The 115,343-nt window shown below is 52.4% G+C and carries 102 protein-coding genes (2 of these 102 only partly in view); 41 read left to right on the top strand and 61 right to left on the bottom strand.

The annotated features are described in order from the left end of the window. A protein-coding gene (gene cas3, locus ACTNE6_RS08875) for a CRISPR-associated helicase/endonuclease Cas3 (protein WP_442499395.1) crosses the window boundary here: on the bottom strand, positions 1-385 show its 5' portion. Its footprint begins 2,330 nt before the window's first position; the window shows 385 of its 2,715 coding nt (coding positions 1-385); its start codon is at positions 383-385; its stop codon lies beyond the left edge, outside the window. 265 nt (positions 386-650) lie between these two features. Here cas3 and ACTNE6_RS08870 point away from each other — a divergent pair, with 265 nt between their 5' ends. After that, positions 651-1,028 (top strand): hypothetical protein, encoded by a 378-nt coding sequence (locus ACTNE6_RS08870; protein ID WP_442499394.1) that lies wholly within the window; start codon positions 651-653, stop codon positions 1,026-1,028. A gap of 296 nt (positions 1,029-1,324) precedes the next feature. Here the strand turns inward: ACTNE6_RS08870 and ACTNE6_RS08865 are convergent, their stop codons facing one another. From ACTNE6_RS08865 to ACTNE6_RS08810, 12 genes are all read right to left on the bottom strand, one after another. Then, a complete protein-coding gene (locus ACTNE6_RS08865) occupies positions 1,325-2,140 on the bottom strand; it encodes an SDR family oxidoreductase (protein WP_442499393.1) in 816 nt (271 codons plus the stop codon). A gap of 43 nt (positions 2,141-2,183) precedes the next feature. Then, a complete protein-coding gene (locus ACTNE6_RS08860; RefSeq protein WP_442499392.1) occupies positions 2,184-3,029 on the bottom strand; it encodes an SMP-30/gluconolactonase/LRE family protein in 846 nt (281 codons plus the stop codon). A gap of 163 nt (positions 3,030-3,192) precedes the next feature. After that, entirely contained in the window at positions 3,193-3,738 is a 546-nt protein-coding gene (locus tag ACTNE6_RS08855) for a gluconokinase (RefSeq protein WP_442499391.1), read from the bottom strand. Positions 3,739-3,815: 77 nt separating this feature from the next. Further along, positions 3,816-4,109: an N-ATPase subunit AtpR gene (locus tag ACTNE6_RS08850; protein ID WP_442499390.1), complete on the bottom strand. Its 294-nt coding sequence runs from the start codon at positions 4,107-4,109 to the stop codon at positions 3,816-3,818. 73 nt (positions 4,110-4,182) lie between these two features. Next, positions 4,183-4,365, bottom strand: coding sequence for a hypothetical protein (locus ACTNE6_RS08845; protein WP_442499389.1), 183 nt, complete (start codon positions 4,363-4,365; stop codon positions 4,183-4,185). Between the two features lie 271 nt (positions 4,366-4,636). Beyond that, on the bottom strand, positions 4,637-5,077 hold the full coding sequence (locus ACTNE6_RS08840; protein WP_442499388.1) for a BON domain-containing protein: 441 nt from the start codon (positions 5,075-5,077) through the stop codon (positions 4,637-4,639). Positions 5,078-5,180: 103 nt separating this feature from the next. After that, entirely contained in the window at positions 5,181-5,339 is a 159-nt protein-coding gene (locus ACTNE6_RS08835) for a DUF3309 family protein (protein ID WP_194970350.1), read from the bottom strand. A gap of 68 nt (positions 5,340-5,407) precedes the next feature. Continuing rightward, positions 5,408-5,542 (bottom strand): DUF3096 domain-containing protein, encoded by a 135-nt coding sequence (locus tag ACTNE6_RS08830; protein ID WP_370526990.1) that lies wholly within the window; start codon positions 5,540-5,542, stop codon positions 5,408-5,410. A 507-nt stretch (positions 5,543-6,049) separates the two neighbouring features. Next, positions 6,050-6,499 carry a hypothetical protein gene (locus tag ACTNE6_RS08825; protein ID WP_442499387.1) on the bottom strand — a complete coding sequence of 150 codons (450 nt, stop codon included), beginning with the start codon at positions 6,497-6,499 and terminating at the stop codon, positions 6,050-6,052. 391 nt (positions 6,500-6,890) lie between these two features. Beyond that, entirely contained in the window at positions 6,891-7,157 is a 267-nt protein-coding gene (locus ACTNE6_RS08820; protein ID WP_434484721.1) for a four-helix bundle copper-binding protein, read from the bottom strand. Positions 7,158-7,595: 438 nt separating this feature from the next. After that, the gene (locus ACTNE6_RS08815) at positions 7,596-8,144 is read right to left on the bottom strand and encodes a hemerythrin domain-containing protein (protein ID WP_442499386.1); all 549 of its coding nucleotides are present in this window, start codon (positions 8,142-8,144) and stop codon (positions 7,596-7,598) included. Between the two features lie 77 nt (positions 8,145-8,221). Further along, complete coding sequence (locus ACTNE6_RS08810; RefSeq protein ID WP_442499385.1) at positions 8,222-9,091, bottom strand: hypothetical protein; 870 nt, start codon at positions 9,089-9,091, stop codon at positions 8,222-8,224. A 341-nt stretch (positions 9,092-9,432) separates the two neighbouring features. On the opposite strand from ACTNE6_RS08810, the gene ACTNE6_RS08805 reads away from it, so the two are divergent. Further along, on the top strand, positions 9,433-9,918 hold the full coding sequence (locus ACTNE6_RS08805; protein WP_194970355.1) for a PRC-barrel domain-containing protein: 486 nt from the start codon (positions 9,433-9,435) through the stop codon (positions 9,916-9,918). 95 nt (positions 9,919-10,013) lie between these two features. Further along, positions 10,014-10,322 (top strand): small metal-binding protein SmbP, encoded by a 309-nt coding sequence (gene smbP / locus ACTNE6_RS08800; RefSeq protein WP_194970356.1) that lies wholly within the window; start codon positions 10,014-10,016, stop codon positions 10,320-10,322. 567 nt (positions 10,323-10,889) lie between these two features. Here the strand turns inward: smbP and ACTNE6_RS08795 are convergent. From ACTNE6_RS08795 to ACTNE6_RS08740, 12 genes are all read right to left on the bottom strand, one after another. Continuing rightward, positions 10,890-11,777 carry an IS982 family transposase gene (locus tag ACTNE6_RS08795; RefSeq protein WP_442499684.1) on the bottom strand — a complete coding sequence of 296 codons (888 nt, stop codon included), beginning with the start codon at positions 11,775-11,777 and terminating at the stop codon, positions 10,890-10,892. Positions 11,778-11,972: 195 nt separating this feature from the next. Further along, positions 11,973-12,401 (bottom strand): hypothetical protein, encoded by a 429-nt coding sequence (locus tag ACTNE6_RS08790; protein WP_442499384.1) that lies wholly within the window; start codon positions 12,399-12,401, stop codon positions 11,973-11,975. After that, positions 12,398-12,820 carry a phage holin family protein gene (locus tag ACTNE6_RS08785; RefSeq protein WP_442499383.1) on the bottom strand — a complete coding sequence of 141 codons (423 nt, stop codon included), beginning with the start codon at positions 12,818-12,820 and terminating at the stop codon, positions 12,398-12,400. The genes ACTNE6_RS08790 and ACTNE6_RS08785 overlap by 4 nt, the downstream gene beginning before the upstream one ends. 3 nt (positions 12,821-12,823) lie before the next feature. Further along, positions 12,824-13,069: a DUF883 family protein gene (locus ACTNE6_RS08780; RefSeq protein WP_194970359.1), complete on the bottom strand. Its 246-nt coding sequence runs from the start codon at positions 13,067-13,069 to the stop codon at positions 12,824-12,826. A 105-nt stretch (positions 13,070-13,174) separates the two neighbouring features. Further along, positions 13,175-13,507 (bottom strand): hypothetical protein, encoded by a 333-nt coding sequence (locus ACTNE6_RS08775; protein ID WP_442499382.1) that lies wholly within the window; start codon positions 13,505-13,507, stop codon positions 13,175-13,177. Between the two features lie 223 nt (positions 13,508-13,730). Next, positions 13,731-14,165: a DUF2383 domain-containing protein gene (locus tag ACTNE6_RS08770; RefSeq protein ID WP_442499381.1), complete on the bottom strand. Its 435-nt coding sequence runs from the start codon at positions 14,163-14,165 to the stop codon at positions 13,731-13,733. A gap of 38 nt (positions 14,166-14,203) precedes the next feature. Next, entirely contained in the window at positions 14,204-14,728 is a 525-nt protein-coding gene (locus tag ACTNE6_RS08765; RefSeq protein ID WP_194970362.1) for a DUF1269 domain-containing protein, read from the bottom strand. A gap of 20 nt (positions 14,729-14,748) precedes the next feature. Further along, positions 14,749-15,135 (bottom strand): BON domain-containing protein, encoded by a 387-nt coding sequence (locus tag ACTNE6_RS08760; protein WP_194970363.1) that lies wholly within the window; start codon positions 15,133-15,135, stop codon positions 14,749-14,751. Positions 15,136-15,584: 449 nt separating this feature from the next. Then, positions 15,585-15,860, bottom strand: coding sequence for a DUF883 family protein (locus tag ACTNE6_RS08755; RefSeq protein WP_194970364.1), 276 nt, complete (start codon positions 15,858-15,860; stop codon positions 15,585-15,587). 598 nt (positions 15,861-16,458) lie between these two features. Next, positions 16,459-17,010: a ferritin-like domain-containing protein gene (locus ACTNE6_RS08750; RefSeq protein WP_194970365.1), complete on the bottom strand. Its 552-nt coding sequence runs from the start codon at positions 17,008-17,010 to the stop codon at positions 16,459-16,461. Positions 17,011-17,098: 88 nt separating this feature from the next. Then, positions 17,099-17,449, bottom strand: coding sequence for a BON domain-containing protein (locus ACTNE6_RS08745; RefSeq protein WP_442499380.1), 351 nt, complete (start codon positions 17,447-17,449; stop codon positions 17,099-17,101). Positions 17,450-17,717: 268 nt separating this feature from the next. Next, positions 17,718-18,278 (bottom strand): septal ring lytic transglycosylase RlpA family protein, encoded by a 561-nt coding sequence (locus ACTNE6_RS08740; protein ID WP_442499379.1) that lies wholly within the window; start codon positions 18,276-18,278, stop codon positions 17,718-17,720. Positions 18,279-18,568: 290 nt separating this feature from the next. Here ACTNE6_RS08740 and ACTNE6_RS08735 point away from each other — a divergent pair, with 290 nt between their 5' ends. Beyond that, positions 18,569-19,336 (top strand): Crp/Fnr family transcriptional regulator, encoded by a 768-nt coding sequence (locus ACTNE6_RS08735; RefSeq protein WP_194970368.1) that lies wholly within the window; start codon positions 18,569-18,571, stop codon positions 19,334-19,336. 87 nt (positions 19,337-19,423) lie between these two features. On the opposite strand, the gene ACTNE6_RS08730 is transcribed toward ACTNE6_RS08735, so the two are convergent. Further along, entirely contained in the window at positions 19,424-21,349 is a 1,926-nt protein-coding gene (locus tag ACTNE6_RS08730) for an LTA synthase family protein (protein ID WP_442499378.1), read from the bottom strand. Then, a complete protein-coding gene (locus ACTNE6_RS08725; protein ID WP_194970370.1) occupies positions 21,340-22,050 on the bottom strand; it encodes a phosphatase PAP2 family protein in 711 nt (236 codons plus the stop codon). Before ACTNE6_RS08725 ends, ACTNE6_RS08730 begins: the two co-directional genes overlap by 10 nt. Positions 22,051-22,283: 233 nt before the next feature. On the opposite strand from ACTNE6_RS08725, the gene ACTNE6_RS08720 reads away from it, so the two are divergent. After that, a complete protein-coding gene (locus tag ACTNE6_RS08720) occupies positions 22,284-22,487 on the top strand; it encodes a hypothetical protein (protein ID WP_442499377.1) in 204 nt (67 codons plus the stop codon). A 107-nt stretch (positions 22,488-22,594) separates the two neighbouring features. On the opposite strand, the gene ACTNE6_RS08715 is transcribed toward ACTNE6_RS08720, so the two are convergent. Genes ACTNE6_RS08715 through ACTNE6_RS08705 form a run of 3 tightly spaced genes read right to left on the bottom strand, consistent with a single transcriptional unit; the run spans position 22,595 to position 25,055 of the window. Further along, positions 22,595-23,794, bottom strand: coding sequence for a sensor histidine kinase (locus ACTNE6_RS08715; protein WP_442499376.1), 1,200 nt, complete (start codon positions 23,792-23,794; stop codon positions 22,595-22,597). 58 nt (positions 23,795-23,852) lie between these two features. Continuing rightward, entirely contained in the window at positions 23,853-24,542 is a 690-nt protein-coding gene (locus tag ACTNE6_RS08710; RefSeq protein ID WP_442499375.1) for a response regulator transcription factor, read from the bottom strand. A 36-nt stretch (positions 24,543-24,578) separates the two neighbouring features. Beyond that, a complete protein-coding gene (locus ACTNE6_RS08705) occupies positions 24,579-25,055 on the bottom strand; it encodes a hypothetical protein (protein ID WP_442499374.1) in 477 nt (158 codons plus the stop codon). 806 nt (positions 25,056-25,861) lie between these two features. On the opposite strand from ACTNE6_RS08705, the gene ACTNE6_RS08700 reads away from it, so the two are divergent. The 11 genes from ACTNE6_RS08700 to ACTNE6_RS08650 all read left to right on the top strand — a co-directional run bounded on the left by ACTNE6_RS08700 (position 25,862) and on the right by ACTNE6_RS08650 (position 41,309). Next, entirely contained in the window at positions 25,862-29,245 is a 3,384-nt protein-coding gene (locus ACTNE6_RS08700; protein WP_442499373.1) for a bifunctional diguanylate cyclase/phosphodiesterase, read from the top strand. A 115-nt stretch (positions 29,246-29,360) separates the two neighbouring features. Further along, positions 29,361-32,879 carry a bifunctional diguanylate cyclase/phosphodiesterase gene (locus ACTNE6_RS08695; protein ID WP_442499372.1) on the top strand — a complete coding sequence of 1,173 codons (3,519 nt, stop codon included), beginning with the start codon at positions 29,361-29,363 and terminating at the stop codon, positions 32,877-32,879. Between the two features lie 141 nt (positions 32,880-33,020). Continuing rightward, positions 33,021-33,587, top strand: coding sequence for a cytochrome b/b6 domain-containing protein (locus ACTNE6_RS08690; RefSeq protein ID WP_442499371.1), 567 nt, complete (start codon positions 33,021-33,023; stop codon positions 33,585-33,587). A 35-nt stretch (positions 33,588-33,622) separates the two neighbouring features. Next, a complete protein-coding gene (locus ACTNE6_RS08685; protein ID WP_442499370.1) occupies positions 33,623-35,557 on the top strand; it encodes a heavy metal translocating P-type ATPase in 1,935 nt (644 codons plus the stop codon). A gap of 64 nt (positions 35,558-35,621) precedes the next feature. Then, a complete protein-coding gene (locus ACTNE6_RS08680) occupies positions 35,622-36,080 on the top strand; it encodes a PepSY domain-containing protein (RefSeq protein WP_442499369.1) in 459 nt (152 codons plus the stop codon). 38 nt (positions 36,081-36,118) lie between these two features. Next, positions 36,119-37,444, top strand: coding sequence for an ATP-binding protein (locus tag ACTNE6_RS08675; RefSeq protein ID WP_442499368.1), 1,326 nt, complete (start codon positions 36,119-36,121; stop codon positions 37,442-37,444). 119 nt (positions 37,445-37,563) lie between these two features. Next, the gene (locus ACTNE6_RS08670) at positions 37,564-38,259 is read left to right on the top strand and encodes a VIT1/CCC1 transporter family protein (RefSeq protein WP_442499367.1); all 696 of its coding nucleotides are present in this window, start codon (positions 37,564-37,566) and stop codon (positions 38,257-38,259) included. After that, entirely contained in the window at positions 38,259-38,531 is a 273-nt protein-coding gene (locus ACTNE6_RS08665; RefSeq protein ID WP_442499366.1) for a GIY-YIG nuclease family protein, read from the top strand. The genes ACTNE6_RS08670 and ACTNE6_RS08665 overlap by 1 nt, the downstream gene beginning before the upstream one ends. After that, positions 38,528-39,256, top strand: a complete 729-nt coding sequence (truC, locus tag ACTNE6_RS08660) for a tRNA pseudouridine(65) synthase TruC (protein WP_442499365.1) — start codon at positions 38,528-38,530, stop codon at positions 39,254-39,256. The genes ACTNE6_RS08665 and truC overlap by 4 nt, the downstream gene beginning before the upstream one ends. Positions 39,257-39,443: 187 nt before the next feature. Next, positions 39,444-40,958 (top strand): FAD-dependent oxidoreductase, encoded by a 1,515-nt coding sequence (locus ACTNE6_RS08655; protein WP_442499364.1) that lies wholly within the window; start codon positions 39,444-39,446, stop codon positions 40,956-40,958. A gap of 18 nt (positions 40,959-40,976) precedes the next feature. Continuing rightward, positions 40,977-41,309: a hypothetical protein gene (locus tag ACTNE6_RS08650; protein WP_442499363.1), complete on the top strand. Its 333-nt coding sequence runs from the start codon at positions 40,977-40,979 to the stop codon at positions 41,307-41,309. 249 nt (positions 41,310-41,558) lie between these two features. Here the strand turns inward: ACTNE6_RS08650 and ACTNE6_RS08645 are convergent, their stop codons facing one another. From ACTNE6_RS08645 to ACTNE6_RS08635, 3 genes are read right to left on the bottom strand one after another with little or no spacing between them, the layout of a single operon-like run. Continuing rightward, the gene (locus tag ACTNE6_RS08645; RefSeq protein ID WP_442499362.1) at positions 41,559-42,746 is read right to left on the bottom strand and encodes an efflux RND transporter periplasmic adaptor subunit; all 1,188 of its coding nucleotides are present in this window, start codon (positions 42,744-42,746) and stop codon (positions 41,559-41,561) included. A 6-nt stretch (positions 42,747-42,752) separates the two neighbouring features. Then, positions 42,753-44,198, bottom strand: coding sequence for an efflux transporter outer membrane subunit (locus tag ACTNE6_RS08640; RefSeq protein WP_442499361.1), 1,446 nt, complete (start codon positions 44,196-44,198; stop codon positions 42,753-42,755). After that, complete coding sequence (locus tag ACTNE6_RS08635) at positions 44,198-45,778, bottom strand: DHA2 family efflux MFS transporter permease subunit (protein ID WP_442499360.1); 1,581 nt, start codon at positions 45,776-45,778, stop codon at positions 44,198-44,200. The genes ACTNE6_RS08640 and ACTNE6_RS08635 overlap by 1 nt, the downstream gene beginning before the upstream one ends. A 476-nt stretch (positions 45,779-46,254) precedes the next feature. Here ACTNE6_RS08635 and norR point away from each other — a divergent pair, with 476 nt between their 5' ends. The 8 genes from norR to ACTNE6_RS08595 all read left to right on the top strand — a co-directional run bounded on the left by norR (position 46,255) and on the right by ACTNE6_RS08595 (position 54,738). After that, on the top strand, positions 46,255-47,787 hold the full coding sequence (gene norR / locus ACTNE6_RS08630) for a nitric oxide reductase transcriptional regulator NorR (RefSeq protein WP_442499359.1): 1,533 nt from the start codon (positions 46,255-46,257) through the stop codon (positions 47,785-47,787). A 331-nt stretch (positions 47,788-48,118) separates the two neighbouring features. After that, positions 48,119-49,078, top strand: coding sequence for an IS110 family transposase (locus ACTNE6_RS08625; protein ID WP_194971213.1), 960 nt, complete (start codon positions 48,119-48,121; stop codon positions 49,076-49,078). A gap of 150 nt (positions 49,079-49,228) precedes the next feature. Further along, positions 49,229-49,399 carry a hypothetical protein gene (locus ACTNE6_RS08620; protein ID WP_331820755.1) on the top strand — a complete coding sequence of 57 codons (171 nt, stop codon included), beginning with the start codon at positions 49,229-49,231 and terminating at the stop codon, positions 49,397-49,399. A gap of 289 nt (positions 49,400-49,688) precedes the next feature. Continuing rightward, positions 49,689-51,821 (top strand): molybdopterin-containing oxidoreductase family protein, encoded by a 2,133-nt coding sequence (locus ACTNE6_RS08615; protein WP_442499358.1) that lies wholly within the window; start codon positions 49,689-49,691, stop codon positions 51,819-51,821. A 91-nt stretch (positions 51,822-51,912) separates the two neighbouring features. Next, positions 51,913-52,275: a DUF4186 domain-containing protein gene (locus tag ACTNE6_RS08610; protein WP_442499357.1), complete on the top strand. Its 363-nt coding sequence runs from the start codon at positions 51,913-51,915 to the stop codon at positions 52,273-52,275. 297 nt (positions 52,276-52,572) lie between these two features. Then, positions 52,573-53,448, top strand: coding sequence for a S8 family peptidase (locus ACTNE6_RS08605; RefSeq protein WP_442499356.1), 876 nt, complete (start codon positions 52,573-52,575; stop codon positions 53,446-53,448). A 5-nt stretch (positions 53,449-53,453) separates the two neighbouring features. Further along, positions 53,454-53,672, top strand: a complete 219-nt coding sequence (locus tag ACTNE6_RS08600; RefSeq protein WP_442499355.1) for a hypothetical protein — start codon at positions 53,454-53,456, stop codon at positions 53,670-53,672. A gap of 67 nt (positions 53,673-53,739) precedes the next feature. Continuing rightward, positions 53,740-54,738, top strand: a complete 999-nt coding sequence (locus ACTNE6_RS08595) for a hypothetical protein (protein ID WP_442499354.1) — start codon at positions 53,740-53,742, stop codon at positions 54,736-54,738. A gap of 1,320 nt (positions 54,739-56,058) precedes the next feature. Here ACTNE6_RS08595 and ACTNE6_RS08590 read toward each other — a convergent pair. Next, a complete protein-coding gene (locus ACTNE6_RS08590; protein ID WP_228779237.1) occupies positions 56,059-56,682 on the bottom strand; it encodes an Hsp20/alpha crystallin family protein in 624 nt (207 codons plus the stop codon). A 580-nt stretch (positions 56,683-57,262) separates the two neighbouring features. Here ACTNE6_RS08590 and ACTNE6_RS08585 point away from each other — a divergent pair. From ACTNE6_RS08585 to ACTNE6_RS08575, 3 genes are all read left to right on the top strand, one after another. Then, positions 57,263-57,607, top strand: coding sequence for a hypothetical protein (locus tag ACTNE6_RS08585; protein WP_442499353.1), 345 nt, complete (start codon positions 57,263-57,265; stop codon positions 57,605-57,607). A 313-nt stretch (positions 57,608-57,920) separates the two neighbouring features. Then, positions 57,921-58,436, top strand: coding sequence for an aspartate carbamoyltransferase (locus tag ACTNE6_RS08580; protein ID WP_442499352.1), 516 nt, complete (start codon positions 57,921-57,923; stop codon positions 58,434-58,436). Between the two features lie 191 nt (positions 58,437-58,627). Then, positions 58,628-60,262 carry a hypothetical protein gene (locus ACTNE6_RS08575; protein ID WP_442499351.1) on the top strand — a complete coding sequence of 545 codons (1,635 nt, stop codon included), beginning with the start codon at positions 58,628-58,630 and terminating at the stop codon, positions 60,260-60,262. Between the two features lie 66 nt (positions 60,263-60,328). Here the strand turns inward: ACTNE6_RS08575 and ACTNE6_RS08570 are convergent, their stop codons facing one another. The 9 genes from ACTNE6_RS08570 to ACTNE6_RS08530 all read right to left on the bottom strand — a co-directional run bounded on the left by ACTNE6_RS08570 (position 60,329) and on the right by ACTNE6_RS08530 (position 71,031). Beyond that, positions 60,329-61,747, bottom strand: coding sequence for a glycosyltransferase (locus ACTNE6_RS08570; RefSeq protein ID WP_442499350.1), 1,419 nt, complete (start codon positions 61,745-61,747; stop codon positions 60,329-60,331). Positions 61,748-62,502: 755 nt separating this feature from the next. Beyond that, on the bottom strand, positions 62,503-63,951 hold the full coding sequence (locus ACTNE6_RS08565; protein ID WP_442499349.1) for a carotenoid oxygenase family protein: 1,449 nt from the start codon (positions 63,949-63,951) through the stop codon (positions 62,503-62,505). A gap of 567 nt (positions 63,952-64,518) precedes the next feature. Continuing rightward, the gene (locus tag ACTNE6_RS08560; RefSeq protein WP_194971840.1) at positions 64,519-64,797 is read right to left on the bottom strand and encodes an Lpp/OprI family alanine-zipper lipoprotein; all 279 of its coding nucleotides are present in this window, start codon (positions 64,795-64,797) and stop codon (positions 64,519-64,521) included. Between the two features lie 542 nt (positions 64,798-65,339). After that, positions 65,340-66,530, bottom strand: a complete 1,191-nt coding sequence (locus ACTNE6_RS08555) for a patatin-like phospholipase family protein (RefSeq protein WP_442499683.1) — start codon at positions 66,528-66,530, stop codon at positions 65,340-65,342. Positions 66,531-66,647: 117 nt separating this feature from the next. Continuing rightward, complete coding sequence (locus ACTNE6_RS08550; protein ID WP_442499348.1) at positions 66,648-67,475, bottom strand: hypothetical protein; 828 nt, start codon at positions 67,473-67,475, stop codon at positions 66,648-66,650. A gap of 38 nt (positions 67,476-67,513) precedes the next feature. Further along, complete coding sequence (locus ACTNE6_RS08545; RefSeq protein ID WP_194971842.1) at positions 67,514-68,224, bottom strand: DUF4410 domain-containing protein; 711 nt, start codon at positions 68,222-68,224, stop codon at positions 67,514-67,516. Between the two features lie 129 nt (positions 68,225-68,353). Beyond that, complete coding sequence (locus tag ACTNE6_RS08540) at positions 68,354-69,187, bottom strand: hypothetical protein (protein ID WP_442499347.1); 834 nt, start codon at positions 69,185-69,187, stop codon at positions 68,354-68,356. After that, positions 69,184-70,044, bottom strand: a complete 861-nt coding sequence (locus ACTNE6_RS08535) for a DUF2092 domain-containing protein (RefSeq protein ID WP_442499346.1) — start codon at positions 70,042-70,044, stop codon at positions 69,184-69,186. The genes ACTNE6_RS08540 and ACTNE6_RS08535 overlap by 4 nt, the downstream gene beginning before the upstream one ends. A gap of 315 nt (positions 70,045-70,359) precedes the next feature. Beyond that, positions 70,360-71,031, bottom strand: coding sequence for a hypothetical protein (locus tag ACTNE6_RS08530; protein ID WP_442499345.1), 672 nt, complete (start codon positions 71,029-71,031; stop codon positions 70,360-70,362). Between the two features lie 25 nt (positions 71,032-71,056). Between ACTNE6_RS08530 and ACTNE6_RS08525 the strand changes: the two genes are divergently transcribed. Beyond that, positions 71,057-72,133, top strand: coding sequence for a hypothetical protein (locus tag ACTNE6_RS08525; protein WP_442499344.1), 1,077 nt, complete (start codon positions 71,057-71,059; stop codon positions 72,131-72,133). Between the two features lie 89 nt (positions 72,134-72,222). Continuing rightward, positions 72,223-73,260: a hypothetical protein gene (locus tag ACTNE6_RS08520; RefSeq protein WP_442499343.1), complete on the top strand. Its 1,038-nt coding sequence runs from the start codon at positions 72,223-72,225 to the stop codon at positions 73,258-73,260. Between the two features lie 260 nt (positions 73,261-73,520). Here ACTNE6_RS08520 and ACTNE6_RS08515 read toward each other — a convergent pair whose 3' ends face one another. Beyond that, complete coding sequence (locus ACTNE6_RS08515; RefSeq protein WP_442499342.1) at positions 73,521-74,417, bottom strand: LysR family transcriptional regulator; 897 nt, start codon at positions 74,415-74,417, stop codon at positions 73,521-73,523. 182 nt (positions 74,418-74,599) lie between these two features. On the opposite strand from ACTNE6_RS08515, the gene ACTNE6_RS08510 reads away from it, so the two are divergent. Both ACTNE6_RS08510 and ACTNE6_RS08505 read left to right on the top strand, forming a co-directional pair. Next, complete coding sequence (locus ACTNE6_RS08510; RefSeq protein WP_442499341.1) at positions 74,600-75,400, top strand: class I SAM-dependent methyltransferase; 801 nt, start codon at positions 74,600-74,602, stop codon at positions 75,398-75,400. A gap of 72 nt (positions 75,401-75,472) precedes the next feature. Beyond that, positions 75,473-76,537, top strand: a complete 1,065-nt coding sequence (locus ACTNE6_RS08505) for a TolB family protein (protein ID WP_442499340.1) — start codon at positions 75,473-75,475, stop codon at positions 76,535-76,537. Between the two features lie 999 nt (positions 76,538-77,536). On the opposite strand, the gene ACTNE6_RS08500 is transcribed toward ACTNE6_RS08505, so the two are convergent. Continuing rightward, positions 77,537-85,192: a toxin TcdB middle/N-terminal domain-containing protein gene (locus tag ACTNE6_RS08500; protein ID WP_442499339.1), complete on the bottom strand. Its 7,656-nt coding sequence runs from the start codon at positions 85,190-85,192 to the stop codon at positions 77,537-77,539. Between the two features lie 178 nt (positions 85,193-85,370). Here ACTNE6_RS08500 and ACTNE6_RS08495 point away from each other — a divergent pair, with 178 nt between their 5' ends. Both ACTNE6_RS08495 and ACTNE6_RS08490 read left to right on the top strand, forming a co-directional pair. Continuing rightward, on the top strand, positions 85,371-85,826 hold the full coding sequence (locus ACTNE6_RS08495; RefSeq protein WP_442499338.1) for a hypothetical protein: 456 nt from the start codon (positions 85,371-85,373) through the stop codon (positions 85,824-85,826). A 7-nt stretch (positions 85,827-85,833) separates the two neighbouring features. Then, complete coding sequence (locus ACTNE6_RS08490) at positions 85,834-86,808, top strand: integron integrase (RefSeq protein WP_442499337.1); 975 nt, start codon at positions 85,834-85,836, stop codon at positions 86,806-86,808. Between the two features lie 176 nt (positions 86,809-86,984). Here the strand turns inward: ACTNE6_RS08490 and ACTNE6_RS08485 are convergent, their stop codons facing one another. Continuing rightward, positions 86,985-87,263: a hypothetical protein gene (locus tag ACTNE6_RS08485; RefSeq protein WP_442499336.1), complete on the bottom strand. Its 279-nt coding sequence runs from the start codon at positions 87,261-87,263 to the stop codon at positions 86,985-86,987. Positions 87,264-87,590: 327 nt separating this feature from the next. On the opposite strand from ACTNE6_RS08485, the gene ACTNE6_RS08480 reads away from it, so the two are divergent. Continuing rightward, the gene (locus ACTNE6_RS08480; RefSeq protein ID WP_194970418.1) at positions 87,591-87,983 is read left to right on the top strand and encodes a Rap1a/Tai family immunity protein; all 393 of its coding nucleotides are present in this window, start codon (positions 87,591-87,593) and stop codon (positions 87,981-87,983) included. A 12-nt stretch (positions 87,984-87,995) separates the two neighbouring features. Further along, on the top strand, positions 87,996-88,283 hold the full coding sequence (locus tag ACTNE6_RS08475; protein WP_194970419.1) for a glycine zipper domain-containing protein: 288 nt from the start codon (positions 87,996-87,998) through the stop codon (positions 88,281-88,283). A gap of 277 nt (positions 88,284-88,560) precedes the next feature. Here ACTNE6_RS08475 and ACTNE6_RS08470 read toward each other — a convergent pair whose 3' ends face one another. From ACTNE6_RS08470 to nirB, 7 genes are all read right to left on the bottom strand, one after another. Continuing rightward, on the bottom strand, positions 88,561-89,124 hold the full coding sequence (locus ACTNE6_RS08470; protein ID WP_442499335.1) for a YSC84-related protein: 564 nt from the start codon (positions 89,122-89,124) through the stop codon (positions 88,561-88,563). 322 nt (positions 89,125-89,446) lie between these two features. After that, positions 89,447-90,841, bottom strand: a complete 1,395-nt coding sequence (locus tag ACTNE6_RS08465) for a sensor domain-containing diguanylate cyclase (RefSeq protein WP_442499334.1) — start codon at positions 90,839-90,841, stop codon at positions 89,447-89,449. A gap of 128 nt (positions 90,842-90,969) precedes the next feature. Beyond that, positions 90,970-91,659, bottom strand: coding sequence for a retropepsin-like aspartic protease family protein (locus tag ACTNE6_RS08460; protein ID WP_442499333.1), 690 nt, complete (start codon positions 91,657-91,659; stop codon positions 90,970-90,972). A 460-nt stretch (positions 91,660-92,119) separates the two neighbouring features. Beyond that, the gene (locus tag ACTNE6_RS08455) at positions 92,120-94,777 is read right to left on the bottom strand and encodes a molybdopterin-dependent oxidoreductase (RefSeq protein ID WP_442499332.1); all 2,658 of its coding nucleotides are present in this window, start codon (positions 94,775-94,777) and stop codon (positions 92,120-92,122) included. After that, the gene (locus tag ACTNE6_RS08450; RefSeq protein WP_442499331.1) at positions 94,774-96,003 is read right to left on the bottom strand and encodes an NAD(P)/FAD-dependent oxidoreductase; all 1,230 of its coding nucleotides are present in this window, start codon (positions 96,001-96,003) and stop codon (positions 94,774-94,776) included. The genes ACTNE6_RS08455 and ACTNE6_RS08450 overlap by 4 nt, the downstream gene beginning before the upstream one ends. A gap of 28 nt (positions 96,004-96,031) precedes the next feature. Then, positions 96,032-96,367, bottom strand: coding sequence for a nitrite reductase small subunit NirD (gene nirD / locus ACTNE6_RS08445; protein WP_442499330.1), 336 nt, complete (start codon positions 96,365-96,367; stop codon positions 96,032-96,034). Continuing rightward, positions 96,364-98,904, bottom strand: a complete 2,541-nt coding sequence (gene nirB, locus ACTNE6_RS08440) for a nitrite reductase large subunit NirB (protein WP_442499329.1) — start codon at positions 98,902-98,904, stop codon at positions 96,364-96,366. Before nirB ends, nirD begins: the two co-directional genes overlap by 4 nt. A 459-nt stretch (positions 98,905-99,363) precedes the next feature. Between nirB and ACTNE6_RS08435 the strand changes: the two genes are divergently transcribed. Together ACTNE6_RS08435 and ACTNE6_RS08430 are read left to right on the top strand one after the other, a co-directional pair. Then, complete coding sequence (locus ACTNE6_RS08435) at positions 99,364-100,842, top strand: MFS transporter (RefSeq protein ID WP_442499328.1); 1,479 nt, start codon at positions 99,364-99,366, stop codon at positions 100,840-100,842. Between the two features lie 2 nt (positions 100,843-100,844). After that, complete coding sequence (locus ACTNE6_RS08430) at positions 100,845-101,423, top strand: ANTAR domain-containing response regulator (protein WP_442499327.1); 579 nt, start codon at positions 100,845-100,847, stop codon at positions 101,421-101,423. A gap of 204 nt (positions 101,424-101,627) precedes the next feature. Here ACTNE6_RS08430 and ACTNE6_RS08425 read toward each other — a convergent pair whose 3' ends face one another. Next, the gene (locus ACTNE6_RS08425) at positions 101,628-102,077 is read right to left on the bottom strand and encodes a hypothetical protein (protein WP_442499326.1); all 450 of its coding nucleotides are present in this window, start codon (positions 102,075-102,077) and stop codon (positions 101,628-101,630) included. Positions 102,078-102,286: 209 nt separating this feature from the next. Beyond that, positions 102,287-102,604: a hypothetical protein gene (locus ACTNE6_RS08420; RefSeq protein WP_442499325.1), complete on the bottom strand. Its 318-nt coding sequence runs from the start codon at positions 102,602-102,604 to the stop codon at positions 102,287-102,289. A gap of 668 nt (positions 102,605-103,272) precedes the next feature. Here ACTNE6_RS08420 and ACTNE6_RS08415 point away from each other — a divergent pair. The 4 genes from ACTNE6_RS08415 to ACTNE6_RS08400 all read left to right on the top strand — a co-directional run bounded on the left by ACTNE6_RS08415 (position 103,273) and on the right by ACTNE6_RS08400 (position 108,829). Further along, positions 103,273-104,649, top strand: coding sequence for a CmpA/NrtA family ABC transporter substrate-binding protein (locus ACTNE6_RS08415; RefSeq protein ID WP_442499324.1), 1,377 nt, complete (start codon positions 103,273-103,275; stop codon positions 104,647-104,649). Positions 104,650-104,781: 132 nt separating this feature from the next. Then, positions 104,782-105,798 carry an ABC transporter permease gene (locus ACTNE6_RS08410; protein WP_442499323.1) on the top strand — a complete coding sequence of 339 codons (1,017 nt, stop codon included), beginning with the start codon at positions 104,782-104,784 and terminating at the stop codon, positions 105,796-105,798. A gap of 13 nt (positions 105,799-105,811) precedes the next feature. Next, positions 105,812-107,563 (top strand): ABC transporter ATP-binding protein, encoded by a 1,752-nt coding sequence (locus ACTNE6_RS08405; protein ID WP_442499322.1) that lies wholly within the window; start codon positions 105,812-105,814, stop codon positions 107,561-107,563. Positions 107,564-107,575: 12 nt separating this feature from the next. Next, the gene (locus ACTNE6_RS08400) at positions 107,576-108,829 is read left to right on the top strand and encodes an alginate export family protein (protein ID WP_442499321.1); all 1,254 of its coding nucleotides are present in this window, start codon (positions 107,576-107,578) and stop codon (positions 108,827-108,829) included. Here ACTNE6_RS08400 and ACTNE6_RS08395 read toward each other — a convergent pair. The 6 genes from ACTNE6_RS08395 to bstC form a co-directional block, all read right to left on the bottom strand. Then, a complete protein-coding gene (locus ACTNE6_RS08395) occupies positions 108,826-109,026 on the bottom strand; it encodes a hypothetical protein (protein ID WP_442499320.1) in 201 nt (66 codons plus the stop codon). The genes ACTNE6_RS08400 and ACTNE6_RS08395 overlap by 4 nt on opposite strands. A 756-nt stretch (positions 109,027-109,782) precedes the next feature. Next, positions 109,783-110,394, bottom strand: a complete 612-nt coding sequence (locus tag ACTNE6_RS08390; protein WP_194970435.1) for a hypothetical protein — start codon at positions 110,392-110,394, stop codon at positions 109,783-109,785. Between the two features lie 523 nt (positions 110,395-110,917). Beyond that, a protein-coding gene (locus ACTNE6_RS08385; protein WP_442497520.1) for an IS3 family transposase occupies positions 110,918-112,056 on the bottom strand; the annotation gives its coding sequence in 2 pieces (ribosomal slippage) (positions 110,918-111,804 and positions 111,804-112,056; 1,140 coding nt in all). A gap of 172 nt (positions 112,057-112,228) precedes the next feature. Beyond that, positions 112,229-113,563 (bottom strand): AAA family ATPase, encoded by a 1,335-nt coding sequence (locus ACTNE6_RS08380; protein WP_442499319.1) that lies wholly within the window; start codon positions 113,561-113,563, stop codon positions 112,229-112,231. A 2-nt stretch (positions 113,564-113,565) separates the two neighbouring features. After that, positions 113,566-114,567, bottom strand: a complete 1,002-nt coding sequence (locus tag ACTNE6_RS08375; protein WP_442499318.1) for a reverse transcriptase domain-containing protein — start codon at positions 114,565-114,567, stop codon at positions 113,566-113,568. 353 nt (positions 114,568-114,920) lie between these two features. Continuing rightward, positions 114,921-115,343: the 3' portion of a sterol transporter outer membrane protein BstC gene (gene bstC, locus ACTNE6_RS08370; protein WP_442499317.1), read on the bottom strand. It continues 390 nt past the right edge of the window; only the last 423 of its 813 coding nucleotides appear in the window; its start codon lies off the right edge, out of view — the gene reads right to left on this strand; it ends in the stop codon at positions 114,921-114,923.

Raw genomic sequence — 115,343 nt, 5'->3', positions numbered from 1 at the left:
ACCGCTCCTTCGAGTCCTGATAAAACCAATAAAGACCGGCAGGGCCATGGTAATACTCTTTGATCGACAGCGGCATCAGTCGAACAGGTATGCCGCTTAATTCGGCATTGACAGCTTTCCAGACCTCCGGCGCCTTGCGCTGAAAACGAAGGTCGAATTTCCCGTAATCATGCAATGCGATAAAAAACAGTACCCAGGCGCGGGCTTGTTCTTCCGCTAAACCGGTAATTTCAGCAAAACTTCTCCTGATACCGGCACTGTATTGCCACCATTGATCAGCCACCGCCGCCACATCCAGACAATGATACGGCAACAAATGATAAGCCGGCCCGCCTTCCTTGTTCGATTTTGCCTTTCCCCAATACCTATAAAACGCTTTCGACATTTCCTGTCCCCTCTTGTGATTTATCTGAATTCCATTATCCATGCCTGCCGTGTCATTCCGTGGCGCTGTTCTTTTAATTATTTACTGATGTTACGCACGAATCGATCTATGTTCCGTTTTAGTAGCGCTTCAGGAAAATGGATCTGACGTGTAGGTGGAAATTATTTTTGAAAAACCGCCTGACAATGATCGGCTTGAGTCGGACATTCAATAAAAGATCGGCCTCTGTCGCAAGATTATTGCTGAGTCGCCCAAGCAGAGGCTGATGAAAAAATTATTGCAATTTATCCAAGGTGATGCAAAATTGCCGGTTTTTTACCGGATGGGGAACAGACTCATGCAGAAAAATACCGGCATCCGCCGCAGCTTAGCTATCGCCAGTTTACCTTTACTCCTGATCGGTTGCGCCTCCGATCAACCGCCAACGCCATCGCCGATTCTTTCCGGCGACCAGATGATGCGCGAAAGCCAGGGCATGGCGCAATTAGGCAGCCGCTGGCAGCAAGGCAAGCAACTGGTCGAACAAGGCCAGAATCTGCAGGCCGAAGGCCAGGCAAAAATTAATGAAGGGCGACGGATGGTTGATGAAGGCGAAAAAATCATGCGCGAAAGCGAGGAAGGCTACCAAAACATCAAAAAATAACAGCCATGCCGAAAACACTTTTCGGCATACATCGATTCATTCTTATAGCATTAAGTGGCTAAGCGTTGATCGCCTAGCTAAATTCAAGAGCTGCCGCCAGAAATAAAGTACTTGGGGCAGCTCCGCATCACTTTAAATTTGCCGCTTTTAAGCGCTGGCCCACCTTATAGCTCACTGCCCAAAGTTTCAGACCCGGACACGACATCAAACAGTTCATCGTTGATCCGGTTCTGGCGCTGCTGGACGTTTTTCTCGACCGCCTGCATCGATATCGGGCGACAGAAAGGCTTTTATGTTCAGCCGCCCTCCCGGAATCCCGGATACAGCGTCATGCCGCCGTCAACGTACAGCGTGGTGCCGATCACATAATCGGAAGCGTCAGAGGCCAGCCAGACCGCGGCATGGCCGATATCCATCGGCTCGCCTATGCGCTCATACGGAATCAGTTTAAGCAGTTCCCGCTCCGCTTCGGGCGTCTCCCAGGCCGAGCGGTTGATCGGTGTACGGATCGCCCCCGGCGAAATGGCGTTGACCCGGATTTTCTGGTGAGCGACTTCCTGCGCCAGGCTTTTCATGAACATGAGCACCGCGCCTTTTGAGGCGGCATAATTGACATGCCCGGCCCATGGAATAATATCGTGCACCGAAGACATGCAGATGATTTTGCCCATAGCGCTGGATAGCTCGGGAATCAGGCCGCGCCGCAAAAATTCCTTGACCGCTTCGCGCGCGCAGACAAACTGGCCGGTCAGATTGACGGCCAGTACTTTGTCCCATTGAGCCAGCGTCATTTCGGTAAAAGCCGAGTCGAGCTGAATGCCGGCATTGGCGATCAAAATATCGAGGCTGCCCCAGCGTTTGATCGCGAGCTCAAACATCAGCTTAACCTCCTCTTCACGGCTTACGTCGGCCTGCACGGCAAAAGCCTCACCGCCGCCGGCCTGAATCTCGTCGACCAGTTTCTGCGCGTCTTCGGCATCGGACAGGTAATTGATCGCTACGCGCGCGCCCGCCTCGGCCAGTGCGCGGGCGACAGCCGCGCCGATGCCGGAGCTGCCGCCGGTGACCAAGGCGCGTTGCCCTTTCAGTGTCTTTTCGATGATTAAAGGCATGTTCAGCTCCTGTTTCGGTTGATAAAGGAGTGATGCGGAAAATCTACGGCAAGCCCGCACCCGGTATGGCTACTTCGGCAACCTCTATGCGCCCGGATTCCATTATTATGGCTTGATACGGATCATCCGTTTCGGCGCTCAACACGAACAGGGTTCGCCGATCCGGCCCGCCAAGCATGCAAGCATAAGGTATGCCTGTCGGGCGGATAAGAGATAAAACGTCGCCGCCCTGGCTGACACGGATCACCGAACGGGTTCCGGGACTGGCGACCCATAGCGCGCCCTCGCTGTCGAGGCAGATGCCATCCGGCGTCGCATCTCCCAGACTTGCCCAAAGATGGGGCGAATGCAATAAGCCGTCATCGCCGATCAGAAAGGCGGTCAGGCGGGAGGCAAAGGTTTCCGCCACGATAAGCGTGGTGCCGTCCGGGGTGATGACGCTGCCGTTCGGAAACACCAGACCTTCCGCCGCTATCCGACATTGGCCGTCGGGATCAATCGCAATCAGGTGGGTTTCAACCGGCGGCTCGCCGCCATGCAGGTCGTAACCGAAATTGCCGACATAAGCGCGGCCGTCGGCCGTGACGACCATGTCATTGCAATGGAACGGAGCCAGATCGGACAAATCGGCATGCAGGACCAGCCCATGGTCGATTATGCGATAAACCGCCCGCTCGGTCATAGCAACTACCAGCGGCGTTCCGTCAGGCAGCCAGCCCAGGCCGCCCGGCAAGTCATCCATTTCGAACCGGCATTCTGAACATCCGTCCGGCGTGACAGTCATGATGCGCCTGGCGTGCTGGTCGGCAAACCATAGCCGATCCTTTCTCCAGCGCGGCGATTCGGGAAAGACAAGGCCTGTTACAAGTACTTCGGTGTCATCCGTCATAAATACTCCTGGCTTATTAGTCTTATTGACCAATTCTTCGCATTTTTGACAGGAATTAAGTTTTTAATTACATAGCATATAAGCAAAGTGCAGGCTAGGTTGGAGCTTTAGCGGAAACCCAGCCTGGACGGCTTCTCAATGCTGGGTTTACCAGCCTGCTTCTCTACATCTTACGGGAGATCAAGCGATCCATTATTAAATCTACGATGGCCGCTACCGGTTGATCGATGTCAACCACCCATTCATCATTAGGCAGCTCCAGCGTATCCAGTTGGCTAGCCAGCAGATCCGGTCCCATGAAATGATTATGCCGCTGCGTTATGCGCTTGCGCAGGGTTTCATAATTTCCTGTAAGAAATACAAAATGTACCCGCTCCGGATCCAAGCGCAGCCGCGCACGGTAGCTTTCCTTCAATGCCGAACAGGTCAGAATGGCCTTCTCTCCTTTTGCCAAGCAAGTTTTGATTTCATCTCGCAGACGAAGCAGCCAGGGTAACCTGTCGGCATCATTTAACGGTTCGCCTCGCTGCATCTTTGCGACATTCGCAGCAGGATGAAAATCATCGCCTTCAATGAAAAGCCAATTCAAACGCTCGGCCAATGCTTTGCCCACAGTCGTCTTGCCGGCACCGGAAACGCCGGCGATGATCAGCACATAACCTCGGGAATCGACTAGAGGAGGTTTTCCGGCAGCAAATTGGTTCTTCATCTTGCTTCATCGGTTCTGTAAAGGGCTTTAGTCGTCTTTTTCTGGAACAGGCGCTAAAATCTCTAGATTATTTTCTCTCACCCAACCGGCCCCTTTTCAAGAGACTTGTTAATGCGCCGGGTCATTGCCAACCTCACGCCGAGAAGCCCTGCCAGGCACAACAGCACAGACTGCCAACCCAATTGGATAACGGCATATAAACCGGCTGCGACCAGTATATTGCGCAGAATAAAACTGCTCAGCATCCATAACGCCTGTCGCTTCACCTTAGGCAAACGGCACACCGTGATCCAGAGTCCGCCAAAATAAACAAGCCCCAGCACGATGCCCCAGAGCATGATGCCGATACTCGGATAAATGCTTTCATTCATTGTCGATCTCTCTGGCGATCCAGCGCCCGGCAGTCATGTGGTCCAAAGCAATGCTGGCCACGATCGGAACAGCCTAACCCGAACATATCCAGATCAAACCGGATGTTGTGGCGCCTATTGCGGCACTCGCCTGTTCAGCAATGAAATCGGTATGGCGCAGATCCTGGCAGAATGGGCCGCTTTCGGCTTCGGCAATGATTTTCCGGGTCGGCTCGCCGATAAGCATAGGGCTGGGCGCCAGCAGTTTCAGTCTCATGTTTTAACCTCGTTAATCGTGTATATCATATATAACGCCTGCTCATTGGCCTGGGCAAATTCATCGGTCAGGATGCGCTCACGGCCACCCTCGGTTGACCGTAGCGAGGCCGTCTTCGCCCAATGCCTCCAGATTCAGCATTGTAATGATATCCTATAACTCATCGTATTCGGCCAGCACCCGTCGTGCTCCAATGGCGCCAGCCAGTAGAACTTTCGGCCGAATTGCACATCGGCAGATTTTTATGCGGCGCCTAAGCTATAAACGACATTTAAATTCTGCTCGGCGCCTTAATGAGCAGTTTGTTCTCGACCGATTTCACATCAGGATGCCGGCGCGCTATTTCCACGGCCCTGTCCATCGCCTGCTGTGAGTTCACAATACCGCTGAGCGTAACCGCGCCGGCGGTTGTCGTGACGTTGATATTGGATAAGGCAAGCAACGGATCGTTAAGAAGGTCATTCTTGATGTGATTGGAGATGGCCGCGTCATTGATGTGTGCACTGGCTTTTTCGGTCTGCTCATCTAGCGGTCTTTGAGGTTCTTGCACGGTTTCGCCCGCTCTTGAAGCCGTCTGGCCGATTTGCCTGTCCGTCCTTTCTGCGCGCCCGGGCCCGTCCTGGGCGCAGCCGGCCAATCCGGTGGCTATTGACAGTATGACAAGAACCCTATCTGACAGACTGGTTCCTTTATGTGTATTTTTCGTTTTCATGGCATGGTCCTCCTGGCCCTCTTCTGGTCATGTAAAGCCTCATCCATCCCCCGCAGTAATCCTATGATCGGGATTACTGCTTATGCCAATCTTTATCTGATGCCTAGATCGCCCCCAACAGGAGCAGAATCAAGAAAACGACCAGTACCAGCCCGAGTATGCTGCTGGGCCCATAACCCCAGCCTCGACTATAAGGCCAAATGGGAACCACGCCCAAAAGAATCAAGATCAAGATGATCAATAATACAGTGCTAGTTGCCATAGCAGTTCTCCTTTAAAACGTGAATGTCACTCCGAGGGCTGGGCCTCGGTTTGGAAATCTACATAATGCTACCGATGCATCAGTCCCAGGACTCCAACGACAATTAAATATATAGCTACGAAATAATTTAAAAACCTGGGCACAATCAATATCAATATGCCTATTATCAGTGCCAGGATAGGTTCAATATTCATGGCAGTCATGAGAGCCTCCTTGTTGAATCAAGCGTTTCAGATCCAGCGCATGCATTTCCATCATAAAAAAATCAAAATCAGCCTCGCCTGTGGGCAAATTGCATGACATTATTTTTTACGTCTGGCTATCCGCACAGGAACTATGCTTGAGAGCAGTGTAGCGTCATGATCGAATGGCGTCTGTACAATACCGCACATAGTCGCTATTAAAGGATTGAAATTTTACAGATCGGTCGTTCATTCGAGCCTGGCAGGCGCAAGTTGAATTGACAGGACTTACGCAGTTTGCCTGTTCAACCGCCGAAATAAGTGGTTTTAAAACCTGTGGAGCGGCTGAAGTCGCCCCGACAGGCTTATGTAAGTCCTGAGATGGTTAAGTGCGAATACCCGAAGGGGCACAAGTGAATTCCCACCTACAGACGCACATCATTATTTAGGCGACAAAGTCCGCTGCAAATTGAATGAAGAACCTGCCGCCAACGCGGCTGGCAGGACGCTCGTCTGTTGTCATCAATATCATTCTCTCTTGGTGCCGCTGCCGCCTGGAATGGCGTCTCTCATCATATTGTCGCCGCCAGGGCCAACGGTATCTTTGTTGATATTTTCACTGTCAGGGGTGGGATTTCTGTTCTTCTCTTCGGTACTTGGGCTAGTGCCTTCGCCTGTCCGATCGCTGCCGGGACGTTTCACACCTTGCTCTATCCTCCTGCTGCCCCGTTCCAGCGTATTGCTGCCTTGACCGCGTACTCTATCGTCCGTATAGCCTGGCGCTGGCTTGGTGCCTCTGCCTGGACCTTGGCTTTCAGTACCTTGCTTTTCAGTTGCATGCGGAGGGTTGCCCATATAGATCAGGCTGGCGCCGAAAAGCAAAAGCAGCCAGAGTTTTTTTGCGGGAAATTCAACCTTATTGATGCTGGGCACTGATTTTGCAGCTACTGTATTCGATACTTTTTCTACAGATTTCATGACAGGCTCCTCTATGGAAAATATTGAAAGCTTTCAATGTGAACTAAAAACAATGTTTTATTGCAGCATTGCTGAGCGACTTTCGTTTAGCCTCTGTAAAAATACCTTGATTGAAGAAGGTTTATGATGGTTCTCGCCTTTAACTATCAAGACTGCTGTTCTTATCGGGATTCGGATGAATGGGCATCCTGGTAAAAACGCAGGATGTGTTTACCAGGATGCGTTTAAAAATAAAGATGAGTAAAGAACCTGCTGAAGCCGGTGAACGCTAGGAAATTCCTGTCAATTAGCTCATCCGATGCACAGGATTTTTCATGTTCCGTTTGTGCGCGACAGATCCATAGCTGAATTGATTCCAGCAAGCCGGAACCATATGCCATGCAATTTAGAATCAGTGCATTGACATGCCGACCATTTGTTTGCAGCTGTCAGCGCATTCCCGGCAGGTAGATGCGCACTCCTCCATATCTCCGACGCTGTCGCACTCCATAGCGCAGGCCTCGCAGATTTCGGCACAGACTTCGCAGGTGCGATTGGAAAAACGGGAACTGCTGAGCATGAATTTGGCCGACAGCTCACAGATTTGAGCACAGTTCATCATCAGGCGGAAATGCTCAGGTGCGACGTGCTTACCGCCCATTTCCAGACAATCGTTCATCGCGGTTTCCCAACAAACCTCGGCGCAACGGTTACAGCTATCTATACATGACTTCATGGATTGGTGAGATGGGGTTGAAACTGTTCTTTGTCCAGGCTGAATAGAAGACATAGTAGGGATTCTCCAAAACTTAATTAGAAAAACAAACGCGGCCTGAAAAGGCGCGCTACTTTTTACAGAAAACCAGGCTTCGTTATATGCACTCAGTCTAAAACCTGAAAGATAATTTAATCAGATCAGCAATCACAGTCAGTGCGTTGCCGTACATAAAACACTTTTTGCGATAAACAAAACGAATTTTTCGATAAGTTTTTGACCCGTCTTACGCGGCCGCGCCCCAATAGTCTGTCAGTTCTTTACACAGACTGAAAACCCGCCATGCAGCTTTGAACAAGGCCCGATATTGAAACAGGGCCTTGCCATTTTCCGGAACAGAAACTAAGGCATTGGACCCTGCTGTGTCCGCTCCCTTCCCTGGCCCTTGGACATCGATGCGCCAATCATGCCCATATCCATCTGGAGTTCCTGCTTGCGCTGGCCGAGCCGTTGCCCCAGCGCAGCCAGATCGATCGAGGCTTTCTGGAGCAATGGGAACATCTTGCCTTCTTCTTCCCTGATGTGGTGTTCGACCATTTCTTTCAGAACCGTGACTTTAGCATCGTAGTACGCTTCTTCGGGAGCCATCAGCACCAATTGTTCGATCTGCTCCCTGGTCCCTTTATGCTCGACAACGGCTTCATCCATGATGTCCAATTGACCAATCGCCTCAATGGTGGCCGGATAGAAGATTTCCTCCTCGATCTTTGCATGAATTGTCAGCTCCGCGCATATCTCCTGCACGATATCCAGCTTCTCATCCTCGGCATCCTCAGCTGTTTTGAGCTTTTCGAATTCCTCGAACAGCATTTTCACTTTATTGTGATCGTGGGTGAGCAGCGCAATGGCGTCCTGTCCACTGCCAGGTGATTGCCTCTCTGTCTGATTCATAATATTTGCCTCTTAATTAAGAACGAAAAGCGAGTCGCGCATTCCGTCACAGGTTTTTCAGGTTGGCCACTTGATGATTAAAGCTCTTCACGAACCTCTACATCAGGGATCGGTGTTCCGACGATACCGCCCAAGGCGCCCGCTATGGCGCTCAATAGGATCACGATAAAGCCCCATAAGGCCGACCATGATACCGCTCTGGCAGTGCTGTCAGCCGCCTCCCGAGCTTCTTGTGCGGATTGCTGATAGGTCCTGTCCCATCTGTTTACCCGGTTTGCCGCTTCATCCATGGTCATACCCGTGCGTTCCACTAACAGATTGATTAACGCCGTGCGGTTGGTTTCCTTGGCGCCAGTATTGTCAGCTGTCAAAAAGCGTTCCAGCGTCAGATTGAACTCGGAATCCATTACCCGAGTGCTACCTGCCCGAGGAGAAAGCACCAATCTTGCGTCTTCTTTGATATCGTTCCATGGCGCGACAGTGGACGCGGTCTCCGCCATCACACGAGAGCCTGAACTGAGCACTGTGCCGGCGCCGCTTACTACCGAGCTGATGGCGCTACCCAACAAATAAATGGTAATCAGCGTAGTCAGCGCCCAGACCAGCAGGCCATGCAGCAGACCGTCAAGGTGACGCAGATAGCCGGAGAATTGGGCTGCAACCCAACCGCCGATAACCAGCGAAATAAAGCTCGAGACGACCCACCATAAACCGGCGCCGATACTGAATGCGCTCGCGCTCGGCGTGCCTCCTACCCGTAACGGATCGATCGTGCTCATGCCGATGCCGGTGCCCAACATGCTCAACAGCACTTGAACGCCGAGCGCGACAGCGACGCCGGCAAATACTGACGCCCAGGACACGTGTTTTATCCATCGGGTCCGCCCTGGCCTGCGAGGCGATATGCCGGGTCTTACATGCGTTTCTTCATAAGGTACATTACTCATAACCATGTCCTCCAAAACCAATTAATTGAAACCGATGAGCATCTATTCTGGCTATAGCCAATTATGCAATGTCCGATAGCTGCTCGGTTCATATCGTGTTCGGTCTATATCAGATCCATATCAATAGAAGCTCAAATATTACTCAAAAAATGGCGGTTCTGTCGGTACGCTGACGTACATAAAATGACTAATAACTATGGCTGATGGCATGTTTTGCCTTATTTATTTTTATGTGCGAAAGCGTACCGATTATTTTTAGTTTTGCAGGTATCTTTTTACATCAAGATACTGGAGAAACTGCTCCAGTTATATTGAATCTGATTATTATTGAGGAGGTTGACATGAGCTATTTAGATCGTGATCCTTATGGCATGTATACGAAGTATAGAGATGTGGATGAAGGCCCTGGCCCACGGCTCATGGGTGCAGATACGCTGCTTGGCAACGACGTCTACAACCGCAAGGGTGAAGACTTGGGCGATATCAAGGAAATCATGCTGGATATGACATCAGGCAGAGTAGCATACGCTGTGCTGTCTTTCGGCGGCGTCTTGGGAATTGGCGATAAACTGTTCGCAGTCCCTTGGGATGCATTAAAACTGGATACGAAAAATAAACGTTTCACAATGGATGTCGACAAGGAACGCCTGGAAATGGCGCCAGGATTCGATAAGGACCGCTGGCCCGACATGGCCGATGAAACCTGGTCAAAAGAAGTCCACTCATTTTATGGAACAAAACCGTATACGACTGAGTCTATACAGCAACCGTATTCAACTGGAACGGGATCTACGCATCCAGGCGAATCCGGATCTACACGCCACTAGCAGTTCCATACCGCGCTGCTTTGGCAGCGCGGTTCTTATCTCGGTCATCCGAGGATATTTTCTTTAAAATAAAAACAACAGGAAGGATATCTATTATGAACATGAAATTGACTACTTTGTTGGCAAGTGCCATTCTGTGTTTAGGCTCTTTGGGTGTCTACGCAGCGGAAAATCATATTAAGGAAGCGCTCAAGCATGCCGAGGCTGCGGCTAAGGCCTCTGATGCAAAGACTGCCGCCCAACATGCCGAGCAATCTAAAACTCATGCGAAGACTGCCGATGAACATCTCGATGCAGGCATAAAAAGTCTGGAAAGCGTCATAGAACACGGCAAGATGGGCCATGACGATATGGCCAAAAAAGCCGCTGAAGAAGCGGTTACACATCTTAAAGCCGCTCAATAAAACCATTTTGCTTAGAACAGAACAGCGGCAAAAATTAGATTATTGTTGTTCTTAAGAAATTTCAGGAGTGTGGTCAACCATTAATTCTTGGGGTGCCTCCTACCACCTATCACGCAGTTAATCCTTAGCGTGAATACGGCCTCGGTTTTTGTCCCGAGGTTTTTTTTGTCCGTTATTATTTATGCGTTTAGCTATTTTTAATGTCAATGCCCCTAACGACATTCGTTAGCCTGATTTTTTAATGATCTGATGTTACGCACGAATCGATCTCTGTTTTAGTTTTACTGCGACACGCCCCGAAGCTTGAATCTCGGGGCGAACCCGACGGTAAGCGCTCCAGGAGCATTCGGGCCTGCCCGCAGGTGCAAATTTACTTGTGCCCCTTGCGGGTATTCGCACTACCTAAGCCGGTACACTGTCGTTTGTTCCGGCCGAATACCGAAGGGCACAAGTGAATCCGACCCTGCAACGGCGTAACAACAGTTTAAAGATTTATAATATGGAGAGATAAAACAAAGTTACTTCAAAAGGATATGAGGATTTTGACTTACTTAACCTGAGTTCGGTTTAAGCATTCTGTAAAAGAGGTAGTAAATCAGCCTCACGTAATTGAAGAGCCGGCTTTTTATCCTGATAGGAATAAGCGACTAAACTCGCAATGATATTGGACATGTAATGGGTCAACGAACGATGCCGCGAATGCTCGAGATCGCCAATATTCTTGAGCTGGTCATTGATGGTTTCGATAATGCTGCGCTTGCGCAGCAGTAGTTTATCAAAGGCATCCATGGCCTGAGCTTTCATGTTCTTTTTCAAGGTGGTAATCAGTTTAATATTCTCGCCGGCCAACAGCTGGGTTAATTTTTTGGAAATATAGCCTCGGTCGCCGAACAGCTTGCCGGTCAATGCTTGCACCAGTTTAGGTACCGGTTTTCTATCATCGACATTGCCGGCGGTGATACAAAATGACAGAATCTCGCCCTGGTCATTAACGATCAGATGCAATTTGAAGCCATAAAACCAGCCGGTCGATGACTTGCCGCGCCCGGCTTCCTTGGCGAAGGTTTTGTGCCGTGGAATACGGATGTTCTTGCAGACTTTCAGAGGCGTAGAGTCAACAAAAGCGATGCCTGCCGAGACGCCGCGACGACTGTTCATAAAGGCGGTAGTCGGCGCCAACAGTTCTGGCATCAGTTCGATAAAGCGGTTATAGCTCAACAGGTTAGGAAACTCAGATTGCCAATAGCGTTGTACATGCTTCAGGTAAAACCATTTGAAGGTTCGAAAGCCTGATTGATGGTAAGCCACTAAAATCGTGATCATTTCGCTATAACTCATTCGATGCGGACGATGGCGTTTCTTCTCGCCTTGAATGAGTTGATTTTTTTGCCATTCAACTATAAAGGTTCGGCAAAAATCGTCCACATCGCAGAATAAGTGTGTTAATTTCATCAGTAGCAGGTTTTTTGTTTGAGAAAGTTAGCGTCGAAAACTTATTTTCTCTTTTTATAACAAAAACCTGCTTCTTTTTCTTATCCCGAACTCAGGTTACTTAGCCATAACGCTAAATCAATGCGGATACTTAGGCGACTTCCCAAAGCAGAACCTGCTGCTGAAGTCGCCCTTGCTGTCTGGATGATTCCATGGCCTTTAGCCAGAGGGGTGCTGAATTTTTGCATCCTTGGCGGCGGATCTCGTTTTTGACGCCTCCTCTGGAAATAAAGTATCCAAAATCCAGACCAGCGGCAGCGCCTGATATAGTTTTTGTGCCTGGGATATGAAATTCATGGCCTTCTTTAAAGGCGTGACATCAGCCCCTGATCTGGCATAAGCCTGCTTGGCGGTTTGCTGTTCTTTCTTGAGTGAAGGCTTGGTCAACTCGCCAACAATAAACCCCACTTCAGTGACCAGCAGTAAAGTGGTCGGCAAGGTCGCTTCATATCGCAGATCTCTGACTAACGCATCAGTACGAACCTGGACGCGGTGCTGCCGGTCCATAATCTGCCGCTCAGCCTCTTTAATTTGAGTGCTCAAAACACTCAGACTCTCTTTGCGGTTATTGTTTTTACCTGACGTCATGAATCCTCCCTGTTCTTAAGACTGTTAACTGTCTCTGGAAAAAATAAATAACGGCTCTTGCTCCGTATGAACCAGAACAGCATTAGCGCAATCAGTAAATTAACACCCGTAATCAATAGGACAGCCTCCATTTCGCCTACCATATTGCTCTCAATCAGTGCCAGCACAGCGGCAGCCATGAGGCCGATCCATACCATAAGCAGTAAAACTGCCATAAACACCCCGGCAGCCGCTATGCTCACCAAGCTTCTGCCCGCTCGCTTCGCTTCCAGCGTGGCCAGTTTTAAATGATTATGGGCCAGCTCGCGCAGGTCCTGCCATAATAACCGGACATCCTCCAGCAAGTCGGCATGACTCGTCGGCTTGCCGGAAGTAACGGATGATTGTACCAGCCTTTCCTCTGTAGGACGGATAGCCATCTATCATCTCCTGTGTTCTAACGTATGCGTCGTGATCTGGCTCAACATAAAGCCGGCTGCCAACGCAATGCCCATTGAGGTGATTGGGTGCTCGCGAATGTAATCGCGGGCGTCTTCCATCAGTTGCTCTTCCAGTTCTTTTAACTGCTCGCCTTTCTCGCCGAGCACTTCGGTAGCTTGACTGGTGACGCTGGCAATTTTTTCAGCCGCCTCTTCCGCGGTGCTTGATAATTTGTCTATGGTATCCATAATGATTACCTTTGCTGTGATTGTTAAAAAAGTTCGCCAGAGGCCTGAAAAGTCGCCTTCTGACAGGAACCGGGCCGAATATCGACAAGCCTTCGGGGTAACTGATCAACGGCCTTTTTCCCGGCTTTTTTCCATGATCAGATTGCCGTATTCATGCTCTTCCAGACGGCCTGTCTCACCGGCATCCACCTTATCAAAATACTTGAGTAAATACGGGTAGTCTTTCAGTTCATCCTTGGTCACGTAGTGGTCGCCATTTTTGTCTGCTTCCATGAAGGTCGGCGATTTTCTCATGGCGTCCCCTTGATCCGTGGCGCCACCGGCACCACCTTCCGATCCCATACCAGCGGTATGGGCCGACTGGACGATGCAAGCCATGCCGACAACGAAAGCAATTGGCAACCAAAACCTTTTCTTGAAGGAATTCAATGTTTTCATACTGACCTCAGCTGATGATTCAATTTGCAAAAAGGGTATCTCTGTTTAGCGAATGTGAAACAGCATCCAGGTTGAATGTGCTGACCTGATTAGCGCGTTTCACAATATCGCCTCCTATTTCTCAACAGAGGCCTGCAAGACCCAGATAACGCAAGAACCATGGGGAGTGCCGGCTAATCGTCCACGCTTATGCACTAACAGGCACTTGCCCGAGGACGAATGGCTAGCCGCTAAGCAGTCGATTGAGCGCCCGGATATTTTCTTGCTGCGAAGCCACAAACTTCGCCTGAATCAGCGCACTCACCTCTGAAGGCATCTCGGGATCCTGCGCCGCTTGTTCATAATCATCCAGACCGCTTTTTTCTCCAGCCAGCAAGGCATTCAGCATGGCATCCTTGCCTAACAGCTCTGCGCCGCTCATGACAGCCTCGGACCAGGAGCCCCATAGGCCGGAGTCGCTGGTAGGCGTGCCTCCCATTTGCTGAATTTTTTCCTGCAGCTCGGAAACGGCTTCGGTATGTTCTTCATAGATAGGCTCTAGATAGACGATTTCCCTGCGTTGATTCTCTTCTTCGAATTTTTCCAATGCCTTATGATAGGTCTCTGTGGCAGCCAATTCGTTCTTCAGCAATTTCTCAACTTTATCAATGCTTGCCATATGAATCTCCTGATCTGGTTTAGATGAAAAAAGATGATTTAATGATGCGGCGGCTCAACTTCACCCGTTGTTGAAATATCTTCGGCATTAGCTTCCTCGAAAATCTCTTTCACTTTGGAGCGCGCTTCCGAAGTTTCGGTATGGACTGAAATCAGCGCATTGCCGCCCTGAAGCCGGCCTTCATATCGTTTAGCCTCATATTCCGGAATGCCTGCTCCGATCAGTGCACCAGCCAGACCGCCGGTAGTGGCGCCAATAGCCGCGCCGCTTAAGGCGCCCATAATAGGGCCCGCAGCAATAAATGGACCTATGCCCGGAATAGCCAGCGAACCGATGCCGGCCAGCCAGCCCAATATAGCGCCTGTGCCGAGACCTAGAGTACCGCCGATAGCTGTGCCTTCAGGTGATTTGGTGTGTTTTTCATGGCCGAATTCATGCTCACTGCATTTGTCCGGCAACAGCACGGAAATATCGTTGTTGTCAAAACCGGCCGCTTTCAGTTGGCTGATGATATGTTCCACCTGGTCGTTAGTTTGAGCGATGCAAAAAACTGCTTTGTTCATGAGATTCTCCTTCAACCAAATTATGGCGCTTTTATTTCAAGCTCATTATGAACCATACTAACCCCAGGCGTTTTCTGAGCGATGGCTTGCAGCTTGGTTCTTTCCTCTGCGCTGTTGACGGGCCCGCGCAAAGTTACCATACCGTTGCGCGTGATAATCTTCACATTATGGGCATTGGTCGACAACGACTCATCGTCGGTAATGGCTTTGCGGATATCTGCCGTGATCTTGACATCAGCCTCATTCTCAAGCTGGTCCTCAGGCGTTAATGTCTTATCGCCCTTATCACGCACATTGCGTTCGGTATTTTCAACAGGACTGCCGGTAGTTCCGGCTTCAGCCAGACCTGTCACCAACGTTAAGCCGGCAGCCAATGTCACGGTCAGTAGTGATAATCGTTTTGACATAACTATTCTCCTTAAAATAAAAACTTCATTAGTTTCAAGGCCCATTTGCTCTCCCAGCCAGCCTTTTCAGCGACAAAACAATTTCCCATCAATAATTTAAGATCAAGCAACAATTGTCGTGAGCCTATCAACTTAAGATGCCCAGTTTCCGCCACTCCTAAAAGCAAGGTCGGGCTACAACAGCATGAAGAAAAAAACGTTGGCGATACCTGCAAACTTGTCTTGATCCGTGGGTGTGATGGCGCTGCGCTTCCGCGCAACGCCATCGCTGTGACATAACCTGACGCGTTGTCGATGGGGCTTCAAATACATGTCTTTCTCAAAAGGAACCGGACAAATTAATCTGCCTTGCGGCAACGCGTAAGAATCATGTACATTTTTTAATCGCTAGGGTTTCTTTGCCTCCCCTTCCTTTCTTAAAGTGGCTGTTTAAAACACCCACACTCGATTTAGCGATGGCCCATCAGGCGACTTAATATAAACCCGCTGCCCAGTGCTATGCCTAACGATGTCACCGGATTCTCGCGCACATACTCGCGCGCATGTTCCATCAGCCGTTCTTGCGCATCCATCACTTGATCGCTTTTCTCACCGATGACTTCCGCAGCTCTATGACTGACTTCTGCGGCTCTATCTACGGCTTCATGCGCCCCGGCTTTAACACGTTCAACCGTTTCGCCAGCGCGCTCAACAGCTTCGCCTGTACTTTGTCTTGTCGTTTCCATAGTAGTCTCCTCTATCGAAGAAAGATTAAGATCATAAAGATCTCGAAAAAAGTGCCCCTATATGACACATGCTGTTTGCTCCGATTCTGAACGCTGAAGCTCAGCGGCCAAAACCCTTGGAGTAAAAGTTAGTTAAAGATCAGATAAATGATGACCAGTACAAACACTGGCACACCCAATAACCATGCAAGCACATACTTACCCATAATTATGTCTCCTCTGAACCGTTTCAGGCTTGCCGACACTGCACCGTTATCGTACCCGCTGACAAAATGGCCGGCTGAAATGGTAATTACGAGATGCTGTTATCAATACATTTTCTGCTATTTCATGCAGCTCACTGTGATGTATCTTAGTTGACATGGTAGTAGTAAAGATGCCGTATAGTCGGTTCGATAACGCACATAAAAATCCGTGCTGCATCCTTGCCGCCGGGCTGGCTGTACGCTGCGACCTTATGTCGCAGAAAGAAGTCTAAAAATTGCCGCAGCTGATTCGGTAGATCGCATCCAAATTTATCGTCAAAACCGGCAGTGCGCCCGCCCCGGCACGACGATATCGGCCGATCCCCCTGAATTAAGGGTTGAAGCACATGGTTTCATGAACTCGCTTCCGCCATTCTTCCTTGCAGCAGATCGGCCAGTTCGTCGGCATGTTCCTCTTCTACAGCCAGGATGCCTTCCAGCATAGTACGCGTGGTCGGATCGCTGTCGCCCAGGTACTGGACCATCTCCCGATAACTGTCGATGGCGATGCGTTCAGCCACCAGATCTTCCTTGATCATATCGACCAGCGAATCGCCTTCCACATATTCCGCATGGCTGCGCCCGGATAGGCTGTCCGGTGAGAAATCGGGCTCGCCGCCCAGCTGTACGATGCGCCGCGCAATCTGATCGGCATGGCCCTGTTCCTCGTTAGCATGTACGAGAAACTCGTCGGCGATGCTCTTGGACTGAATGCCCTGAGCCATAAAATAGTGGCGGCGGTAACGCAGCACGCATACCAGTTCCGTGGCCAACGCATCATTAAGGAGCTTGATGACCATCTGCGCATCAGCCGTATAACCTGCCGTCACGGCACCGTCATCGATATGCTGTCGTGCCTGCTTGCGCAAGGTCTGGACATCAGTCAAATAGTGTTTTTCAGTCATGGCGACTCCTCCAACCGGTGCTGAACCGTGTGTCTACCCAAAAAATACGCAAGCCTCTACGCTGGTAGGAGCTTGCAGCGCGTCAAGCCTATCTATAGCCTGCCTCTTTAAGCCGCATATCATTTTTTACCGATCTGACGCCATTGACTCGTTGAGCAACCTCAATCGCTCTGGTGATATCGTCCCGAGATTCCACAAAACCGCTTAACTGCACATTGCCTTGGTTTGTTTCAACATTGATATCAGCGGATTCCAGGCCGGGCTCATTAAATATGGCCGCTTTTACCTTGGTGGTGATCGTGCTGTCATCAACATACTGACCGGTGGTTTTGCTTTTCCCGGCCATTGTATCCGAGGTTGTATCAGTGGTTGCGCAACCGGTTATCGATGCCAATATCAGAGCTAGAACAAATGCTGGGCTATATTTGATTGGTTTCATAACTAACTCTCCAGATGAATAATTAAATGATGACGGTCGATCATGATTTATACCCGGATATTAGATGGCACAAGCCCTTGGAGTGAAGCAACAACGCTTCATCAGATAAAGGCGATGCGTCAATTGAGCCAGTCTGTTTAAAGATTCAGTTATTCAGCAGAAAACCGGCTCTGTCAAAAGCTGGCCTTAATGCATGACCCAAAATAATTTTAGATTTGAAATCTGCAGCTGTCGGTTCGCTGTCTAACATAAAAGCGCATTGCATGATTTATTTTGCTTTAGCAGACGAGCTGGAGGCGGACTTTTTCTTTGTAGATTTTTTTTGTTTCTTGGTAGATTTTGTCTGCGTTTCGCCCGTCTGTTTCGTCTCGGCCTTATTGGATGAGTTCTTTTTGACTGGCTCTGTAGCCTCAATCTTAACCTTACTTACGCCTTCCTCTCTCATATCAAGTTTCTTGGCGGCTTCTTTGGACAAATCAATGACGCGATCTTTGACATAGGGTCCCCGGTCAGTGATCTCGACCTCGACCTTTTTCTTGTTTTCGAGATTCGTTACTTCAACTTCTGTCCCCAACGGCAGACGGGGATGGGCGGCCGTCATGTCTTTTTGATCGAAAACTTTGCCGCTGGCAGTCCTACGACCATGAAATCCGGGGCCGTACCAGGAAGCCTCGCCGACCTCCTTGTAAGTCGATTGGAACGCTGGCTGACTTTTTTTGTCTTGTCCCTCCGCCTCTTCCTTGGCGCAGCCGTACCACATCAAACTACTGATCAGGACGATATATAAACTGCCATAAAAACTTTTTCGGCCTTGGGCGATTATTATCATGACATTCACGGATCGTTATTTAATCTCCAACTCTAAAAAATGACTGAAATTCGATAGAAGATCTGTTCGGTATCGAACAGATAACTGCTTATTGAACCTTGGCCTTTTGTCATGTTCTACACGCTTGAGTGCGTTTCTACTTTAGAGCGAGCGTATTGAATTACTCTTTGACCTCTTGTATTTACATTAAAAAATCCTTAATAAACATAACATTAAGTATTCATGCTTATTGTCCTCGGCTTTTAGCCAAAGGACAATTCGTCGCAATTTAAACCAGCCAAAGTTTAATTATGTCTATACATAACCCTCGACAAAATTACCTTATAAGTGCGCTGCCTCCACTCATTTTCGAGCGTTTGGCGCCGCATCTGGAACTGGTCCCGATGCCCCTCGGCGAAGCGCTTTATGAGTCGGGCGATCCATTGTGTCATGTCTATTTCCCTACGACTTGCATCGTATCCTTGCTTTATGTGCTGGAAAATGGCGCATCAGCTGAAATTGCCGTAGTCGGCAATGAAGGCATGGTAGGGGTCGCCTTGTTCATGGGCGGCGGAACCATGCCGAATCGGGCGGTCGTGCAAAGCGCGGGACACGCCTATCGCTTGAAAGGCACCATCCTCAGACAGGAGTTCAATCGTTCCGGCGGACGCCGCTATGGCATGTTGCATCAACTGCTGCTGCATTACACGCAGGCTCTAATGACGCAGACGTCGCAGACGGCCGTCTGCAATCGGCATCACTCGGTGGACCAGCAATTATGCCGTTGGTTGTTGCTGAGTCTGGATCGATTGCCTTCGAATGAACTGACCATGACCCAGGAATTGATCGCCAATATGCTCGGCGTGCGGCGCGAAGGCGTTACGGAAGCGGCCGGCAAACTACAGCATGCCGGCCTGATCCAGTATAGCCGTGGCCATATCACGATACTGGACAGACCGGGACTGGAAGAGCGGGTCTGCGAATGTTACAAGGTGGTCAAACAGGAGTTTGATCGCTTGCTGCCTTCCGATCACAGCCAGATTCACGCCCAGTTTCGCTCGTTAAGATATGCTCACTAGACCAGATAAAGAGACTGTGAAAGCTCCCCATAAATAACCCTGGCCACTTCCACGCCCTAATATGTACCCTGTCTTCGCAGTCTCGCTTTACTGATACCGATTTAAACGGTGAGACCAGATATAGTCAGCCGATTGATAATACGCCATTTCTTCCTCAACCAATGGAATCTCTGACTTGATGTCGATGGGCTGATGCGCGCCCAAAGGATCGGCTATCACATCAATCTTCTGCTGTGGCGACAGATATACCAACTTATTGTCTTTAAACAGGCCCAGTTTCTGGTAATTGCTGATCAGCGCCCTGCCCTCGTCCTTACGTGTACGCATAAGATCGCGTCCGTAAAACTGGCTTTCATAGCTGAAGTTTAAAAGCCCCAAAATGGTCGGGGCGACATCGATCTGACTGGACAAAATATTATTGCGCTGGACCGGTACATGCTTGGGCGCATAGATAAACAACGGAATATGGTACCTGTCCACGGGCAGATCCACCTTGCGCGCGCTGCCGGCACAGTGATCCGCAACCACGACGAAAAGGGTATCGTCAAACCAGGGTTTGGTTCTGGCCAGAGCGATAAATTCTTGCAGTGCATAATCGGTATACTTGACTCCGCCGGTGCGTCCTGTGCCCGACGGGATATCGATCTTGCCTTGAGGATAGGTATAAGGCCGGTGGTTGCTCGTGGTCATGATCTGGAAGAAAAACGGCTTGCGGCTTTGATGATCCAGATCGGCTTCCTTGATCGTGCGCTTGAAAATAATGTCGTCCGATACCCCCCAGGCATTGGAAAATGTCACTTCCTCGGCAGTGAAATCGGTCTGGTCGACGACGCGGTAACCGTTGCCGGCGTAAAATGCGTTCATGTTGTCGAAGTAGCCTCGGCCGCCATATAAAAATGCTGTATCGTAACCGTGCAACTGGAAAACATGTCCCAGATTGAACAAGTTGCCATTATCCGGCCGCTTGACGATCGACTGCCCCGGTGTTGGCGGAATCGACAGGGTTAATGCTTCAAGCCCGCGGATCGTGCGCGTGCCGGTTGCATAAAAGTTGGTAAACAAGAGCCCTTGTTTGAACCATTCATCCATGAACGGTGTAATGTGCTCGGTATTGCCGAAAGCGGTTAAAAACTCGGCGCTCAGGCTCTCGACGGTAATCAAGATCACATTCAGCTGTTTTTCTTCGCCGGATTGCCTGATCATTCGCTTGATGTCATACAGCCTCTCGCCAACGTCTGGCAAAGGCTCTGCGGCCAGTGCTGTCCTGATCGTACCGGATAAACGTTTGTCATCACCCAATTTATAGAAATGACGATAGTCGAGTTCATTGTTGCGAAACGCTGCGAAAAATTGGTAAGGGCCATTGGCGGCCAGTTCATTCAGGTAAGTATTGGAGGAAAACTGATGCGCTGACTGTCCGACGGCTACATAGCTGACAAGCGGCAGACTCAGTAAGGAAGCCGTGATTTTTAGCCGCAAAGCAAAAGGCTCGCTGGCGTTAAAGCTCTTCGACAGCAATTTTCCCGTTGCCAGAAAACAGGCAATCGTCGCGAGTAAAAGCCCCGACAGAATCCAGCCCAGCGGATACGATTCAATAATGTTGTGCACCACCTCATGAGTGTATATCAGATAGTCAACAGCAATAAAATTGAATCTGACCCCGAATTCGTCCCAGAACGTCCATTCGGAAGCCTCGACAAAAAACAGTGCGTATAAACTGATAAAAAAACCGGCAAAGACAATGATCCTGTTGATTTTGCTTTGATAGGCTGCGTTCGGCAGAACCAGCAGATACAGTGAAAACGGAATCAGCAGATAACTGAAAAAGGCCAGATCATTGACAAAACCCAACAGAAAAGCCAGGGCTATTGAATAAAACGAAACATCCAGGTCAGCCAATTGCTTGATCAGCAATGCAGCTCTGACCCCTGCAAAACTGGCCAGGCTAATCAATAAAAATAGCAGAATAGTGGTGAATCGTGATTTCTCAAACAATTTTGTTGCTACGTCCATTGCAACTGCCTCCTGAAAAACAGCATGAATAATACCAATGAAGAAAACCAGCACACAGCCAGCGCAAATACGTCATGGCTTAAAAAATGCGCGCCGCGCACTTGCTGAGCAGCGCCGTAAAGAGTGCCCAAAGTCAAACCGAAATACAGTCCGTAAAACTTATAGTCCGGCTTCACCATAAGCAGATAAAAATAAAGGCTGAGGAAAGTGAACCCTGAACCGGCATGTGCGGCAGGAAAACAATGCCCTGCTTTCAGTTGGCCGCCTGCGTAATCGAATAAACGTATATAGGGTTTATCGCCGCCAAACAGCGCGAGACTCCAGGGACAATCGACGTGCGTATAGCTTTTCAACAGTATGATAATCAAAGGTCCGCTGATGCCCGAAGCCAATAAGAAAAGCAGATGCCGGCGATGAGGATAAAGGATTGAATCTGGCCTGAATGAAATGAGCCAGCACAGCATTATGGCCGTTGCCAATAGATAAGTTAAATTGCGGCCGCCGATATGCAGAACGTCTTCAGTGAGCCAGTTTTCCTTGTACGGCCACTGGTGGAGGCTGGCGTTATAAAAATGTCCGGTAATCCATAAGTCCACACGGAAGAATTCCAGAGCTGCAAACACAACTGCGAACAATAGAAACGGAATGATAAAGTGGACCACGAAAAACTTATCAAAATCCAGCCTGATCGAATCGTTCAAAGCTTATTCCCTTCATTAATAAAGAGAATAGTGTAAAAAAATCCTGGTTAACTCATGGTTAATATAACGTTAATTTTTCATTAAGTTCATTTCATTAAAAAAATTATGGGATTTTTTGATAAACCACTTTTTTTTTATGGTTATTGTGTTATAGTTACCGCGCTGTTGTACTTCACAGCATTTTTAAATATTCATATATTTTTAAATATTCATATATTCTTAAGGTAAATGAGATGATTGAGCAACAAGAAAAAGATAATTTCTGGCTGTATGTAGGTGCTGGCGTGATTGCTTTTGGCGCTGTGGTCTTTATGATTAAAGGTGGTGAGCACGGAAAATACGAAACAGCAAAAAAATTAATCGCTGAAGATGCCCATAACTCAGCTTACGCCATAGGTCATGACGTAAACAAAAAAATGAACCAAGACGTACAATAATAATTAGAGGAGGTTCGCTTTTTTCGGTAAGCCTGTGAACAATTACCGATAAAACGACAGAGCTTTTCACACCGGTTCCCAGACGACCTATCTGGGAACCGAATTTTTCAGGTAATTGAGGATGAATCAAACAACCATTGCACTTGCGTGCCTTTGCCTTTAACACTGTCAACCTTCAGCTGCCAACCGTAATACTCACAGATCCGTTTGGAAATGGCCAAGCCCAGTCCGCTGCCCTGACTGGACGTTCCCCGATAACCCCGTTCAAATATCCGGTCAATCTCATCCTTATCGATACCCTGCCCGGTATCAGTCACTGCAAACGCATGCTCATCAAGAAATATCGTTACTGAGCCTTGGCTGGTATAAATAAACGCATTCCTTATCAAATTGCCCATCAACATTGAAATAATAGGCGGCGAGGCATTGATGCCGGATGGCCCGTTAACTTGCTTGATGATCTTCACCTGTTTATTCAACAAGCCCCTATGGTCCTCTATCAGCTGATCAATTATCGTTGTCAATTCGATTTTATTGGTTGTCTCGTTCGTCGATACCGGACTGCGGGCCAAACCTAACAAAGTGGCCAGACGTTCCTTCATTTCAATGGCCGAACGTTGAATACGCTCTATACGCGGCCTGATTTCGTCAGGCAGGTCGCTCCGCAGCAGCAGGCCCTCGCTAGCGGCCATAATGATGGCCAAAGGAGTTCTTAACTCATGACTGGCATTGGCGGTAAATTCTCTTTCGCGCTGGATCAATGCCTGCAGGCGCTCTTTATAGGCATCGAATTCCAGAGCCAGCATGCCGACCTCATCATTGGTATAGTCCTTCGACAGGTACTCCGTGGAGTTTTCCGGGTTTAGCGTTTTGATGCGCCTGGCCAGCGTCGCTATCGGTTCGATTACTTTCTTGGAAAGCCAGAGCCCGTACCAGGTAGCCAGCCAGAGAATAATAATGACAGCAGCGATCAGATAGGTTGTGAGATTGTATTCAAGGATTTCAAAACCGGTATCATCGTAGACTATATAATAATGGTTTTTGCCATGCCTCTTAATGACAACGTCATAACTGTGCTGATTATGCTCAACATCATGAATACCCTCGGAATAGGTCGACAGGAAGCTGATTTCATTCGGCACTTTGCCATCTTCCACTTTATAGACGGTCCAGTTTTTGGACTGCTGCATCGATAAAGCCGGGCTGCGGTCCGTCACCTGTATGAAATGATCGAGCTCCTCAGCCAGGTAAGCCCCCATCACCTGTTTTTCCAGAGAATCAAAGGCCAGTATCAGGAATGTGATCATAAACAGGCTCAACAGAAAGCCCAACAAGGGATAGGACAGAAATATCCGGAATCTGATTTTATGATGGTATGGCATCGCTTGGCTTTAACTGGTAACCCACGCCGCGAATGGTATGCAGCAACGGTGTACTAAATGATTTATCGATGGCATGGCGCAAATGATGGATGTGTACGCGCAGCGCCTCGCCATCGGGAGGCGCATCCCCCCATATGCTGTATTCAAGATGTTGCCTGGACACGACCCGCGGCGATTGCCTCATCAGTACTTCCAGAATCTGGAATTCAATCGCGGTCAGCTCGATCAGCTTAGCGCCCCGCCTCACCTCGCGCGTTTCGGGTGTCAGCACCAAATCGCCGACAGTCAATGTCGTCTGTTGATGCAGGCCGGCAGTGCGGCGCATCAATGCTTTCAGCCTGTACCTTAATTCTTTCAAGGAAAAAGGTTTAACCAGATAATCATCCGCTCCCCGCTCAAAGCCTCTTAACCTGTCATCCAAGGTATCGCGCGCCGTCAGCATCAATATCGGCACCCAGTTGCCGGCATCCTGCCGCAGGCGCCGGCACAGTTCAAGCCCGTCCATGCCGGGCAGCGTCAAGTCCAGAATAATGGCGTCATACTCATTGACCACCGCCAGATGCAAGCCGGTAATCCCGTCAGCGGCGGTATCGATCGTATCGCCCTGCAGCTCAAGAAAATCGGCCAATTCGCTGCATAGATCCTGATTGTCTTCAATAATAAGCAAGCGCATGTAATGGAAAGGCCGATAGGACAGCCAGTGCCTTTATTATTCTTCGCGTTCTTTCTTGATAATATTGCCCTTGTTATCAACCGTAACGTTCCAGGTCCTATTGTCAGAGACTATGGATAAATCATATTCCTCGCCCGGACCATTAGGGTTGACGATTAATATAGCCTCTTTAATTTCATATTTTGAAAAAGTCGATTTCAGATTGTCCTTGACAGTATCGGGCATCAGATTTGAGGCATCGATTTTTTCGCCATTGACATAAAAATGCCCGTCTTTTCTATACAGTTCAATTTGCTCGTTTTCGCCATCCTTGAAATGGATCTCGTACACGGCCTGACCAAAATGTGTTTTTTGTTCAGCTTTTATATCCGCAGCATTCGGATGTTTTTTTTGAATCTGAACCATTATTTGTTCAGGAAGCGCTTCCTCAGCCGCAATCGCCACTGGAGGACCGGCAGCAAAGGCAGACGCAGCCAGCGCAAAGAAACTGAGGTTTAAAAGATATTTACGCATTTATATAACCTATAATTAAAAATATGACCTTCGTAGTGTCATTATTTTGGCAGGCCTTTATTTTTAGACACTCTTAGTAAAAAGTGGACACTACAATTTTAAAGAAAATAACAAAAGGCTAATACAAGAAGCCAGCTCTATTTTGAATAGCATGGCCCGCGTATATTACCCGTCTGAGCCTAACTTTCCAACCTTTCAAACATTGGCTAAAACCAGAGATGATATACCGATAGATATTTCTGACCATGAACTTATGTTTAGGAAGTACCGAGAATTTTTGATACACTTCCTGTCCGCAAAGACTTACAAACCAAGAAAAACTGCATTTGGCCATAATGCAATACATCTGTTTGTTGTTGCGTTTTCATTGATCGCTATCAATAGAGTCGTAGTTAGTGAAAAACTATAAAAAACAGATGGTGACGGACAAGAGCCTGTTCCGTCTACCGTCGATAAAAAAGAAATCGCTCTGAATATCATGCTTCGCTTCATGCACTGCATTCAAATCAAAAACGTCATGAAAAGGCTTATTCACCACGAAGAATACGAAGAATAAAATCAAGCTTATCAATACTTTAAAGCTTCGTGCTCTTCGTGTCCTTCGTAATTAAATTTCTTAGTATCGAGTACTTTCACACTTTTGACAGCCAAAACACGCATGAGAGCATTCAGACCCGACATTAAGATTTTGAGAAAAGCGTGAGGCAAGCAGAGCAATATATTGCCTGTAGTGCCTGTTTATTTATCTGGAAAACAAACTGTATAGAATACTTTTATAGCAGTTCTTCAACCTTCAGTAGCAATCCGTGAAATCTTTCCTTGCCCAAACACTTCCAGGTAAAAACATCCTGAATCAATTACGGGGTTATCACCGGTCTGATTTTGCTCAATTAACCAGTCTGATGCTGACCTACGCATTGTTGATCTCCATTGCCCTGACCAGCTTGACTATCGACGCGGCAACCATTTCCGTTATCTGGCTCCCCGGCGGCTTAGGATTAGGCGCATTGTTGATCAGTGGCAGGCGATATTGGCCTGCCTTATTGACGGGCTCCTTGCTCGCTCAACTCGCGCTCGGAAATGCCGTGCTGCCATCATTTCTGATTGCGTTGAGCAATACCATCGAACCTCTGCTTGCCGCCTGGATACTTGGGCAAGAATCAGCCTGGAAAAAATGGGCTCCGCATCGATTCAATCCGGCACTGATACATCTGCGTGACTATTGCCAACTGGTGCTGGCCGGAGCGATTGCTGCCGTTGCAGCAGCGCTGGCCGGTGTCGCGGCACTCTGGCAGGCTGGTTTAATCACCGTAAAAATGTTTCCGGACAGTTTGCTGCATTGGTGGATGGGATACACGTTGGGCATTATTCTGGTAACGCCTTTGATACTGATATGGCGACAACCGCCGCTCAACTGGTTTGAACGCCGGCGCATGTTTGAAACCCTGGCCTGTTTCGGCCTGTCTTTTTTGGCAGGCCAGATCATCTTTCTTGACTGGTTCATTGATACTTTCGGCAATTTTGCCAACGGCTTCATCATGTTCTTCTTTGTTGCCTGGAGCGCCGGACGCTTTGGCCGTCACGGCGTCTTGCTGGTCATCGGCATGACGACGCTGCAAGCGCTGCTGGGCGCGGTAAACGGCATCGGTTATTTTGCCGCGGACAGTGAACAAACCGGGCTGGTCAATTTATGGCTTTATCTGTTCGTGCTGGCGATAGTCGGCATGACGCAGGCTTTGACCATTTCCAGGAATCAAGAAAGTGAAGCCGCGCAGCATGCCGACGGGGAGCGCTGGAAATTTGCGCTGGAAGGTGCCGGCGATGGCGCATGGGACTGGAATTTGCAAACGCATGAAATCTTTCTGTCGCCATGCAGCAAGGATATGCTCGGTTTTCCCTTGGATGGGCAGAAAATAAGCGATCAGGACTGGAAATCGATCATACATCCTGCCGACTATGAACGTCTGATGTACGATCTGCAAGCCCATCTCGAAGGATGGGCCGCTTCTTTTGTCACTGAACACCGCATCCGATATCCGAATAACAACTGGAAGTGGCTGGGTGCGCGTGGCAGGGTAATCCGCTGGGATGCCGCCGGCAATCCGTTACACATGACCGGTATATACAGAGACATCAGCGAGATCAAGCAGATGCAGTGGTCACTGGTTCATACTTTCCTGGAAGCATCGCAGGAATGCATGCTTCTGGTCGATAATGACGGCACCGTTCTGTTCGCCAACCAGGTTGCCGTACACACATTCGCTTACCCCTTCTCCGAGCTGATCGGCCTTAATATCGACCTGCTGGTGCCAAAGTTCTCCAGCGCCAGCCGTAGCCGGCGCTGCGCCGAATCCACGCGCAGTCGGCATCCACTGCCAGCGGGCATCCATAAGTGGCTATCCGGCGTCCGCAAAGACGGCACCGAATTTCCCGTCGAAATCGGCATGAGCTCTGTCGAACTCGACAATCGCCTGAACACCATCGCCAGCGTCATCGATATTACCGAGCGCAAGCAATTCGAGCAGAAGCTGAAATTTTCAGCCACAGTCTGCCATGCTATCGGCGAAGCCATTATGGTCGCCGATGCCTCCAATCGCATTATCGCCATCAATCCCGCTTTTACGCAGCTGACCGGCTATACCGAGCAGGAAGCGATCGGCCGGTCTACCAAACTACTCAAGTCCGGCCGGCATGACATCGCCTTCTACCGGGACATGTGGCATAAGCTGGAAAAAACCGGCCGCTGGCAGGGCGAAGTCTGGAACCGGCGTAAAAATGGCGAAGAGTACTTCGAATGGCTGATGATCAACACCATTTACGACAGTGCCGGTGAAGTGCATCAGCGCATCGCCATCTTCTCGGATATCACGAATCAAAAACTGGCCGAGCAAACCATTTGGAAGCAGGCCAATTTCGACTCGCTGACCGGCCTGCCTAACCGCTGCCTGTTCCAGGACCGCCTGGAACAAGGAATCAAGAAAAGCGACCGCACCGGCCTGCCGATGGCACTGATGCTTCTGGATCTCGACCGCTTCAAGGAAGTCAATGATACTTTAGGCCATGATATGGGCGACATCCTGCTCAAGAAGAGCGCCCGACGACTGAGCAGCTGCGTGCGTGGAACCGATACCGTAGCCCGGCTCGGCGGCGACGAATTCACGATTATCCTGAGTGACCTCCACGATCCCGGCAACGTGGAACGCATTGCCCAGGACATCCTGAAAAAGCTGTCTGAACCGTTCCGTTTGAAGCACGAAGTGGCTTATGTCTCGGCCAGCATCGGCATCACCTTCTATCCGAACGACGGCAAAGGCATCGATGCATTGCTCAAGAATGCCGACCAGGCCATGTATGCCTCCAAAAACCAGGGCCGCAATCGCTACAATTATTTCATACCGGTCATGCAGGAGGCCGCGCAAAACCGCATGCGCCTGGCCAACGATTTGCGCGGCGCACTCGACGCCGGCCAGTTCAGCCTGATTTATCAGCCCATTATCGAACTGGCGACCGGCGTTATCCATAAGGCCGAAGCGCTGATTCGCTGGCAGCATCCGACCCGCGGCATCGTCAGTCCGGCCGAGTTCATCGCGATCGCCGAGGAAACCGGCCTGATTATCGACATCGGTGATTGGGTCTTTCGCGAGGCCGCCTGCCAGGTCAAGCACTGGCGAGAACGGCACCATCCGGATTTCCAGGTCAGCATCAATAAATCGCCCGTCCAATTTCACTATGAAGGCGAGAATCATACCGCCTGGCTCGATTATCTGCGGCAACAAGGACTGCCCGGGCACAGCATCGTCGTCGAAATCACCGAGGGCATCATGCTGGATGCGAACACGGCCATCACCGATCAATTGCTCGATTTCCGCGATGCCGGCATACAGGTATCGATCGACGATTTCGGCACCGGTTACTCGTCGCTGTCCTACCTGAAAAAATTCGACATCGACTACCTTAAGATCGACCAGTCATTTATCAGCAATCTGGCGCCCGGCTCCGAAGACATGGCGCTCTGCGAGGCCATTGTCGTCATGGCGCACAAGCTCGGCATCAAGGTGATCGCGGAAGGCGTGGAAACGGCCCAGCAGCGCGACCTGCTGACCAGCATCGGCTGTGACTTTGGGCAAGGTTACCTGTTTTCAAAACCATTGCCGGCTAATGAATTTGAAAAGCTGCTTGAAACCGTTTAAGAGACGGGTATAAAACTCCAAGATAACCGGGTAAAATTTTGCTGTTGTTTAACCCGGCATTTCGGCCTTTGCACAACTTGCCGCCGTCGATAACGCACTCTTGGGTAAAAGTGTCTTGAATGGATTATTGATTTATCGCTGGACTGATGTACTAGGGCTTGTTGCCCTGGCGCTTGTATATGCGCTGCTTGCCTTTATCGTGCTTGTTTACTTTTCTGTAAACGGCATGGTTTCCGTCATATGGCCGCCCAGCGGCTTGGCGCTTGCTACGCTGTTGATCGGCGGCAGGAAATACTGGCCCGGCATTTTTGTCGGCGCTTTCATCGGCAGCCTGATGGCGGGCAGCCCTGCCTGGGCGTCGCTGTTCATCGCGGCCGGCAATACGCTGGAGGCGTTTGTTTGTCTTTGGCTGCTGTCTCGGCCAGGCCGCTTTAATTCCGCACTGACTCATCCCCGCGATTATCTTTGGCTGATGCTGACGGCTGCTGCCGGCGCCAGCGTCAGCGCATCGGCTGTCGCTACGGCTTTGCTGTTGACCGGACTCCTGACACAGCAAACGATGATGCCGAACCTGCTTCATTGGTGGATGGGCGATATGCTTGGCATCATTCTGGCAACACCGCTGATTTTGGTATGGCGCAGAATGCCTCGCGGCTGGTTCCAGCGCCAACGTGCATTAGAAACCGCGAGTTGTTTCGGTTTGTCTTTTATGGTTGGACAGATCGTATATATGGACTGGTTTCATGACAGCCTGGGCGATTTCCCGAAAGGCTTTCTGATATTTCCCTTCATTACCTGGAGCGCTGCCCGCTTTGGCCGTCACGGCGTCTTGCTGGTCATCGGCATGACGGCGCTGCAAGCGCTGCAGGGCGCGATGAACGGCATCGGTTATTTTGCCACAGACATTGCACAAACAGGACTGGTCAATTTATGGCTTTATCTGTTCGTGCTGACAATAGTCGGCATGACGCAGGCCTTGACCATTTCCAGAAGCCGAGAAAGCGAAGCCGCGCTACGCACCAGTGAAGAGCGCTGGAAATTTGCTCTGGAAGGCGCCGGCGATGGCGTATGGGATTGGAACTTCCAGACCGGCGAAGTCTTCTTTTCCGAGCGCTGCCATGAAATACTGGGATTTGCCGACAAGGAGCGAAAGAGCCAATACCGCCACTGGAGATCGACCATCCATCCGGAGGACTATGCCCGCATGATGAAAGATCTGTACGCGCACCTGGACGGCATGACGCTCGCTTTCAATAACGAGCACCGTGCCCGGTATCGGGATATCGGCTGGCGGTGGCTGCTGACGCGCGGCATGGTAGTCAGCCGCGATGCCGCCGGCAAGGCGCTGCGCATGATCGGAACGCAAACCGACATTACCGAGCGCAAGCGCGTGGAAATGGGCAATCGCTCGCGCAGTCATGTGCTGGAGCTGATATCAAAAAGCCTGCCGCTGCCGGAGATACTGAGAGCCCTGGCGCTGAGCATGGAATCGCAAAACCCTGCCGTTCTGTGCTCTATCCTGTTGCTGGATGACGAGGGCAAACGTCTGTTGACGGGCGCCGCACCCAGCCTGCCGGATTTCTATACTGCCGCCATTCATGGTCTGCCCATCGGCATGGGCGTAGGTTCTTGCGGCACTGCGGCCTTTACGGGCCGGAATGTCATTGTCGAGGATATTGCCTCACATCCCTACTGGCAGCCGATTAAGAAACTGGCGGCCAGAGCCAACCTGCACGCCTGCTGGACGGTTCCCATCAAGGCCGCTGACGGCAAGGTGCTCGGCACCTTCGCCATTTACCATCATGTAGTCAAAGCACCGGCTGCCGGAGAAATCGACCTGATTGAGCAGTTTGCCAAGTTGGCGGGTATTGCGATCGAGAGACAACTGGCCAGCGATGCGCTGCGCGAAAGCTCGCAATATTTGCGCACAATCATCGAAACTTCGCCTGAGTGCGTGAAGATCATAGACCGCGACGGCGTACTGCTGTCCATGAATGCAGCCGGCCTTAAAATGATCGAGTCAGACGATGAGGCCGACGTCATCGGCCAGAACTTCTATTCTGTCATTGCCCCCGAGCATCTGGATGCCTTTCGGGAGTTAAACGAGCAAGTCTGCCAGGGACAAAAAGGCACGCTTGAATTCGAGATCATCGGCCTGCACGGCACACGCCGCTGGATGGAAACCCATGCCGTGCCTTTTTCAGGCAAACCGGGCGATAAACTGGTCCAACTGTCGATTACCCGCGATATCACTAAAAGAAAAGAGGCTGAAGCATTGATCTGGCAGCAAGCCAATTTCGATACACTGACGGGTCTGCCCAACCGGCGCATGTTGCAGGATCGCCTGGAACAGGCATGCAAGAAATCCCGCCGTACGTGCCGGCCTCTGGCCGTGATATTCCTTGATCTCGACCGCTTCAAGGAAGTCAATGACGCGCTGGGGCACGACATGGGCGACATCCTGCTGATCGATGCGGCACAGCGTCTGCGTCACTGCGTGCGTGAAACCGATACCGTGGCGCGCCTGGGCGGCGATGAATTCACCATCATTCTGAGCGAACTGGACGATGCCGGCGTCATCGAACGTGTCGTGCACACGATTCTCAAGAAACTGGCTGAGCCGTTTCAGCTGAGAGATGAAGTGGCTTATGTGTCGGCCAGCATCGGCATCACCCTTTATCCGATCGATGGCGCCAGTTGCGATACGTTGCTCAAGAATGCCGACCAGGCCATGTATGCCTCCAAAAATCAGGGCCGCAATCGCTACAACTACTTCATTCCGTCCATGCAGGAGGCCGCGCAAAACCGCATGCGCCTGGCCAACGATTTGCGCGGCGCACTCGACGCCGGCCAGTTCAGTCTGGTTTATCAGCCCATTGTCGAACTGGCGACCGGCGTTATCCATAAGGCCGAAGCGCTGATTCGCTGGCAGCATCCGAGCCGCGGCATGGTCAGTCCGGCCGAGTTCATCGCGATCGCCGAGGAAACCGGCCTGATTATCGACATCGGCGATTGGGTCTTCCGCGAGACCGTCCGCCAGGTCAAGCACTGGCGAGAACGGCACCATCCGGATTTCCAGGTCAGCATCAACAAATCGCCCATTCAGTTCCATAATGAAACCAACAACCATGCCGCCTGGTTCGATTATCTGCAACAACAGGGACTACCTGGACAATGCGTCGTTATCGAGATCACTGAAGGCTTATTGCTGGATGCGAGCACGGCCATCACCGATCAATTGCTCGATTTCCGCGATGCCGGCGTGCAAGTCGCTCTGGACGACTTCGGCACCGGTTACTCGTCGCTGTCCTATCTGAAAAAATTCGACATCGACTACCTCAAGATCGACCGGGCCTTTGTCAGCAACCTGGCGCCCGGCTCCGAAGACATGGCGCTCTGCGAAGCCATTATCGTCATGGCGCACAAGCTCGGCATCAAGGTGGTCGCAGAAGGCGTGGAAACGGCCCAGCAGCGCGACCTGCTGACCAGCGTCGGCTGTGACTATGGGCAAGGCTATCTGTTCTCAAAACCCTTGCCGGCCGAAGCATTTGAACGCCTGCTCAAGGACCTTAACGCAGTTCAGATGATGAATCTGCATGATGAGACCGGAAGAACCACAAAGATGTATATTTAAAGGGCCTGCTAGCAGCTTCAATAAAAAATGCTTATAAATTGTCTTGCCTCAATATTTTCGAGGCTCACTGCGGACAGAATTCATTTTTATTTCATGCGGCTTTGATACAGTAATATCTGTCTATACTTAAGGAACAGCACTATGAACTCGCAAGAATGGGTTAAGGTTTGGGATCTGCCTTTAAGAATTTTCCACTGGCTGTTGGTAGCGGCTTTCTTTGCCGCCTATCTGACAGAGGATGATTTCCTGACCCCGCATGTCTGGGCCGGCTATCTGGTTTTCGGACTGCTGATTTTCAGATTGGTTTGGGGATTTATCGGCAATCAATACGCCAGGTTTTCGAATTTTCTGTGCAGCCCCGGCCAATCGATCAGCTACCTCAAAGACATGATAGCATTGAAATCCAGGCGCTACCTGGGCCATAATCCGGCCGGAGCCGCCATGATTGTGCTTTTGCTGGTCAGTTTGCTGTTGACCGTTATCTCGGGTTTTGCGGTTTACGGAGCCGATCAAGGAGCAGGTCCTCTGGCCGGAATCGTCGACTCCCGCCATGAAAAATTGTGGGAAGAAGTTCATGAATTTTTCGCCAACTTCGCTCTGTTGCTGGTTGTTGCGCATATTCTGGGTGTCGCCGCCGGAAGCTATATCCACCGTGAAAGCCTGGTAAAAGCCATGATTCATGGCTATAAGCGTCTATCAGATAAATAACCGAGGACATTGATCTTCACTCATAAACTTAAAAAATGGCCCATACCCAACAAGCAACCTCAAGATCGGAAAGCCTCATTTCCGTTTTGAGCCTGCTCGGCATCGGCGCTTACCTGGTAATGCGCTATGCGCTCGATACAGGCCATGAAATTTATACGCTGTCGGGCAACGCCTCACTGACTGCGCCGGATGCAGGCATTTACTCTGGGCAGTTCGGTTTTCGCATCTCACTGGCAGAACTGCCGTTGATCACCGTCCTGATTCTGGGCGGCGTGCCGCTGCTTTACCAGTTGGCCGCCAAGCTGTTGCAGCGCGATCTGGGCGCCGATCTGCTGGCCGGCATGTCCATTGTCACGGCCATCCTGCTGCATGAATATCTGGCCGGCAGCCTGGTCGTGCTAATGCTGGCCGGCGGCGCGGTGCTGGAATCCTACGCGGCCCGCCGAGCCTCTTCAGTGCTGGAAGCGCTGGCCAGGCGCATGCCGTCCGTCGCACACCGCAAATCAGCCGATACGCTCATCGACATTACCACCGAGCAAGTCGTTATCGGCGATACTTTATTGATTCTGCCGCATGAGATCTGTCCGGTCGACGGCACAGTGCTGGAAGGCGTCGGCACGATGGATGAATCCTATCTGACGGGTGAACCGTACATGATGTCGAAAGTCCGCGGCTCGCAAGTGCTGTCCGGGGCCGTCAACGGCGATACGGCATTGACCATTCGCGCCGACAAGCTTGCCGTCGATTCACGTTATGCCAAGATCATGGAAGTCATGCGTTCATCCGAGCAGCATCGCCCCAAGCTCAGACGCCTGGGCGATCAGTTGGGCGCGGTTTACATGCCGGTGGCGGTTGCCATCGCCCTGTTTGCCTGGCTGGCCAGCGGCGAAGTGATCCGTTTTCTGGCCGTGCTGGTCATCGCCACCCCCTGCCCTTTGCTGATCGGCATTCCGGTCACGATTATCAGCTCCATTTCACTGGCGGCGCGGCGCGAGATTATCATCAAGAATCCGGCCATTCTGGAGACTATAGGCACTTGCCGCACGGCGATTTTCGACAAAACCGGTACGCTGACCTACGGCCGCCCGGCGCTGATCGCCTTAATTCCCGGCAATGGTCATCATGAGCGCGACGTACTGACCCTGATCGCCAGCCTGGAGCGCTACTCAAAGCATCCTTTATCGAGCGCCATCATCAAAGCCGCCGAAAAATCCGCTTTGCCCTTATTAAATGTCACCAATATCACGGAATTGCCCGGCGAAGGGTTAAAAGGTGAAGTGGAAGGAAAGCGGGTCCAGATCACCAGCCGCCAGAAATTTCTTGCCCTTCAGCCGGCAGCGGAATTGCCGCCCATCGGCGGCGGCCTGGAATGCGTCGTATTGATTAATGACGCTTACGCCGCCACGCTGCAGTTTCGCGATGAAGTGCGCGCTGACAGCTCATCCTTCATCACTCACCTGCGGCCAAGCCATCTATTTGATCGGGTCATGCTGGTCTCGGGCGACCGCGAATCGGAAGTTTGCTATCTGGCCGAGCAGGTTGGGATTGAACATGTTTACTTCGGGCAGAGTCCAACTCAGAAGCTGGACATCGTGCGCCGAGAAACCGAAGCGGCAAAAACCGTTTTCCTGGGCGACGGCATCAACGATGCTCCCGCACTGACTGCTGCGACCATAGGCATCGCCTTCGGCCAGAACAGCGATATTACCGGCGAATCCGCCGATGCCGTGATCATGGACAGTTCGCTGCTGAAAGTCGACGAGCTTTTTCATATCGGCGAACGCATGCGCGCTATCGCGCTGCAAAGCGCAATAGGTGGCATGTCGCTTAGCATAATCGGTATGATAGCGGCCGGAATGGGCTATCTGACTCCGGTCGCGGGCGCCATCACCCAGGAGATTATTGATGTCATTGCAGTATTGAATGCGTTACGGGCGGCGATACCGCCGAAAACGCTTTCCGATTTTTAATACGGCGAATTTGTCGAATTTACCGGAAAGAATACCGTTAATTTTTATGAGATTGGGCTGAAAAATGATAACGACCATTTTATCCTCTGAAACCTCGCACGCTCGGCAACAGCGCGTTAACCGCCTGCATGCTAGCCGTCATATTTATTTGCCGGGCATTTTCCAGTGCTTGCGGAAACTGCTGTTGCTCAGCGTTTTTTCCGTTCTGATGTGTGAAAGCTGCATGGCCATGAGCGCTTCAGTGAATGATCATGACCAGGCTAAAAAACTGCTCGATGACGGTATCGTGCAGCCACTGGAAAGCATTCTGAACTTGTATACGGAACAATATCCAGGGCCGGTTATGGATATAAAATTAGAAACGAAAAATAAGCTGATATTCTATAAAATAGACATCACTGACAGAGACGGTATCGTTCAGACATTGACTGTCAACGCGCAATCCGGCCAATTACTGCAATCCGACCCATTAATATTAGCGAGAAAAAAGGGCTCCAAGAAAAATGCAACCGCTACAAATTGAAAATAAGTGGAATTGACTAAATTGAAGGAACAATTTGCATGAAATCATTGCAACAACGCCTCAGCGTTGCTTTAGTGATTAGTTTAATCATTATATTTCCAACTTTATGGTGGCTGACCGACAGCACCATGCAGGATATAGCCGAAAAATACGTGATGTCGCACTTGGCGCAGGAAGCCGAAAGCGTATTGGCTGCAACTCAGGTTGATAAAGATGAAAAAATCACGCTGAATACGAAGCAAATCAATCCTGTCTACCTGCAGCCCTTTTCAGGGCGATATTATCAGCTGCGCAGCAATGATGACCTAATACGCTCGCGTTCGCTGTGGGATAAGGAATTAATTATTCCGGACCTGAGCGAAGGTGAAAAGCGCCGGCTTTATCTATCCGGACCACAGCAGCAATCCCTGCTGGTCATGGCCTACGGTTACAATAAACATGACCGGACCATTACCGTTGCAGTCGCTGAAGACCTGTCGCCGACACTGGCATTCATCAAGCCTTTCCAATCCCGGTTCATGCTGATAGCACTGGCAATGTTGCTGCTGCTGATAGCTATGCAGATCATTATCCTTAATCACATGTTCCAACCTTTAAAACGCATAAAAAAGCAGATCAGTGCGCTGGATCAGGGCGAAATAGACCGGTTCGATACTGATGTGCCCAAGGAAGTATCACCGCTGGTCGAAGTAACCAATCAGTTGCTGGATGTGTTGGATCAACACCCCGAACTGCACCCGCGCGATAATCCTGAAGCTCTGAAACACGTAACAAAACGGCCTTTAGCCGAGCTGCAGCAATTGCCGGACCAAGAGACCGTACAATCAGAGCCCGCAGTTGATCCTCCATTGCAGGCGCAACCTGTCAACGCGGAGCGCATGCTTGAGACAATTTTCCAGGCAACCCCGAATCCGTCGGTTATAGAATGCGATATCGAACAGGAAATATTGACGCTGATCAGCGTTCTGGAAAGCATGTATCAGGAAAAGAATCTGGACATTACCTTTATCATGCCGCAAACCGACGTTTTGTTAATGGATGGTGAAAACCTGCTTGAACTGTCCGGCAACCTGCTCAAAAATGCTTGCAAATGGGCCCAGTCCAAAGTCTTGCTGAGCGTCGAAATCGACGAGTCCATTCATTTAAGGATTGAAGATGACGGGCCGGGCATTTCCGAAACCGGCCTGATCGATCTTGCCCAGCAGAACATTGTGCTGGATCAGGCCACAAGCGGTTATCTCCTGGGCCTGACTACGGCGCGACTGATCGCTCAACAGCATAGTGGCCAGCTGAAGCTCAGCCAGTCCAATGAGCTGGGCGGCTATTGTGTCGAAGTCGTATTGCCGCTGGCTTCGGCGCTGTAATCATGTAAACCACGAAGCTTCGTGAGGTACGCATTGCGTACCTTTACAGAGCCATGAGCCGGCGCTTCTGAAAGCTGCGTCGCCACGATGAACCAATCTCCTTTATTTAAGGACAGCCCATGCCCCGCCATCATCCCGAAACCCATCGCACCCATCGCATAGGCTGGCTGCGCGCGGCCGTTTTAGGCGCCAACGACGGCATCGTATCCACCGCGAGCTTAATCGCCGGCTTTGCTGCTTCCAACGCAGCCTTTAACGAAATTATATTGGCCGGCGTGGCGGGGCTGGTAGCCGGCGCCATGTCGATGGCCGCGGGAGAATACGTATCAGTCAGCTCCCAGGCCGATACCGAACAGGCCGATCTGGCCCGAGAACTCAGGGAACTCCATGAAAATGAACCCTATGAGAAAAATGAACTGGCGGCCATTTATATCCAACGCGGTCTGGAACCAGGCCTGGCCGAGCAGGTTGCTGAACAGCTGATGCAACACAATGCCTTGGAAGCCCATGCCCGCGATGAGCTGGGCATCTCGTCGGCGGTGGCCGCCCGCCCGATTCAGGCCGCATTGACGTCGGCCGCCACATTTGCCGTCGGCGCGCTCATGCCTTTATTGGTTGTACTGATCGCCCCTGCCGCCTATTTGTTGGCATCGGTGATTACCTCATCGCTGCTATGCCTCGCCTTGCTCGGCATGCTTGCAGCCTACACCGGCGGCGCAAGCCGGCTCAAAGGCGCCTGCCGCGTCACGTTCTGGGGCGCGCTGGCCATGGGATTGACGGCCGCTGTCGGTTCTGTCTTCGGCACTGCCGTCTGATGCACTGGTCCGTTTATATCATCCGTTGCACTGACGATTCGCTCTACACGGGCATTACCAATGACGTCCACAGGCGCTTTCATGAGCATACCAACGGACTGGGCGCCAAGTATTTTCGCGGACGCCAGCCCAAAGAACTGGTTTATGTTGAAACCGGCCACGACCGCAGCTCCGCCAGCAAACGCGAATTCGCCATCAAAAAGCTGCCCCGCCCCGATAAATTACAGTTGATTTCCTCAGACTTGAACCGAGTAATCGATTTTATCTTATGAAAATTCTTTATCAGGATGACCATTTCGTCGCCGTCAATAAACCGGCCGGCCTGCTCGTACACCGTTCCGAAATCGACCGGCATGAAACCCGGTTTGCCGTGCAAATGCTGCGCGACCAGCTCGGCCGCCGCGTGTTTCCAGTGCACCGGCTCGATAAACCGACCGCCGGGGTACTGTTGTTCGCACTGAGCCCCGAAGCGGCCAGACGCATGATGGCTGCATTCATGGGCGACGGCATCAGGAAAACCTATCTAGCCGTCGTGCGCGGGCATACGGCTGAAATGGACACCATCGATTATCCCCTGAAGGAAGAGCTGGACAAAATGACCGATGCCAAAGCCGACCCGAACAAACAGGCGCAACCTGCCGTGACCCGTTACCGGCGCCTGGCGACAGTCGAGTTGCCCCACGCGGTAGGGCGCTACCCGAGCTGTCGCTATTCCCTGCTCCGACTATCGCCCGAAACCGGACGCAAGCATCAGCTCAGGCGGCATATGAAGCATATTTTCCATCCCATCGTCGGCGACACCACGCATGGCGACGGCCGGCACAACGCCTTTTTCAGGTCGCATTTCGACTGCCATCAACTGCTCCTGGCGGCGACCGGCCTGGCGTTCGCCCATCCCTATTCCGGCCGGCCAGTGGATATTACAGCCCCGCTCGATCAGGTTTACAGCCGCGTCATAACGGAACTGGGCTGGGGAAATTTACCCGGCCAGTTTTAGATGTAGGGCACGCATTGCCTGCCTTTTATAATCTGCCCAAGTACTGCGCTCATAGTAAAGGTACGCAATGCATACCCTACGATTAATTTGACCGATCTACTTCCTCTGATTTTTATCATATACAGCACTTTTTTAACCGGTAAACTTCAGTAAATTTTCCCTGATTTGGTCGTGGACAGAGGTATTTATGAAGAAGACTTCCCTTTGGAAAGACGATGCCGAAGCCAGCCGTTACAGTTCCCTACAGGAAAATTTAAACGTAGATGTCGCCATTGTCGGCGGCGGCATTACCGGCATAACTGCCGCCTACTTATTGGCGAATGCCGGCAAAAGCGTCGCCGTGCTTGAGGCGCGGGATATCGGCGGCGGCACGACCGGTTTTTCTACCGGCAATCTCTACGCCACTGTCGGAGAAATGTTGAAAAAGCTCCAGCTCAAGTTTGATACGGAAACGATCCACGCCGTGACCGCCTCACGGACCGCTGCCGTCCAACAGATAGAAAATATTATTCATGGTTTCTCTCTTGACTGCGATTTTCACAGGAGGCCCTGGCGTCTATTATCGGAAACCGAGGATAACGATAAACTCATCGAAAAAGAATATAAAGCCTGTCTCGATGCAGGTCTGGATGCTTATCTGGACAACGCAACCCCTTTGCCTTTTATTATCAGCAAAGCCCTTCGTGTCGAGGGCCAGGCGCAATTCAATCCCATGCAGTATGTGAAAGCACTGGCCGCACATATTCATGGAACAGACTGCACAATATTCGAAAACACCCCGGTCACTCGCATTACAGAGGGCTCCCCGAACATTCTGCATACAGAAAACGGCACCGTGACGGCAGACAAAATCATCCATGCGACGCACACGCCCAAAGGCGTCTTCGCCATTCATACCCTGCTGGGGCCCTACAGGGAATACGCGATTGCCGTCAAACTGAACTCAGGCAGCTATCCTGAAGGCATTTTCTGGGTCGTCAGTGGCTCCAGTCACTATTCCATACGCTCCTACACCAGCAGAAGCGGTGAAAACTATCTGCTTGTTCTGGGCGAATCGCATAAAGTCGGGCACAAGAAAAACAATGAAGTCTGTTACCAGAGCCTGGAAGCCTATGCCAGGGACCACTTCGACGTGAAGTCCGTCGATTACCACTGGAGCGCACAGCGCTATAAATCGGCCGATGGCTTGCCTTACATCGGCGCCACTAACGATAAAGCCAATGTTTACATTGCCACGGGCTTTGCCGCGGACGGGTTGACCTATGGCACGCTGGCTGCCATGATCGTCAGCGACCTGATTCTGGGCATCGAAAACCCTTGGTCCAAGCTTTACGATCCCCGCCGGCACAATCCGCTCAAATCGGCAGGACGCTTTATAAAAGAGAGCATCCATGTGTTCATGGATTACATGAAGGATATCCCTTATAAAGCTGAAGTTGATCGGCTTTCCGGCATATTGCCCGATGAAGGCAAAACGATTGATATAAAAGGCGAGAAATTTGCCGTCTACCGGGATGAAGCCGGCGAACTGCACCAGGTTTCAGCCGTTTGCACGCATATGAAATGCATCGTCAACTGGAACGAAGAAGAAAAAAGCTGGGATTGCCCCTGCCACGGCAGCCGTTTTACGGTTGACGGCCAGGTGATCGAAGGACCCGCTATAGTTGATTTGCCGAAAAGAGAAGCCAACAACCAGCACTGATTTTTGGAGAGCCAGGCAATGATTATTGCAGCCATCGTCTTATTTTCACTTGCAGCTCTGCTCGGCATTTTTTTGTTGACCTTCGTGCTGAGAGGGAAAGAAACGCCCAAAGCCGTAACGTTCATACATGGCCCTATAGCCTTCACAGGGCTTGTGTTGCTTATCGTCTATGCCTTTCAATACAGCCCGGCGCCCATCGCAAGCCTGATTTTGTTCATTATCGCAGCGCTCGGCGGATTCGTCCTGATAGCCCGCGACCTAACTACCAGTTCCATGCCTAAATGGTTAGCCCTGCTTCATGGGCTGATTGCTGTGGCCGGTTTTGTTTTGCTATTGAAATTTGCATTTTGATAGCGATAGTACTGATCTCTGGAGTAGGATGGGGAGCCAGGAGAAGGGCGGGATTTGCAATCCCGTCCCTAACGTTTTGAGGTATTTGAGCTAAATGGCTGCGCTTAACCATCGCCAAACGTTCCGGACGGGGCAACATGCCCCGTCCAGCTGCAGCCTGCTGCAAGACATCAAGGCGACTGCCAACAGTAGGCGCTTCGCCTAAAGCGCCTACTGTTGGTAGGCGAAGTCGCCCCACAATGCGGCTCTTTATTGCAGGGCTTTAATCTGACTGCCCGGCACGCTGTTCTCTTCGATGATCCGCTCTATCAATGACTCCACGCCATCCAGCTCATTATCGTAAATGCTGGTCCGGTAAGCATCCCCAGCCGTACTGGCCGAAGATGTCAACAACGGCTCGCCCGTTTCGCTGATATTGACGCGCGTCAGCGTGGATAAGCCCGGCTGCAGGGGATTTTCCTTCAGATCCTTGGGGTCCAGCCCGATGCGCACCGGCAGGCGTTCTGCGATATGGATGAAGTTGCCGGTAGCGTTATCGGTGGGCAGCAGCGCAAACGTACTGCCGGTGCCGGGGTTGAGCCCTTCTACCCTGCCGTGGTAGACCAGGTCCTTGCCGTAGGCGTCGACCCTGATTTCAGCCGGCTGCCCAGGGCGAATGCCTGCGATCTGCGTCTCCAGAAAATTGGCCTCGATCCACAGGTCGTCCAGCGGCACGATCGCGAGCAGCACAGCGCCGGCCTTGACGTTGTCGCCGACCTGGACGCGGCGCTTGGCGACATAGCCCGACGCCGGCGCGACTACGTTGCGGCGGTGATAATCCAGAAAGGCGCGCCGCACATGGCTCTTGGCTTTTTCAACGGCCGGATGGCGCTCGACCGGCACGCCCTCGACCTGGGCTTCGACGCCGGCTTTTTCGGCCCGGGCTTCCTGGATCGCGGCCTCCAGTTCGCGAATCTTGTCCTGCGCGTTTTGCACCTGCTGGTCTGAAACCGCGCCGTCCTGTGCGGCCGCGATAAAGCGCTTGAGATCGTGCCGCACCTGGTTCAACGAGGCCTGCCGGGCGATGATGCGCTGGCTCAGCGTATCGATTTTCGCCGTCAGCGTGATGATGTCGCGCACAGTCTCGCCCAGTTCGGCCTGCGCCTGCTGCAGGGCGATTTGGGCAATATTGCCGTCGAGCCGGACCAATACGTCGCCTTTTTTCACAGCCTGCGTGTTTTCGGCCAGAATCTCGACGACCGTCCCCTCCGTCTGCGCCTTCAGCGTGACCAGATGCCCTGTGACGAAAGCATCGTCAGTGGATACCCAATTCCGGCTGGCGTACCAGTAATATCCGAAATAAGCGACGCTCGCCAGCAAGACGATCAGCGTCACCGTTTTCAGACGCCGGCTACGCGCGCGCATGATTTCTTTGGGGCGAATGATGTTATTGCCCATATTTAATTAATGCTCCTTATCATTGGAATAGCCGCCCCCCAATGCCTTGATGACCTGAACGGCGGCCTTGAAATGCTCGCCTTCCAGCACGGCTAATCGATAGCGTTGCTCATATTCGACGGCGCTCGCTTCCAGCAATTCGCTGCGATTGTTGAGCCCGGTGCGGTTCAAGGTCTCTGCAAGGCGGCTGGTTCCGGCGATGGCGTCCACGGTCTGGCGCTGTTCGGTCAGGCGCGTGTCGATGTCGCGCCAGCGAGTCAAGGAGTCGGCGACTTCCTGAACGGCGTGAAGCAGGCTGTTGTTGTACCGCTCCACGGCGGCATCGTAGGCTGCTTCCTTATAACTCAGATTGGCGCGCAGCCGGCCGCCTTCAAAAATCGGCAAATCGATAGACGGACCGACAGCATAGGCAAGGCTGGAACCCTGCAGTATGACATCCGACATGCTGACGCTGTGAAAGCCGGCAAAAGCGATCAGGTTGACGTCCGGGTAAAAGGCAGTCTCGGCGACCTTGATTTCATGGGCCGCAGCTTCCGCTCTTAGCCGTGCAGCCGTGACATCAGGCCGGTGCGCCAGCAGATGCAGCGGCAAATTGCCAGGCAATGCCAGGCGCTTCGGAAAGGCGGAGCGCTCGACCGTGATGCTCCGCCCCCAGTCAGGCCCCTTGCCGGCCAGCGTGGCCAGCAGATTCTTTTGCAGTTCGACCTCGGCTCGGGCAGCGGCCTCGATTTCGCGCACCACGCCCAGCTGCGTCTGCGAGTACAGCAATGGCGTCGTAGCGGCAAGACCTGTGTCCACACGCACCTGCTCCAGCTTTGTCAGGTTTTCGCGGTAGGCCACAATCGCCTTGACCATATTGAATTTTTCAGTAGCGGCCACCAGATCGAAATAGCTGTTCGCGACGGCCACAGACAGCACCAGCCGGGCGTCGGCCAACTCGGCCTGGGCAGCCAAGGCCTCGCCGACGGCTGCATCCAGCGCCGCCTTGTCCTGTCCCCAGAAGTCAATGTGATAGCGCAGTATGAAAGGGTTGATCACCAGCTTGCGGAAGTGATCACCGGCAAGCTTGGCTTCGGTACTGTTGGCTGAGAAACGCTGGGCAGTAAAAGTGACATTGGCGTCGACAGTCGGATAAAGCTCGGCCGCCTGCGCATCAACCATGGCCTGTGACTGGCGCAGGCGCGCCTCTGTGGCCTTGAAGCCCGGATTATCGGCCACGGCCGTTTCAATCAGGCGACTCAGCTCCGCATTGCCGAAAATCTGCCACCAGGTCTGCTCCGGCCATTTGCCATCGGCAGGCAGCGCCCCATGCGCCTCCGATAATGTCCGCTCCATGGCCGGCATGGCGATCATCTCGGCGCGCTTGGTTTCTTCTCCAAACCAGGCGCAGCCGGACAGCGCTACCAATATGACTGAAAACGGCAAAGCGCGGTTTGTATGATATTTGCTCATTACGGCTCCTCGTCGAGTAATTCTTGGGCGGTGCGCCGCAGGGCCTGTTCACGCGTGCGTTTGGCAGGCTGCCGGGTCGGATACGCAAACCAGACCAGAATCGCCATGCCGACAAAAATGCAACCGGCAATCCAGTAGGCGTCATTGATAGCCCGGATGGCCGAATCACGCGCCGCCAGTTTCGCAAACTTGGCGAGGGCCGTAGACTCTGTAAAGCCTGCCTCGACCAGGGTACCCAATGATTGTTCGTAAATCGGGTCAAAGACAGTATGCTCTTCGGCGAAGCGCGTCATATGGAACGGAGCCCGGCGGTAGAGAACAATGCCCTGCACCGCAATGCCGATAGCGCCGGCCGCGATGCGCATGAGGCTGGCCAGCTCCACGGCCCGCCACTGGCGCTCCGGCGGCAATCCGTGCAGCAGCAACGCCGTCAGCGGCACAAAGAAACTGCCCAGGCAGGCCCCTTCCAGCAGCTTGGGCCAGAACAGCTGATCATAGGCATCGCTCACATAAAAGTGGCTCAGCCAGAAGTAAGTCGCCGCAAAGCCCAGCAAATTAAAAAAAGCCAGCAGGCGCGCATCGAAGCGCTTGACGATTTCGTGGAACACCCCGGCCATGGGCTTCGCGAAAATCGCCGTAGGCAAAAATACCAGGCCTGCCAGCCAGGAGGAATAACCCAGCGCCAACTGCAGCTGTACGATCAGCAGCGACAGAAGCCCCTGAAAGCACAAAAATCCGGTGAACATGATCAAGGCGCCAATCGTAAAATTCCGGTACGCGAACAGAGTAAGATCCAGGAAAGGATGCTTGATGCTCAACTCCCAGACTACCCAACCCATCAACGCAACGACAATAACCGCCGTCAAGGTTGTGATATAGCTTGAATTGAACCAGTCCCAGTCATTGCCCTGATTCAGCAAAGTCTGAAAACCGCCCAGAACAATGACCAGCAGCGCAAAGCCGACCGTATCGAAACGGCGCTGGATCGGCTTGTAGCCTCGCCGGTACAGCAACGCGCCGACGATGCCGGCGATCGCCAGCGCAATCGGAATATTGAACACTAACAGCCAGCGCCACCCCAGGTTATCGGCTATCCAGCCGCCGATCGGCGGTCCGAAAGTAAAAGGCGTCAATGTAAACAAGCTCCAGACACCGATTCCTACGGATTTATGCTTGTCGGGATATTCTTTCATGATCATGGACTGGCCCAGAGGCAGCGTCACTCCGCCGGAAAATCCGAGCAGAATGCGTCCGGCCAGATAAACGTATAACGATGTGGCATAGGCGCAGATAAACGAAGCCAGCGCGAAAACGATGAACGCCGCCACGAACGGCCGGTACTCGCCGAGGCGGCGCGACAGCCAGCCGCCCACCGGGAAAGCCAGGGCCAGACCGATCATGTAGTCGGTCTGGGTCCAAGTCGCGAAACTGGGAGGAATGCCCAACCCTCCGGCCACGCGCGGCAGCATGGCGATATAGGCGCCGGCATTGAAAATAACGACGGCATGCCCCAGGCCCATGCAGAGATTGAACAAACCAAAACGCCAGCCGCGTAGCCGTTTACTGTAGATGATCGCCATGAGTGCCTGACTTACTATTCCCCTGCAGGCGCCAGCCCGCCGTTTAAAGATTTCAGATTTCTCGTCGCCCGTATCGCTGCAATTGTATCGACAAATATCGATTCGATACAACTAATGCCATGCCCAGGCTTTTCCGGCATTGCCGTCCATAAGTTATGCTGAGTATCTAAGTCCCCTTTTCTGTAAAAGGGTCCTAAGCTCATGAAATATAAATTCGGCACACGCGTTATAACGCTGACCGAATAATCCAAAGCCGTACAGCACAATGCATGCCAACTCTTAAGCCATTGTATTTACATGATATTTTTAACAGCCAAACTGATATGATGTCTAAATGACATCATATCAACCAATACCAGAAAACGAATGCTCTCCTTCATTAATAGACAAACCAGCGCAGATAAAGCTGGACAATGCGATGTCTTATTGACACACTCTGTATCAGATTGACTACTTGCCTTCATATGAATACCGCTTTGAAATTTGCCCCCTTGGATGAAGCCATCCGCGCCGTCGTCCTGAGCCTGACAGCGAACCTTTCCATGAAGGATCGCTACACCGGATTCCTGAACATCTTTGCGAAAATCACCGGCAACCATGCCTGTGCCCTGCTGCGCTATCAGGATGGCGTCCTGGTCCCGGTTGCAACCTACGGTCTGTCGCCGAAAGTGCAGGAACAGATATTCCGGCCGGAGCAGCATCCGCGGCTGGCCGCCATCATTCAATCACGAACACCGGTCCGGTTCGCCGCCAATGACAGCAAACCCGATCCTTACGATGCGATGCTGCTGAATGATGGCGGCGGCCGGCTGGGCGTTCACGCCTGCGTCGGCTGCAGTCTTTATAACGAGAACACGCTGTTCGGCGTACTGTCAGCCGATGCCTTGGAACCCGGCGCGTTCGATCATATCGACGATCAGGTCTTCCAGACTTTCGCCGCGCTCGCCACCGTGTCATTGCGCTACGAGACCTATATCAGTACCCTGGAGCGTCTGGCCAAGCATCGGGAGCTGGTCGCCAGCGAACTGGTCAATGAGACCTTGCAGCGCAGCAATCAGGCGCTGGGCGAAAGTCCGGCCATGCAGCGTTTGAGTCGTGAAATCGATATTGTTTCCAAATCCGATCTGACGGTTCTGTTGTTGGGAGAAACCGGCGTCGGCAAGGAAGTGGTCGCCCGCGTCATTCATGCCCGCTCGCTAAGGGCCGGCCAGCCTTTGGTTTATGTGAATTGCGCGGCGCTGCCCGAGTCGCTGGCCGAGAGCGAGTTGTTCGGGCACGTGCGCGGCGCCTTCAGCGGCGCCAACACCGACCGTGCCGGCAAGTTCGAACTCGCCAACGGCGGCACGCTGTTCCTGGATGAAGTCGGGGAACTGCCGCTTTCGATCCAGGCCAAGCTGCTGCGCGCGGTCCAGTTCGGGGAAATCCAGCGCCTGGGCTCGGATAAAAGCCACCGCGCCGATGTCAGGATCATCGCCGCAACCAATCGGCATCTGGCCGAGGAAGTCAAGGAGGGGCGGTTTCGGGCCGACCTCTACCACCGACTCAGCGTCTATCCGTTGCATGTGCCGCCGTTGCGGGAGCGGATCGACGATATCGCGCTGCTGGCCGATTACTTTCTGGCCCAGGCCCGCGCACGCCTTGGCCTGGATCATGTCCGCATGGCGCCGGCGACCATCGAATTGCTCAACACTTATCCCTGGCCCGGCAACGTCCGCGAACTGGAGCACGTCATACTGCGGGCCGTCCTGCGCGCCGCTTCGATTCAGGGACGATCGGTGGTGCTGGAACCGGTCGATCTGGATATCATGGCCGAAAACGAAAAAAGTATGGACGGAGCAACGGCCAAAGACACGGAGCTATCGCTCACCCAGGCGGTCGAGAATTTCCAGCGCGAACGTATTCTCGCCACGCTTGCCGAAGCCGGCCAGAACTGGTCGGAGGCGGCGCGCCGCCTGGGGCTGGACCGCGGCAATCTGCACCGGCTAGCCAGACGGCTGGAGATAAAGTAATAGCGCCGTATTTACACATTGCGTACCTTTTAAAATCACTCAGATCTAAATAAAGGTACGCAATGCGTACCCTTATATCTCGATTTTACCCAATTAGGGATAAAATCCCCGGCTGATCACCGGGCGGGAAGCGGAGAAGCCGGGCGTACCCTGAGGCTTCGAGCCTGCTGCGTAGATTTCGCTCTCCGTTTCCCTCATCCGCCTCATAAGTTCGTACGGTATGCGTAGGCCCCCGTTTCGCCGGGAGAGCCTGTATGATCCAAGGCTGAACCAGGCGTATGCCTTAAAATTGATCTTATTGATTTTATATAGTTTTTTGGAGTGTTTAAAGATGTCCCAAGTGACGGTTGGTGTGGATATTGCCAAGCATAAATTCGATGTTGCCCGCCTGGAGAACGGCAAATACAAGCATAAAAAATTCGACAACACGCCGGAAGGTTTTGCCGCTTTGATCGTCTGGCTGACGACGTTCGGCGGCGTCAAGCCCTCGGTTTGCATGGAAGCGACTGGCGCCTACAGCATCCCTCTGGCCGAATGCCTGGCCCAATCAGGCTATCCGGTGGCTGTCGTCAATCCTGCCAGAATCAAGGGATTCGCCAAGAGCGAATTGAGCCGAATCAAGACCGACAAGGCTGACGCCAAGCTGATCGCCCGGTATGCCCAGGAAAAGAAACCGCCTTTGTGGACGCCGCCACCTGCCAATATCCGCGAACTGCAAGCCTTATTACGCCGGATCGAAGACCTGCTGGAAATGCAGCAAATGGAGAAAAACAGACTGGATACGGCTGACCCCACGATTGCCGAATCCATCAGAGCCGTCTTGGCACATCTGGAGCAGGCGCTTAAAACCACACGCGAACGCGTTCAACGTCTTATCGATCAAGACCCTGATCTCAGGCACCGGCGCGCTTTGCTGGAAACGATTCCTGGCATCGGCGAAGCCTCCTCTGCCCACCTCATGGTCGCTTTGAGCGATCACTACGGCTTCACCACCGCCAAGCAAGCTGTCGCCTTTGCTGGACTCAATCCCGCCTTGAACGAATCCGGCAAGTGGAAAGGCAAAACCCGCATTTCCAAGATGGGTGATCCGATGTTGCGCGCGAAGCTATACATGCCCGCCGTGGTCGCGGGAAGACACAATCCCGTCATCCGCCTTTTCCGCGAACGCTTGGCTGCACGCGGCAAGAATGGCATGGCCATCGCCTGTGCTTCAATGCGCAAACTCGTCCATATCGCCTTTGCCATCCTGAAATCGAATAAACCTTTCGACCCCAATTTTGCGCTTGCATAATGGGCAACAAGACGGTATCTACATTTAAGCTGCGGAAAAAGCTGAAGAAAAACTTCGTATTCTCCGTGCCCTTCGTGGTAAAACTTTCTTAATTCAGACGTTATATCGTCATGATTGAATCCGATAAACCCAAACTGGAAAATGCCTATTATGAAGCCCTCTACCCGAGCCAGACTCAAATGTGCTGTAGTTTTGACAGTTTTTACCGTGCTGGGCGTAGGTCCCATCCCGCTTACCAGCACGCTCGGTTTGTTCCTCGTCATTTTTCTTCCCGTCTGGTTCAAAAAGCTTGTTGACGATCTTTATGCCGACAAGGAATAGCAGTGATAATTAATCATTTCAGAAAATGGCTGAAGCTGGCTTTAATCCGACGAACGACTTTGAATCTGTTCAATAACAGCGGGCCTAGCAAAGACAGCCTGCACCGGCGCAAACTCCGGGCTTGTTTGAATGGCCGTTATCGTGCAGAACTGATCTTTGGAAAAAAGAAAACATAGCGCGATTGCCCCGGCCTTGCCCTGCTCCTCGTTGAGATGTTGGAAAGATTCGTGATAGCATCACAAGATTGTCGCGAATCGATACAACTTAAATAACGCAAGAGGAGATTGAGATGGCCGCCGCCGTAAAAACCACACATCCCGGAGCCTGCCCGCACGATTGCCCCGACACCTGCGCCATGGTGTTTGAAGTCGAGAACAGCAAGCTGACCGGCGTCACCGGTAACGCCGGCCACCCCATGACCCGCGGCGGCCTCTGCGTCAAATTGAAGGATTTTGAAAAACGCCATTACCATCCAGACCGCGTGCTCTATCCGTTGCGCCGCACCGGGCCCAAAGGCAGCGGGCAATTCGAACGCATCACCTGGAATGAAGCCCTTGACGAAATTACCACGCGCTGGAAAGCCATCATCGCCGAATACGGCGCCGAAGCCATCATCCCTTACAGCTATCTGGGCAACCAGGGCCTCGTTCATGGCCTGAACGGCGGCGATGCCTTCTTCAACCGGCTGGGCGCGACCGTCTGCGAACGCACATTCTGCGGCGAGGGCTCGGCGACGGCCTGGCTGCTGACCAATGGCCCGACCGGCGGACTGGACCCGGAGAGTTTCGTTCACGCCAAGTACATCGTGATATGGGCTTGCAACAGCGTCAGCACCAACCTGCACCACTGGCATTTCGTCATGGACGCTAAAAAGAAAGGCGCCAAGGTCGTGGTCATAGACTCCTACGCATCCAGGACCGCCAAGCAGGCCGACTGGCACATCGCGCCCAAGCCCGGCACCGACGGCGCTCTGGCCATGGCCATGATCCACACGATCATCGAAGAAGGCCTGATCGACCGGGACTACGTCGCCAATTATACCGTCGGTTATGAGGAACTGGCCCAGCGCGCCAAAACGCGCACGCCGGAATGGGCCGCCGAGATCACCGGCATCGCGGCCGAGGACATCCGGACGCTGGCGCGCGAATACGCGACCACAAAGCCCGCCGCCATGCGCATCGGCGTTGCGCTCGAGCGCCATCACGGCGGCGGCCAGACCATTCGCGCAGTCTGCTGCCTGCCGGCCCTGACCGGCGCTTGGCGCGATGTAGGCGGCGGCATCTACCAGATGCCGGTCTGGGAGCATCCGTACAAGTTCGACCAGATCTGCCGTCCGGACCTGATCCCCAAAGGCACGCGCGTCGTCAACAATCTGCAGATCGGCCGCACGCTGACCGGCGAACTGCCGCTGGACCCGCCGATCAAATCCATGATGTGCTGGAATTCCAATCCCGTAACCCAGGCGCCCGAAACCGACAAGATCGTCCAGGGCCTGCTGCGCGAGGATCTGTTCCTGGTGTCGGCCGAGCATTTCATCTCCGACACGGCCGCCTATGCCGACATCATCCTGCCGGCCTCGATGGGCGCCGAAATGGAAGACATCATCCTATCCTGGGGCCATTTCTATCTGACTTACAACGCCAAATGCGTGGAGTCGCCCGGCGAAGCCGTGCCGAACAACGAAATCTTCCGGCGGCTGGCCGCGCGCATGGGTTTTGAGGAGGAACAGTTCAAATGGTCCGACGCCGAATGCCTTGAACGCTATATTGACTGGAGCTCACCGGTTTGCGAGGGCATCGATCTGGCCTATCTGCGCAAGCACGGCTATGCCCGTCTGAAAGTCGGCACACCCGATACGCGCGCGCCGCACAAGGAGGGCCATTTCCCGACGCCGTCCGGCAAATGTGAGTTCAAATCTGAGTCGGCCGCCAACGGAAATTTCGTAGCCGGGCCTTTCCGGCAGATGTATGCTGATTTTCAGCCCGACGAACCGCTCGACACCCTGCCCGACTATGTACCTTCCCTAGAAACCGCTGCAACCAATCCGGAGCTGGCTCAAAAATATCCGCTGAATATCATCTCGCCCAAGAGCCACGGCTTTTTGAATTCCTGCTACGCCAACATGGAGCAAAAAATCCGCGGCCAAGGCGAACAGTTCGTGCTGATCAATGCCGTGGACGCCGAGGCGCGCGGCATCAGGGACGGCGACAAGGTCCGCGTCTTCAACGACCGCGGCGGCTTCGAGGGCGACGCCAAAATCACCGATGACGTCAATCCCGGCATCGTTGTCGCCACGCTGGGCTACTGGCGGCAATTGAACAAAGGCACGGTTAATGTCATCAGCTCCGCCGAATTCGTCAACATGGGCCATGCGCCGACGTTTTCGGATAATCTGGTGCAAGTGGAAGCGGTGGCGCGCTAGTCTTAAGGGGATTGATGAACTACGAAGAACACGAAGAAAAATCCAGGTAAAATTCGTGTACTTCGTAGTCTTCGTGGCTTAAATTCAAAAAATGCGTGACTTAGACGAACTCTTCGCGGCTCTATCAAAGTCGGCTTTCCGCCGTAAATTCCATCTCCAGGGCAAGGACCTCGTTTATCTGCAAACCAAAGGCCTGCCCACGGTCATCAATCATGCCCGGGACTTTATCGCCAAACGCCTGGCGCCGGCCGTAATTGACAATGACGGCAAACAAACCCCTTTTCGCGGGCATCCGGTTTTCGTCGCCCAGCACGCGACCGCCTGCTGCTGCCGCGGCTGCCTGGAGAAATGGCATGGAATCCCTAAAGGCCATGTTCTGACGCCGGATCAGGAGGCTTATGTAATCAAGGTGATTGAACGCTGGCTCCAGGGCGAGATGGAAAAATCCGATTAATAAAGTACACATGGATTATTTGTTGCAATATTTCTGATGACTAATTTTGACTTGCAATATCCTGCCGCCACCTACAAAAAATACACCATTAACATTCTACTCAGACTGATGTTTCATAAGTATTGGGACTAATAGACTTCAATCCAAAACAATGAATAATTGCCCCAAAATTCAGCGAAAACCTGTCAAGTTATTTAATAAATGAGCAACAAGCGCATTAACTCAAGCGGAAAACTTTAATACGTTTTGTTAATGGCGAATGATTTTATAAGTTAGAAACACAAAGGGGAGAATTCTTTGGATCCTTTAGATTTGATCAAGCTCACTCCGCTGATGAAACGCACCAGCGGCAGCCCTGAAGTAAAAATCGGACTTATCGATGGGCCTATCTTTACCCAACATGCCGATCTGGCGACCGACTATCTTCACGAGATTCCCGGCAAGAATGGGGCCACGTGCACACAAGCCAATAGCATCGCGTGCCTGCACGGAACTTTTGTCGCCGGTATTTTATCCGCGAAACGGAATTCCCCTGCCCCCGCCATTTGTCCTAATTGCACGCTTATTATCCGTCCCATTTTTGCCGAGGCAGCCTTAGGGCATGACCAAATGCCAAATGCGACGCCAAAGGAACTCGCCGCAGCAATTATTGACTGCATCGACGCAGGTGTACGCGTAATCAACTTGAGCCTGGCCCTTGCCCAACCGACCATCAAAGAGGAACGGGAGCTGGAAGACGCGCTCAATCTAGCCATCAGGCGAAACGTTCTGGTAGTTGCGGCGGCTGGCAATCAAGGCACTCTCGGCAGTTCCGCCATTGTCCGGCATCCATGGATTATCCCGGTGGTCGCGTGCGATCTTCAAGGCAAGCCGACAAACGAATCGAATCTAGGCAACTCAATCGGTAGACAGGGTTTAAGCGCACCCGGCCATGGTATTACCAGTATCAGTACGAATGGCAATCCGCTGACTTTGGGAGGAACCAGTGTGGCCGTGCCGTTCGTGACAGGTACTGTCGCACTGCTATGGTCGGAATTTCCTGCCGCAACGGCGACGCAAATCAAACTTGCCATCACTCAAGCATCTTTACCGAGGCGAGCCTCAGTAGTTCCGCCTTTGCTGGACGCTGCGGCCGCCTACCAAATCCTGTTGTCAGCGCATGCAAAGAGGTGAATCTCATGAATGACGCGAATCAAGGCAATAATTCACTAAGTCCAAACGAACATACATCCCATAAAGTTCATCTGCCTGGATTTATCAGCGATGAGGAAGTCGGCCTGGGCGATGCAATCAAACGGGCGACCTCTTATTTCGGGCTAAAGCCCTGCGGTGGCTGTGCGCAGCGAGCAGCTGCACTCAACCGCTGGATGGTTTTCACTGGTAGACATCAAAAGTAAGGGAATCGTCCGACTTCAGATTCCCTTGCTCGTTAAGCATGTTAACTCATGAGCACAAGGAGAATATATGACTGAACAAACTGAAACAATGGATCAGCCCATGGAACAATCGGTACTGATCAATGACATACGAGCCGTAATGCCCTACTCAGAGGCTCATGTGGATACATCGGTTGCTCCGCAGGCCCTTAGGCCCTATCAGGATGCCCATATAGATACATCAATCACTCCGCAGACAGGAAGCGGAAGCTGTGGCTGCAGCGGATCGGCCGGTCTGAGCCCCAATGGTATTGGAACAGTTTCTTATGTCTATGCCATCGGCCGAGTGGAAGCACGCTTCCCCAATATTGCCGCGGAAAAGGAGTTTGCCCAGGCGACAGGAAGAACGGATACCGCCGGCAAGACTGATCAGCAGACTTTACATGCTGTGCTGTCCAAACGTGAGAACCGATACCTGGTGCGCCAATTGTGCTGGGTGCTGACGATCCAGGGGCTGGAAACCTATTTACTACAGCCGCGCGATCCGGCGGACATTGATCTACTGATCGAAGCCATTCGCCCAGCACCCAGTCCTTATGATATCGATGTGGTCATCGGCCTGCGCGGCCCTATTGCCCCGCCGGAAATGTGCAACGGCTTGATGGTGCCTATTGTCGTTTTCGACCAAATCTATTCTTTCGATCGCGACGCGCTCATTAAGGCCATACCCAAGCCGGAGAAGACAGATGCCAAGAAGTTCGAGCCGGCAGCCGAGGAACTGTTCAACAGGATTATGCAACTGACAGATAACGCCGGAGCAACTGACGAACATCGTGCCTTGAACTATCTGGCCATGCGCTATCCCGCCATCTATGCCAAAACAGCCGAGCAGTTTGGGTGCGACTGTTCATTGACCGGAGTGGAAGTGCGCCCTTCGCCATTGAGCAGCACACGCAACATAGTCGACGTGATCTTTTCCTATACCAATCGCAATACTGATTTTACGGAAAAGTCTTTTGTACGTTGCGATATAACGGAGGAGTTTCCGTTCCTGGTCACTAAGCTGTCACCTTACTATGACCGTTGACTTTAACTCAACTGAAAGAGGATAAAAGAAATGAACACCATTAATATGCCTGGATTCACTGCTGAAATTTCTCTTTATATAACAAATAGACAGAACAATGTGGCCGCTACTAGATTCTCAACAGCAGGGGTAAATATTCTGCCTCAACTCTGGTTATGGCCGGAGGAATGGCCAGAAGATAAGTGCATACGGGGATGCAAATGTCATTCACCTATCAATTGTCCTTGCTGTTGATTCAATACTATAACCCTAGCCCAAGGATGAATTTATTTTTTAGAGGTAGAAAAAGTATGAGTATTTTTGGATTCATTGTCGAAGCATCTGTCAATTTAAGCAACCAATCCACCTGATAAGGAGCTTTACTTCTCAATAAGGTGAGGCAAATGAGCGCGTAACGATTACTGGGAAAATTCAAGAATGTTAATCAATAAGTTTCTTGATCATACACTATCCTGCCATGCACAAAGGCAATCAAGGAATGTTGGCGGGCTATTCGTTGACTGGAAATGAAGATGCGTCTTTCATTCTCAGGCTACGTACGAACGTTGGCGGATGTATCTTCTCGGGCCGCCATCAGAACACTGATGCTACCGAGAAGTTTTTATAGGCGTCCAATTGACCAATAAATTTCCATTTTTGGTCACTAAAACGTCACTTTATTACCATGTACATTGAGTCTAATTAGTCTAGAGGAGATATAAAATGACCACTATAAATATACCTGGATTTACCGCAGATGCATCTCTCCGTACGAACAAATATTCCTCGTTTTATAGCGAGGAACTGCGGGAGTTTGATGTTCGGAGTCTAGTTGTGCCAGCCATGAGCTGCTCGTCTAGGGATGGCTCAACAGATTGCTTTTGTGGCACGAAAGGCTGTCGCCGCACCAAAACTAGTTGCGATTGTACTAGTAACCTTACAGTGGACGCGCCTTTTTAAATTGGATACATTGTGAAAGCTCACAGGCTAGTGCTCAGTCAATCCTAACTTGACGGGTAAAAGTAAATCCGTTCATCCTGAGTTTGTCGAAGAATGAGCGGATTTACGCCAAACATATTTACCCGACCTATCAATACTGACTGAGTACTAAAGCATTTATTTTTTAATCGAAAACATAACCCAAATGCCTGGAGAAGTTCAGGCACTCATCGGAATGAAAATGATCCATTAATTGGGCAACAGTGCGCCAGAGACTTTCGTAAGTCTTCAAGCCGGACGGGATATCTATCCCGTCCGTAGCGTTTACTCAATCGGATGGCGTTTTAACGTTATAGACAGAATAAATATTTTGTCTCTCGCAGAATTTCGAAGCCAGCCAAGCTACTGTATCTGTATAGATTTACGCTGGCTTTTTTCCATTTTTGGAATAGTCACGCACAATATGCCATCTTTAAATGTTGCTTTAGCATTATCTTCATCGACATAGTCGGGCAAAGACAATGTGCGCTGATATTCGCCCCGCGTCATTTCCCGGCGTAAATATCGGCCCTCTCCCTCTGATTTTTCTTCCTGGGTGGTAGCCCGGATAGTCATAATCTGATTGTTGATCGACACATCCAGATCTTCCTTTTTAACACCAGGCAACTCCGCCTGAACCTCGATTTCTTTGTCACGTTCCACGACATCGACTTTGGGAACGCCCCTTCCCATCATCATACCCCGGCCGCCAGAGCCTCTCTCCATGCCCATCGTGGGCAAATTCCAGTCGAACAATCGGGGCCATCTGCGTGATAAAAAGTCATCAAACAAATTATCGAGTTCATCAAATGACATTAACCCTCTACCCATTGAAGGCGAACGCTGCATGCCTTGCTGTCCTTGTTGACCTTGCTGCATGCTTTGCTGCCCTTGTTGACTTTGTTGTCCTTGCTGGGCGCTAGTTCCACCATTACCCTTTTTTACATTAACTTCGCCGCTCTCTGTACCGGGTCTGCTACTATTCATGACATTCTCCTAAACAGTTCGCACTATAAAATTGCCCAGAAACTCGGAATCGATGGAATTGAGTCATGCGCTTGCCACCGCTCCATCATTCGTTTTCTGCTCCCAGCCTGCGATCAAGCGCCTAACCTGTTCCAAACCATCTGAATTCTGTGCTGTGATTCGCATGATTCAGCAATCCATGCACAACAAAAACTCCTCTAACGTATTTTGTAATTGTGATCACTTTCTCTAAAAAAATAAATTCGTCCCATTACCTAATTCAGTCTTACAGACGATCGCTTTAGCATTTTGCCTGATCCCCAAACGTTGAGAATTCGATAATTCACTTTGTTAGATTGCAAGCGCAACTCTACCCTTATAACGCTCGAGAACTGAATGAACGGCTGGCGGTCAACAGGTGCAAAAGTAAAGCATGGAAAAACAGACGCCATCAGGTTGATGCTTGCTGACGTCATCAATTCAACCCGTACGATTATCCATGCCGGCGGAAAAGGACTCCGGAACAAAGCCCGTTCAAGCTGCCTCGATAATCCGGGGCTCATTGAATTGAGCAACAATCGCCAAACATGAGGATGAGAAAATGAAACAAGCTTCCGCAAGACAGCATCTTAACGACATCGTAGCCAATATACGCGCTGCCGAACTTCTGCTTGTACAGGCCAGCAGACAAACTTCCGATCTGGAGCTACTGATTAAGCTGCACATTGAATATTCGGCCTTGGATTCCTATCTGTCTCAAGTCTTGCATACGCTCGCACTTTCAGACGAAGCGTTTTTTACAACAGCGACTGATGCTTTAAAACAGCAATGCGGCGTATTGCAGCAAGAGGCGGAAGACATTGGCGTGACCGTCCCTGATTTTGACCTTGCCTCGGAAATTGCCCGTTATTTGGCACAAGCCTCACAAAGCGCAGCGATGCTGTAGATCCATTGCGTCAATCGGGCATCACGCGAAACTCATGATTCCGGGCTGACACAGGCCGGAATGTATGCTTCATGGTGATAGAACCGTGAAACAGCGCGTGCCCTAGGTTTGTTGCGATTGATCAATCCTGATCAGCTCATGATCACAGAGAGCGCCACTTGTCCCTCAGGCCTGGCTTCCGTGAAGTTCCAATCCGGCCTGAAGCTAAATCACAGCCGAATATTGAACCTGATCAACAAAAACCGGGTCTGTTATGGTGAAGTTTCAAGATACGGTGTTTTCATTTGGTTTTAACTCAACGTGAAGTGCGATTATGAAACATTACCTCTTATTATATGTTGGACTTTTGTTTTTTTCTCCAATGGCGCCGGCCCTGGAAAAAGTCAGCCCGGATCAGAAGGCTGAAGTGCATCAGCGCCAGCAGCAAGCAGTGCCCTATTCATTGGACCAAACCCTGCAGACATTTTCCAAGACCGTTCACGGCGGCGTACAGCATGTCATCGCCAAATCACCAAACAATACCCAGGCAATAAAATTAATCCAGGACCATCTGCAAAAAATTGCCGATGAATTCAGAAAAGGCGATTTTTCCGCGACGGAACGCATGCACGACCCCAACATGCCGGGCTTGGCCCAGTTGAAAAAGGCTGAAGCCGACGATATAAAATTTGAATATAAAGCGTTGGCAAACGGCGGGCAGATTCATTATTCGACTGAATATCCGCAGTACGTCCAGGCGCTTCATGAATGGTTCGACGCCCAGGCGAGCGAACACGGCAACGATACCGTGCCGGAACACAGCAAGCACCATGCAACGCCGGCGGAATAAACTAAAACTGGAAATCAGGCATTGAAAGGCCATTAAAGCGGCCTTTCAATGACAACTGCATAGAGTCGCGCCACTTTCCTGCCAAGTTACATCGAACAGCCAATCTTCGGCCGTTGAGCGGGATTGTTTATAAACCTTGCCTGAACAGGTGTCCGATTTGTGCCGACCATGCCCCTCTCGGAGTAATCCATATGAACACGCTTTATTTGAAATTTAACAGTTATTTCGAATATTCGGTTTATATTTTTTTTATAGCTATTTATCCGTTTTTATTCATTCAATACGGCTTGGATTATACCGACGGCCCTTTTACGTACATTGGCTACGCTGGCCATGGGTTTGAATTTTTCAATGTGACATTTTTATCGGTTTCAATAGGATCATGGTGGGCATCCATTTTTGGCGACAGCATCATATCCTTTCGAATCTCTGCAACTCTATTAGAGATTATATCCATAACAATCCCGGTATTTTTTTTATCACGAAATGATTACATAAAGATAAAGCTGCGTTATCTGGCACTTGCTGTAATTTTTTCCACTACATTAAACGGTTATATATTGAATTATGACGTCATCTCATTATTCTTCCTATCGTTAATAGCAACGGGATTTTTACTTTATTTAAGAGACGGTGGGTATTTACTTTTGGTATTGGTAGGTGCTTTAACGGCACTCGTCGCATCAGCCCGTTTGCCAAGCATTGTTGTGGTTTTTCCGGTATTGTCTATTTTATGCTTTCAAGTCTACAGCAAAAAATTATCAGCCCGGGAGGGTATTATTTTAACAGGGAGTTACTTAGTTACTTTTTCTGTTCTGTTTTTTCTATTAAGAACACTGTTTATTACAACTGGAACCTCGTCGCCGCAGCTTGGAGCCACCCATTCATTATTTAATGTATTAAAGTCTGAAGCGAGAGACGGGGCTATAGTCTTTGAGATGATGGCGGTTTTATCCCTTCTGGCTCTGATTTACAACAAGCTTAGCGCATTATCTATATCAGCGGTTTATATCCGCGCCATACTCTCTGTAATTATCTCTCTCTATCTTTTGGTCCGTATCATTCCGCCCGCCTATAACTGGAACATATCGTTATTTTATTCCGCGATTGTTTTATGGATTCTGCTGGTGCTGCTGTACGATTCCTACCGCAAAAACAATCAGGATGATATTGCGGTCTATTTGTTCTGCATCATGTTAGGCTTTGTACCTGCTCTCGGTTCCGATACAGGCCTGCTCAAATTGAGCAGTGGATATATAATTTTGATGCCTGTCTTATTATATCAATTCAGAAATATCCACCTGCCAAAAGAGAACGTTATTAATATACGTTTACTGGCTCTTTTTGTGATCGGCCTGTCGATTTTCAATAAAGCAGGGCTAGGCAGAACATACGAGGATCAACCTATAAGGCAATTGACTGCGGAGGTTGATCATAAGAAGCTAAGATGGATTAAAACCAGCAAGGAAAGAAAAGACCAGATTGAAAGCGTACTATCAAAGGTGAATGAATTAAGAGCATCCGATCCCCATTCCAATTTTATGTTTTATGGCAGTAAGGCCTATTTGTTTACTTATTTGACCGATTCGGAAATACCTTATTCCACCCCTTTTTATATGACATATCAGAATAAAGAAGACGAACAAAGAATGTCGGACTATCTATCTGAAAACAGTGCAAGGCCGTATGTGTTTCTTATATTTGATTATCCTGATAAGCCTGTGGACATGAATGGCTATTTAATTGCTGAGTGTTTGAAGAGGCATGGATATAAACTGGCTTATAATGGATTAAATTATCAAATCTATGCAATTGAGAAAACATGAATATTTCTTCTAAATACTTATTAGCGGCGCTTTTCTGCGCCTTAAAATAGCCTGGATTAAATACAGTTAAATAACTTTCTCAATGATATAACGCGGACGCCGTTTGGTTTCCGAGTAAACTTTCGCCAAGTATTCACCCAGGACGCCAAGGCATAATAACTGTATGCCACCGAGAAAATAAATAGGCAAAACAGTGGAGGCCCAGCCTGGAACCGCGTCATGAGTAAACAAACGGATCGTAATTGCCCAGGCTGAAAACAAGAAGCTGATCAGCGATACCGTCAGACCTAAACCGGTAATAAGGCGCAAAGGAAGATCCGAGAAAGCCGTGATGCCTTGCCATGCGAATGAGAGCATTTTCTTCAGCGGGTATTTCGACTCGCCCGCGTAACGTTCGGCGCGATCATAATAGACAAGCGTTGACGAAAACCCTAATTGAGGAATAATTCCGCGAAGGAATAAATTGACTTCGTCAAATTCTCTCAGCGCTTCAATGACTCGGCGACTCATTAAACGGTAGTCAGCATGATTGTAGACAATCTCCACGCCCATGGCGCTTAACAGGCGGTAATAGGCTTTTGCGGTAACGCTCTTGAAGAAGGTATCGGTTTGGCGGGAATCTCTGACGCCATACACAATATCGTAGCCGGCCGCATAATAATCGATCATCTTCTTAATGGCGGACAGGTCGTCCTGCAGATCGGCATCTGCGCTGATGACCACCTCGCCTTCCGTTGTCAACAGGCCCGCCAATAAAGCATTTTGGTGGCCGCGGTTGCGCGACAGCTTGATGCCGTGGATAAATTCGTGGGTCTCGGACAACGTTTCTATCAATTCCCACGTCCGATCGCGACTACCGTCGTCGATGTAATACACACGGCTGCTTGGCGCAATTTTTCCCTCGGCAATAAGCGGCTGCAACAAATCTGCCAATTGCCGGGTTGTTTCCAATAACACAGCCTCCTCGTTGTAGCAAGGCACAACAATGCTTGCATCAATCGGCCGAGAAATCAGAGGTTCCGTATTCACTACGGCTATCTCATCCGGATGATCCATCGTTGCCTCTGTGTCTCTCGGTATCCGGAAAGCAAAGTAGCGACTGCCGAGATAACCGATGGCCGTGTAGGGAATAATGCCGACCGCTTGAGCCATATAGGGATTCAAATCGAAATGAGTGCCAGCAGACAGAACCGCAGCATACTGGTTTAAATTGAAATGAGCGTCAGCAAATAGAACCGTGGCGAGGTTGGCCGAGTACGCTACGGCCAGCACCAGCATATAACGCAGAAAACTGGCAGCGACGTGATCGTCATTACTGAAAGTCCAGGTCTTGTTCAAAGCGAAACTCAGCAAAATGCCGACTGAATAGCCGAACGCATTTGCAGACACAATTCCCAGTTGTAAAACGTACATGGCAAAATAAATGGTACTTAATCCGACCAATGTGTTCGCAACGCCGACAAGCAAGTATCGCACAAGTGTCACATCAACTCTCCAGCTGCTTGATTACATGAAAGAATTTGTAACTACTGACCATCAAATTTTGCTTAGCTTAAATCATTGTAAAAAAAGTAAGGTGTAAACATAAATCCGTGCAACTGCTTATTTTCAGATGCACCATAAAACAGCGGAAGCCCTGAAAATCCGGCAGTATCATTAAGTAATGGCGCGGATAGTCATAGAATCCAAGGCATGCCATTAATAAACATTTGACCATGAAGGACTCGAATGCCGCCAAGAATGAGGGCGGTAGAATTGTGTCTGGAACAGCAATCGAGAACACGAAGCTTTAATGTATTGATCAACTTGTTTATTCTTCGTGACCTTCGTGGTGAATAAGACTTTCATGACGTTTTCATTAATACTTTCACAGCCTCGTACGCATCGCGTACCTTTCCGGACCTGCGGTGTGCCGAAAAGCCCTGAACTGATATTACGCAGTCAGTTGAATTCAGATCGGTTTGGCTAAAGTGCCGCTAGTGCGACAGTTTTATTTAATCGGGTTTCACGAAAAACATCCCTGTTTTTCGCCTTGGCAGGCGACTAGGTCGTGCAAATCGGCCATCCTGCCGATTTGTCCTGCGCTCCTCACTTTTAACAGGGGGTGTCAAAAGGGACAGGGTACCTGTCGTAACTTCAGTAAATAAGCTATTGATCGAGGAATCTTGCCGGACATCCGACCAGGATAGCCATTACAAGCTTATTCTGAACCTGTTCGCCGCCGCTCATTGCGCCATGGCTCAACTGTGGAGCGTCCGAAATGACAACGGCCCATTCCCTTCTTTCAAATAGTTGCCATGGAATCCGAAGGGAATAGCATGAGGCGCCTCCACGCGAGCCAGCTCTTCGTAGCCGGAAGCCGTCAGGATCAATAAGAAAGAAGTTTCCTTCCTGGCATCCAGTACGACAGAAAGGATGATCCCATCATCTTCTTTCAACGCATCAGGCACTAACACAAGCACCGGCTCGCCCGGATAGCAACCGTTCCGGTGCCAGGATGCGTGTTGCCGCCCTTCAAGGTCCAGCTTTACCAGTTTGTCGTTGAAATTGCCGGTGATCTCGCTGCCTACGCCGTAAACGTAACGGTAAGGATGTCCGGCACGGTTTCGGTAGTCGAAGCGGGGAAAATCCATCGGGGTCTCGGAAAGCGTTTCAATTGCGACATTCTCTCCGCCGTACAAATTGATGCGGAAACGCGTCAGCTTGCCCAGAGCCGTCAATGGCTGGTCCGAGCGAAGGCGGTCCAGATAGAGCAGATCTATGACACTGGCATCGGGATAGGTCACAATGTCGACCACAACCTCGCCGTCTTCCTCGAAGGCGTTGACGTGGTGAAAGCCGAAATACGGCATCGAGCGGGCCGACGTCATCAGACGCCCCGTCTCTTTGTCGATCACATGGAAATGAATGCCGCGCTCCGGCTCCCAGTCATAATTCCGGATGAAAGACTTGCCGCTGAACCGCAGCTTTAGCGGATTTACCACCAGCGGGAATTCGGTGAGGACAAGGTATCGCTCCGTCATCCCGAACGAGTGCATATAAGCAGGCTTTCGCACTGGCAAGGTAGCAACCCGCACGCGCCGTCCGGCATCCGCAGCCATGCTGTAGAGGTGATACCGGCTCTGCAGGCCGAATTCCAGCAGATAGCCATAGTGGCGCATCCGCTGAAAGTCGAAGTGCAGATGGGCGGTTGAAACATGTCCTGTGAGCCCGTCCTGATAATCATAGGCGCCGAGCGTCTCAAGTGTTTCCGGGTCGAACCGGAAAGGCCGCGGGGTTTCAGTCAGAGCCACGAGCTCATCCCCGAATTTGCTGATATTGACGCTGCAGTTATCGGTAAATTTCGAGAAGAACAGGTCAGCGACACGCTGCAGAGGTGTCCGGACGGGATTGGTCGCGAACTCGCGCCGGCTGATCCTCCCCAGTGCCATGGCCTCCTGATAGGCCCGGCTATGAAGGAAGCGATTGGCGTATGAAACGCGGCCGTCGGAGAAGGCGAACCGGTGCAGCATGGCGAGACCGTCAAACCAGTGATTATATCGCTGCCCGCCCACCTCGAACTTGGCCGGGCCGTTTCGAAAAAGGGTGCCTTGCAGCCATGTGGGAACAGCGCCCTGGACAGGCAAATCGTCGATGCGAGTCTCGGTGCCAAGCGTGGTAAAGCCTAGCCGATAAGGTGAATGATTCATGGTCTGCCGCCTCAGGTGCCGCTTTGTCCATCCCTGGAATTGAAAGATGTGTGCGAGGAATTATAGAGTTCCCATATAACTACCATATTCAACGCTTTAATAACCATAAAGAGTTGATCAAAAAATCAATTAACCAATGGGGCATCAAATCCGCCTATTTAATTGATGTTGCGCAGAGGCGGATTGTTACGTCGTTATGCTGTTTGATAATGGCCTGGTTTTCAATTCGGGTAACGGGGGTGGGAGCGATGGCTGCATCGCGACTTGTCGGGCGATTTTAAATCGCGATGTATACCAAAGGGCATAAAGGCATCGCTCCCACGGGGACGGCCTTGACCTGAAGGGACCTCGGAAGTTATTTTTAGCCGAATCCTCAGACGTATGAGTCAATTGTCTGCGTAACATCAGATATTAATTAGAACAGTGATATAGATTATTGCCAGTCAGCTGTGATGCAACTGACTGGCAAATAGTTGCCGCAGTTTCACGGTCTTGATAAGCAGAAATCACCCCAGAATCCGGGTATTTTTCCCATCGGGCTACTTTTTGCTCTTGCACGGCAAGAGTTTATTTCATCATTGATCTTCTGAAACCGCTATCCAATTTGCTATTGGCATCTTGAGCTAATTGGGCTGCCCGATTAGCTGCATCTTCCGCTGCTTGGGCTCTTGCAGCGGCGTCAGCCGCTGCGGATTGTGCATTTGCCGCATCGGATGATGCTTGAGAAACTTTAGCATTCAAGCCATCAATCTGCGACTGTATATTTTCAACATCGCCACTCGTCGCACAAGCCGTAACCATACTGAAAGCCAAAGTAATCATTGATAATTTTATTATTTTTTTCATAGGATTTTCCTCACTGAAGATTATCGTTAAATATGTTAAACAACTTTCAATTTTTCCTCGTTCAGTGTCTATCTTTACTGATTTATCTCATCAATATTATTTAAAAACAGTAAACCAATGATTTTAACGCTTTTTATTGGCAATTATTGGATAGGCTTCATTCCACAAAGTTTCATGCAAATAACTGGATTATGCTTAATTTGAGCTTGCTCAATGAATTTTGGATATTTTGTGAAGAAATATATTCCATACAATATTATTCCTATCACCATTGATCATCAGATAAATATTTAAGGAATAATTTCACTGATCAGGGTTATAGATATGGGCTGCCGTTTTAATCGTTTTTTGAGATCAAAAACAAACTCCATCGAATAGTATTTATAGAAAAGCTCTAAACAGTAATATTGGATTTATAAAATTTTGCCTGATTCAATGCTTCAGCGGAGCTTCAGTACGCTCACCCGTTAAGCCTTGTGTTCCGGCTTTATAATCAGTCTTGTTCCGCTGCAACCTATCCCATCCGGCCCGGGCTGGGGATGCTATTCATGATCGGCCCCATGCTCGGGAAAGAATCCTGGCGGGCTCTTCTTCCAGCGGTAGCCGTAGCGGGCCAGGTTGTAGCCGGTATCGAACAAGACCTTCATCACCTGATTGTTGAACTCATCGCTCCGGTTCGTATCCAGTTCATCGGGAATGTGGGCCAGATTGAAATCGAGGCCGTCCCGTTGGGCGACTACGTAAATGCGGTAGATATCACCGACGCCCTGGGCCTTGATCAGCGAAGCAACAGAGCGCGGGGCGATGGAGCGCATGACCGGCTTCACGTCAAGCCAAGTGGGCTTGAGCCGGGTATTGCGGATAACGAAGACCCGCGGTATGCGGCGGGGCCGGTCAAATCCGAGCACCTTCCTGCCTGCCGGCAGGTTCAACATAGGACCGTAAAGGAACACCTGATTGGTCACGCCTCCATCGACATGCATTTCGTCATAGCGATCCCCGGCGGCTTCAACGGAAATATATATCGGGGGAAAAGCCACCGGCACGGCTGCGGAGGCAATCATGATCTTACGGAACAGTTCGAGCGCATCCTGATGACCCGACGCCGCGATGGCGCTCATGTTCCAGATCACGGGCCGCTGTGCATCCAGGGCGGTAGTGCCGATATAGAGCCGTCTCCCCTTAAGATGCTCAGCGGCGATGTCCTTGAGCATCTTCTCATCGACATAGTCCGTAGTAAGCTTGGCGAGAGGGTCATTCAGCGCGATGGCATCCGTCTGCACCATGCCGAAGAGGGATTTCAGCTTAAAAACTTCCTTGGAAGAAATCGTCGTGTACACCTTTTTCAATTTCTCGTCATAGGCCGGCCCCAAAAATGCGAACGGCGCAGTCAATGCTCCCGTGCTTATGCCGGTGACCAGCTTAAAGCTCGGACGGTTGCCGGCGGCAGACCAGCCGCACAACATTCCCGCGCCGAAAGCGCCATCCCCGCCGCCGCCCGAAATTGCCAGGATATCGACATATTCGCCCTCCCGAAACAGGCCGCTCCGCTCTTCCTGCCGGAGGGATTCGATCAAGTCCTTCTGGAATACCGGGCTGAATTCATCGCCCCAGGCCCGCACACCCGGCACTCCCGGCACCTGCACCAGCGCCTCGACCTGCTGCGGCGGCGGAGAATGGGGCCGGAGGGCGGCGCAACCGGACAATGCAGTCATAATCAAGCCCCAATACACTGGCAAAGCAATCAATTTGATCATAGCAAAACCTCTTTAGAATCCAGCGCCATCAAGAGCATGTGAATCTTGCTTCAATACCAGGACACGAGTGACTTAAACCAGACACATTGATCTTTACCAATAGCCTGTCAGCCCGATGAACGGTCCGCTCATCGTGACGTTGGTTTCAATGAGGCGTTTTTTCAAATCCAGGCGCAGGGCTCTATAGCCGGCTTCCAGCGAGGCAGATACGCCGAACAGAGTGGTGCGATAGCCGACCATCCCCATCACGGAGCCGGCGAAATCGACATCGTCCATGCCAAAGCCGCCGCCATTGCCGTCCACCAGCACGAACCATTCCGGGCTGAATTCCACCGTGAACCGCCCGCCGATGAGCGGACTGGAGAGACTCTCGCTGGAAGAGGCGTTGCCTATGCCCCTGAACTCAACCTGATTGTCCAGCCAGATGGTTCGCCCGCCGAGATAGACTTCGAGCATGTTGGACCTCGTCTTTTTTGCCCAGTGACCGACCTGCTCCGCAGCCGGCGCGCCGAACAGCCGGTACATGACCCCGTACTCCATGATGCCCAACTGGCTTGACAAGCCCTTGCTGATCCCCTGGTCGAATCCGGGCTCGAAATCCAGACCCATGTAATTGCCATCCACATACAACCCCAGCCGCTCGTAATGTGCTTCAAGCCTGCCCATAAAAGCCAGCGGGAAGTTACTTAGCTCTTCGGCAATATCGATAAAACTGGTGTCGACCGACTTGCTAAACCGGCCTGCGGAGAAGTCGCCGTCCACACCGGGCAACCAACCGTAGAGCGTGAGATTGAAAGCCCAGGGATTTTTGACGGCGCCCTCTTCATTAGCCTCGGCGCCGTGCAAACTGAATGCCGCCGCCAAGCCTGCCACTAGAGCCAAGGCTTTGAAAAATGGAAACAGACCGCCTTTTTTAGTCATGTCAAACTCCTGCTGAGATAACTTCCCATATCACTTGATTAAATCCACCCCTGTTCTCTGAATCTCCCCCTCAGCTGATAGGCGATCTCCTTGGCAGTCGCCTGCGCGGCATCTGCCAGCGTTGCCGGACCTTTCCTTTCTCCTTCCAGTCTCGACGCGCCATTGACGATAAGATCGAGAGGGCTCCCCGTCGCGGCGAGGCTTATAAAACCCATCGGCATGCCCGGCGATTTGCTGCCCACGGGCTCAAGCTGCCCCGTTCCAAATCTGAACAAACCCTGATCCATCTCCAGGTGTCCCTCGACCAATGTCCTCAGGTCGGCAGTCTTGGAGCTTAATCCGATCAGCATATGCTCGCCGAGGCAGTCCTGATCAATAGAGACGAAATAACCTCTGATAACCAGATCTCCTATCTGCGGCGCTGGTTGGCTGGCGGCGTACACGGCCGGCAGTCCCATGTCCTGAATCTCGGCAACCAGATTCTGCGCGACTTCAGCGCCCAATGTGCGGCCGGTCTCGATCTGCTCCGGCGTTTGCAGCGCCGGATATCCGGCAAATCGGCCAGCGAGAGCGAAGTCGGATGAAACATCGCCCGGCGTCGCGGCAAAGTCATGAACAATGATGCGGTCGGGCCGGTCAATCTTTTCGCCCATGAACGGTTGGCGTGCAGTAATCTGGGTGCCGGATGCGCATCCGACCAGAATAATCAGGGCAAATAAACTTGGCACAGTAAGGTTAAGCCGTCTCATGACAATCCTCCAGTGACAGATCCAATGCAATGAATTGAAAAAGGGCTAGGGACATTGCCCCGGCCCGATCATAGGGTTATAAATTTCAATTTGCTTCTGTAGAGGGTAATTACGTCCTGCACTGGTTATCTAGCGTGGCTCTGGCACGGGCACATAAATGACGCCGCTGTTGCTGTAAGCCTGGGTATACCAAGTGGAGCCGCACTGATAATAAGTCACGCCGGCAACAATTTTGGTAGTAGCCGCGCAAGGCAGGCTCGCATAGCCTGAAGGCGGAGGGGCAGCCTGGACCACTGTCGTGGACGATTCGCCAGTGTTCTCCGATGACTCGCCCGCCGCATAGCCGCCGACAGCACCCAGCGCCGCCGCACCGACCGCCACGGCCGCGACTTCGCCGTCGTCCCAGTCGTCATGGTCATAGTAATAGCCTGATGGCGGATAATAGCCTGAGGGTGGATAGTAACCACGAGGATAAGACTGCGCGGCTTGTTGACGGCTCTGCTGCGCCTGTTGCTGCTGCGCTTGACGGCTCTGCTGCGCTTGCTGTCCGTATTGTTGCCGGCTCTGTTGCGCTTGTTGTCCGTATTCTTGCCGGCTTTGCTGCGCCTGTTGTCCGTATTGTTGCCGGCTCTGCTGCAACTGCTGCCTGTCGTATTGCGGAGGGCTCTGCTGTAATTGCTGCCGTCTCTGCTGCGCTGAGCCGGCGTAAGCCTGACGGGATGCAGCGCCTGCCCTGCTGCCCTGATAGCTTGAAGCGCGGGAGGCAAAGCTGCCGCTAGCCGCAGCCCCGCTTCGTGAAAAACCGCCCCCTCCAGCCCCGCCGCCACGGGAAAAGCCTCCTCCACCGCCCCGGAAGCCTCCGCCGCCTCCGCGACCACGGGCGGCAGCCTCATCCACGGACCCTATCAGTAAAATGATGATGGCCATAGCAACTGTAACGCATATTGAAGGTCTGATATTCATTTCTGTCCTCCGGTTTGTTCCGGGGCCGCTTCCCTCTGAAGCGCGACTTGGGGTAACTGTGCAAGAAAGGAAATCTTCTTTGCTCCTTCGGGCGGGGTGAATGCGAATTGGGCATCCCGGACTTCGGGCGAGAGATTCCAATCGGAAAAATGTGCCCGGAACTGGGGTTGCCCCTCGGCGTTCTTGTAAGTCAATACTATGCGGAGCGGCAGCGGCTGGGCGCCTTCTTTGATCCAGACCTGATAATCTACCGTCTCGGTGCGTCCTGCCAAATGATGCGCAGGCACGCCATAGATTTCAGTCCTCTCTACATAGTCGAGCGACTGGGTCCGGCGCTTGAGTTCGTCCGGAGACCGGCTGACTAGGAGCACGGCCAGCGGCAACCTCATGTTAAGATCCTTGAGAAAATAGGTAACCGCCGCATCGATACCGCCGGGCTTGTAGACTTGCGCATAGACGTTCCGGGACGGATTGAAGACCGTGATATCCTTGCCATCGTACAGGACGACGTGCTTATCGCCATCGCTATGCGCCGCTTCAACGCGCAGTTCGTTAGGTCGGCTCACGGTGACCTGTCGCGTTTCGCCGAATTCGATTTTCTGTCCGGATGGCTGAACCGTGTCGTAACTTTCCTGAATGTTCACGCTGTAGCGCGGCGCCTTGGCCAGAAACTCGGCCATACGCATGAGGATAGCATCCGCGTCCGCCGGCTCTTCTGCGGCTTGTTCTTCCGCCAATGACTTGACTGCCGACCGTTCAGGACGCGTCGCCGCCTTTTCTTCCGCGCAGCCCGCCAATGTTGCCAGGAGTGTCACGCACAGTGCGGCGCCTATGCCCGGATATCGTGTCGTCTTCATGAACTGCCTCCTTCAATGACATGTTGAAATTTCGCTAGCTCACTGTCTTCTTACACGGCCTTACGTCCGATCATGGCCTTTATGCCTTATTTTTCTCCTTTTGAACATTGACACCCTACCGCGCCCGTCGTTCCGGCGCGATGGGTTCCAGCTTGACGAGTTGTGCAAAGTCAGGATGGAGCGCCGCAGCATACAAGCCCCTTTCTCGCTCCGGCTCAAGGTTTGCCTTATTCACATGTCGCTTAAACAAATTCCAGGGTTGACCGTCTTAATGCGGACATGACAATAAATAAAAGGGTTGCTCAAATGAAACTATTAGAAAAAATAAAGCACGAGTTCCTGCTCGTCTTGCCGCCAGTGATCTTTTTTTTCTTCGCCTTCCTGCTGCTTGCCATCACCCAGCGTCTGATTCAACGCCAATACGGGATTCCTCTGAGCGGATTTGGCGGAGCGGCAATCGGCGCTCTGCTGGTCGGGAAGGTTGTCCTGATCGTTGACAGCCTGCCCTTTATGAATAAATTTCCCCGTAAACCATTGCTCTATAACATTGCCTGGAAAAGCAGCGTTTATTTTCTCGCCACATTTATTGTACGTTATATCGAACATATCTTTCCGCTGCTGCGAAAGTATGGGGTGATCATGGACGCACACCGGCACCTGATGGCGGAAGTCATATGGCCCCATTTCTGGATAATCCAGATGTGGCTGGCGGTCGTGTTCTTTCTTTATTGCTCCCTGCGTGAACTGGTGCGCGTGATCGGCCGAGAGGAAATCATCCGTATATTTCTTCTCGGCGGAAAAGCCAGACAAGGCTAACGCCGCGCCACAGTTTGAAAAAATGCCGGAAATGCGCCTCAGTTGTTCAATTATCATTTTCAGGGACCGCATGTTCCTGAGTAATACAGTAGGTATTCGACCTAAGTTTTTTGGCTGGGTTTTTCTTGTATCTTTTGCCGAAGCACTGCTTCGGATTAACCATTTCGGCAATAGGCAACAGGATGGATCTCACGCCATGAACAAATCCTACCGCGAAGTTTGCAACATAAAGACCAAGCACACAGCCATAGCAATGCTGATCGCTGCGGCGAGCCTGTCGCTATACGCCAGTGATTCGATCATATGGGGAGCAAGTAAATCCAGGGCCGACTATGACGCCTGGCTCAAAGACAACAAGCCGGCCAGCGTAGAAGAACTTCTGAAAGGTCCCGCTTTTCCGCCGACCGACGAGTCCATGTTCCTGTCCAAAGTCTACCCTTCGAATCGGTCTGTAAATCCCGCCGCGCCCCCTATTCCGCCAATTACGGACCAACAGTTGCGGATGCAGGTCAGCCAGCTATCCGGGCAAGCCGGGCTGAAAGTCATGGATGACCCTGCAATTCAGGCAAAAACTCAGGATCTTCGGTTGCGGGCGGCCCTGGCAACGACCATAGACAGCACATTAGGAGGAACTGTTGACGCAATCAAAAGCGCTGTCTATTCCAACGTTGCCTTCGGACATCTGCCAACGGGCGACAGCGTGGCTGCGCATGTCATTGACGATGGAACCGGACACTTCAAAATCATTATCAACGAAAACTGCCAACATGAAGATATTCGTCTGTTGGGCCTATTGCTGGGGCACGAAGTCTTGCATCAGGATGCCCGCTTATCCGTTCGGGAGGAATTGATAGCCCATACCTTTGAAATTCTGGCCTATGCCCGGCATGTGATAAAAGATCCCATGCTGGCCAGCCAGGGCACGGCATTGGTCCGCTTTTTAAACACTGTGGCGATGGGGCTCCTGAACAGCCGCCAGTCTGATGGTTTGATCCATCTTCTGGAAGGACGGGATGAGGAGATCTGGCCGGGATCGAACAGTTCAGTGGATTATTTGGCCCAGAGATTCGTTGAAGCCGGCCTAGGCCTTGATACGCCAGGCAATGAAGCGCTGCTCTACTCGATGCGCAAATTGACCGGAAATAAAAAATTGGCAAAAGCCAGCTTTGATGACGACACGCTGATTCTGCTGGATAAAAAAATCAACACCTTGTTCAGCCCTGAGGACTGGATCGCTCTGGCTGAGGCGCTCAAGCTGGATACCGGCAGCTGAAATGGCCATTTAATCCGATTGTGTTTCTTGCCTGTGAACGCTTATAGTTTATGTTACTCATCACATCGTTTACCGACAGGAAGCGCACAATGCCAGGAATAGTAAAGCATGCCGCCATCATCGCATGGCTGTTAGGCGTCAGTTTTGTTGTGAACGGAACTCCCGCCTTTGCTGAACAGCCCGCAATCGAGGAGATCTTGAGCGTGCTGGGAATGAATAAGGCTCAAATTAACGAACTTGCACAAAGGCAGCCAATCGTTTATGACTTGAGCGAAGGCCGTTCCGACGAGATCGCTGCCGGCATCGCCTGGTATCTGCCGGTTCCCTTGGCCAAAGTGGCAGGACAGTTGCGGACGGATGATCCGGATTTGCTCGACGTCGATGTCACTGCGCACGGGATATTGATGACGCACGACAAAGCGGATGCCTTGTCGCCTGTGGTTTTGCCCAGCGAAGAAATCGAAGCGTTATTGGATGCCGAACCGGGCGGCCAATTCAATCTCTCCAGCGATGAAATCGAGAACTTTAGAACGCTCAAACGGACAGCCAATGGCACCCCCGATGAAGCCATCCGGGACGCAATCGGGCAACGCTACCGCGCGATGCTTTTCGATCGGTTTGAAGCCTATCGGCGCGATGGAACTTACGCCATAGCGCCTTACGCGCGTGACAACAATCAGAGCGTTAAACCTTCCGTTGAACTGGACCAGGCCGCAAACGCAAGCGTCATTCTGGAGCGCTACGTTCCGGCCTTGCACAAAGCCTGGATAAACTATCCGGCAGCCTTGCCGCCCAGAACGAATGAGGTATTTCAATGGGTCGAAAAAAATGTGCAAAACCGGCCGGCCTTCATTCTCAGGCACCACGTCAATCATGATTGGAACGGCGGGGCATTGGTGCTGACCCGGGAATTCTATGCATCCCATTCATATAATGCTAGCCAGTGGGTAACCGGATGCTTGGCGTATCGCGACGGCACGGTGGTCTTTCAGCAAGTGCGCAGTTACGCCGATCAGTTGTCAGGAGTCGCAACCGATGTCAGGCATTTGATAGGCCGGAAATTGCTGAAAAACAAAATGCTCAAATCTTTTGAAAGGCTCTGCGGAGTCTTGAGGCATTGCCATTGATGGGCATTGCGATTTTCAACCCATCTGGCCCGTTGTCCAGGCTGCCAACTCGCCATGGAGGTAGTCCCGGCAATCCGCTAGCGCATTAATTTTCCATCCATTTATCGATTTCAATTCAAAAAGCACCGCCAGCGCGACGGTTATTTGAATTCAACGGTAGCCCCTTGTGCCCTTCCCGAAACGCTTCCCCGAAATAGGGGCATTAACAGGATCGCATCATCTTATTGGAGAATGGCCGAAGATCAGCTTAAAGCTGAATTTCAGCGTAACTCATTTTTCCTCGGCTTTCGGCCTTCCAGCAAGTCGATTTCTTTAATCAGAAATTCGACCATGCGATCTCGAAAGATACGAACTCTTGCCGTTGTGCGTAGATCGACGTGGCTGAGAACCCAGACGTCATGCCCGGATTCGACATGATCTACAGGCACTCGCACTAGCTCATCCGCCTCATCAGCCAAAGAGCAAGGCAGTAAAGCCAATCCCAGGCCTTCCTTGCACATTTCAAACATCGCCACGCTGGAATTCGTCCGATATGCCCGCTTGAGCTTGGGAAAGTTTTTTTTAATCCAGCAAGGCATGGTGACTCCGTCGCCTATCCAGGTGATGCAGGGCGGCGTTTCCGGCGAAAGGTTTTTCAATAATTCCGGGTGGCCATAGACATGATACGCGAGCCTGCAGATGCGTTTGCCCGCCACATTCGGCGGCGGCTCGATAATGGCTTGAATCGCAATGTCGGCCTCCCGGCCGGCCAGATTCAAGACTTCTTCGGCAGCGATCAACTCAAAATCGACATCGGGATGGTCTCTTTTGAAATCGCGGATTACCGGCATCACAAAACGCTTGGAGCAAACATCGGAAACCGTGACTTTGATTAACCCTGAAACGTCCTCGGAGTCGCTCTCGATTTTTCGATGGATGGCATTGGCTTTGTGCGCCATCTCTTCGGCAAGCATGACGATCTTTTCCCCGGCAGGCGTAATTACCCAGCCTTTTGCGGTGCGGTCGAACAGGGCTCTACCCAATTGGCTTTCCAGGTGAGCGATTCGGCGGCTCACTGTCGATTGATTAACGCCGAGCCGCGAGCCAGCTTCCGTGACGTTTCCTGAGCGGACGACTTCGATGAAGTAACGCAGATCGTCCCAATTTAAATCATGCATATTTGCAAGAACCTTATGCTAAATTCAATATTAGTTATGCATTTTAATCATTAACCACATGCGCTACAATGTTTTATGGGTTGGAAGAAACCGGGAAATGCCACCGCATTCCATACTGCTTTCAACCACTTGTTGCGCCTGACGGCCGCATTTGTGTTCAGATTTGATCGAGGGAAATTACTATGGCGGGCTATGTTGATGATGTCGTTATTCCGTATGATCGTGATCTTGGACCGGTACTGTTCGAGCATTATGGTGCCGATACCGCAAGACGCGTCGCCGAACAATCGCCGATGGATGTGCTGGAAATTGCCGCCGGCACCGGCATCGTGACCCGGCATCTGCGTAATTTGCTTTCCAAAGAGGCCCGCCTGACCGCGATCGACATCAGCGATTCCATGATGGATATGGCTCGCTCAAAGTTTCTTCCCGACGAACAAGTCATCTTCCAGAACGCCGACGCTACCGCGCTGCCATTCGGTGACGAGGCCTTCGATGCCGTAGTCTGCCAGTTCGGGATTATGTTTTTTGACCGGGAAAAGGGCTTTCGCGAGGTTTACCGTACCTTGAAGCCCAACGGCCGTTACTTGTTCCGCGTCTGGGACTCCGAACGCTACAATCCCTTTGCCAGCTTGAGCTTCGAAGTCCTCAAGCAATACTTTCCGTCGGATACCCCCCGGTTTCTATTCGACCCGGTGTCCTGCCACCAAATCGATCCGCTCAAGGAACAGTTGATCCACATCGGCTTTGATCCTGTAGTCATTTCCGTCCAACGTCACGAATACGATATTCTCGATGTGACGGCTTTCGCGCGGGCCCTGGTATACACGCCGGTGATCTTTGAAATCAGGGACCGTGGCGGCGTCGACCCTGAGGAGATTGTGAAGGAACTGGCGGAGGCGTTTAAAAAAGAATTCGGCTCAAGCCCGATGCGTTATCCGATGCAGGCGATACTGTTTGAGACAGAAAAGCGCAAGGCCTGAATATATCGATGTTAGCCGATCGAAAAAACATTCTTATTCGATTGACCCAACCCTAATAACTATGTGCAGTGTATGAAAACAAAATCCCTTATCCCTAATTACTGTTTAGGGGCGTTGACACTCCTCTTAGCCCAGAACGTGTCGTATGCGATGCCGGGCATGGATATGCCGGCCAGTGAAGACGCGAAAGCGCCGTCTATAGCGAAAAGCATGGGTGAGCCGATAAACTCACCGGCCTCGGAATTTGAGCTGACCTATAGCGCCGACGGCAAAACGGTCATTTTCGTTTCAACCCGACCAGGCGTCATCGAGTCAAAAGGGAATCCCTACAGTTTCGACATCTGGATGTCGCACAACGTAAATGGCGCCTGGCAAACCCCCATTCATCTGGGGCCCGGCATTGACCCAACGGTGGGACCGAACATCAATACATCTGCCTGGGAGCTTGAGCCGAGCCTCTCGGATGACGGTAACGCCATTTATTTTACGCGCTACGAGCCGGGTAATCTGTCTACCGGCGAACTTTACGTGACGCAGAAAGTTGACGGTGTCTGGCAGCCGGCCCGAAACTGGAACGACGTGCCGGAACTGCCGCACCTCAATACGCCGACTGGCGAAGAACATTGTCCGATCATCGCTTCGGACAGCCTGATTTACTTCAGCTACCAGCAACCGGGCGTCACCCAGGACAGCGACATCTGGAAAGTCGAAAAGAAAAATGGCGTTTGGCAGAAACCTCAGAGCCTGGGACCCAGAATCAACTCCCCTTACCGGGATCATCTGCACTGGACGGGACTATCGAAGGACGGCAAAAGCATCATCATTACCAGCATGCGTCCGGATCACGGCTCGCGGGGCGGACATGATGAATGGATTTCCTATCAGAATCCCAAGGGCGAGTGGCAGGAGCCTTTGAACCTGGGCGACACCATCAATACGGCTGGCGAAGACATGTGCTGGTCCTTCACGCCCGATGGCAAGAAATTTTTCGGCGGCTGGGGGCCGCAGGGCTCTTATGATATGGATGTCATGTGGGTCAACAAAGACGATGTGCCTTTACTCAAGAATTTCGATCCTATCGGGCCGCCGCCCAACCTGCTTGCCAAAAATAAGGCAAAAACCGGCGGCTCCAATTAGTTGCACCGTTCAGCTACAAGAGCCCGCTTAATTTTTTGCCTATCGACAAGCTCTTCGACAATTGAACGTTCCGGCCTGAAACAGGCCGGAACGTGCGGCTGTCTTGCTTTAAATGCCGCGATTCAATCAGGGCAATGCGATGGCAGTAGAGAATCGGTTTTTGCCTATCAATTGACTGGTGTAGTTCGGCCATAGGTATTTAGTCGAATTGTATCTCAGTTGAAATGTTGTATTTTTGAGCCGTAATCAAGGTTAGATTAGTGATTTCTATCCAACTTCTGAGGTTCAAATGGGCCAAATTTTAGGATATGTTCTTCTGTTAATTGTTGCCTTTTATCTACTAACCTATATCGTAGATCCTGTTTTAATTGTATTGATAATTATTGCATTCGTTGTAGCCTGGTTTTTTCTGTATACGAAAGCGAGGCAGAAGTGAAAGGTATGAATGGGTTGGTTTTGGGTAATTGCGACCGGCTCTGATGTGCCAATTTCTGCCGATCGGCAAATATAAGTGGACGTCTGTTTACCTTTAAAAACGGTCATTCAGAGATCGACGGTGAGTATCCACATACCCAAACTCGACGGTCAGATGGCGCAATAATTATTTTGAATACTGAACGGCACTTGAGTTAGGCGGCGGATCAAGGTGGGGCGACTAGCCTGAATATTTCACCACGAAGGACACGAAGTACACGAAGGCTTTTCAATTCAAATATTTGCAAATATTTCATAATGAGCTCATGAAGTTATCGGTGAGAAATGATAATGCCATGATTTTCTTCGTGTTCTTCGTGTTCTCTGTGGTTTCATGAAATATCCGGGCTAGGTCTGGCTTGATCTTGGGAGACCAAGTGCGCCGCTTCATGACTGGCACTGGCAACGCTTGACTGCGGCGACCGACTCATAGAACCCACTTCTCGCGCGCTGCACGGCCGTGCGCTGGTTGAGCTAACCATGCCACCCCGCCTCCACACGACGCTTCGCGCCGTGCCCCACGTGTTAAAACCCGAAGAACGTGGGGTTGGCCAAAATCTCCATGATTGTGAAGTCTGGGTTGTCGTGGGTGAACACCGTGCCCTGCCCCAAGTTGTAGAGGAAGTGTATGTCCCAGATGCAGTCCGTGCAGCCGCGGGTGGACGTGCCGAACGCGCCGCGGAGAAACCCGTTCTTAATGCCCCATTTGGCGCCGACCAGCTCCGCGTGTGTCCCATTGCGGGTCCATGGCACGAGGTACTCTCCCGGCTTCAACACCAGGTTCCTCTGCAGCCACCGCAGCGTGTCGGAGCGGTTGGTCGAGATCACGCGCTGGGTGACGCCGCTCTCGCTCACCAGGTCGGCCACTGAGATCGTCGAGCGTCCGAGCCCCGGCGCGTCCTTCACCGCCTCGTTGAAGATCTGCTTCGCGCGGCCCACGCGGCTCATCCTCATCCCTGCCATCAGAAGCTTGCCGCCCCCACCGGTGCTCTCGAAGGCCCTCACGCCGCCCATCAACAACCCGCCGCCGCTTCCGACAGTGAGCCCCTGCTCGACATGGCACAGCTCGTTGAACCAGGCGGCGGTCCTGCCGGCGGTGATGTACACCGATGCCCCGACCCCCCTCAGCGCGGAGCTGGCGGCCGAAAACAACCCCGCCCCGAGCTCATATGCGCCCATGCCTCCCAGCAGCAGCGAAGAGGTGGCCGCCGTGATCCCGGTGCCCACCAGCGCCGTTTCGTTTTTGGTGACGCCTGCGTTGAAGCCCTCGATCACGCTCGCATCCACCGTGCTCGCCCAGGTCTCGGGCCGGCCCAGGGCCTGCCAGAACGGAATTACGGCCGGCGACATAACGCCACTGTTCCGGGGGGGCGCGTCCGGCAGAGGCCGGGATTCGCGTGGAACCGGGCGCCGGCCTGCCGCCTCGCTCGGGTCCGGACCCTGCCCACCCCCACCATCGCCGGAACCCACTTGGACACCGCCGTTCGACCCCCCACCAATCGGATCGCACCGCTCGAAGCCGATGCACGGCTGCAGCCCGTTGGCGTCGCTCGCCTGGATGACCCTTCCGCCCACGTAGGAATACGGGTTCAGGTCCGGCAGGCCCAGACCGTGGATCGTCAGCGGGTCGGGGCTGAGCCACTGCCCCAGGTTGGGCAGGTAGTAGCGCGCCCCGAAGTAGACGAGCGCAACGGCCGCGTCCTCCTCCTTGCCCGTGAACCCCTCCCTAGCGGTCGCGCCGGCCCAGCGCGCCGGCCGGTAGGCCGACTCCAGGCCGCCGTACGGCAGGTAGCTGAGACGCTCCACCAGCTCGCCGGTCGCCTTGTCCACGACCGAGCTGGGCGAGCCCAAGTGGTCGCCGATCGACAGCAGTACGTGTTGCGGGGACGGGCCGGGCATACCGGGCCTGTGGACGACCCGGGCCAAGCCGGGGACGGCGATCTCTTCGGTCGCGGCCGTGCGCGCGTAGGCGTTCGCGGCCGAATCGTAGGCGGCCCCTTCGAGCCGGATCAGCCCCAGTGGCCAGGCGCTGTGGGTGAGCTCGCCACCAGCGTTGCTGGCGGCGCTGCGCAGCACACGCGCGCCTACCGAATCGTAGCGATAGCGCAGGTCAGCGGCGGGCGCCGAGGCGGGCACGGCCGGATACGCGGGCACGTTCGCGTCGATGGTTGAGAAGTCCCAGCGCCGCGCCCGGGCCAGCTGCCCGCTCTCGTCCCAGTCGTAGATCAGACGGTGCGAGCAGACGCCGCTCGGCGCGGAGCACGCGCTCCGCTTCACCGTAAGGGATACCAGGTTGCCGGCCGCGTCATACTCGGCGGCAACGTCGCCGTTGGCGGCTGTCACCAGCCGGTCGGGCCCCGCCTCAAAGTCGCCGCGCACGATGTCGCCCAGGGATCGGTCGAACAGAGCGGTCGCGTCGTCGATGGTCTGTGCTAGGTTGCCGAAGTCGTCGAACTTCAGGCTGAGGATAGCGGGGCGCTGGGCGCTGGCGGCTGTGGGGATGCCAGGCCGGTCGCTGGCGGCCGCTGGGGCGTCCGGCCCGCCCGGGTACTGATAGAGTGCGCCGGTCAGTCGCCCGATGTTGTCGTGGGAGAAGGTACGGTTGACGGGCTTCGCGCCGTCCGGCCATGCCGCCGGGCTGCGCAGGTCGTCGATCCCGGTGAGCAGGCCCGTGCTGTCCGTGTGGAAGAGCAGGTCCTCCAGCACGGTCTGGGTGGTGGGTGGGTCCCCGACCCCGGGCGGCGTGTAGCCCGCGACGCCGATCGTCCACAGACCGGGCGCCGACCGGGTGGCCCGGAAGGTCGCCAGCGAGCCGGACGGGCCGTAGGTCGTCTCGAGCCGCGTGCCTGCGGCGTCGCCCATCGTTAGCGACACCGGTCGACCGAGGGCGTCGTACACGGTGCCCGTCACCAGATCGCCGTAGCTGCCGCCGATCCGGGTGACCACGCCCCGCTGGCTGTAAGCGAAGGTGAGCCTGCTCTGCCCCTGCGAGTCGAGCAGCTCGGGCGCGGAGACGCCGGTCGTCATCGCCAGCAGGCGGTCCGCGTCGTCGTACTCCGTCACGGAGCGGAACCAGTCGGAGGCGTAGCGGTCGGACAGGGACACGGCGCCCGGCCACACGGCGTCGAGGCCTGCCGGCCGCGCCAGACGCCGTGCCGCGCCGACGAGGCGGCCCCGCGCATCGTAAGCGAAGCGCGTGTGCACCGCCCGGTCCCGCACCGAGACCAGTTGCCCGGCCAGGAACTGCGGGCTCGAACCGTAGTCGGCGATCTGCCCTGGTTCGGGTATGTCATAGCGGAAGAAGGCCTCCGTGCCGGTGCCGTCTGCGAGGTTGGGCGGCGTGTATGGGGCCTGCGAGCGCAGGCAGGGCGACAGGTCCACAGCCACGAGCCGCCCAAGCGGGTCGTAGCTCTTGTTCCAGCCGCAGCCACGGGCATCGCTGGTGCCCACCAGGCGACCGCCGAAGTCGTAGGCATACCGCCAGGCGTGCAGGGCAGTGACCTGCGCCGGGTCGACGAGGAAGCCGGTCGCCGTGTTGGGCTCGGCGTTGAGCACCATGCGGCCCAACGAGTCATACTGCATCCACCGCACGACTGTTGGCGGCTGCAGGTAGAAGGGACTGATTGACTTGCGCATGATGCGCGCCGCCTCCCCGCCCACCAGGTAGTCGATCGAGACCACAGACTCGCTCTGGCCCACGAGGCTGCGCTGCTCCCGCAGTCGCCCGTGCCCATCAACCGACACGCGGCTCCCCCGGCCGGTCGCATCCCGGCTCTCCAGCGATAGCGGTCGGTAGATGCGCCGCCCCGCCATCGTGCCGTCCGCCCGCACGAATTCGGCCGGGCGGTCGAAGCTGTCGAGCTTGATTGTGGACCGGGGAGTGGATGGCGTCGTGAGTGGATGGGCGGCCGGGTCACCGGAGTAGAACCAGGGCCCGTACGTCCCCACCACCGCGCCCGCCGTATTTCTCTGCGGCAGCCCCGCCCCAATCCAGGTGCCGCCGTCTCCCGCCGCCGGGTCGGCTTGGCGCAGCGTCAGCAACTTTTGGCCGAAGCCGTCGCTGTATTTCCATTCCACAAGGCTGCTACCCGGGCCAATGCGCGCTTCCGTCCGCATCCGCTGGACCGGGCCGCCGGGCTGGACGAAGTACTGCACCGCCAGCGATGGCTGCGGCTGGGGCGCGCCGGTGGCCGGGTCCGGCAGGTAGGCCGCCGTCCACCGCCCCAAGCCGTCGTACAACTCCCTGGAAACTGCCCCGTTGGGCTCCGTCGTGTTCAGCACGGCCTGCAGGCCGCCGTCCCAAGCATAGGCGGTAACCAGTTCGCGCGTGCCGGTGCAGCCGTCGGCGGCCGCGCGCTCGCTCACCAACAACTGTGCGTACGCGCGGTCGTAGTCGAAGAAGACGCAGGTCCCGGCGGGCGCCTCGTGGCGCACTACGTTGTCGAATGCGTCGTAGTGGTAGGAGCCGAGCAGCGCCAGGGTAGTGTAAGATGCGCCCGGCGGCGCCGGTGCCGTCGCCGCCAGCGGGTCCTCGTGCCGCCGATCTAGGGGCAGCGTGCCCAGGAGGATGGATTGAGCGGCAGACAGGCGGCCGGCCTCGTCGTACTCGTACAGCACCGTCCGTGGCAGGTCGACGGGAACGCCGGGCCGCGCCACGAAGGGCTCCGTTCGCGCGTGATCCACGAGGAAGCGCCAGTCCGGCCGCAGCGGATGCATGGTCCAAGAAGTGACGATCGGATCGTCGATGGCCTGGCCGTCTGCCTTGATCCGCCCGTGGTCCGTCATGGCGATCGTAGTGCCGAACTCGTCCGTGTCCAGCGTCGTCCGGAGGAGCACGCTGTGCCGGGCGCGGACCGGTGAGCGACCGGTCCAGATCGGGCCGCCGCCCTCGCGCGCCTTGAGTCGGATCGTTTGCTCGGCGCTCGCGTTGATGGGGTCCCAGGCGGTTGTGTCGTAGAGCCGAGTGTCGACCCGGGCGACGGATGCCGTATACACCGAGCGACCGTCCAATCCTTTGGCGAGGGACTGCACGTCATATGAGTAGGACGTGGTGGAGTGGTACTGGCCCTGCGCGTCGCGCACCTCTACTGTCAACAGACTGCCAGAGGCAACGCTCTGCTGGAGGAAGGTGTAGTCGGTGGAGCCGCAGAAGCCGCCGGGGCAGGAAGGTATGAAGAAGGTGTACTCGGTCGCAGTCTGCGGCTCACCCTGGAAAATGGTGACCTTCCGGAAACCACGCAGCCGCCGCTCCCAGCCGTCCCAGGCCGGGTCGTCGTAGTTGTAGAAAGTGCGGATCGGCTCAGCGCCCTGGACGCTGGTGCTCGTGGTCACGCGCTGCACAACCTGCATGACCTGCGGCAGCGGCTCGGGCCAGGGTTTTTTTGTGATGAGCGCGGTGCGCGCCATGTCGCCTGTGCTCTCGTAGGCGATCTGGGTGCGCGCCCCCAGCCCATTGTTAATCTCGATCAGCAGCCCGGGCCGCGGCGCCCAGGCATCGGGCGCGAAGGTCGAGATGATGGAGCCAATGCGGTGGAGGTCCAGGGAGTCTATCTCATCCCCAGCGGAGGTGACGATGTCGGCGATGCCATTGCCGTTCATGTCCGCGGTGGTCACCAGTTCCACGTTGTTGTCCACGGCGGTGGGCCAGTCTTGCCCGAACCAGAAGGCAGGAATGACGATGGGGGCGCGGAAGAACCAGCCGTCGTTGTTGAAGGCTACGCGCAGCTCGTCGCGGTTCCACGAAACGAAGTCGGCATACCCGTCGCCGTTCACGTCGGCGAGAATCAGCTTCTTCGGCGACTGGTTCAGTCCCCGGTCGAAGGGCAGCATGCTGTTCGGAAGAGCGCTCGTCGTCGGTGTGGTGCAGGTGCAGCCCACGCCGCGGCAGGCCGTGAAGTTGCCGCGCCCGTCACTCGGCCAATAGCGCAACTTGTTCGCGCCCACTGCCACCAAATCGTCCAGGCTGTCGCCGTTCATGTCTGCCAGGTGGACCGATTGCTCGCCGTTTGGCCAGTCGCCGTCCATGTCCTCAGGTGAAGGGCCGAAGCAGGTGGAAGAAGTGTCCATGTAGTCGATCGAGCCGTCCGGGCTCCGCCTGGCCAGGTACACCCCGATGTGGGCGCGCGTCCGCCAGTCGGCTGGCCGCGGGTATCCGATGGCGGTCCAGGAGCTGTCGCCAAACGGGAAACCCGAGTCGGTCTCATCCGCATAATTGAGCAGATCCAGCAGTCCGTCCCCGTTAACATCGCCTGCCAGCTGTATCCGGCCGTAGCTCGGGAGCGCCCCGATTAGAAGGGGCGTAGGCTGCTCGAGCCCCTCCCAGCCGGAGACGCCAAGGTTCGGCACGGAGGTGCTTGGAGCGAAGTCGAGCGCGCCCACCACGGACGGCAGGATCCAGCGGGCGCCCGTCTCGCCGCGGGAGGTGAAATCGCCGGTGAAGGTGTAGCCGTATCCGGTGAAGGCGTAGCCCTCGTTGCGTATCCAGTCCGGGACGTGCCAGGTGCCGTTGTCGATGGCGATTCGGTTGCGGCGGTCGGCCGGTAGGGCGGCTGAATTCACATCGCGCCGGACCTCGATGAAGTCGGGCAGGCTGTCGTTGTTGAGGTCGAGCGGAATCAGGTTGAGGCTGCTTCCCCCAGGCAGCGTCAACGATGGAAAGAGGCTGTTGCTTCCCCCAGGCAGCGACGATGGAAAGAGGCTGTCGCTTCCCGCCCACGGCGTCATCGACGGAACGAAGAGCACCGAGCTGGGGATGCGGTTGCTTTCCGGAGCGGAGTAGCGGAGTGTGACTGCGGGCAAGCGCGGGCAACTCGAGGCGGGCAGCGCGCCGGCGACCTCCTCGAGCGGCGCGTCGCATCGCCCCTCCATCTGGACGCTCGTCAGGTAGGAGCGGTGCCCCTGCTCGTCGTAGGTCAGGTGGTAGCGCCGTACCATCTGACGAGGCCGCTCCGGCTGCTCGAAGGGCTTGCTCGCCACGTCGATGCGCGCGACGTGGTAGTCGGGCGTTGCGCGCCAGATCGGCGCGTAGGAGTTCCGGATCTGGATGGGGCGGTTCCAGTCCAGCCGGATGTGGTGGGCGAAGGTGTCCAGCAGCGGCCAGTCGCGCCCCCACTCCGCCGGCGGCGTGTAGTACACGTCCGTCAGCGAGCTGAGGCCCGTCTCGCCGAGCTTGCGCCACTGGTAGACGACGATGTTGCGCGGTTGCCCACCATCGGCCGCAGGGTCAAAGCGGCGGGCCAGGCGCCACCGGTAATTAACCTTGATCGTGTAGAGGCCGAGGCTGTACTGCCGCCACCGGACGTCCTGCTCGGTCGCGAACTCGTCCCCGGGCAGAGGGAGCACAGTCGCCCGGCCCAGCTCCAGCATCTCGCCGCCCCGGTACTGGACGAGCCAGGTCTTGCGGTCGCGTGACCAGAAGAAGCGCGCGAAGGCGCTGTCCTCGGCGAGGCGGAAGTAGATCGCGCCGTTCTCGGCCCAGTCAGGCAGGACGCTGCTGTCGGGCGTGGTACAGCGGTGCCGGGTGGACCCCACCTCGCATAACGGCACCAGCGGCTTGCCGTTGAAGGCGAAGGGGGTCATTCTTTCGTATCTCTCGTTGTACTCCTGCTCGGTGTTTTCCCCCGGAGTCCCGGTGCCGATTATGTCCTCCGGAAACGGGTCGTCTCCCAGCAGGCTATCGAGGGGCGGACCGCCCGCCGGGCCCTGGCGTTCGATTGCCGGCAGGTTCAGCCCCCAGCCCATGCCCGCCTCTCGAATGCCGGACGCCGAGCTGTAGGAGAGGCCGAGCCCGGGCTGCGACGCGCCGCGCGCCGCCGGGTAGTCGATGGCGACGGCGGTCCGCAGGACGCCCGACGATGGCTCCACCGTGGCCATCTGCAGCGCGCCGGTAAAGACGGCGGCGCTCGATTCGGTGAAGCTGGGGCCGACGCCGCCGGCGACGGGGGACTGGGCCGTGGCAGGCACCGCGATTGGGAGACTGGTGACCATCATCACGACGACGAGGGCGAGTCGAAGACTGAAGCTTGTGAAGTGCGATACCATGTGCGTCTCTCCCGTGTGTTCTGAGGGCAACCGCAAAGGGCGAAGCGTGTAGGGGGAGGATTGAAGCTTGTAACAAAAGCAGCGACCACAAATCTTGATGAGCGCGCTCTCGACCTCGGGCGTCAGCAACTTTCTGCTCATGCTGCGATCACCAAACGACTGTTCCGAAGCCTAACGAATTATTTTCTAGGTCTGTATAACTACACCTGACTTGATTCGACCGCAAGCAAAAATAAAATTAAGAAATCGCAATACTTGATTTACTAGGCGGGATAACATACATTTCTAGCATGATAAACAGATAAGGATAACGCATCTCATGCGCCTCTTGCCAACCGATCTAGCGCATCAGTTCGATGTTTTATTGAACCCAAAAGGGCTTGATGGTCGAGACAAGGCCACGGACTTAAAATGGCTATGTTTTTATTGGGATTTCTGCCATCAATACCATTACGATGTTTATCGTTCTGAGAGTCTGCCGTCATTTTTAGATAAGTTGCGAGAACAGCGGCAATCCGACCCGCAGCGAAATCAAGCCCGGCAGGCAATTGCTTGGTTTTATCGTCTGCAACCCATTATGACCGTTACCTCAAGCGTCTTAGCCCCCTCAGAAAATTTAGTGGCTATGAGTCGAAATTCGGATGCCGCGCTAAAGTCTGTCGTTTTGCCTTTGAATACAGAAATCGAAAACGCCACGACCTCGACCACTCGTTCGCCGATACTGGCTCCGCGCGACAGCAAAAGGCCGAGCCATCCTGATAATCATAAGCAGTAGGCCAATTGTGCAAACCGGCTGCAGATGGGTTTTCGTCTTTGATACGCTGAACAGTGAAATCAAGCTTCGCCACTATTCGCCGAAAACCTTGAAAGCCTACCGCGGCTGGACACGGCATTTTCAGACCTTTACTAAAGCTAAGGATTACCGGGAGCTGACGCAACAGGATGGGGCCGACTTTTTAAGGTATCTCGCGGTCGAAAAACAGGTTTCAGCTTCCAGCCAGCATCAAGCGTTCAATGCCTTGCTGTTTTTGTATCAACACGTGTTGAAAAAGGATTTCGGGGAGATTAAGGGTGTTGTGCGGGCAAAGCGCCGGCCTTATATTCCGGTGGTGTTGTCGCGCGAGGAAATCGAGTTGATTTTCGACCATCTGTGCGAACCCGTCGATCTGATTGCCAAGCTCTTGTACGGCTGCGGTTTGCGCTTGTTCGAATGCTTGAATTTGCGGGTGCATTGCTTCAATTTCGACGCCGGCATTTTGACCGTACACAGCGGTAAGGGGGAAAAAGACCGGACGGTGCCGATACCGCAAGTTATCGTGCCAGAATTAAAGCTGCAATTGCGAAAAGTCACGGCTATTCATGAGGCGGACCTGCAAGCGAAATATGCCGGCACTTTTCTGCCCGATCAACTCGAGCGGAAATATAAGAATGCCACCAAGGAATTTGTCTGGCAATGGTTTTTCCCGGCGCAATCCTTAACTTTACTGCGAGAACAGCAGGAATATAAACGTTACCATATTCATGAATCGGTGGTGCAAAAAGCCATCAAGCGAGCGGCCAATGATGCCAAGATTACCAAACGCGCTTCCGCGCATTCGTTTCGGCATTCCTTTGCCAGTCATTTATTGCAGGCCAATTACGATATCCGCACGATTCAGGAACTTCTGGGGCACAAAGATCTAAGAACAACGATGATTTATACCCATACTGTTCCCAGCAAAACGATCAAGCAAGCCAAAAGTCCGTTGGATTTTTAGAGGGTGCACTGTGCTAATGGCCGATATAAGGTTCTCAGCTGACACTTAAGGATATGAACCGAAAGGCTGGTTTGGGTCGATTTTCACCATTCAATTTTCTAATTGAATCAAGGGCTAACTTTGCAAGTTATCCAATCAAGCCTGGATCTTTGCAAATTCTCTCATCATCGCCCCCCTCAGAATTTAACCATCCACTCTGTACGCAAGCCATAAGCCCCCCTTTCCCGCCCGGCCACAAAAGAATCCAGACGCTGCACATGGTATCTGCCGATAATGCGCTGATAGCGTGCGCCAAAACCTACCGCGCCTTTCTCTTTCTCGCTTTGGGTGCTCGTGCGGGCGCCGACTTCAGATATAAGCTGACTGTCGATGCCGTCGAGAAACATCTGGTAACCGAGCGCCGTGCCGATGGTATCGTCGATTGACTGTCCAAGCGGGATTCGGTAACGGCCCATTCCCATCGGGCCATACAAGATCCCGACGTTTGCAACAGTGCTGCCCCCTCCCCCTGGACTCTGCGCGATCCAAGTGAACCGGTTCCTGCGAATTCCATGTCAAATCCAGTGCCCTTGGAACAATATATTCACAATCCTATCCAATATATCGCATAAGGCAGACTTTGCTATGGACAGCATGAGAGGGGAGAGAAATGGCGTAAACATACATGACGAAAAGGAACGAGACGCTTCTCCATATCAATATAGCGCCCTATTCATAAGGCGCTTCTCCCTGTTGTAGAGAATTTATTTCCCGCTAACAAAATAAAAAACGAGGAATGACATATGCAACTCAAACATCCAATCCCCCTCTTGTTGCTTGCTGTATTTACCATTGGCGCGGCAAATGCCGGCGTTACCGAGGATGATTTCGTAGCCAAGAAGACACAAAATTTGATCAATCTCTGTACGGCTTCGCCGCAAGACCCCCATTATCGGGACGCCATCCATTTTTGCCACGGTTATCTGGTCGGCGCTTTTCATTATTATCAGGCCTCAACGGCAGATAAACGGGAACTGAAGATGCTCTGTGCGCCGGAGCCTAAGCCCTCGCGCAATGAGGTAATCGACATGTTTGTCTCATGGGCTCAGCAGCACCCCGAATACATGAGCGAAATGCCGGTCGAAACGGAATTCAGGTTTTTAAATGAAAAATGGCCATGTAAAAAAGCCTACTAAAGGGGATACGATATGAAAAGATTGTTAATTTTAGTCATAGCGATATTAGCCACTATCAACTTGGCAAGTTGCACCGGCATGTCGGATACTCAGCAACGCTCTTTAACCGGCGGATTAGGCGGTTCTGCCGCCGGTGCCGCCATCGGCGCAATGGCTGGCAATGCCGGCCTGGGAGCTGCCATTGGCGCTGCTGCCGGCACCGCGGGCGGTTATTTGTATGGCAAACATAAAGAATCAGAACAGAGGGCTTATCAACAAGGACAAAGGGATGCCCTACAGCAACAACCGCCGCGTTATTAAATCTATCAGGGCTTGCGCAAGCATGCCTGTGGGGGCGACTTCGCCTAAAGCGCCTACTGTTGGTAGTCGCCTTGTCTATGTGGATATACCCGAATAGGCGACTAAAGTCCCCCCACAAGTTTTAATACAGTGTTTCTCCTTACTTCAGATTGCCTTGTTCCCAGCTTCTATCGATGAAAGAAAAGCAAGATGTGCAAATCCGATCTATAAAACCGGCGCGGCAGGATGCGGTTACAACAGGAATCGCATCCTATCGCGTATCATCTGTCATCTCCGGTTACGGATTGACCCTGGTGATCTTTGACCCTTCCAGATTAATGCCTGCCATCAATCCTCTCTGTCCGAACATGAACGCATAGACATCATCCTTGAGAGTCGTGGTACTCAGATTTCCCGCCGCACCTGCGTCCAGGACAGCCACTGTCGGACCTATGCCGAGTTCAAATCCCTCGCTACGGTCGAGATAGGCAAGCGCTTCATCGTTCATAAAGAATAAAGCATAGTCGAACGACTGCACCCCGGCCTGAAGGCCGAATGAGCCGGCCACGATATTGTAATAACCCGCCGTCCGGCCTCTCTTGCGTAAAGCGCCTTTCCCGTACTGAGCACCGCCAATGAAGCCGGCCTTGACGATATTAGGAAACACCAGGATTCCCTTCGCCTTGGACGCCAGCAGTTTGGCAGAAGGCGTGGTTTCGTAGAGCCTTGCCAGGGCGGCATCCACATCGCGGTCGATCTGAACCGCATCCGTTATATCGGTTTTTTTATCGCCGGTGGATTCGCAGCCGGCCAGAGTCAAAACGAAAATCAGCAACAAGTTGAACATTAGTGTCGGTTTCATGTGCGTACTCCTTTCGTTTCAGAAGATTGCATCGGATGGTGATGCATTCGCCACTTACAACTTCTTTGTCAACTGAGACAACAGTTCGTTCAGTGAAAGGGCTGCGCGATGCCTGTCATTAATTGACGCGCTGGCAGTGCGAATACCCGCAAGGGGCACAAGTGAATTCGCCCCTACACGGCATACTAAAACAGCGCCGCCCCAACGTTTCTATGATACGCGCTAAGCGGCTGCAGTTAATCATCGCCAAACATTCCGAACGGGACCGCCTGTCCCGTCCAGTTATGGAAAAAATCAGCAGAAATATTTATTTCCCTGTTTATCAATCACAGATCTTGAATGTATTGCGACCCATCGCTTTTGCCAGATAAAGACCTCTATCAGCTCTATTAAGCAGCGTCTCTATACTATCCTGCTCTCTACTGAAAACAGCAATTCCGATTGAGATAGTAGTATGCAATACCAAGCCGTCCTCCAGAACGATATCGGAGCGGGCGACGTTTCTTTGCAGACGGTCAGCGACTTCGATTGCGCGTTGTCTGTCTGTCTGGGTAAGCAAGATAGCAAACTCTTCTCCTCCGATTCGGCCCAGCACATCCACTTCCCGAAGCTCTCCTTTCATGATGCGCGCTATTCCCTGCAAGACAATATCGCCCGCTTTATGCCCATATTTGTCATTGACGTTCTTGAAGAAATCAATGTCAACCATAATGACCGCCAGTGTATTGGCATAGCGCTGCATTCTTGCCATTTCAAGCTCAGCAAGTTCCATGAAATACCGGCGATTGGGAACCCCTGTTAAATAATCAATTCGCGCTTGGAGCTCGAGCTCTTCCTGAAGCTTTTTCAATCTTGTAATGTCCTGTACCGCGCTGATCAGGCCCATTGGCTGCTCATCAGCATCTTTTAACAGGGATACTGACAACTGCACCCAGGCAATTGATCCGTCTTTGCGGATATAACGTTTTTCAAGATCGTAACTGATATCCTGACCGTTGACTAACCTGCCCATCAATAGCAAATCGATTTCCAAATCGTCTGAAACTGTGATTTGCTGGAAGCTTTTTTTGACGTTTAATAATTCTTCCCGGCTATAGCCGGTAATACGGCAATACGTATCATTGACAAACTGGAACGTCCCATCCAGAGATACCTGCGCGATGCCGACGCCCGCATTTTCAAATATGCCCCGGAATCGCCTCTCGCTTGCATGCAGCGCATCTTCAGTTTTTTTGAGCTTGTCTACGTCAGTGTGGGTTCCGCTCATGCGCAATGGTTTGCCGTCTCCATCGCGCTGCACAATGCGCGCACGATCAAGAATCCATTTATAACTTCCCTCCTTGGTTTTCATGCGATACATGAGTTCGTGTTCCGTCGCGCGCCCTTCAAGGACAGCATTAATCGATGCCCAGGCCCGGTCCCTGTCATCCGGATGAACAAAGTCCGTCCACTGTTGAGTAGTAAACTCTATATCATCAAATTCGAATCCGAGCATTTCCGCCCAGATAGCATTGCGCTTGACTTCGTTAGTGGCGATATTCCAATCCCAAAAGCCCAATTGGCTTCCCTCCAGCACCCGAGTCAGACTTTCTAAGCTTTGTTTCAATTCATCAGCTTCCTGGCAATCAAATTCAGACTCATTGGTTATGCGCATAAAAATTCCCTGATTCAAGGAAGGGGGTAATTGCGTGTGAACCACATCTACTATTTTTTTCACTTCCAGCTCCTGGCTTTTACCCGCTAAACAATTAACCACAAGCAAAAACAATGCCGTATAAATTATTAATGATCAGTTTAGAAACTGTCGGCTGGCCAATATTCTATGCCGTTAAACAATTGACCACCTCATTTTTTAAACAGGGTAATCAATTTGGTTTGATCATCAATGACCAGCTTATACCGCCCTAAAACGCTCATTCCTAACAAACGGGTATTCCCTAAAAGAGAGTCGTCGATAAAAGCCGCATCGACATTTTCCAGGGTTTCTCCCGCTATTCTGACTTCCTGCAATGTACCGACCTTGGCATTCACTGTGCCGTTCGCCGTTTGCATTTCATGATGGGTTAATTTTTCGTCAGTCATGCCCAGGGCATTGATCATGGACTGCGGCAATACCATCAAATCGGCGCCGGTATCGATCATCATGTCTAGCGTCTGCCATACTGAGCCGTTGCCCGAGATGGATACGGATACCAGAAAATGACCGTCTTGATAACGTGTCGGCAAAACGATGCGGTCGGCGCCGGTTTTCTGTTTTTTATTGATAATGACGACCTGCTCGATCTGGCCTTTGGCATTTCGGCTGATGACATGATTGTAGGCCGCCAAGGCCTGCTGGAGCTGCTGCTCCAAACTGCCGCTCACCCTGACTTTCAGCTCGTTGCCTACTTTTTCCAATCCGGTTACTTGAATATTCAGGCGTTCTTGCAGTGATTGGATTTGACTATATAAGTCGTCATCCTCTTCGACAGCCTTCGCTTGCACGCAGAAAGCGGTCGTGATCAGAAAAAAAAGGGTTATGAAACGCAGGCGCATTCCGGCAGAAAGGAGGCAGCGGATGATTCGGTAACTATCGTCATGGAACCGTAGTGTCAAAGAGCTTAAGTACACAGGTGAATCCCACTAATTAGATACTGAAAAATGGGGGGAAAAGAGGTCTTTTCCCCCAAGATACAGTTATAAAAGAGATGATCCAACGAACTGTAGAAATAAGGATCCGGATAAGCATGCTGAATTCAAACCGACATTAAAACTGCCGAGACCATAACCACCAGAGTTCCTCTCTCCTCTGGCGCCTCCTCCTACACGCATTTTGTATCGACGGTTAAAAAGCAACGCTTTCTTATTACTTTTTCTTTATCCGGATCGGAAAAAGAATAAGCGTCAAGCTAATAATTGTGAATACGTGCAAATACTTATACAGTTATTGACTCTTCGCGTTTTGGTCTTCAACCACATTTTATTTTGGCCCTAGCAGGCAAAAAACGGGAGATTTCTACAAGAGCGCTTTAATCTCGGGCAGACAAGATCCGCAGTTGGTGCCCGCTTTCAAGCAGTTGCCGATATCCCGGACCGTCTTCAGGCCCTGCTCTTGAATGGCAGACCGGATGGTTTTTTCGCCGACATTGAAGCAGACACAAACGATGTTGCCGCAATCCGGTACGCCTTGGGGCGGCATGCCGGTCAACAGCGCTTTCCTGTCCGATTGTTCCAGAAAATCCTTATCGAACAGGCTTGCCAGCCAGTTGCGCTCGGGGAGGTTGTGATGGGGCGAGATGACAAGCACGCTTTCCAGCCTGTTATCGATGATCCGCGCCGCCCGGTAATGCCCCAGTCCGGAATCGTGGTATTCCTGCCAGCCGGGAATTTGCCCGCTGCCCCCTAGCCTGGCTCTCGCCCAGTCCGGCCAGCTTGGCGGCAGCGCGTTTCCGGCCAGTTCATAACGATAGAATGATTCGCCCTTGCTTTTCGCCCAGTACTCGACATCATTGAAGGCCAGTTCGCGCCGCGACAGGATAAAGCCATGCCAGGCGGCCCGATACGACGAAATGCGCACCGGCGTGTGCTTGCTTTCCGGTTGCATGGAAAAAGGATCGATCGCCGGGTTGACCAGCGCCCCCACGCGGCCGCGGCTGGCAAACTGTTCCGACCAGTGCATCGGCACGAACAGGCTGCCCGGTTGCTGATCGGAAGTTACCTGGACGCGGGCTAGCATCGAGCCCCAGGCGCTCTCAAGCAAGGCCAGACTGTCCTGCAACAGGCCATAACGCGCGGCATCCAGCGGATGCACGTCGACAAAGACTTCCGGTTTGTGCTGATTCAGTCTGGCGGCCAGTCCGGTGCGGGTCATGGTATGCCATTGATCGCGCAGACGGCCGGTGTTTAACACCAGCGGATAATCTTTGCTCGGCGCATTGGTCGGCGGCCTGGGCGTGATGGCGACAAACTGCGCCTTGCCCGCTGCATTAAAAAAGCGGCTGTCGTCAAACATTCTCGCCCGGCCGTAAGGATTAGCCTGGTTCACCGGCCACTGTATCGGTTGCAGATTGTCGTACTCGGGCGCGCTGATATTGGCAAAAGCGGAAATATCGAAATCGCGCAGTCCGTGCTGACTGTCGTTTTCAAAGCCTGACAAGGCCGCATGCTCGCGGAAAATATCGACCGGGCTTTGATAGGGAAAGGCTTGCCCGAAACCCAAGCGTCGCGCTACCTGGGTAATGATCCACCAGTCGGGTTTGGCATCGCCGGCCGGCGCAAACAGTGTCCGCTGCCGGGAAATGCGCCGCTCGGAATTGGTGACCGTGCCGTCTTTTTCGCTCCAGCCTTGCGCCGGCAGCAGAACGTGCGCCAGCTTGGCGGTGTCGGTATCGGCAATGCAGTCGGAAACCACCACGAACGGACATAACCGCAACGCCTGCCTGACCTTGTCGGCATTGGGCAGGCTGACTACCGGATTGGTGCCCATGATCCAGACGGCTTTGACCTTGCCGTCGTAAATCGCATCGAACAGTTCAACCGCCGATAGGCCGGGTTTGGCGGCAATAGTCGGGCTTCCCCAGAAGCGCGCCACCCTGTCGATATCGGCCGGATTGGCAAAATCCATGTGGGCAGCCAGCTGATTCGCCAAACCGCCGACTTCGCGCCCGCCCATGGCATTGGGCTGGCCAGTCAACGAAAACGGCCCCATGCCCGGCTTGCCGATGCGGCCGGTCGCCAGATGGCAGTTGATGATGCTGTTGACCTTGTCGGTACCGGATGAGGATTGATTGACGCCCTGGCTGTAAAGGCTCATCACTTTATGATGCCCGGCAAACCAGCGGTAGAAAGTCCGCACGTCTGCCGCAGGCAGGCGGCAGGCTTCGGCCACCTGCTCGATCGATTGACTGCTGGCCGCCGCCGCATTCAGGGCGGCCGCAAAGCCTTCGGTATGCGCTTCGATATAGCGCCGATCGATGGCGTCCCGTTGCTGCAAATACTGCAGCAAGCCATTGAACAGCATGGCATCGCTGCCGCCGGCGATCGGCAGATGCAGATCGGCGATATCGCAGCTGCCGGTTCTGCGCGGGTCGATGACGACAATCTTCAGCTGCGGATTGGCCGTTTTGGCGGCCCGGATGCGCTGGAAAATCACCGGATGGCACCAGGCGGCATTGGAGCCGACCAGCACGATCATCTCGGCCAGTTCAAGATCTTCATAGCATCCGGGAACGGCATCGGCGCCGAACGCGCGCTTATGCCCGGACACCGACGAGGACATGCACAGGCGGCTGTTGGTGTCGATATTGGCGCTGCCGATAAAGCCTTTCATCAGCTTGTTGGCGACATAATAGTCTTCGGTCAGCAACTGTCCCGAGGCGTAGATGGCTACGGCATCGGCGCCGTATCGGGCGATGGTGTCGCTGAATGATCCGGCGACCCGATCCAGCGCTTCCGGCCAACTGCTGCGCTGGCCGTAGACTTTGGGATGAAGCAGACGGCCTTTCAGCCCGACCGTATCGCCCAGCGCCGACCCCTTCGAGCACAGGCGGCCGAAATTGGCCGGATGCGTTTTGTCGCCCCGGATGTTCAGCAGATGCTTGATCTCGTCTACGCCGGCCTCGATGCCGCAACCGACGCCGCAGTAAGGGCACGTTGTCTTCACGTATTCAGTCATAAGGTTGCCATAAGCCCTTTGCCAAAAATCAGTTGTTCTCTGATACCTGAAATATCTGCCTCCTGCTCCAGCAGTTCCTGGTACCAGCTGCCGTCAATTGTATCCTCATACAGCACTGCGCCGCGCAATTTGTTGTCCCGGATCACGAGTTTCTTGTAAATGCCCGAAGACGGATCGCTGAATCGGATGGTTTCGCACTGTTGCCCGTCACCCTGAATATCGCCTACGGAGAACAGGTTGATGCCGGTCACTTTGAGCCGGGTAGCGGTCGGCAGATTGACGTATCCGGCCATGCCGTGCCTACTGAGATGGTTGGCGCAGACTTTGGCCTGCTCAAACAGCGGCGCCACCAAGCCGAATGTGTCGCCGCGGTGCTGGATACATTCGCCTACCGCATAAATGCAGGGATCGTAGGTTTGCAGCGTATCGTTGACGACGATGCCGCGCTCGCAATAAAGCCCTGCCTGCCTAGCCAAAGCGATATTGGGCTGCACGCCGATGGCCAGAACGAACAGATCGCACGCCAGTTCGCTGCCGTCCGTAAAACGCACGGCTTGAATATGGCCCGTATCGTCGCCGACCAGCTCGCTGACCTGGGCGGCCATTTTGAATTGCAGCCCCCGCCGTTCCAGCGCCGTTTGCAGCATATCGCCTGCCTGTCTATCCATTTGCCGATTGAGCAGCACGTCGTTGTTATGGATCACCGTCACCTGCATGCCCTGTACCGCAAGCCCATTGGCCGCCTCCAGCCCCAGCAGTCCGCCGCCCAGCACCACGGCCTTTTTATGCTTTTTGCTGTACGCCAGCATGGTGTTGACATCGAAGATATCCCTGAAAGTGATCACGCCGCTCAGGTCGGCGCCGGGAATATCGGGCACCACCGGCTTCGAGCCGGTGGCGATCAACAGACGGTCATATTCGGCCGCAGTGCCGTCCCGGGCCAACACTTTGCGCAGGCCGCGCTCGATCCGCACCACGGCCTTATCGGGGCCGGCATGCAGGCGGATGCCGCGGCCGGCATACCATTGGCGGTCATGCGTGACGATCTCCTCCAGTGTCTTCTCTCCGCACAACACGGACGACAACATGACGCGGTTGTAATTGCCGTAGGGTTCGGCGCCGAAAACAGTAATGTCGTACTGATCCGGCGCCGCCAACAGCAATTCCTCCACTGTGCGTATCCCGGCCATGCCGTTGCCGATTACCACTAAGCGTTGTTTTTTCATGTCGAGTCCCCAATCTGTGTTTAATAACTCACGCGTCCGCCATTTTTACCGCCACGCGGTCTTCGATGACCCGCACCGGATAAGTAGCGATCCTGATCGCGTCATTTTCGAAACAGGCGCCGGTTTTCAGGCTGTAGTGCTGTTTATACAGCGGCGAGGCCAGCATCGGCTCGCCGCCCAGATCGCCGATCATGCCGCGCGACAGGACGTTGGCTTTGCCGATCGGATCAAAATTGGCGACTGCATAGATTTCCTGAATTCTGGCCAGATAAAACAGGGCGACCTGCCTGCCTGCCACCAGCGCACAGACGCCGGAATCGGGCTGCAGATCATCCAATGTACACACATCGATCCAATTGCTCATGCGACCTCCTCGATCAGTTGAAAATGACGACGTTCATGCGGTTGGGCCGGACGCTTCTGGCCGCGCTCTTCGACATGCACGATATGGTCATCGGCCTCATCGCTGTTGATGAAGTGCTGAAAGCGCTTCAGGCTGTTTTCGTCTTGCAGCGTGGTTTTCCATTCGCATTGATAGCTGCCGATAATGTGCTGCATCTGCCGCTCCAGTTCGTCGCACAGCCCCAGCTTGTCGTCGATGACCACAGATTTCAGGTAATCCAGGCCGCCTTCCAGGTTCTCCAGCCACACGGACGTGCGCTGCAGGCGGTCGGCCGTGCGCACGTAAAAAATCAGCACGCGGTCGATGAGCCTGATCAAATCTTCCTTACTCAGATTAGTGGCGAACAGATCGGCATGGCGCGGCTTCATGCCGCCGTTGCCGCAGACATACAGACTCCAGCCGCCTTCGGTGGCGATAACGCCGATGTCCTTGCTCTGGGCTTCGGCGCACTCGCGGGTGCAGCCGGAAACCGCAAACTTGATCTTGTGCGGCGCCCGCAGGCCCTTGTAGCGGTTTTCCAGTGTTATCGCCAGCCCGACACTGTCATTGACGCCGTAACGGCACCAAGTACTGCCGACACAGGACTTAACCGTGCGCAGGGATTTGCCGTAAGCATGGCCGGATTCGAAGCCGGCATCGATCAGCTCTTTCCAGATAACCGGCAGTTGCTCGACACGGGCGCCGAACAGATCGACGCGCTGGCCGCCCGTGATTTTGGTGTACAAACCGTATTTCTTTGCCACCTTCCCCAATACGATCAGGCCATCCGGCGTGATCTCTCCGCCGGGGATGCGCGGCACGATCGAGTAAGTGCCGTCTTTCTGTATATTGGCCAGAAAGGCGTCATTGGTATCCTGCAAGCCGATGTGCGGTTTTTCCAGAACATATTCATTCCAGTAGGAAGCCAGAATCGAACCGACTGCCTGCTTGCAGACTTCGCAGCCCAGGCCGCGTCCGTGCTGGTCCAGCAGCTCGGCGAAGGTTTTGATCCGGCCGACCCGAATCAGGTTGTACAAGTCCTGGCGGGTGTACGGGAAGTGCTCGCAGATGTCGGTATTGATTTCGACCCCGGCCTTTTTCAGTTCGCAGTCCAGCACTGATTTCAGTAACGCCCCGCAGCCGCCGCAGCCGGTGCCGGCTTTGGTTTCGGCCTTCAGCGCCGGCACCGTGGCGCAACCGCCGGCAATGGCGTTGCAGACATCGCCTTTGGAGACGGCATAGCAAGAGCAGATTTGCGCCGATTCCGGCAAGGCATCCGGCCCCAGCCCCGCCGGTTGCCCGGAGCGCGACGGCAAAATCAAGGCATCCGGGTTTTCCGGCAGTTCGATGCCGTTCAGGCAATACTGCAGCAAGGTGCTGTAACCGCCGGCATCGCCGACCAACACGGCGCCCAGCAAGTGTTTGCTATCGGCGCTGACCACCAGCCGCTTGTAGATATCGGCGCGGCCGTCCTGATACGTGTAAACCAAGGCGCCCGGCGTTCTGGCATGGGCATCGCCGATACTGGCGACATCGACGCCCATCAGTTTCAGTTTGGTGCTCATGTCGGCGCCTGTGAAGGGCTGTTCCCGGCCGGATAAATGCGCGGCCACGCTGCGCGCCATGCTGTAGCCCGGCGCCACGAGGCCGAAAATCTGGCCGTTCCATGATGCGCACTCGCCAATCGCGTAAATGTCATCGTCCGACGTCCGGCACTGGTTATCGATGACGATGCCGCCGCGCACACCCACGTCCAGGCCGCAGGCGCGGGCGATGCCGTCGCGCGGCCGTATGCCGGCGGAAAACAGCACGATGTCGGTTTCCAGGCTCTCGCCGTCGGCGAAATGCATTTTGTGCAGACACCGCTCGCCGTCCTTGATCAGCGTCGTATCTTTGTTGAGATGGACTGTCACGCCCAAATCCTCGATCTTGCGTTTCAGTAATGCCCCGCCGTTTTCATCGAGCTGTACGGCCATCAAGCGCGGCGCGAATTCGACGACATGGGTTTCCAGTCCCAGATCCCGCAAGGCTTTCGCCGCTTCCAGCCCCAGCAGGCCGCCGCCGACCACCGCCCCGACTTTCGATTGTTTGGCGGCGGCGGTAATGGCTTCCAGGTCCTCGATCGTGCGATACACCAGGCACTGGGTACGTCCATTCCCCGGCACGGGCGGCACGAACGGACAGGAGCCGGTGGCCAGCACCAGTTTATCGTAGTCGACTGTCACGCCGTTGGCTGAAAGCACCTGCTTGCGCTGCCGATCAATGCTGACCACTTTGTCATTCAAATAAAGCGTGATCGCGTTATTCTGGAAGAAACCGTCCTCAACCAAAGACAGATCATCGGCGCTCTTGCCGGCAAAATAGTCCGACAGATGCACCCGATCGTAAGCCGGTCTGGGTTCTTCGCAGAAAGTCACGATTCGGTAGCGGTCTTTCGCAGCGCTGCTGACCAGTTCGGCCAGGAAGTACTGCCCGACCATGCCGTTACCGATGACAACCAGGGTTTGTTTGTTGTTCATGTGCACCTCATATAGCTTTTATGTTGCGTCTGCCGCCCGTTTTGGGCGCCAAATCCCACTGGCTTACCTGAACATTTTTTTGTCCCAAAAAAAAAGGCGACCTGCTATACATGATGGAATCATGCAAACAGGACGCCTTTGTCCATAACAAAACAAAATTAACGTTCAAGGAGACTTCTAACCTGAACAAAAGCAATATCGATGCCAATCGTTACACTTCAATAAATTCGATGACTGCATGAATAGGCTGCGCGCATATGCCGTTCTCGTTGCACTCAAATAATGCAGATTCACCGCTAATACGCACCATCATGGCTCATATCAGGAGCCGGCATGAGCTAATGGCGCTTTAATTCCGCCGTGGCATATAACCTGCTTGACGTGAATCCGGCTGCCCCTTAATCGCATCGATCTTTATCCCAGGGCAGATACCGATATTCACCAACCTGGAACCAAACCATGTCAATCGCATCATTCAAGCTGCTGCCCATGCGCGGCAAAATTAAAATTCTGCATATGAGCTGGATGGCTTTTTTCATCAGTTTCGTCATCTGGTTCAACCACGCGCCGCTGATGGTGCTGATCCAGCAGGAACTGGGCATCAGCGACGGCGAGGTGGAAATCATTCTGTTGCTGAACGTGGCCCTGACTATTCCCGCGCGGGTCATCATCGGCATGGTCGTAGACCGCTTCGGCGCCAGGATCAGTTACAGTGTATTGCTGGCGGTGTGCAGCGTGCCGTGCTTCATGTTCGCGCTGGCGGAAAATTTCGCCGAACTGGCCTGGGCGAGATTTTTACTGGGCTTTATCGGTGCGGGTTTCGTGGTCGGCGTGCGCATCATCGGCGACTGGTTTCCGTCCAGCCAGATGGGAACCGCCGAAGGGATTTACGCGGGCTGGGGCAACTTCGGCTCGGCCTTCGCCGCCATCGTGCTGCCTGGCCTTGCGTTTTATTTTGGTGCAGAGAACGGCTGGCGCTATGCGATCGCGCTGACCGGCCTGACCGCACTGGTTTATTCGGTCATTTATTACCGCAACGTCGAAAACCTGCCCGTCGAACTGGCCGGATTGAAGAGCAAACGCGCGTCGACTATGGAAGTCACCAGCATCGAGGATTTGTTTCTGTACATTCTCAGCCTGCTGCCCTTGTATGCCGCCTTATCATTGCTGACCTGGAAGCTGTCGTCGCCGGCCAGCCCGATCCTGTCGCCGGGCTGGGCCATAGTGATGCATCTGTTTATCCTGGCCGTCTTTCTGGTTCACGCCTGGCAATTGGTTCAAACCAACGCCGAGCGCCTGAGCCGGCCGATACCGAGTATCCATCATTACCGCTACCGGCAGGTCTTCGTTCTGGCCATTGCCTACCTGATCACCTTCGGTTCCAAACTGGCGGTATTGTCGATGCTGCCGATATTCTTTTTCAATACGTTCAACGGCACGCAAGATCTGTCCATGCTGGATGCAGGCTTGCTGGCGTCCAGCTTTGTGATCACCAACGTGATCGCCCGCCCGGCCGGCGGCTGGCTGAGCGACCAGATCGGCCGCAAGTTATCGCTGGCGCTATTCAGCGTCGGGCTGGCCGGCGGCTATTTGCTGATGGCCCTAATCACGCCGCAATGGTCGATCGCATCGGCCGTGCTGGCAACCTTGATCTGCGCGGTTTTCATGCAGGCCGCCGAGGGCGCCATCTTTGCTTTCGTGCCGCTGGTCAGGCGGGCGATCACCGGCGAAGTGGCCGGCATCGTCGGCGCCTACGGCAATGCCGGCGCCATTATTTTTCTGATTCTGCTGACCTTCCTGTCGCCCGCCGACTTTTTCCTGCTGCTGGGCGGCTGCTCTCTTTCACTGGTGGGCCTGGTGCGATATCTCGACGAACCGCGCAATTTCATTACCGAGATCATGCCGGACGGCTCTATTGTCAAGATTGAGCTGGAATAGCTATGACGAAGCCCAAAGTCCTGATTATCGAGGAATTCGACAACGAACGCCTGCTGGAAAAAAGCCTGCGGCAGCATGGCTATGAGGCGGCAACCTTGAGACTGCAAGCGCTGAATCTTCCGGAAGTCATCGGCGGCCTGCAGCCCGATGTGGCAGTGCTGAACCTTTACTCGCCCGGCGACAAGGTTCTGGAAATGGTGCTGGACATCAACCAAAACCATTCAATACCGGTCGTGATGTTTGCCGAAGATCAGCAGACCGATACCATCAATAAAGTGATCAAAGCCGGCGTCAGCGCCTATATCATCGATGGCCTGGACCCCAAGCGGATCAAAACCATCATTGAAATCGCCATCGCCCGCTTCAAGGAACAGCAGGCCTTGAAAGAGGAATTGAAAAAAACCAAAACCCAACTGGAAGACCGCAAACAAATCGATCGCGCCAAGGCGATCCTGATCAAGTCCCAAGGCTACAGTGAAGACGAGGCTTATCGCGCTTTACGCAAACTGGCGATGGATCGCAAGATTTCACTGGGTGAAATGGCCAAGAACGTCATCGCGATGGCCGAACTGTTTAAATAATCAACTGCCAGCCAAATAATTTACCCGCCAGTAGGGCCGAATTCATTCGGCCCGGAACTGCGGCTGGACGGGGCATGTTGCCCTGTCCAAAACGTTTGGCGTTAGTGAAGCGAAACTTCTGAGCTCAAGCATTGCAGAAACATTAGGAATTGGGTTACAAACCCTGTTCCGCTTGCCCCTGGTCAGATCGTCGCCCCATTCATGTCATTCTTCGAATGGTTCTTCAAGGTATATTCGGCTAAGCTTCCAGATGCCACCGATACGCTTGAATTGCATGGATAAAATAAAAGCAAAATCGGCGCTTTGCTGGTCTTTAGCGCCCAGCATGGTTTTCTCCAGGATTGTTTCCCGCAGACTCTTATCGATAACTTTTCCGTTGACGACAACCGAATCCTGAAGTTGACCCATGGCTTTATCGTAGACTTCCTTTACAAACTTGTCTCGACCAACCGGAATTACTCGATCGGAATCCACTGGCCCTCGTGTTTCCAAAGGGAACTGAGTCATTTCGGCAACTCTGGTTTTGTCGTTTTTTTCGACGGCCTGGCGAAATTGATTCCAGAATTGTTGTAAGTCCTCAGCGGCAATGGCCGAAGTCGTGCAGGCAGACAACAAAGTTACTAAAAAAAAGCAAATAAATACTTTTGGCACCATGCCATATTCCTTTAGCCAGCAAGTGGCCAACGCATCGCTTTTCGTTGCCAGGAGGATTTCGGAAATCTGGATTCTTTTACCCGATCGCCTTGATTGCCGCCAAGTATTTTATAGTGGGTTATTGTTTCCTCGATGAGAAAGCCGACATGATTTCCTGATGAGGTAAGGCTCGAATTTGCTGCACTAGGTTTATCAATAACAATTATTTGTTAAAGGTCGTCATCTAAGAGCTTGTAACAAATGGATTTATATTTAGCGCAGGCTAGCGCGTCGTCAAGACTTTTAAAAGTTCCCCAAAATCTGAGAAAGCCCTCAATTGAGCCATACACTGAAAACTCATGTTCATTGCGAATAATAAACGGCTTTTTAGGGATTTTTCCCCCTATAAGTAGTGGATTGATTAAATATCCGTTAACGGAATCTTCTGCTAAATATTCAACATCATCTTCGATTTTAAATTTAACTAAGCGCATGATAATTTCACCATATAGTCCAAACTTGGAAGCTTGATTAGTACGAGCAGTCAAGTTAAGCGCCCAGACAACCAAAAATATCAACCTTGAGCCTGAACTGATATCCAGCTTATCTTGAGTTTGAGCTTGAGCTTGAGCTAAGCTGGATATATTAGATGGATGAAATTACATATTCAATACAAAAAATTACATAGGCGTGATAAGGATTACAGTTGTAATCTCTATACATGGCAAAAAAGTTAACTGATTGATTTACAAGGAAGGCAAATAAAGGACTTGAAAGTCTATCGCTAATCGATTTCTGCAGTCCCGCTTCGCCGAATTAATTCTGTAGCGGGATGGAGTTGCAAACCCCGTTCTGCTTGGGGATATATGTCTGCCTGTACCTGTACGTAACTTCGGATAACGATTCTGGCGCACCAATTCTCAGCAAAACGCACCAACCCTGTGCCGTTAATCCCGCGGTTTCTGCACACAAAACAGGCAAACCCAGGCGAATCCGAGCAACAGGTGATCACCAAGCCAGCATTTATCAACACGAACAGCCTAAATCGACCATTTGGCATCCGAATTGCATTAAGTACTTCAGAACTCCACCGTCGGAGTCAAGAAAACGGCTCACTGTAGAGCAAACGGGACAAAGGCGTCTTTCGGGCATTGCTATCCGGCAATGGCACGAAGACGCCTTTTTTATTTTTCGCGGTTTTTGTCTAGGGCTCACTATGAAAATAATAACTACGTTCACCGCCAAAAAATTGTGGTTGGCAGCATCTGTATTGACCCTTTCCACTAATCTGGCTGCGGCTGGCAAATTGGAGAAGGAAGACCTGAAATTCGGCTTTATCAAGCTCACCGATATGGCCCCTTTGGCGGTCGCTTATGAAAAGGGGTTCTTCGAGGACGAAGGCCTGTACGTGCAACTGGAGGCCCAGGCAAACTGGAAAGTCGTTCTGGACCGCGTCATCAGCGGCGAGTTGGACGGCTCGCATATGCTGGCGCCGGCCCCTTTGGGCGCCAGCATCGGCTTCGGCACCAAGGCCGATATCGTGACCGCCTTCAGCATGGGCTTCAACGGCAACGCCATTACCCTTTCAAACGAGATCTGGGAACAGATGAAGCCGAACGTGCCTGTCGCGGACGGCAAATTGATACGTCCGGTTAAAGCCGATGCCCTCAAGCCTGTTGTCGATAAATACAAAAGCGAAGGCAAACCTTTCAACATGGCCATGACTTTTCCGGTCGGCAGCCACAACCTGAAATTGCGCTACTGGCTGGCGGCCGGCGGCATCAAGCCGGGCTATTATGAACCGCCCCAGGACATCTCAGGCCAGATCGATGCCGAAGCCATGCTGTCCGTGACGCCGCCCCCGCAAATGCCCGCTACGCTCGAAGCGGGCACCATTTACGGGTATTGCGTGGGCGAGCCTTGGAACCAGCAGGCGGTCTTCAAGAACATAGGCGTGCCGGTCATTACCGACGAGGAACTCTGGAAAAACACGCCCGAAAAAGTGTTCGGCGTCACCCAGGCATGGGCCGATAAATACCCCAACACCCATAAGGCCGTCATCAAGGCTTTGATCCGCGCCGCTATTTGGCTGGACGAGGACAACAATAAAAACCGCAAGGAAGCGATCGGAATGCTGTCGCAGACGCAATATGTCGGTGCCGACAAGGAAGTGCTCGCCAACAGCATGACCGGCACTTTTGAATACGAAAAAGGCGACAAGCGCCCCCTGCCCGATTTCAACACGTTCTTCCGCAATAGCGCCAGTTATCCCTCCTACGACAGCGCGGTCTGGTACCTGACCCAGATGCGCCGCTGGGGACAGATCAACGAATACAAGCCCGACAGCTGGTATCTGGAAACGGCCAGAAAAGTCTATCGCCCCGATATTTACTTGGCCGCGGCCAAGGAACTGATCGCCGAAGGCAAGGCCAAGGCCGGCGATTTCCCGGCCGATACCGGCCTCAAGCCGGCGCAGGATTTCTTCATCGACAAGATTGCGTTCGACGCCAGCAAGCCCAACGACTATCTGGCCAAATTCCCGATCGGTTTGAAAGGGAAGCAAAAAATAGTCGGCGGCAAGGTAACTGAATAACCCCTTAAACAAGCTTGATCGTGAGCCCTCTGGCTAAACAACGGAAGTTTATAAGGTGCAGGGACGCATCTTTTTTAAGAGCCATCGAGCCGCTCAGATTTCATGCGAAAACCCCCACGAGGGAGGTGTCCTGTGAGCAATAAACTGATCCATTTTTTCAACCTGACCGGCCTGACCTGGTTCGTGCCGCTCATCAAAATAGCGGCCGGCGAAAATCCCGCGCGCCAAGCCCGCGAACTCTGGTTGATAGCGGGCGTGCCGATCATCGCCTTTATCCTGTTTCTGGGCCTTTGGAGTTTCTCGGCCTCCAAGGTCAACACCAGCCTAGGCGCCATTCCGGGCCCTGTCGCTGTCTGGCAGGAAATAGGCGGACTGGTGGAGGCGCATTATGCGGAACGGCAGAAAGAAGCCGCCTTTTATCAGCGCCAGCAGGCCCGCAATGAAAAGCTGCTGGCCGAGGATCCGGACGCGCCCGTCAAAATCCGGCCTTACACCGGCAAACCCACCTATCTGGACCAGATTTTCACGAGTCTCGGCACCGTTTTCACGGGCTTTGTCATCGCCACCTTGGCGGCCATACCGCTCGGCATTTTATGCGGCATGAGCCCGGTCTTCAACACGGCGCTGAATCCCCTCATCCAGATCTTCAAGCCCGTATCGCCGCTGGCTTGGCTGCCTATCGTGACGCTGATCGTCAGCTCCGTTTACGTCACGACGGACGATTCCTGGTTTGAAAAATCCTTCCTGACCTCGGCGATCACAGTCACGCTGTGCTCGCTATGGCCCACGCTGATCAACACGGCGGTCGGCGTCTCGTCCGTCGACCAGGACCTGATCAACGTCGGCAAAGTCCTGCGCCTGGATTGGCGCACGCAGATCAGAAAAATCATTCTGCCGTCCGCCCTACCCTATATTTTCACTGGCATGCGGCTGTCGCTGGGCGTGGGCTGGATGGTGCTGATTGCCGCCGAAATGCTGGCGCAAAACCCGGGGCTCGGCAAATTCGTCTGGGATGAGTTCCAGAACGGCAGTTCCAACTCGCTCAGCCGGATCATGGTGGCTGTTTTTACGATCGGCATTATCGGCTTCATGCTCGATCGCATCATGCAGTCGTTGCAGAAAGTATTTTCTTTCGGCCAAACACGCTAATCGGGAGGCTGACATGTCCGCGATCAAATTAAAAATTGTTGCCAATGAACCCGCCCTTCAGCCGCCTGCCCCGTGCAATGACGCGCTGGCGCCGCTGCTGGAATTGAAACAGGTCTGCAAGTCCTACGGCACGGGCCAGGATAAAGTTTCGGTCCTGAAAGATATCAACCTCGATATCAAAGCCGGCGAGTTTATCGCCATCGTCGGCTTTTCCGGCAGCGGCAAGACCACGCTGGTATCGACGATAGCCGGTTTAATCGAAGCCGACAGCGGCGATGTGCTGAAACGGGGGCAGCCCATCAAGGCGCCGGGGCCGGACCGCGGCGTCGTGTTTCAAAATTATTCGTTAATGCCGTGGCTGACGGTTTTCGAAAACGTAGCCCTGGCGGTCGATCAGATTTTTAAAGACTGGCCCTTGGCACAGCGCCGCGCGCATACCGAAAAATACGTGCGCATGGTCAATCTGGGCGCCGCCATGAATAAAAAGCCGGCTGAGCTGTCGGGCGGCATGCGCCAGCGCGTCAATGTCGCCCGGGCCTTGGCCGCCAATCCCGACATCCTGTTGCTGGATGAGCCGCTCAGCGCCCTGGATGCGCTGACGCGCGGACTGCTGCAGGACGAAATCCTGCAAATCTGGGAGCAGGACAAGAAAACCGTGATCCTGATCACCAATGACGTCGACGAAGCCATTTACATGGCCGACCGCGTCATCCCGCTTAATCCCGGCCCCGACGCCACGTTCGGGCCGGATTTCATCATCGACATCGAGCGTCCCAGAGACCGAACGGCCCTAAACCATAACGAGCGATTCAAGAAACTGCGCGCCGAAATCACGCAGTACCTGATGGCTGTCGGCATGAAGAAAAACCTGGACGCAGGCCGGGACAGCATCACACTGCCCGACGTGCGGCCCAATACCCGCCACGACTGGCATCCGGACAATCCGGCCTTGAAAACCGGCCCCAGCAATTCAAGCCGACCGCGCTATCTGGAGTTTTCCCAACTGTCGAAAACCTACCCGACGCCCGACGGCAACAGCACCATCAAGGTCGTTGACGGCTTCGATATGAAAGTGAAAAAAGGCGAATTCATCTCGATCATCGGCCATTCGGGCTGCGGCAAGTCGACCGTTCTATCGATGACGGCCGGTTTGAACAGCGTCTCGGAAGGCGTCATCATCCTCGACAATAAAGAGATAGACGGCGCCGGCCCGGACCGCGGCGTGGTCTTCCAGTCGCCCAGCCTGTTCCCGTGGCTGACCGCCTTTGAAAATGTCGCGCTGGGGGTCGACAAAGTCTATCCGCACGCCTCAAAACCCGAACGTAGCGATATCGTCGAGTACTATCTGACCCGCGTCGGCCTGGCCGATTCGCTCCATAAAAAAGCCGCCGATCTGTCCAACGGCATGCGCCAACGGGTGGGCATCGCGCGCGCTTTCGCCCTGTCGCCCAAGCTGCTGTTGCTGGATGAGCCCTTCGGCATGCTGGATTCCCTGACGCGCTGGGAGTTGCAGGAAGTTTTGATGGAAGTCTGGGAGCGCACGCAGGTAACGGCGCTCATGGTCACGCACGATGTCGACGAAGCCATCCTGCTGGCCGACCGCGTAGTCATGATGACCAATGGCCCGCAGGCCCGGATCGGCAAGATTCAGGCTATCGATCTGCCCCGTCCGCGCACCCGCAAAGCCCTGCTCGAGCATGCCGATTACTATCAGTACCGCGAGAGCATCCTGTCATTTCTGGCCGAATGCGATCACACGCACTGACAAGGAGATTTTATGCGACGAAAAATATCATCCGGTTGCCTCTCGTCCACCTTGTTGGCGTTGTCCGCAGCCGCCGGCCCGGCCCCGGCTGCCGGCCTGACCGAGTCGATTGAAGAGGCGCTTAGCTTCAATCGTCACGGCAAAAACGGCGCGGTGAAGCTTGACCTGAATTACCGCTATGAAAACGTCAATCAGGACAAAGGCCCAGGCAACCCGAAAACGGCCAATGCCAATACCGTGCGTTTAAGGCTGGGCTTGCTTTCGCCCGTTTTCCATGGCCTGCAAGGTTATGCTGAATACGAAGGCAACTATGTGCTGCAGAGCGATTACAACAACGGACTGGGCAACAAACCCGAGTTTTCAACCGTCGCCGATCCTGATGCCAGCGAACTCAACCAACTCTGGATCAGTTACGCCGGTATTCCCGGCACGCTTATCAAGGGCGGCCGCCAACGCATCAAGCTCGACGATGACCGTTTTATCGGCAATGTCGGCTGGCGCCAGCTCGAAACGACCTATGACTCGGTATTGATCACGCACAACAGCCAGGCCCTGCCCGGATTGACCGTCAATGCCGGCTATATCGGCAACATCAACACGGCCACGAGCACGACCGAGAATATCAATGCCCCGATACTGAATATCAACTATAAAGTCGGCAATTACGGCAACCTGATCGGTTACGGCTACTGGCTGGGTTACACGGAGCAGGAGAACTATGCCAAGTCGAACCAGACTTACGGCCTGCGCTTCGATGGCAAATCAAAGATCAATGACCAGCTGACCGCGCTTTATACGGCCGAATGGAGTTTGCAAAGAGACTATCGGCACAGCCCGGCCGATTACGAAGCCGGCCGCATCAATCTGATGGGCGGCTTGAATGCCTTTAACCTGATTACCGTTCGCGGCGCCATGGAACAGCTGAACGGCTATGGCGCCAACAAACGCTTCATTACGCCGCTGGGCACCAACCATGTCTTTCAAGGCTGGGCGGATCAATTCTTTGTCACGCCCAATGACGGCGTGCGCGATGTGTTCGCTACCTTGAGCACCGTCCTGGACCACGGCAGTCTGACGCTGACCGGCGTATTCCATGATTTCCACGACGACACTGGTCGAGTTCATTACGGCAAGGAATGGAATTTCATGGCGGTCAAGACATTCGGCAAGCATTATGCGTTAATGGCCAAATACGCTTATTACGATGCCGATCAGTTTTCAACCGATACCCAGAAAATCTGGATGCAGGTTAATGTCAATTTTTAATTGGCGTTCGACTGGATCGCTCTGGATAAAGGCTCAAGCTGGCTACCGTCACCTGAGAAAACTGCAAATCCGCCAACGTTCATGCTGATCGCGCGCGCAGCATAAACCAGCCAATCCGTAACAGGGTTGGCGGGTCTATGCTGCTTGCTGAATACAAAAGGCCAGTTATCCACAAAATCTGTGGATAAACTTGTCATCAACTCACACTAATGATGGGTAAGTTTTTGTAAATTATGGAGTTTGGTTAAATTGTCCAAAAAATAGCCAGACTTTGAATCAATGCCGGAAGCGGGTTAAAACGCAGCATCAATTCAAAGCGAGGGCGAATTGGCAGCATAATCAGCCGATTGCACCCAATTATCTGATCGGCAATTCGATGTAAGTTAGCCTAACCGAGCCGGTATCGGCGGCATCGCTTACCTTTCTGCCGAAAAGGATCGATTGTGCTTAGCCGGCGATTGACCTGTATTCCCGGCAGGCGGTTATCTGGTTGATTACCCACGGGCCTGGCACATGCAAGTCAGGTAGTGAACAATGCGCTAATGATGTCCGTTTGTTGGTGGAGACCGGTTAAGGGCTTGTTGCATAGCGATCGAAGCAGCCATATATATCGAAAGCCGCTGGCGCTATTAAAGCAGCACGGCTGTTAATTTGTAAAACTTTGAACTTGGCATGGCAGTTCTAAATACTGGTTGGGATTGAACCCCATGTTGGCTGGCTCAAATCGGCCAAATAAGAGACAGACGCCGGTTTCAAGCGAATGGCAGGTTAGTCTTGAAAGCGGTCATTCAGTAGGTAACAATAAACGAAAAGTCGGACGGATGAAATTTAATAACGTCACGCATCACTGACAGCAAGAGGCTGCGCGAGAAATGAGCGAAGCTTCTTGCTGTCCGAGTGCATGCGATTGTTAGGTGCCTGTATGCACAAGCAAGACAATTTCGTTGCCCAACCTAAATTGTCTTTAGATATGCGTTGTAAATCAGATAATCATCTTGTGTAAACGCATTCTGATCAAAAAACTGGAACCCAAACTCTTTGTAGCTGATATTTGTTCGGTTGTACAATTCATTGTCGGTTGTCGACCAAGTTCCTATGTACTCCTCGTTATCTGGATTGAACATTTTGAATTGGGTCTGAGCCCAGTCCTTCGCAGTCATTTTGTCATAGCTATCATAGAGCTTACAGGCACCTGTAGTGTTTCTCCAGTTAAAGTACAATTGCGCACTACCGATGGTCGCATTGAGGACTAGGTTGCCAACTGAGTCCTGATACAGCTTCCAGCGAACCGCCCCTTCTGTTGTGCTCTTGGTTGCATACAGCCACTTATCGTCCGAATCAACATAAACGTACATGCTCGCACCATAGTTGTATAGGAAGCCTACGAAAGTTGCTCCAGTCGCTAATAAGGGCGCGGTAAGCCAGTTCATCGGTAGGGTTGGGTAAAGGCCTGCCAATTCCAAATCGAGCTCCGAATAAAGATTCTCATCGGGCTTGGCAGTGGAAGCTCTTAATTCTTTAACTTTGTTTAACACCCGTTCTCTGTTGACGATAGATGATGACATAATTTTCCCTTCTTCTTGTTGTTTACTTATTAGTTTAAAACCTTTTCACTATGCGATTGATATGCGCAATTTTTTTGCACCTAATGCGGAAGCTCACCCTCAGCGGCTAATCCGCTGTGAACTGATTGCCGACCACCTGACGACGCGGCATCCGTTTCGGTGATTGAGGCATAATAAATAATTATATGGCTCCCGTATATCATCTCTGATTATCACACTCTAATCAACAAACTCAGTACATTTACTTAGAACGTTAACTGCATATCTTCCAGTCTCGGATGATATACGGCCTCTTCTTATCTTAACGACTGCCTGATATCCGGCATTAACCAGCCACTGCGGCTGGACGGGGCATATTGTCCCGCCAAAACGTTTGGCGTTGGTTAAGCATAGCTTCTGAATTCAAACATTGCAGAAACATTAGGGAGGCCAGCTTGTAGAATGCTCTGAACGCAGTAATGCGAGAAGTGGACCCCACCAATTGGACAGCCATTTATCATTCTTAAGTGATAACCCTGCCAGGTTATGCGGCCTTTTGTTCATCAAAAAGGTCAGCGTCATAGACTTCATCCGGCGTTTTTCCCGCTAAACCCTGATGTCGTCTTTTTTCATTATAGAAGCGAAAATACTTACCAATTTCTGATTCAGCTTGCCGCGGCGTTTCGTATGCCTTCAGGTATATTTCCTCGTATTTGATGCTGCGCCAGAGCCGTTCTACAAAGACATTATCGACCCAGCGGCCCTTGCCGTCCATGCTGATCTTGATGCCATGGGCGTTGAGCATGCCAGTAAATTTGTCACTGGTAAATTGACTGCCCTGGTCGGTATTGAACATTTCCGGTACTCCATAACGCGCAATGGCTTCTTCCAGGGCTTCCAAGCAAAAGCCGGTATCCATCGTATTCGACAGGCGCCAGCTCAGGACCTTACGACTATGCCAGTCCATGACCGCGACCAGATAGAGAAAGCCTTTGGCCATCGGAATATAACAGATATCGGTTGCCCAAACTTGATTGGGACGGTCAATGCGCAAGCCCTTCAGCAAGTAAGGGTAGATTTTATGGCCCTTGCCTGGCAGGCTGGTCTTCTTTTTCGGATAGAGCGCGACCAAGCCCATTTGCCGCATCAGCCGTTGCACTTTCTTGCGGTTGATATAAGCGACAACCTTTTGATCCAGCAGCTCATCTCGAATCCTTCTGCTCCCTCTGAACGGCTGCTCCAGATGAATGGCATCGATGGCTTTCATCAGTCTCAGGTCTTCATCGGACGCCTCGACAGGCCGGTAATAGATACTGGATCGGCTCAACGCCAGCAGTTTGCATTGTCGGGTCACAGATAGCTCCGCCTGGGGATCGATGTTTTCTTTGCGCTGGGCCCGATCTAGCGACCGAGCACTTTGGCTAAAAAATCGTTTTCCACCGTCAGCTGACCGATCTTCGCATGCAGATCCTTGATGGCCTCATCGGAAGCGGATGAATTAGGCTTACCCTTGCTGAACAAGTCACTGGCATTGTCCAGCAATTGCTGCTTCCACTGCGTAATCTGGTTCGGGTGGACATCAAACTCAGACGATAATTCGGCTAAGGTTTTATCGCCTTTAATTGCTGCCAAGGCTACCTTGGCTTTGAACTGCGGAGAGTGATTTCTTCTTTTTTTGCTCATTGTTTTTTCCTCATACGTTGAGATCACAATAGAGCAGTTTTGTCACTTAAGCCACTGTCCAATTTTCTGGGTCCATTTCTGCGCATCGATCGTGAACGATGCGGTTCGTGCCCCACCGCATCCTACCGCGCTATGATGCTTTAGTTAGGGTTGGGAACTATGCTGAGATTCTCTATGCTTGAGGGTTAAGAAAATCGAATAGCCTTTGAGCAAAAGCGTTAACTTCAGTTTCTTTTTGTCCATTAATGAATAAAAATATATCCACGTCGGACATATAGGATTTTTGTTGAATGCTGTTATATAGCTCTTTGTTGTTTGCTGGTATTTTGGTGAAGATAAAGGTTTCAGGGAGTTCGTTGTTATTAAAATTTTCGAATAATTGCTTTTCAACGCTGGGAAAAGGAATGAATACTATTCTTTCATTATTTTGATATTTTTGAATGTTACTTTGATCTCCGTCAAGCACGGTAATAACATTTTCTTGCCGCGAAAAAAACTCATCTATTGAATTTCTATTCATCAAATCCACTACTCTATCAGCGCCACCAACATGAATAATTTTATATGTATAAAATGTTCGAATGTTTTTATACCAAATTAAGTGCTCAATGTAATTTTGAAGCATTGGGTCTTCGGTGAGAATATATTTATCCCACCCTTTAAATCCAAAGAGCAGGCTCTTGACATAGTTATAGGAGGCTTCTTTGAAAGCAATAATTCCATTATTGCTTTCCATATAGTAAAGCTCGAAATCATTCAGTTTCTTTATCAGGGCGAGGGAGTGCGTTGTAAAAACTATATTAACCTCATATTCTTTACAGAATTTACGTAATTCATTAAGCAAGTTTACTTGAGCTGAAGCATCCAAAGATATATCTATTTCGTCAATAAAAATTAACTTACATCTCCTCTGGATCATCTTGTAGAGATTGATAACAAAATGTTCTCCTGAGCTCAGATAATCTTCGCGTATATAAAAGTTGTCTTCCTTTAAAATAAAATAGTATTTTGATTTTTTTATGGAAACTTCTTTTAAGTTGCTAAATCTATTAGTCTGGTATATATCAGATAAAAATGCAATTAACTCATTAGGTGTTTGATACTCTTTTAGTGCTATCTTTCTTCTTAGTTCTTCATCAATCTCACCTAATCTTTGAAAGTTACTGAATCTTTCGCCATGAGGAATTGGTAGTTCAACATAAATATTATTTTTGATGTTTTTATCAATAATATCTTTTGTATCAATTGTTTTTAGCTTTTCATTGTATCGAAAAACATAAGATTTATCGTTGAATCGATAAGAAATTTGACTGTCTTTGTTAAAGATATAAGGTGCGGCGGTTTTTGCGAAAGTATCAGTGGAGTTTAAGTTTTTTATAGCCCTAACTAATGTGGTTTTCCCGGTACCATTTTTTCCAACAATACACATAACCTGATTATTAAGCTCTGCAACGAACGAGAGCTCTTTTATGTGCTGTACGCTATTTATTGTGCAGCTAAAAATCATCGCTACTTAATTGCCTGGTGGTAAAAAATATCAACAATGAAATTGCCATATTTTTTTCTTAACTTGTCGAGATAGGAGCTATCAATGGCATTGATATAATTTAACTGCCCAGATATTTTAGTTGGGTCTCCGTCATAGTTGTTCTTTAGATAGTCTGCGTATCTTTCCCTATCATTAATATAAAAATGAAGTAGTATTTCAAGTTGGCTTTTCATCTTCATGTCAACGCTAACTTTTCCAGATGGCAAAATAACCAATCCAAGTAATTTTATTTTCCCCCCTTTATGTGAGAACTTTGTTTTTTTGGAATTGATTACTATCCGCTCTCCATAAAGCAACTTAAGTTTATGAACAATAAAGTCTCTAGCTGGCTCTAGTATGTTTTTGTCGTTAGATGACAAAATAATATCGTCAGAGTATCGGGTGTAAGTTATACCTTGTTCTATGCAAAAAGCTTCAAGTTCATTGTCGAAGAATAATAGACATGAGTTACTAATATTAGGAGATGTGGCAAAGCCAATGGGTAAGCGACCGTGGATAGTGGTTAATCGTAATAGCTGATTTTTATAATATTGAATATCAGAAATTGATGTGCCATTAAGATTTTTATCAATAACTATCTCAACATCATCAGCATTAATGCTATTGAAAAAATCTTTAATATCAGTTTGGAAAAAATATTTGTTTTCTGCATGTTTTATTACAGCGCCAAATGAGCTTTTATCTTGCCTGTAGGAATATACGACATTCTCATTTATTTTTGCGTAATCAAATATATATTTATTGAGAAATCGATGATATTTTTTTAATTTTGGCGATGGACTAAATATCTTTGGCCCTAGTCTTTGACACTCCTGCTCGACATTCAAATTTATAAAATCATTAAACGTAAACTTATGATGAAATGCGAAGTCGAAAGCTTGTTGAAGAGAAAGATACGTTTTCAATTTAGAAAAATGAGGAGAAAGGTTGGAAATCGGAAATCGGCGTTTTTTGTCAAGCAATTAGCTTGCCCTCACTCGACCCAACACAGATTGGGGCAATTAGGGCAAGTAAATTTAATAATCGCGGGTAGAGGCTCAGGCTAATTGACTGGAGATGCTCCTAGTCACCTAAGCATAGTCGGAATATATATCATCACTCCTAAAAAAACAACTGTTAACCTTGTCAAAACACATATGAGCATCTTGATCTTTACTGAGTCAGACTACATCTGAAGGACCGTTAACGCTGAATTCCTATCACACCAATTGCACTTAGCTAGGCCCGCAAAGGGTCGAACTGAGACGGCCAACATCTAATGCAATTGAGGCTAATTTTATATATTGCCGGATCAAGTCCGAACTCTTACAGCTAATCACCGGCGCGACAATTCAGCCTCCCCAAGCTCCTGTACAAACATGGCAAATTCCTTTTGCCAGGGCTCCTTGTTGTAGCCCCAATTACCTTCTGCCAATAGCTTCTCCCCCAACGCCAATTCGGCTTTTACCCGGCTCAGGTTAGCCTCATCGTCCTCTTCCCAGAGCGCCTGGGCATAAAACAAATGATTAATCGGATGCCCCGGATGCTCCTTGACTGCCTTTTCCAGCAGTTCCAACGCCTTGTCGAGATCGCCTATCCCGCCGGGCCAGGGAGGGGCTTTGAGATAAAGCGCTCCCAAAAGCCGCAGCGGCCCGCCATCGTCGATGTCCGGGCTCAAGGCCAATGCCTGTTTCATCTCGCTTTCCAGCCGGCCAAGGTTTTCCATGGCCAGCGTGATGTGTTCGCGCACCGCAAGGCC

Origin of the sequence: Methylobacter sp. sgz302048, assembly GCF_052162025.1 — a bacterium.
In the GTDB taxonomy this organism is placed as follows: Bacteria; Pseudomonadota; Gammaproteobacteria; order Methylococcales; family Methylomonadaceae; genus Methylobacter.
Note: the sequence above shows the minus strand (reverse complement) of the source record. Positions and strands in the feature narration are given on the sequence as shown.

What these genes read in the sequence shown, in the direction of transcription:
- ACTNE6_RS08720 (WP_442499377.1), top strand. Translation starts at nt 22,284, where the DNA reads ATGATTGAGCAACAAGAAAAAGATAATTTCTGGCTGTATGTAGGTGCT.
- ACTNE6_RS08480 (WP_194970418.1), top strand. Translation starts at nt 87,591, where the DNA reads ATGCAACTCAAACATCCAATCCCCCTCTTGTTGCTTGCTGTATTTACC.
- ACTNE6_RS08415 (WP_442499324.1), top strand. Translation starts at nt 103,273, where the DNA reads ATGAAAATAATAACTACGTTCACCGCCAAAAAATTGTGGTTGGCAGCA.
- ACTNE6_RS08855 (WP_442499391.1), bottom strand. Translation starts at nt 3,738, where the DNA reads ATGAAGAACCAATTTGCTGCCGGAAAACCTCCTCTAGTCGATTCCCGA.
- ACTNE6_RS08590 (WP_228779237.1), bottom strand. Translation starts at nt 56,682, where the DNA reads ATGAATAGTAGCAGACCCGGTACAGAGAGCGGCGAAGTTAATGTAAAA.
- ACTNE6_RS08835 (WP_194970350.1), bottom strand. Translation starts at nt 5,339, where the DNA reads ATGGCAACTAGCACTGTATTATTGATCATCTTGATCTTGATTCTTTTG.
- ACTNE6_RS08705 (WP_442499374.1), bottom strand. Translation starts at nt 25,055, where the DNA reads ATGCGTAAATATCTTTTAAACCTCAGTTTCTTTGCGCTGGCTGCGTCT.
- ACTNE6_RS08735 (WP_194970368.1), top strand. Translation starts at nt 18,569, where the DNA reads ATGTCTATACATAACCCTCGACAAAATTACCTTATAAGTGCGCTGCCT.
- ACTNE6_RS08715 (WP_442499376.1), bottom strand. Translation starts at nt 23,794, where the DNA reads ATGATCACATTCCTGATACTGGCCTTTGATTCTCTGGAAAAACAGGTG.
- nirB (WP_442499329.1), bottom strand. Translation starts at nt 98,904, where the DNA reads ATGAACAACAAACAAACCCTGGTTGTCATCGGTAACGGCATGGTCGGG.
- ACTNE6_RS08640 (WP_442499361.1), bottom strand. Translation starts at nt 44,198, where the DNA reads ATGAGCAAATATCATACAAACCGCGCTTTGCCGTTTTCAGTCATATTG.
- ACTNE6_RS08620 (WP_331820755.1), top strand. Translation starts at nt 49,229, where the DNA reads ATGAAGCCCTCTACCCGAGCCAGACTCAAATGTGCTGTAGTTTTGACA.
- ACTNE6_RS08615 (WP_442499358.1), top strand. Translation starts at nt 49,689, where the DNA reads ATGGCCGCCGCCGTAAAAACCACACATCCCGGAGCCTGCCCGCACGAT.
- ACTNE6_RS08400 (WP_442499321.1), top strand. Translation starts at nt 107,576, where the DNA reads ATGCGACGAAAAATATCATCCGGTTGCCTCTCGTCCACCTTGTTGGCG.
- ACTNE6_RS08545 (WP_194971842.1), bottom strand. Translation starts at nt 68,224, where the DNA reads ATGAGACGGCTTAACCTTACTGTGCCAAGTTTATTTGCCCTGATTATT.
- ACTNE6_RS08485 (WP_442499336.1), bottom strand. Translation starts at nt 87,263, where the DNA reads ATGGGCCGTTACCGAATCCCGCTTGGACAGTCAATCGACGATACCATC.
- ACTNE6_RS08505 (WP_442499340.1), top strand. Translation starts at nt 75,473, where the DNA reads ATGAAAACAAAATCCCTTATCCCTAATTACTGTTTAGGGGCGTTGACA.
- ACTNE6_RS08815 (WP_442499386.1), bottom strand. Translation starts at nt 8,144, where the DNA reads ATGAATCAGACAGAGAGGCAATCACCTGGCAGTGGACAGGACGCCATT.
- ACTNE6_RS08580 (WP_442499352.1), top strand. Translation starts at nt 57,921, where the DNA reads ATGAAACATTACCTCTTATTATATGTTGGACTTTTGTTTTTTTCTCCA.
- ACTNE6_RS08380 (WP_442499319.1), bottom strand. Translation starts at nt 113,563, where the DNA reads ATGATTTTTAGCTGCACAATAAATAGCGTACAGCACATAAAAGAGCTC.
- ACTNE6_RS08780 (WP_194970359.1), bottom strand. Translation starts at nt 13,069, where the DNA reads ATGGATACCATAGACAAATTATCAAGCACCGCGGAAGAGGCGGCTGAA.
- ACTNE6_RS08595 (WP_442499354.1), top strand. Translation starts at nt 53,740, where the DNA reads ATGACTGAACAAACTGAAACAATGGATCAGCCCATGGAACAATCGGTA.
- ACTNE6_RS08805 (WP_194970355.1), top strand. Translation starts at nt 9,433, where the DNA reads ATGAGCTATTTAGATCGTGATCCTTATGGCATGTATACGAAGTATAGA.
- ACTNE6_RS08425 (WP_442499326.1), bottom strand. Translation starts at nt 102,077, where the DNA reads ATGGTGCCAAAAGTATTTATTTGCTTTTTTTTAGTAACTTTGTTGTCT.
- ACTNE6_RS08765 (WP_194970362.1), bottom strand. Translation starts at nt 14,728, where the DNA reads ATGAACAAAGCAGTTTTTTGCATCGCTCAAACTAACGACCAGGTGGAA.
- ACTNE6_RS08645 (WP_442499362.1), bottom strand. Translation starts at nt 42,746, where the DNA reads ATGGGCAATAACATCATTCGCCCCAAAGAAATCATGCGCGCGCGTAGC.
- ACTNE6_RS08775 (WP_442499382.1), bottom strand. Translation starts at nt 13,507, where the DNA reads ATGAAAACATTGAATTCCTTCAAGAAAAGGTTTTGGTTGCCAATTGCT.
- ACTNE6_RS08450 (WP_442499331.1), bottom strand. Translation starts at nt 96,003, where the DNA reads ATGAAAAAACAACGCTTAGTGGTAATCGGCAACGGCATGGCCGGGATA.
- ACTNE6_RS08825 (WP_442499387.1), bottom strand. Translation starts at nt 6,499, where the DNA reads ATGAAATCTGTAGAAAAAGTATCGAATACAGTAGCTGCAAAATCAGTG.
- ACTNE6_RS08690 (WP_442499371.1), top strand. Translation starts at nt 33,021, where the DNA reads ATGAACTCGCAAGAATGGGTTAAGGTTTGGGATCTGCCTTTAAGAATT.
- ACTNE6_RS08390 (WP_194970435.1), bottom strand. Translation starts at nt 110,394, where the DNA reads ATGTCATCATCTATCGTCAACAGAGAACGGGTGTTAAACAAAGTTAAA.
- ACTNE6_RS08830 (WP_370526990.1), bottom strand. Translation starts at nt 5,542, where the DNA reads ATGACTGCCATGAATATTGAACCTATCCTGGCACTGATAATAGGCATA.
- ACTNE6_RS08535 (WP_442499346.1), bottom strand. Translation starts at nt 70,044, where the DNA reads ATGAAGACGACACGATATCCGGGCATAGGCGCCGCACTGTGCGTGACA.
- ACTNE6_RS08745 (WP_442499380.1), bottom strand. Translation starts at nt 17,449, where the DNA reads ATGAAACCAATCAAATATAGCCCAGCATTTGTTCTAGCTCTGATATTG.
- ACTNE6_RS08525 (WP_442499344.1), top strand. Translation starts at nt 71,057, where the DNA reads ATGAACAAATCCTACCGCGAAGTTTGCAACATAAAGACCAAGCACACA.
- ACTNE6_RS08600 (WP_442499355.1), top strand. Translation starts at nt 53,454, where the DNA reads ATGAATGACGCGAATCAAGGCAATAATTCACTAAGTCCAAACGAACAT.
- ACTNE6_RS08685 (WP_442499370.1), top strand. Translation starts at nt 33,623, where the DNA reads ATGGCCCATACCCAACAAGCAACCTCAAGATCGGAAAGCCTCATTTCC.
- ACTNE6_RS08845 (WP_442499389.1), bottom strand. Translation starts at nt 4,365, where the DNA reads ATGAGACTGAAACTGCTGGCGCCCAGCCCTATGCTTATCGGCGAGCCG.
- ACTNE6_RS08635 (WP_442499360.1), bottom strand. Translation starts at nt 45,778, where the DNA reads ATGGCGATCATCTACAGTAAACGGCTACGCGGCTGGCGTTTTGGTTTG.
- ACTNE6_RS08730 (WP_442499378.1), bottom strand. Translation starts at nt 21,349, where the DNA reads ATGGACGTAGCAACAAAATTGTTTGAGAAATCACGATTCACCACTATT.
- truC (WP_442499365.1), top strand. Translation starts at nt 38,528, where the DNA reads ATGAAAATTCTTTATCAGGATGACCATTTCGTCGCCGTCAATAAACCG.
- ACTNE6_RS08470 (WP_442499335.1), bottom strand. Translation starts at nt 89,124, where the DNA reads ATGAAACCGACACTAATGTTCAACTTGTTGCTGATTTTCGTTTTGACT.
- ACTNE6_RS08610 (WP_442499357.1), top strand. Translation starts at nt 51,913, where the DNA reads ATGCGTGACTTAGACGAACTCTTCGCGGCTCTATCAAAGTCGGCTTTC.
- ACTNE6_RS08750 (WP_194970365.1), bottom strand. Translation starts at nt 17,010, where the DNA reads ATGACTGAAAAACACTATTTGACTGATGTCCAGACCTTGCGCAAGCAG.
- ACTNE6_RS08460 (WP_442499333.1), bottom strand. Translation starts at nt 91,659, where the DNA reads ATGCGCCTGCGTTTCATAACCCTTTTTTTTCTGATCACGACCGCTTTC.
- ACTNE6_RS08395 (WP_442499320.1), bottom strand. Translation starts at nt 109,026, where the DNA reads ATGACAAGTTTATCCACAGATTTTGTGGATAACTGGCCTTTTGTATTC.
- ACTNE6_RS08650 (WP_442499363.1), top strand. Translation starts at nt 40,977, where the DNA reads ATGATTATTGCAGCCATCGTCTTATTTTCACTTGCAGCTCTGCTCGGC.
- ACTNE6_RS08520 (WP_442499343.1), top strand. Translation starts at nt 72,223, where the DNA reads ATGCCAGGAATAGTAAAGCATGCCGCCATCATCGCATGGCTGTTAGGC.
- ACTNE6_RS08575 (WP_442499351.1), top strand. Translation starts at nt 58,628, where the DNA reads ATGAACACGCTTTATTTGAAATTTAACAGTTATTTCGAATATTCGGTT.
- ACTNE6_RS08865 (WP_442499393.1), bottom strand. Translation starts at nt 2,140, where the DNA reads ATGCCTTTAATCATCGAAAAGACACTGAAAGGGCAACGCGCCTTGGTC.
- ACTNE6_RS08405 (WP_442499322.1), top strand. Translation starts at nt 105,812, where the DNA reads ATGTCCGCGATCAAATTAAAAATTGTTGCCAATGAACCCGCCCTTCAG.
- ACTNE6_RS08755 (WP_194970364.1), bottom strand. Translation starts at nt 15,860, where the DNA reads ATGGAAACGACAAGACAAAGTACAGGCGAAGCTGTTGAGCGCGCTGGC.
- ACTNE6_RS08670 (WP_442499367.1), top strand. Translation starts at nt 37,564, where the DNA reads ATGCCCCGCCATCATCCCGAAACCCATCGCACCCATCGCATAGGCTGG.
- ACTNE6_RS08840 (WP_442499388.1), bottom strand. Translation starts at nt 5,077, where the DNA reads ATGAAAACGAAAAATACACATAAAGGAACCAGTCTGTCAGATAGGGTT.
- ACTNE6_RS08740 (WP_442499379.1), bottom strand. Translation starts at nt 18,278, where the DNA reads ATGATAATAATCGCCCAAGGCCGAAAAAGTTTTTATGGCAGTTTATAT.
- ACTNE6_RS08495 (WP_442499338.1), top strand. Translation starts at nt 85,371, where the DNA reads ATGCGCCTCTTGCCAACCGATCTAGCGCATCAGTTCGATGTTTTATTG.
- ACTNE6_RS08770 (WP_442499381.1), bottom strand. Translation starts at nt 14,165, where the DNA reads ATGGCAAGCATTGATAAAGTTGAGAAATTGCTGAAGAACGAATTGGCT.
- ACTNE6_RS08565 (WP_442499349.1), bottom strand. Translation starts at nt 63,951, where the DNA reads ATGAATCATTCACCTTATCGGCTAGGCTTTACCACGCTTGGCACCGAG.
- ACTNE6_RS08820 (WP_434484721.1), bottom strand. Translation starts at nt 7,157, where the DNA reads ATGAACGATTGTCTGGAAATGGGCGGTAAGCACGTCGCACCTGAGCAT.
- ACTNE6_RS08510 (WP_442499341.1), top strand. Translation starts at nt 74,600, where the DNA reads ATGGCGGGCTATGTTGATGATGTCGTTATTCCGTATGATCGTGATCTT.
- ACTNE6_RS08435 (WP_442499328.1), top strand. Translation starts at nt 99,364, where the DNA reads ATGTCAATCGCATCATTCAAGCTGCTGCCCATGCGCGGCAAAATTAAA.
- ACTNE6_RS08860 (WP_442499392.1), bottom strand. Translation starts at nt 3,029, where the DNA reads ATGACGGATGACACCGAAGTACTTGTAACAGGCCTTGTCTTTCCCGAA.
- nirD (WP_442499330.1), bottom strand. Translation starts at nt 96,367, where the DNA reads ATGAGCAATTGGATCGATGTGTGTACATTGGATGATCTGCAGCCCGAT.
- smbP (WP_194970356.1), top strand. Translation starts at nt 10,014, where the DNA reads ATGAACATGAAATTGACTACTTTGTTGGCAAGTGCCATTCTGTGTTTA.
- ACTNE6_RS08810 (WP_442499385.1), bottom strand. Translation starts at nt 9,091, where the DNA reads ATGAGTAATGTACCTTATGAAGAAACGCATGTAAGACCCGGCATATCG.
- ACTNE6_RS08560 (WP_194971840.1), bottom strand. Translation starts at nt 64,797, where the DNA reads ATGAAAAAAATAATAAAATTATCAATGATTACTTTGGCTTTCAGTATG.
- ACTNE6_RS08585 (WP_442499353.1), top strand. Translation starts at nt 57,263, where the DNA reads ATGAAACAAGCTTCCGCAAGACAGCATCTTAACGACATCGTAGCCAAT.
- ACTNE6_RS08540 (WP_442499347.1), bottom strand. Translation starts at nt 69,187, where the DNA reads ATGAATATCAGACCTTCAATATGCGTTACAGTTGCTATGGCCATCATC.
- ACTNE6_RS08515 (WP_442499342.1), bottom strand. Translation starts at nt 74,417, where the DNA reads ATGCATGATTTAAATTGGGACGATCTGCGTTACTTCATCGAAGTCGTC.
- ACTNE6_RS08785 (WP_442499383.1), bottom strand. Translation starts at nt 12,820, where the DNA reads ATGGCTATCCGTCCTACAGAGGAAAGGCTGGTACAATCATCCGTTACT.
- ACTNE6_RS08870 (WP_442499394.1), top strand. Translation starts at nt 651, where the DNA reads ATGAAAAAATTATTGCAATTTATCCAAGGTGATGCAAAATTGCCGGTT.
- ACTNE6_RS08790 (WP_442499384.1), bottom strand. Translation starts at nt 12,401, where the DNA reads ATGACGTCAGGTAAAAACAATAACCGCAAAGAGAGTCTGAGTGTTTTG.
- ACTNE6_RS08455 (WP_442499332.1), bottom strand. Translation starts at nt 94,777, where the DNA reads ATGACTGAATACGTGAAGACAACGTGCCCTTACTGCGGCGTCGGTTGC.
- ACTNE6_RS08625 (WP_194971213.1), top strand. Translation starts at nt 48,119, where the DNA reads ATGTCCCAAGTGACGGTTGGTGTGGATATTGCCAAGCATAAATTCGAT.
- ACTNE6_RS08680 (WP_442499369.1), top strand. Translation starts at nt 35,622, where the DNA reads ATGATAACGACCATTTTATCCTCTGAAACCTCGCACGCTCGGCAACAG.
- ACTNE6_RS08850 (WP_442499390.1), bottom strand. Translation starts at nt 4,109, where the DNA reads ATGAATGAAAGCATTTATCCGAGTATCGGCATCATGCTCTGGGGCATC.
- ACTNE6_RS08430 (WP_442499327.1), top strand. Translation starts at nt 100,845, where the DNA reads ATGACGAAGCCCAAAGTCCTGATTATCGAGGAATTCGACAACGAACGC.
- ACTNE6_RS08710 (WP_442499375.1), bottom strand. Translation starts at nt 24,542, where the DNA reads ATGCGCTTGCTTATTATTGAAGACAATCAGGATCTATGCAGCGAATTG.
- ACTNE6_RS08665 (WP_442499366.1), top strand. Translation starts at nt 38,259, where the DNA reads ATGCACTGGTCCGTTTATATCATCCGTTGCACTGACGATTCGCTCTAC.
- ACTNE6_RS08500 (WP_442499339.1), bottom strand. Translation starts at nt 85,192, where the DNA reads ATGAGCAGAAAGTTGCTGACGCCCGAGGTCGAGAGCGCGCTCATCAAG.
- ACTNE6_RS08475 (WP_194970419.1), top strand. Translation starts at nt 87,996, where the DNA reads ATGAAAAGATTGTTAATTTTAGTCATAGCGATATTAGCCACTATCAAC.
- ACTNE6_RS08655 (WP_442499364.1), top strand. Translation starts at nt 39,444, where the DNA reads ATGAAGAAGACTTCCCTTTGGAAAGACGATGCCGAAGCCAGCCGTTAC.
- ACTNE6_RS08675 (WP_442499368.1), top strand. Translation starts at nt 36,119, where the DNA reads ATGAAATCATTGCAACAACGCCTCAGCGTTGCTTTAGTGATTAGTTTA.
- ACTNE6_RS08760 (WP_194970363.1), bottom strand. Translation starts at nt 15,135, where the DNA reads ATGTCAAAACGATTATCACTACTGACCGTGACATTGGCTGCCGGCTTA.
- ACTNE6_RS08550 (WP_442499348.1), bottom strand. Translation starts at nt 67,475, where the DNA reads ATGACTAAAAAAGGCGGTCTGTTTCCATTTTTCAAAGCCTTGGCTCTA.